This window comes from Actinophytocola sp. (assembly GCF_049647105.1).
Lineage (GTDB): Bacteria > Actinomycetota > Actinomycetes > Mycobacteriales > Pseudonocardiaceae > Actinophytocola.
Genome location: NZ_JBARWZ010000044.1, coordinates 1 through 115,343, shown reverse-complemented (window position 1 = coordinate 115,343; position 115,343 = coordinate 1). Strand labels below are relative to the sequence as shown.

The 115,343-nt window shown below is 69.6% G+C and carries 91 protein-coding genes (1 of these 91 running past the window's edge); 66 read left to right on the top strand and 25 right to left on the bottom strand.

The genetic code is table 11. The features are described from left to right. The 3 genes in view from WBA97_RS06580 to WBA97_RS06570 are tightly spaced (each overlapping or abutting the next) and all read right to left on the bottom strand, a layout consistent with a single transcriptional unit that may run on beyond the window. On the bottom strand, positions 1-129 hold the beginning of the coding sequence (locus WBA97_RS06580; RefSeq protein ID WP_424229798.1) for a CHAT domain-containing protein. 1,443 nt of this gene lie to the left of the window's left edge; the window shows 129 of its 1,572 coding nt (coding positions 1-129); it begins with the start codon at positions 127-129; its stop codon lies off the left edge, out of view. Further along, positions 129-1,208 (bottom strand): CHAT domain-containing protein, encoded by a 1,080-nt coding sequence (locus WBA97_RS06575; RefSeq protein WP_424229797.1) that lies wholly within the window; start codon positions 1,206-1,208, stop codon positions 129-131. The genes WBA97_RS06580 and WBA97_RS06575 overlap by 1 nt, the downstream gene beginning before the upstream one ends. Then, positions 1,201-2,319 carry a ComEC/Rec2 family competence protein gene (locus WBA97_RS06570; protein ID WP_424229796.1) on the bottom strand — a complete coding sequence of 373 codons (1,119 nt, stop codon included), beginning with the start codon at positions 2,317-2,319 and terminating at the stop codon, positions 1,201-1,203. The genes WBA97_RS06575 and WBA97_RS06570 overlap by 8 nt, the downstream gene beginning before the upstream one ends. Positions 2,320-2,487: 168 nt before the next feature. On the opposite strand from WBA97_RS06570, the gene WBA97_RS06565 reads away from it, so the two are divergent. Beyond that, a complete protein-coding gene (locus tag WBA97_RS06565) occupies positions 2,488-3,735 on the top strand; it encodes a patatin-like phospholipase family protein (RefSeq protein ID WP_424229795.1) in 1,248 nt (415 codons plus the stop codon). Positions 3,736-4,057: 322 nt separating this feature from the next. Then, the gene (locus tag WBA97_RS06560; RefSeq protein ID WP_424229794.1) at positions 4,058-5,260 is read left to right on the top strand and encodes an amidase family protein; all 1,203 of its coding nucleotides are present in this window, start codon (positions 4,058-4,060) and stop codon (positions 5,258-5,260) included. An 8-nt stretch (positions 5,261-5,268) separates the two neighbouring features. Here the strand turns inward: WBA97_RS06560 and WBA97_RS06555 are convergent, their stop codons facing one another. Further along, the gene (locus WBA97_RS06555; protein WP_424229793.1) at positions 5,269-6,474 is read right to left on the bottom strand and encodes a cation:proton antiporter; all 1,206 of its coding nucleotides are present in this window, start codon (positions 6,472-6,474) and stop codon (positions 5,269-5,271) included. Positions 6,475-6,769: 295 nt separating this feature from the next. Continuing rightward, a complete protein-coding gene (locus WBA97_RS06550; RefSeq protein WP_424229792.1) occupies positions 6,770-7,825 on the bottom strand; it encodes an AI-2E family transporter in 1,056 nt (351 codons plus the stop codon). Between the two features lie 286 nt (positions 7,826-8,111). Here WBA97_RS06550 and WBA97_RS06545 point away from each other — a divergent pair, with 286 nt between their 5' ends. The 7 genes from WBA97_RS06545 to WBA97_RS06515 all read left to right on the top strand — a co-directional run bounded on the left by WBA97_RS06545 (position 8,112) and on the right by WBA97_RS06515 (position 14,041). After that, positions 8,112-10,307, top strand: a complete 2,196-nt coding sequence (locus tag WBA97_RS06545) for a helix-turn-helix domain-containing protein (protein WP_424229791.1) — start codon at positions 8,112-8,114, stop codon at positions 10,305-10,307. An 81-nt stretch (positions 10,308-10,388) separates the two neighbouring features. Continuing rightward, positions 10,389-11,498: a WXG100 family type VII secretion target gene (locus WBA97_RS06540; RefSeq protein ID WP_424229790.1), complete on the top strand. Its 1,110-nt coding sequence runs from the start codon at positions 10,389-10,391 to the stop codon at positions 11,496-11,498. A 40-nt stretch (positions 11,499-11,538) separates the two neighbouring features. After that, positions 11,539-11,832, top strand: a complete 294-nt coding sequence (locus WBA97_RS06535; RefSeq protein WP_424229820.1) for a hypothetical protein — start codon at positions 11,539-11,541, stop codon at positions 11,830-11,832. After that, positions 11,829-12,581, top strand: a complete 753-nt coding sequence (locus WBA97_RS06530) for an ESX secretion-associated protein EspG (protein WP_424229789.1) — start codon at positions 11,829-11,831, stop codon at positions 12,579-12,581. The genes WBA97_RS06535 and WBA97_RS06530 overlap by 4 nt, the downstream gene beginning before the upstream one ends. Beyond that, on the top strand, positions 12,571-12,966 hold the full coding sequence (locus WBA97_RS06525; RefSeq protein WP_424229788.1) for a YbaB/EbfC family nucleoid-associated protein: 396 nt from the start codon (positions 12,571-12,573) through the stop codon (positions 12,964-12,966). The genes WBA97_RS06530 and WBA97_RS06525 overlap by 11 nt, the downstream gene beginning before the upstream one ends. Further along, on the top strand, positions 12,963-13,268 hold the full coding sequence (locus WBA97_RS06520; RefSeq protein WP_424229787.1) for a WXG100 family type VII secretion target: 306 nt from the start codon (positions 12,963-12,965) through the stop codon (positions 13,266-13,268). The genes WBA97_RS06525 and WBA97_RS06520 overlap by 4 nt, the downstream gene beginning before the upstream one ends. After that, positions 13,268-14,041 (top strand): WXG100 family type VII secretion target, encoded by a 774-nt coding sequence (locus WBA97_RS06515; protein WP_424229786.1) that lies wholly within the window; start codon positions 13,268-13,270, stop codon positions 14,039-14,041. The genes WBA97_RS06520 and WBA97_RS06515 overlap by 1 nt, the downstream gene beginning before the upstream one ends. Positions 14,042-14,074: 33 nt before the next feature. Here WBA97_RS06515 and WBA97_RS06510 read toward each other — a convergent pair whose 3' ends face one another. Beyond that, positions 14,075-14,902: a glycoside hydrolase family 16 protein gene (locus tag WBA97_RS06510; RefSeq protein WP_424229785.1), complete on the bottom strand. Its 828-nt coding sequence runs from the start codon at positions 14,900-14,902 to the stop codon at positions 14,075-14,077. Positions 14,903-15,129: 227 nt separating this feature from the next. Here WBA97_RS06510 and WBA97_RS06505 point away from each other — a divergent pair, with 227 nt between their 5' ends. After that, positions 15,130-15,993, top strand: coding sequence for an NAD(+)/NADH kinase (locus WBA97_RS06505; protein ID WP_424229784.1), 864 nt, complete (start codon positions 15,130-15,132; stop codon positions 15,991-15,993). 152 nt (positions 15,994-16,145) lie between these two features. Here WBA97_RS06505 and lanKC read toward each other — a convergent pair whose 3' ends face one another. Continuing rightward, on the bottom strand, positions 16,146-18,797 hold the full coding sequence (lanKC, locus tag WBA97_RS06500) for a class III lanthionine synthetase LanKC (protein WP_424229783.1): 2,652 nt from the start codon (positions 18,795-18,797) through the stop codon (positions 16,146-16,148). 285 nt (positions 18,798-19,082) lie between these two features. On the opposite strand from lanKC, the gene WBA97_RS06495 reads away from it, so the two are divergent. Further along, positions 19,083-20,315, top strand: a complete 1,233-nt coding sequence (locus WBA97_RS06495; RefSeq protein ID WP_424229782.1) for a GNAT family N-acetyltransferase — start codon at positions 19,083-19,085, stop codon at positions 20,313-20,315. Positions 20,316-20,330: 15 nt separating this feature from the next. Here the strand turns inward: WBA97_RS06495 and WBA97_RS06490 are convergent, their stop codons facing one another. Beyond that, positions 20,331-21,272: a YhjD/YihY/BrkB family envelope integrity protein gene (locus WBA97_RS06490; protein WP_424229781.1), complete on the bottom strand. Its 942-nt coding sequence runs from the start codon at positions 21,270-21,272 to the stop codon at positions 20,331-20,333. Between the two features lie 274 nt (positions 21,273-21,546). Here WBA97_RS06490 and WBA97_RS06485 point away from each other — a divergent pair, with 274 nt between their 5' ends. Further along, on the top strand, positions 21,547-23,151 hold the full coding sequence (locus WBA97_RS06485) for an MFS transporter (RefSeq protein WP_424229780.1): 1,605 nt from the start codon (positions 21,547-21,549) through the stop codon (positions 23,149-23,151). 13 nt (positions 23,152-23,164) lie between these two features. Here the strand turns inward: WBA97_RS06485 and glgX are convergent, their stop codons facing one another. Next, entirely contained in the window at positions 23,165-25,270 is a 2,106-nt protein-coding gene (gene glgX / locus WBA97_RS06480) for a glycogen debranching protein GlgX (protein WP_424229779.1), read from the bottom strand. After that, positions 25,267-27,894 (bottom strand): MGH1-like glycoside hydrolase domain-containing protein, encoded by a 2,628-nt coding sequence (locus WBA97_RS06475; RefSeq protein ID WP_424229778.1) that lies wholly within the window; start codon positions 27,892-27,894, stop codon positions 25,267-25,269. Before WBA97_RS06475 ends, glgX begins: the two co-directional genes overlap by 4 nt. A 235-nt stretch (positions 27,895-28,129) precedes the next feature. On the opposite strand from WBA97_RS06475, the gene WBA97_RS06470 reads away from it, so the two are divergent. The 4 genes from WBA97_RS06470 to WBA97_RS06455 are packed head-to-tail and all read left to right on the top strand — an operon-like array spanning position 28,130 to position 30,008. After that, the gene (locus tag WBA97_RS06470; protein ID WP_424229777.1) at positions 28,130-28,366 is read left to right on the top strand and encodes a hypothetical protein; all 237 of its coding nucleotides are present in this window, start codon (positions 28,130-28,132) and stop codon (positions 28,364-28,366) included. Beyond that, a complete protein-coding gene (locus WBA97_RS06465) occupies positions 28,363-28,881 on the top strand; it encodes a DUF6879 family protein (protein WP_424229819.1) in 519 nt (172 codons plus the stop codon). The genes WBA97_RS06470 and WBA97_RS06465 overlap by 4 nt, the downstream gene beginning before the upstream one ends. Next, a complete protein-coding gene (locus WBA97_RS06460; protein WP_424229776.1) occupies positions 28,829-29,743 on the top strand; it encodes a helix-turn-helix domain-containing protein in 915 nt (304 codons plus the stop codon). The genes WBA97_RS06465 and WBA97_RS06460 overlap by 53 nt, the downstream gene beginning before the upstream one ends. A 7-nt stretch (positions 29,744-29,750) precedes the next feature. Next, positions 29,751-30,008: a hypothetical protein gene (locus WBA97_RS06455; protein ID WP_424229775.1), complete on the top strand. Its 258-nt coding sequence runs from the start codon at positions 29,751-29,753 to the stop codon at positions 30,006-30,008. Between the two features lie 57 nt (positions 30,009-30,065). On the opposite strand, the gene WBA97_RS06450 is transcribed toward WBA97_RS06455, so the two are convergent. The 4 genes from WBA97_RS06450 to WBA97_RS06435 are packed head-to-tail and all read right to left on the bottom strand — an operon-like array spanning position 30,066 to position 35,288. Next, a complete protein-coding gene (locus WBA97_RS06450; RefSeq protein WP_424229774.1) occupies positions 30,066-31,187 on the bottom strand; it encodes an NlpC/P60 family protein in 1,122 nt (373 codons plus the stop codon). Continuing rightward, positions 31,184-31,666 (bottom strand): poly-gamma-glutamate biosynthesis protein PgsC/CapC, encoded by a 483-nt coding sequence (locus WBA97_RS06445; protein ID WP_424229773.1) that lies wholly within the window; start codon positions 31,664-31,666, stop codon positions 31,184-31,186. The genes WBA97_RS06450 and WBA97_RS06445 overlap by 4 nt, the downstream gene beginning before the upstream one ends. Then, positions 31,663-33,006 carry a poly-gamma-glutamate synthase PgsB gene (gene pgsB / locus WBA97_RS06440; protein ID WP_424229772.1) on the bottom strand — a complete coding sequence of 448 codons (1,344 nt, stop codon included), beginning with the start codon at positions 33,004-33,006 and terminating at the stop codon, positions 31,663-31,665. The genes WBA97_RS06445 and pgsB overlap by 4 nt, the downstream gene beginning before the upstream one ends. Then, positions 33,006-35,288, bottom strand: a complete 2,283-nt coding sequence (locus WBA97_RS06435) for a hypothetical protein (RefSeq protein WP_424229771.1) — start codon at positions 35,286-35,288, stop codon at positions 33,006-33,008. The genes pgsB and WBA97_RS06435 overlap by 1 nt, the downstream gene beginning before the upstream one ends. Before the next feature lie 95 nt (positions 35,289-35,383). Between WBA97_RS06435 and WBA97_RS06430 the strand changes: the two genes are divergently transcribed. Further along, positions 35,384-36,310, top strand: coding sequence for a hypothetical protein (locus tag WBA97_RS06430; RefSeq protein ID WP_424229770.1), 927 nt, complete (start codon positions 35,384-35,386; stop codon positions 36,308-36,310). Positions 36,311-36,324: 14 nt separating this feature from the next. On the opposite strand, the gene WBA97_RS06425 is transcribed toward WBA97_RS06430, so the two are convergent. Next, on the bottom strand, positions 36,325-37,941 hold the full coding sequence (locus WBA97_RS06425) for a serine/threonine-protein kinase (RefSeq protein ID WP_424229769.1): 1,617 nt from the start codon (positions 37,939-37,941) through the stop codon (positions 36,325-36,327). Between the two features lie 214 nt (positions 37,942-38,155). Further along, positions 38,156-38,824 (bottom strand): DNA alkylation repair protein, encoded by a 669-nt coding sequence (locus WBA97_RS06420; RefSeq protein WP_424229818.1) that lies wholly within the window; start codon positions 38,822-38,824, stop codon positions 38,156-38,158. A gap of 122 nt (positions 38,825-38,946) precedes the next feature. On the opposite strand from WBA97_RS06420, the gene WBA97_RS06415 reads away from it, so the two are divergent. Next, on the top strand, positions 38,947-39,312 hold the full coding sequence (locus WBA97_RS06415) for an HPF/RaiA family ribosome-associated protein (RefSeq protein WP_424229768.1): 366 nt from the start codon (positions 38,947-38,949) through the stop codon (positions 39,310-39,312). 138 nt (positions 39,313-39,450) lie between these two features. Here WBA97_RS06415 and WBA97_RS06410 read toward each other — a convergent pair whose 3' ends face one another. Then, entirely contained in the window at positions 39,451-40,725 is a 1,275-nt protein-coding gene (locus WBA97_RS06410; protein WP_424229767.1) for a hypothetical protein, read from the bottom strand. 772 nt (positions 40,726-41,497) lie between these two features. Next, positions 41,498-42,109, bottom strand: coding sequence for a TetR/AcrR family transcriptional regulator (locus WBA97_RS06405; RefSeq protein WP_424229766.1), 612 nt, complete (start codon positions 42,107-42,109; stop codon positions 41,498-41,500). A 96-nt stretch (positions 42,110-42,205) separates the two neighbouring features. Between WBA97_RS06405 and WBA97_RS06400 the strand changes: the two genes are divergently transcribed. The 5 genes from WBA97_RS06400 (at position 42,206) to WBA97_RS06380 (ending at position 49,460) form a co-directional block, all read left to right on the top strand. After that, positions 42,206-43,552, top strand: coding sequence for a cytochrome P450 (locus tag WBA97_RS06400; protein WP_424229765.1), 1,347 nt, complete (start codon positions 42,206-42,208; stop codon positions 43,550-43,552). A gap of 9 nt (positions 43,553-43,561) precedes the next feature. Further along, complete coding sequence (locus WBA97_RS06395; protein ID WP_424229764.1) at positions 43,562-44,752, top strand: acyl-CoA dehydrogenase family protein; 1,191 nt, start codon at positions 43,562-43,564, stop codon at positions 44,750-44,752. Next, entirely contained in the window at positions 44,749-45,720 is a 972-nt protein-coding gene (locus WBA97_RS06390) for an acyl-CoA dehydrogenase family protein (RefSeq protein WP_424229763.1), read from the top strand. Before WBA97_RS06395 ends, WBA97_RS06390 begins: the two co-directional genes overlap by 4 nt. After that, positions 45,717-47,204 (top strand): class I adenylate-forming enzyme family protein, encoded by a 1,488-nt coding sequence (locus WBA97_RS06385; RefSeq protein ID WP_424229762.1) that lies wholly within the window; start codon positions 45,717-45,719, stop codon positions 47,202-47,204. The genes WBA97_RS06390 and WBA97_RS06385 overlap by 4 nt, the downstream gene beginning before the upstream one ends. 96 nt (positions 47,205-47,300) lie before the next feature. After that, positions 47,301-49,460, top strand: a complete 2,160-nt coding sequence (locus WBA97_RS06380) for a transglycosylase domain-containing protein (protein ID WP_424229761.1) — start codon at positions 47,301-47,303, stop codon at positions 49,458-49,460. A gap of 178 nt (positions 49,461-49,638) precedes the next feature. Here the strand turns inward: WBA97_RS06380 and WBA97_RS06375 are convergent, their stop codons facing one another. Continuing rightward, the gene (locus tag WBA97_RS06375) at positions 49,639-50,565 is read right to left on the bottom strand and encodes a hypothetical protein (protein ID WP_424229760.1); all 927 of its coding nucleotides are present in this window, start codon (positions 50,563-50,565) and stop codon (positions 49,639-49,641) included. Between the two features lie 361 nt (positions 50,566-50,926). Between WBA97_RS06375 and WBA97_RS06370 the strand changes: the two genes are divergently transcribed. The 21 genes from WBA97_RS06370 to WBA97_RS06270 all read left to right on the top strand — a co-directional run bounded on the left by WBA97_RS06370 (position 50,927) and on the right by WBA97_RS06270 (position 85,307). Beyond that, positions 50,927-53,746: a PQQ-dependent sugar dehydrogenase gene (locus tag WBA97_RS06370; RefSeq protein WP_424229759.1), complete on the top strand. Its 2,820-nt coding sequence runs from the start codon at positions 50,927-50,929 to the stop codon at positions 53,744-53,746. Between the two features lie 11 nt (positions 53,747-53,757). Next, entirely contained in the window at positions 53,758-55,458 is a 1,701-nt protein-coding gene (locus WBA97_RS06365; RefSeq protein WP_424229758.1) for a ThuA domain-containing protein, read from the top strand. A 105-nt stretch (positions 55,459-55,563) separates the two neighbouring features. Further along, on the top strand, positions 55,564-56,346 hold the full coding sequence (locus WBA97_RS06360; RefSeq protein ID WP_424229757.1) for a hypothetical protein: 783 nt from the start codon (positions 55,564-55,566) through the stop codon (positions 56,344-56,346). Positions 56,347-57,159: 813 nt separating this feature from the next. Continuing rightward, complete coding sequence (locus WBA97_RS06355; RefSeq protein ID WP_424229756.1) at positions 57,160-57,900, top strand: hypothetical protein; 741 nt, start codon at positions 57,160-57,162, stop codon at positions 57,898-57,900. Between the two features lie 549 nt (positions 57,901-58,449). Then, entirely contained in the window at positions 58,450-59,190 is a 741-nt protein-coding gene (locus WBA97_RS06350; RefSeq protein WP_424229755.1) for a thioesterase II family protein, read from the top strand. Beyond that, the gene (locus WBA97_RS06345) at positions 59,187-62,372 is read left to right on the top strand and encodes a non-ribosomal peptide synthetase (protein WP_424229754.1); all 3,186 of its coding nucleotides are present in this window, start codon (positions 59,187-59,189) and stop codon (positions 62,370-62,372) included. The genes WBA97_RS06350 and WBA97_RS06345 overlap by 4 nt, the downstream gene beginning before the upstream one ends. A 13-nt stretch (positions 62,373-62,385) precedes the next feature. Beyond that, positions 62,386-65,664 carry a non-ribosomal peptide synthetase gene (locus WBA97_RS06340; protein WP_424229753.1) on the top strand — a complete coding sequence of 1,093 codons (3,279 nt, stop codon included), beginning with the start codon at positions 62,386-62,388 and terminating at the stop codon, positions 65,662-65,664. Continuing rightward, positions 65,661-68,720: a type I polyketide synthase gene (locus WBA97_RS06335; RefSeq protein WP_424229752.1), complete on the top strand. Its 3,060-nt coding sequence runs from the start codon at positions 65,661-65,663 to the stop codon at positions 68,718-68,720. The genes WBA97_RS06340 and WBA97_RS06335 overlap by 4 nt, the downstream gene beginning before the upstream one ends. Beyond that, positions 68,717-74,686 (top strand): condensation domain-containing protein, encoded by a 5,970-nt coding sequence (locus WBA97_RS06330; RefSeq protein ID WP_424229751.1) that lies wholly within the window; start codon positions 68,717-68,719, stop codon positions 74,684-74,686. The genes WBA97_RS06335 and WBA97_RS06330 overlap by 4 nt, the downstream gene beginning before the upstream one ends. A gap of 7 nt (positions 74,687-74,693) precedes the next feature. Next, on the top strand, positions 74,694-76,043 hold the full coding sequence (locus WBA97_RS06325; protein ID WP_424229750.1) for an MFS transporter: 1,350 nt from the start codon (positions 74,694-74,696) through the stop codon (positions 76,041-76,043). A gap of 22 nt (positions 76,044-76,065) precedes the next feature. After that, positions 76,066-76,260, top strand: coding sequence for an MbtH family protein (locus WBA97_RS06320; protein WP_424229749.1), 195 nt, complete (start codon positions 76,066-76,068; stop codon positions 76,258-76,260). After that, positions 76,257-76,499: an acyl carrier protein gene (locus WBA97_RS06315; protein WP_424229748.1), complete on the top strand. Its 243-nt coding sequence runs from the start codon at positions 76,257-76,259 to the stop codon at positions 76,497-76,499. Before WBA97_RS06320 ends, WBA97_RS06315 begins: the two co-directional genes overlap by 4 nt. Beyond that, the gene (locus tag WBA97_RS06310; protein WP_424229747.1) at positions 76,500-77,891 is read left to right on the top strand and encodes a hypothetical protein; all 1,392 of its coding nucleotides are present in this window, start codon (positions 76,500-76,502) and stop codon (positions 77,889-77,891) included. Further along, positions 77,888-78,904, top strand: coding sequence for a 3-oxoacyl-ACP synthase III family protein (locus WBA97_RS06305; protein ID WP_424229746.1), 1,017 nt, complete (start codon positions 77,888-77,890; stop codon positions 78,902-78,904). The genes WBA97_RS06310 and WBA97_RS06305 overlap by 4 nt, the downstream gene beginning before the upstream one ends. A gap of 16 nt (positions 78,905-78,920) precedes the next feature. Next, positions 78,921-80,792, top strand: coding sequence for an HAD-IIIC family phosphatase (locus WBA97_RS06300; protein WP_424229745.1), 1,872 nt, complete (start codon positions 78,921-78,923; stop codon positions 80,790-80,792). Further along, positions 80,785-81,030, top strand: a complete 246-nt coding sequence (locus tag WBA97_RS06295) for an acyl carrier protein (RefSeq protein ID WP_424229744.1) — start codon at positions 80,785-80,787, stop codon at positions 81,028-81,030. Before WBA97_RS06300 ends, WBA97_RS06295 begins: the two co-directional genes overlap by 8 nt. Then, entirely contained in the window at positions 81,027-81,953 is a 927-nt protein-coding gene (locus WBA97_RS06290) for a thiamine pyrophosphate-dependent dehydrogenase E1 component subunit alpha (RefSeq protein ID WP_424229743.1), read from the top strand. The genes WBA97_RS06295 and WBA97_RS06290 overlap by 4 nt, the downstream gene beginning before the upstream one ends. Continuing rightward, positions 81,950-82,975, top strand: a complete 1,026-nt coding sequence (locus WBA97_RS06285) for an alpha-ketoacid dehydrogenase subunit beta (protein ID WP_424229742.1) — start codon at positions 81,950-81,952, stop codon at positions 82,973-82,975. Before WBA97_RS06290 ends, WBA97_RS06285 begins: the two co-directional genes overlap by 4 nt. Beyond that, complete coding sequence (locus tag WBA97_RS06280; protein ID WP_424229741.1) at positions 82,968-84,086, top strand: 2-oxo acid dehydrogenase subunit E2; 1,119 nt, start codon at positions 82,968-82,970, stop codon at positions 84,084-84,086. The genes WBA97_RS06285 and WBA97_RS06280 overlap by 8 nt, the downstream gene beginning before the upstream one ends. A gap of 104 nt (positions 84,087-84,190) precedes the next feature. Then, on the top strand, positions 84,191-84,868 hold the full coding sequence (locus WBA97_RS06275; protein ID WP_424229740.1) for a DUF2306 domain-containing protein: 678 nt from the start codon (positions 84,191-84,193) through the stop codon (positions 84,866-84,868). 151 nt (positions 84,869-85,019) lie between these two features. Beyond that, on the top strand, positions 85,020-85,307 hold the full coding sequence (locus WBA97_RS06270) for a hypothetical protein (RefSeq protein WP_424229739.1): 288 nt from the start codon (positions 85,020-85,022) through the stop codon (positions 85,305-85,307). Positions 85,308-85,376: 69 nt separating this feature from the next. Here WBA97_RS06270 and WBA97_RS06265 read toward each other — a convergent pair whose 3' ends face one another. Continuing rightward, entirely contained in the window at positions 85,377-85,700 is a 324-nt protein-coding gene (locus tag WBA97_RS06265) for a hypothetical protein (RefSeq protein ID WP_424229738.1), read from the bottom strand. Positions 85,701-85,829: 129 nt separating this feature from the next. Next, positions 85,830-86,483, bottom strand: a complete 654-nt coding sequence (locus WBA97_RS06260; protein ID WP_424229737.1) for a trypsin-like serine peptidase — start codon at positions 86,481-86,483, stop codon at positions 85,830-85,832. 425 nt (positions 86,484-86,908) lie between these two features. On the opposite strand from WBA97_RS06260, the gene WBA97_RS06255 reads away from it, so the two are divergent. From WBA97_RS06255 to WBA97_RS06225, 7 genes are all read left to right on the top strand, one after another. Continuing rightward, positions 86,909-88,135 carry a cytochrome P450 gene (locus tag WBA97_RS06255; RefSeq protein WP_424229736.1) on the top strand — a complete coding sequence of 409 codons (1,227 nt, stop codon included), beginning with the start codon at positions 86,909-86,911 and terminating at the stop codon, positions 88,133-88,135. Positions 88,136-88,376: 241 nt separating this feature from the next. After that, on the top strand, positions 88,377-90,041 hold the full coding sequence (locus tag WBA97_RS06250; RefSeq protein ID WP_424229735.1) for an AMP-binding protein: 1,665 nt from the start codon (positions 88,377-88,379) through the stop codon (positions 90,039-90,041). Between the two features lie 658 nt (positions 90,042-90,699). Then, a complete protein-coding gene (locus WBA97_RS06245) occupies positions 90,700-90,858 on the top strand; it encodes a hypothetical protein (RefSeq protein ID WP_424229734.1) in 159 nt (52 codons plus the stop codon). A 77-nt stretch (positions 90,859-90,935) separates the two neighbouring features. Continuing rightward, on the top strand, positions 90,936-93,314 hold the full coding sequence (locus tag WBA97_RS06240; RefSeq protein WP_424229733.1) for a S8 family serine peptidase: 2,379 nt from the start codon (positions 90,936-90,938) through the stop codon (positions 93,312-93,314). Between the two features lie 15 nt (positions 93,315-93,329). Continuing rightward, positions 93,330-93,542, top strand: a complete 213-nt coding sequence (locus WBA97_RS06235; protein ID WP_424229732.1) for a hypothetical protein — start codon at positions 93,330-93,332, stop codon at positions 93,540-93,542. 53 nt (positions 93,543-93,595) lie between these two features. Next, positions 93,596-95,302, top strand: a complete 1,707-nt coding sequence (locus WBA97_RS06230) for a S8 family serine peptidase (protein WP_424229731.1) — start codon at positions 93,596-93,598, stop codon at positions 95,300-95,302. A gap of 20 nt (positions 95,303-95,322) precedes the next feature. Then, a complete protein-coding gene (locus WBA97_RS06225; protein ID WP_424229730.1) occupies positions 95,323-96,150 on the top strand; it encodes an SAM-dependent methyltransferase in 828 nt (275 codons plus the stop codon). Positions 96,151-96,225: 75 nt separating this feature from the next. On the opposite strand, the gene WBA97_RS06220 is transcribed toward WBA97_RS06225, so the two are convergent. Both WBA97_RS06220 and WBA97_RS06215 read right to left on the bottom strand, forming a co-directional pair. Beyond that, positions 96,226-97,362 carry an SGNH/GDSL hydrolase family protein gene (locus tag WBA97_RS06220; RefSeq protein ID WP_424229729.1) on the bottom strand — a complete coding sequence of 379 codons (1,137 nt, stop codon included), beginning with the start codon at positions 97,360-97,362 and terminating at the stop codon, positions 96,226-96,228. Between the two features lie 103 nt (positions 97,363-97,465). Beyond that, positions 97,466-98,344: a LysR family transcriptional regulator gene (locus WBA97_RS06215; RefSeq protein WP_424229728.1), complete on the bottom strand. Its 879-nt coding sequence runs from the start codon at positions 98,342-98,344 to the stop codon at positions 97,466-97,468. A gap of 103 nt (positions 98,345-98,447) precedes the next feature. Here WBA97_RS06215 and WBA97_RS06210 point away from each other — a divergent pair, with 103 nt between their 5' ends. Together WBA97_RS06210 and WBA97_RS06205 are read left to right on the top strand one after the other, a co-directional pair. Next, positions 98,448-99,068 carry a dihydrofolate reductase family protein gene (locus tag WBA97_RS06210; protein ID WP_424229727.1) on the top strand — a complete coding sequence of 207 codons (621 nt, stop codon included), beginning with the start codon at positions 98,448-98,450 and terminating at the stop codon, positions 99,066-99,068. A 24-nt stretch (positions 99,069-99,092) separates the two neighbouring features. Next, entirely contained in the window at positions 99,093-99,680 is a 588-nt protein-coding gene (locus WBA97_RS06205; RefSeq protein ID WP_424229726.1) for a hypothetical protein, read from the top strand. Between the two features lie 36 nt (positions 99,681-99,716). Here the strand turns inward: WBA97_RS06205 and WBA97_RS06200 are convergent, their stop codons facing one another. Next, on the bottom strand, positions 99,717-101,825 hold the full coding sequence (locus WBA97_RS06200; RefSeq protein WP_424229725.1) for a choice-of-anchor P family protein: 2,109 nt from the start codon (positions 101,823-101,825) through the stop codon (positions 99,717-99,719). 403 nt (positions 101,826-102,228) lie between these two features. Here WBA97_RS06200 and WBA97_RS06195 point away from each other — a divergent pair, with 403 nt between their 5' ends. The 3 genes from WBA97_RS06195 (at position 102,229) to WBA97_RS06185 (ending at position 105,969) form a co-directional block, all read left to right on the top strand. After that, entirely contained in the window at positions 102,229-103,902 is a 1,674-nt protein-coding gene (locus WBA97_RS06195; RefSeq protein ID WP_424229724.1) for a GMC family oxidoreductase, read from the top strand. 16 nt (positions 103,903-103,918) lie between these two features. Then, positions 103,919-105,493, top strand: coding sequence for a succinic semialdehyde dehydrogenase (locus tag WBA97_RS06190; protein WP_424229723.1), 1,575 nt, complete (start codon positions 103,919-103,921; stop codon positions 105,491-105,493). An 83-nt stretch (positions 105,494-105,576) separates the two neighbouring features. Further along, entirely contained in the window at positions 105,577-105,969 is a 393-nt protein-coding gene (locus WBA97_RS06185) for a hypothetical protein (RefSeq protein ID WP_424229722.1), read from the top strand. Positions 105,970-105,974: 5 nt separating this feature from the next. On the opposite strand, the gene WBA97_RS06180 is transcribed toward WBA97_RS06185, so the two are convergent. After that, positions 105,975-106,112: a hypothetical protein gene (locus tag WBA97_RS06180; RefSeq protein ID WP_424229721.1), complete on the bottom strand. Its 138-nt coding sequence runs from the start codon at positions 106,110-106,112 to the stop codon at positions 105,975-105,977. A 211-nt stretch (positions 106,113-106,323) separates the two neighbouring features. On the opposite strand from WBA97_RS06180, the gene WBA97_RS06175 reads away from it, so the two are divergent. The 10 genes from WBA97_RS06175 to WBA97_RS06130 are packed head-to-tail and all read left to right on the top strand — an operon-like array spanning position 106,324 to position 115,153. Further along, entirely contained in the window at positions 106,324-107,181 is an 858-nt protein-coding gene (locus WBA97_RS06175) for a hypothetical protein (protein ID WP_424229720.1), read from the top strand. A 2-nt stretch (positions 107,182-107,183) separates the two neighbouring features. Beyond that, a complete protein-coding gene (locus WBA97_RS06170) occupies positions 107,184-108,626 on the top strand; it encodes an AMP-binding protein (protein ID WP_424229719.1) in 1,443 nt (480 codons plus the stop codon). Positions 108,627-108,632: 6 nt separating this feature from the next. Next, complete coding sequence (locus WBA97_RS06165) at positions 108,633-108,878, top strand: acyl carrier protein (RefSeq protein ID WP_424229718.1); 246 nt, start codon at positions 108,633-108,635, stop codon at positions 108,876-108,878. Positions 108,879-108,915: 37 nt separating this feature from the next. Beyond that, positions 108,916-109,290, top strand: coding sequence for an ectoine synthase (locus WBA97_RS06160; RefSeq protein WP_424229717.1), 375 nt, complete (start codon positions 108,916-108,918; stop codon positions 109,288-109,290). Positions 109,291-109,321: 31 nt separating this feature from the next. Beyond that, complete coding sequence (locus tag WBA97_RS06155; protein ID WP_424229716.1) at positions 109,322-110,470, top strand: acyl-CoA dehydrogenase family protein; 1,149 nt, start codon at positions 109,322-109,324, stop codon at positions 110,468-110,470. A 17-nt stretch (positions 110,471-110,487) separates the two neighbouring features. Next, positions 110,488-111,192, top strand: coding sequence for a transglutaminase-like domain-containing protein (locus WBA97_RS06150; protein ID WP_424229715.1), 705 nt, complete (start codon positions 110,488-110,490; stop codon positions 111,190-111,192). Next, positions 111,189-112,559, top strand: coding sequence for a TrpB-like pyridoxal phosphate-dependent enzyme (locus WBA97_RS06145; protein ID WP_424229714.1), 1,371 nt, complete (start codon positions 111,189-111,191; stop codon positions 112,557-112,559). Before WBA97_RS06150 ends, WBA97_RS06145 begins: the two co-directional genes overlap by 4 nt. Beyond that, positions 112,556-113,503, top strand: coding sequence for a DMT family transporter (locus WBA97_RS06140; RefSeq protein ID WP_424229713.1), 948 nt, complete (start codon positions 112,556-112,558; stop codon positions 113,501-113,503). Before WBA97_RS06145 ends, WBA97_RS06140 begins: the two co-directional genes overlap by 4 nt. Beyond that, positions 113,496-114,326 (top strand): maleate cis-trans isomerase family protein, encoded by an 831-nt coding sequence (locus tag WBA97_RS06135; protein WP_424229712.1) that lies wholly within the window; start codon positions 113,496-113,498, stop codon positions 114,324-114,326. Before WBA97_RS06140 ends, WBA97_RS06135 begins: the two co-directional genes overlap by 8 nt. Next, positions 114,323-115,153: an NAD(P)H-binding protein gene (locus tag WBA97_RS06130; protein ID WP_424229711.1), complete on the top strand. Its 831-nt coding sequence runs from the start codon at positions 114,323-114,325 to the stop codon at positions 115,151-115,153. The genes WBA97_RS06135 and WBA97_RS06130 overlap by 4 nt, the downstream gene beginning before the upstream one ends. Positions 115,154-115,343 lie beyond the last annotated feature (190 nt).

Below are 115,343 nucleotides of genomic sequence, written 5' to 3'. Positions count from 1 at the left end.
CGTCTCCAGGTGCGGCTTCCTCCTGATCTCCCCCGTGCCGCCCGGCTCCGCGCGCTGGTGTCCAGGGGTGAAGATCCTGCCCTCGATCCGGTCACCGCTGACGATGACGTGAAACTCGCGGCCCGACATCACGCGTCGTCCGTTCTCGAACGCAACAACGCTGTCTTGCTCTGCAGGTACACAACCGGGACACCCAGCAAGCGCGGGTCGGTACCACTGATCTGGAAGCGCGCCTCCTGGGCGGCGGTGTCGATGTCGTCGCCTGCCGCGAGCGCCTCGTAGAGGCCCGAGCTGAACGCGGTCGCCGCCGAGTTCCTCACCGGGTACTGCATCGCGATGACGGCCTGCACCCCATGCCGGATGAGCTGTGGCGCTACTCCAGCGAAGCTGGCCTCGTAGTCGGCCTTCCCCGCGTCACAGGAATGGAGGACCACCGCCCTCGGGATCTTGTCTCCCCGGCTGACGATGCCCGCGATCCGCCGATCGTCCACCCAGTCCGCCCCGCCGTCCGGGTCCACGAGCGCCAGCGCCGCCGCGCCTCGGGTTTCGTCGAACTCTCCGTGGCCCATGAAGTGAACGAGGTCGGGCGCGCCCGACCGGATGGCGTTGGCAAGATCCCGTTCCGTCGGGTTGTGCAGGGGTTTCAGTGTGGTGAAGCCCAGGGTCGCCGAGGTCGCGTCGATCGTGTCGAGCACCGTCTCGTACTCGACCGGTCCGATGCGTGGATCCTCCGGTTGGCTGACCACCACCAGCACGGTGAGCGTGTCCTGTGCGGAGAACTGCCCGCGCCTGCCGGCCTGCGGAATGTACCGGGACAGCACGAGGTTGCGCTCGGTGGCGAGGAACGCGCCGCGCCGGGTGTCCGTGTCGGGTCGATAGAGGAACTCCCAGGGAATGGCGGCGAGCCGTGAGTCGTCGGGGAAGCTCAGCTCCAGGCGGACCCGTGTCGCGTCGTCGATGATCGTCTGTAGCCATGCCCAGTTCTCCTCGCCGAAGAGACACCGGTGCAGGAGCGAGCCGAACACGCGGATCTCGACCTCCTGCCAGACTCGGTCGCGAAGCGTCAGCCAACGTTCGAACAGCCTGATGAGGTCCTTGTCCAGTCCCTTGTAACCGATCCGCCAGCTCGTGGACCGCTGGTCGTCGAGGCGCTGGGCCAGCACCTGACCGTCTTGGCTGACCGTGACCGCCACCCGCACGTCAGCCATGACGCACCGTCCACGCCAGCCGCACGGAGCCATCGTCGTTGCCATCGGGATAGCGCACTCGATACCTGAAGTCGTCGATCAGGCGGTCGTCCTGCCACTGCAGTGTCCGGGGATTGGCGTAGTTGAACACGAGCTCGGCGCCGAGCGGCGCGTGCTTGATGACGCTGGCGACCGCGGTGTCGTCGGGGTGCCGGAAGTAGCTGCCATTGCTGGAGAACAGGTAGTGCTCGGCCGGTACCAGCCGGATGATCTCCCTGGAGATGTTGTTCGCGCTGCCGTGGTGGGCCAGCTTGAACGCCGTCAGAGGAAGGATCCCGGTTCCGCGCTCGTCGAGCAGGCGGTTGAGACCGGGTAGCAACACCTTCGGCGTCGAGTCCCCGGCCAGCAGCACTCGCCGGTCGCCGCACTCCGCGAGCAGGACGATACTGCTCGCGTTGGCGACCTTCCTGTCCTCACCGGAACGCTGCCGTGCCAGGGCGTCGACGTTCGGAGCAGGCGGGCGGCCGAGGTAGCCGTCCTCCGGCAGCAGCTTCGAGCGGGTGTGGAGGGTCGCCAGCGCGGCCTCCTCGTCTCCGAAGTCGAGCCCGGCCTCCCGGCACGCCCGTTGCCAATGGTCGCGAAGGGAACGGAGTGTCGCGTGGTCCGGGGCCACCACGGTCAGCTCCAGGCGGCAGCACATGGGGACCCTCGGCAGCACCCCGTCAGCCGGCGCGGCCGCGGCGTGACCGCCGAACGCCCTGTTCCACCGCAGGCCGCGCGCGGCGACGATCGCGCCGAGGATCTCACCGTGCACCGGCGCCAGCTCGTCCTGGGAGAGCTGCGGGGCGCCGTTGAACCAGACCTCGCCGATGACCAGTCCAAGCTCCCTGTCGTTGACGGCCAGGATGGTGCCCTCCACGTGATCGGCGTCCACGTGGGTGAGCACCAGCAGGTCCAGCGCGTGCACGCCGATGGCCCGCAGCCGGGCGGCGATGTCGTCATAGGCGGTCGCGGGTCCGGCGTCGACCAGGATCCGGTGCGTGTGTTCGCCGCGTCCCCAGGTCAGCAGGACGCAGTCGCCGTGTCGCGCGGGCAGCAGCTCGACCGCGAGCGAGCCGATGTCATCCGTCATCGTGACCATCCCGTCGGACCCGGCGAATACCTATGGAAGTAATTCGCGGCCGACCGCATTGCCTGTTACACAAACGCCGTAAACCGCGATACCAGGTTCACGGAACGCGCGCCCGGGGGGACACGTGTCGGTGCCGTTCGGCTTCGATCTCGGAGGTGAGGTGATTTCATGTCCACGCCGGCGAGTTCACCGGACGGGCGCAACGGCTGGGCCGCCGATTCACCCGCCATCGGGGCGGGACTTCAACCAAGGCCGTGCGGTGATCAGCTCCGTCCCGCGAAGCCGGCGACGGAAGGCAAGTCGTGCGCGGTGACCGTGTCCGGCGGTGGGTTCCGGGCAACCCTCGCCGGGCTGGGTGCGTTGCGGCTCCTCGCCGATATTCGCATGCTGAGCCGGCTGCGTTATCTGTCGTCGGTATCCGGCGGATCAATCACCAACGCCGCGACCGCGCTGGCCTGGCCCGCGCTGCGTCGTCGCGAATTCACCTCGGCCGCCTACGACGAGTTGGTCGTCGACCCCGTTGTTCACCGAATCTCCCGGCGCTCACTCAAAGTGGCGCTGATCCTCGGGATATGGCGGACGGCCGGGCCTGCCACCCGCACCGACCTGCTCGCCCGGCATTTCGACAAGTGGTTCTTCGATGGCGCGGTACTGGAAAACCTCGACCCCGAGGTTCGTTGGATCATCAGTGCCGCCAACCTGGTCACCGGTGCGCGGTTTTCCTTTGAACGGGACGTGGTCGGTGACTACACGACGGGATTGACGCCGACCGCCGGTACCGGTCTGCGGCTGAGTCTGGCCGTCGCCGCTTCCTCGGCGGTACCTGGGGCGTTCGCCCCAGTGGTACTGGATGGGCTTCGGTTGCCGTGTGCGACCGAGGCGCCGGTGCTGCTCGACGGCGGCATCTACGACAACACGGGCTTGGAGGCACTCAGCGGCGACAGGTACCGGCAGACGTTCCTGGTGACGATGAACGCCGGGGGACTGCTCCGCCCAGGTCCGTACGGGCGGATCCCGCTGGTCCGGGAGCTGGTCAGGGCCAACGCGTTGCTGTACCGGCAAAGCACGACGCTGCGGACCCGGCACATGGTGTCGCAGTTCGAGCGCGGGCGCGCCGTGCCGCCCAGCGACCCGGTTCCGCCGGACGGCCGTCGCGGCGTGCTCGTCGGGCTGGCGACCGATGTCCCTCGCGCCGGGACCGGCATGCTCGCGGTGTGGCGGGCCGCGCATCCGGAGCACAGAACCTTTGACGGAGTGGACCTTTCGCTCGTGCCGACCGCGTTCGACAAGATGGACCCGGCCCTGTGCCGCGCCCTGATCTACCGGGGCTGGTGGCTGGTCGGCGCCGCGCTTGCCTTGTACCACCCCGAATATCTCCCCGATCCGGCGACCGTCACGGCACCGCCCCTCGGTTAGACCGCGTCACACCAGCGTGATCAGCGGCACCACGAACCGGGAACAACGTCGGTGGATTCAGCGCGACCGATCCGAAAGCGCCATTCCGGGCATCACGGCATAGGTATCTTCAATCTCCTATATGGATGTCCGATTTTATGCCGAAATATCGTCGGTTCGGCCCGGCTCTCACCGCGGCTTCCAAACGCACGGAAGGAAGGGGTCAGCCGCCGGTGTGCGGTTGACTGTGGGAGACGTGGGCGGCGACGATGCCGCACATCGCTGTGGAGAACGGTATTCGCGGCCGGAGCTGTTCCAGCTGACGACGACTGAGAGGGTGCCCGTGTCCGATCGGATCGAGGAGGCGTTGCGGCGGGCGGGGGAGTCGGCCGCGTTCATCACGGTGACGGCCGAGCGGGCGCGTCGCGAGGCGGGGCCGGGTCCGCTGGTGGCGTGGAAGGACCTGTTCGACGTCGCGGGCACGCGCAGCACCAACGGTTCGGCGACTCGCCGGACCGCGCCGGTGGCGGTGGTGGACGCACCGGTCGTGCGGAAGGTGGCGGCCGCAGGCGCGGTGTGCGTCGGCAAGACGAACCAGAGTGAGTTCGCGTTCTCGGGGCTGGGGCTGAACCCGCACTTCGGCAACCCGGTCAACCCGCTGGCACCCGATCGGGTGCCGGGCGGCTCGTCGTCGGGCTCGGCCGTCGCGGTGGCGGACGGGATCGTGGACCTGGCCATCGGCACGGACACGTCCGGCTCGGTGCGGGTACCGGCGGCGTTCTGCGGGTTGGTGGGGTACAAGGCGAGCATCGACCGCTACGACCGCACCGGCATGCTGCCGCTGGCACCGAGCCTGGACACCATGGGCGTGTTCACCCGTGACGTCGCGGACGCGGTGCGGGCGGACGCGTGGCTGCGTGGCGTGCCTGCCGCCCGGCCGCCGGTGGTCCGGTTCCGTTGTGTCGTCCCGGCGGGCGAGCTGGTCGACGACTGCGACCCGTCGGTCGCTCGCGCCTTCCGCGCCACACTGTCCACACTGGAGGAGTCCGGAGTGGACATCGAGCACCGCCCACTGCCGTCCCTCGTTGAGGCGCAGGACCTGCTCGACCGCCACGGCACGCCGGCCGTCGCCGAGGCGTACCGGCGGTACGGCCACTTCCTGACCGACCCGGGTGACGTGGACCCGTTGGTACTGCGGCGCTTGACCCGCTTCGACCCGGCCGGTGAACCGGCGGTGCGTGCCGCGCTGGCCGGGTTGCGGGCCAGGCTGACCGAGGAGCTGGCGGGCGCGGTCCTGCTGTGCCCGACGGTCCGCGACCCGGCGCCGAGGGTGGCCCCGCTGCTGGCGGACCTGGACGTGATGGAGTCGGCGAATCGCAGAGCGCTGCGTACGACGATGCTGCTGAGCTGTTTCGGACTCCCCGGCGTCGCGCTGCCGCACGGCACGCTGCCGGATGGCCTGCGCGGCAGCGTGCTCCTGTCCACCCCGGCCGGCGACGACGACCGCCTGCTGGCGGTGGCCACCGCGATCTGGCCGCTCGGCTGACCCGTCTGTCATGGTTCGGTCGGTGGTTGTGTGGGGGTGCTCGCGGTTGTGCCGTAGCGGGTGGCGAGCGGGGCGGCGGTGAGCCCGTGGGCGACCACGCTCAGCAGGACCGTCAGGGTGATGACCGCGATGGCTTCGTCCGCGTCCGGGCCGAGCTCTTCGAGGGCGAGCAGGGCGAAAACCAGCGAGGCAAGGCCGCGCGGGCCGAACCAGCCCACGAACAGGACGGTCGCGCGGCTCATCCCGGATCCCCAGGTGGCCAGCGCGACCGGAACCATGCGGACGACGGTGAGGCTGGCAACCGCGTAGAGCGCGGTGGGCAGGTCGAGCCGGTCGAGCATGATGGGGACGGCGAGTGCGCCGAACGCGAGCCACACCAACAGCGAGATCAGGCCACCGGCCTGTTCGAGGAAGGTCAGCTCGGCGGGAACGCGCGGGCCAGCGGTGGCGCCAAGGGCCATGCCGCCGCAGAACGCGGCGACGAACCCGTTGCCGCCCAACACGATCGCGAGAAAATAGGCGGCGAGGGCGAGTGCGAGGACGGCGATCCCGATGAACTCCTCTGCCATCCAGCCGTGGCCGCGGGCAAGCCGGAGCAGCCTGCCGCCCGCGAGGCCCACGGCCGCACCGGCGAGCAGGCCGATCGCGAGGTCGGCCAGTGCTTCCCCCACACCAGGGCCATGGTCCTCGGCGGATGCGGCACCCGCGATGGCGAGCAGGACGACGGGCGTTGCGATCCCGTCGTTGAGTCCACTCTCCACGGTGATCAGGCGGCGGATCCGGCCAGGCACGGTGGGGTTGGTCACCACGGGGATGCCGAGGGACGCGTCCGTCGGCGCCAGCGCCGCGGCGACGAGCAGCGCGAGCCAGGCACCGAGCGCAGGCAGCAGCCAGATGGCCAAGCCCCAGCCGGCCAGGATCGTCAGCGGCAGACCGATGGCAAGCAGCCGCAGATACCGGCCGAGGTCGTGACGCAGGTCCTGTACCGGCACCCGGGCGGCGTCGGAGAACAGGATCCACACCAGGGCGAGCTCGACCAGCGGTTTGAAGGTCGCCGGGGCGGTGGGCGCGTCGATGAGGCCGGTCGTGGCGAGTAGCACGCCGACCACCACGAACACGATCGGCGCCGTGAGGTCGGCGCGGGTCAGGCGCTTGGACACCGTGCCCCACAGGAAGATCGCCGTCACGACGATCAGGCTCGCCGTCACTTCCATGCGCGGGAGTGACGAGCCGTCGTCGCCGCGGCCATCACGAAATCCGACAAGAGTCCCCTCCGGGGTGCGTCACGTACCGTCGTCGACGGACCAATCCGCCGTGACCGCCTCAGTGTGGTGACTCGCCGTCGCATGTCATCACCTGACGAGGGTGACCCCGCCACCCTTGGCCGGAGGACGCGGATCGGCGCTCCGCTTCACCCGTCGCGGATGAGGGCATGCCGACGGCTTGCGGGTCGACTGGCGTCACCAAGGGCAAGTCAGCACTGAACTGGAGTGGCACCGCAGGTGCTCATCAGCTGAGGCGGCCACTGTCGGCACGGTCACCATCCGCGCGTGCCTGGCGGATCTGACGTGCGAGGTCCGAGGTGATGGCCGCGACCGGCGGTGCGATCATCATGCCGATCGCACCGCCCAGGACGCCACCGGCCAGTGTGACCAGCAGGATCACCAGCGGGTGCAGCCGAAGCACCGCACCGAAGGTCAACGGCCGCGCGAGATTCTCCAGTACCGAGTTGGCGAGGATGACCACGCCCACCATGGCCAGCGCCGTCCCGGTCCCGCCTGAGCCCAGCGCCAGCAACACCGCGAACGCGCCGGAGAGAAACGCTCCGACATAGGGGATGTAGGCGGCGACGAAGCACAGCACGCCGATCCCCACGGCGAACGGCACCCCCAGCACCAGTGCGCCGAGGGAGATCACGACCGCGTTCATCAGCGCGATCCACGTGAGGCCGACGAAGTAGCGTCGCGTGGTGTTCGCCGCTCGCTCGGTGGCCTCCTTCCCGAACCCGGGTGGCCCCGGTATCCAACCCACGATGCGGGCGTGGATGCGTGGAGCGTCGGCGAGCACGAGCAGCAGGACGTACACCGCCACCAGCACGCCGACGAGAGCGGTCGCGACCCCGGCGACCCCGGCGGTGATCTGGGAGAGCACGCCCACCGCCAGCGTCGGCCCCAGCCGGCTGGTCGCCGCGTCGGCGTTGTCGACAAGCTCGGTACCCGACGGGATGCCACTGAGGAGATCTCTCGCCCGATCGACCGCGTCGGTGGCCACCTGAACGATCTTGTCCCACTGGTCGACGACGCCGATGACGAACACCACGATGACGAACGCCAGCACCGCCAGGACCAACAGGGACACCACCACGGCGCCGAGCACTCGCGGTACGCCCCGACGAGCCAGCCAGCCGACCAACGGCTCGGCGATCGTCGCGGCACCGGCCATCACGACCACCGGAAGCAACAGCGGGCGCGTGACCATCAACACGAACACGACGAGCGCGGCGGCCACGATCACTCCGGTGAGCAGCCAGCCCGTCGTGCCTGCCCGGCGCAGCCATCCGGGCACGTCGGCCCTGCGTGGCGTAACAGGCGCTGGACCCACCTGGGACATCACGGCGGCCTTTCGTTGTCGTCTGGTTCCGTGAGCAGACCAGGACACCGGCGCGAGCGCATCACCTGCCTGGAGTGAGCGCACTCAACCGGCAGGCGGCGGTCGATGCCTGCCGCGAGCTTGGTGCGTGCGGAAATGGCCGCACGCGATGCGCCGGACGACGTGTCCTCGGTGGCCCGGCTGGTGGCCTGCTGACCAGTTCCGTTCATGGTCGCTGCCCGCGTTGGATAGGGTGCGAAGTGTGACAAGCCAGTTCAGCGCGGTGCTTCGGCAGTTGCGGCGGCAGAAGGCGTTGACGCAGGAAGTTCTGGCGGAACGCACTGGCTTGTCGGTACGGACCATTCGCAGGCTGGAAAACGGTGAGAGCGCCAACCCACAGCTGGAGACGGTGCGGTTGCTCGCCGACGCGCTGGGCCTCGATCCCGACGAGCGGGCCCAGCTGCTGGCCGCCGCCGGGGGCAGGCAACCGCCGGAGGCACCCGGCGCCGCGGAAGGCCGGCCGGAGTCGGCGTTCGAACGCAGGCTGGCGGAGGCCGCCGACGACCTCGCGCACGCGGTCGGTGCACGCCTGGACCGGGAGGAGGAGCTGCGGCGGATCCAGGACCCGTTCCCGCTGCCGGTCCGCTGGGCCCCGGCACCCGACGACGTGACCGACCACTGGGAGAACATCCGCCGGGTCTCGCCAGGCAAGTCCGCCGCACCGCTGGACCTGGCAGGCCGCCTGCCCGAGATCGCCGAGGTCCACCGGCGGATCCCGTCCGGACGGCTGGTGGTGCTCGGCCGCGCGGGATCGGGCAAGTCGGTGCTGGCCGCGCGGTTCGTCCTCGACGTGCTGCGGACCCGCGACCGGGACGGCGCCGTGCCGGTCGTGCTCGGCATCGGGTCCTGGAACCCGACCACCACCGAGTTCCGGCACTGGGTCGCCGGTCAGCTGGTGCGTGATCATCCCGGGCTGGCGGCCACCGGCCACGACGACGTGAGCCTGGCGACCGCGCTGGTCGAGGCCGGTCGCATCCTGCCGGTGCTGGACGGGTTCGACGAGCTCGCGACGGGGCTGCACCGGGCCGCGCTGGACGCCCTCAACGCCACGACCCTGCCGCTGCTGCTGACCAGCCGTCCCGGCGAGTACGCCTCCGTGGCACGCGCGGGCCCCCTGACCGCCGCCGCGGCGGTCAGGCTGACCGACCTCACCGTGACCGACCTGGTCGACTACCTTCCCAGGACCACGCGAAAGAACGGCGGCGCGACCGCCTGGGATCCGGTCCTCGACGAGCTGCGCGACCATCCGGGGCGGCCGGCCAGCGTCAACCTCCGCGCGGTCCTGACCACCCCGCTGATGGTGGGGCTCGGGCGCGCCATCTACAGCGACCCGTCCGGTCGCGACCCGGCTGAGCTGCTGGACACCACCCGGTTCGGCAGCCAGTACGAGCTCGAGGACCACCTGCTTGGCAGCTTCATCCCCACGGTCTACGGGGAGCGGCACCCGCGCTGGGACTACGAGCGGGTCCTGGGCTGGCTCGGGTACCTCGCTCAGCACATGGACCGGCTCGACACCCAGGACCTCGCATGGTGGCAGCTGGGTGGTGCGATGCGCCGCCGCTCACGCATGGTGGTCGTCGGGTTGGTGTCCGGACTGGCGATCGGGCTGTTCAGCGGGCTGGCGACCTGGCTGGTGACCGTGCTGATCGGCGTGGGTGGTCTGGTCGCGCTCGTCGGCGGGGTGGGGAACTGGGTCGCGTTCGGCTTGGCGCTCGGGCTCGCGCACGGTGCCGGGCTCACGCTTGGCTGCGGCGCGTTCGAGCCGTCGCGGGTCCGGCTGCGACCCCGTGGCGGGGTGCGGCGGCAGATGCGGGCGAAGTTCGGTCCCCGGCTCATGGTCGGGATGGTCGGCGGGGCAGGCCTCGGGCTGGTGCTGGGGCTCGCGAGTTTGGCCGGGCTCGACCCCATGGGTCTCTCGGGCCTCGGGTTCCTCGGCGGTTTCGCGGCCGGCGTCGGTCTTGGCGCGCTGGCCGGCTTCGGGTGGGGGCTGATGTCCGGGTTCGAGGTCCCGGTGGACATCCGGTCCGCCGCGGGGCCGGTCGACCTGCTCCGCACCAACCGCCTGACCGTCGCGGTGGAGTTCGTCGGCTGGGGCTTCGTGCTCGCCGTCGCCCACCTGCTGGTGATCGTGTTCACGGGCGGGCACGTGGCGCCGGCCATTCTCCTTCTCAACCTCGTGCTCGGCCCCGTGATCGGGCTCGTGCTGGGGACCAGCCTGACCGCGTGGGGGCAGTGGCTGGTGTTCGCGCGGGTCTGGCTGCCGCTGACCGGACGGCTGCCGTGGTCCGTGGCGGCCTTCCTCGACGACGCGTGCCGGCGCGGCGTGCTGCGCCAGGCGGGCGCGGTCTACCAGTTCCGCCACGCCCGTCTCCAGACGCATCTGGCCAACCATGACTGACCTGCGGCTTCTGGCACCGGACATAGATGTCCGGTGCCAAGTCCTTGGCTGGTGTGCGCAGGTCACACCATTATCTGAGAGGTGGACGTGGTAGATACTGTCGACGACCTGGTGGGCGGCCTGGTGGGCGCGGTCACCTCGATACTGAGTCCGGACGGCCCGCTCGGCTCGCTGGCCTCGACCCTGACCGACGCGCTGGACAGCGTGTGGGCGGAGTTCTTCGGTTCGCCGACCCCACCGGGCGGCACGAACTGGAATGCCTACAGCCATGAACAGCTGCACGGGATGCTGTGGCAGGACGCCGACGTCGGGGACGTCGGCGCGGTCGCCGACGAGTGGGGCAGGCACAGCACCGAGCTGACCGGTTACGCGGACGCGCTGCGCCGCGAGGCGGACGCGCTGCGCACGAACTGGGCGGGGCGGGCGGCCGAGCTGGCCGCCGACCGGCTCGGCGAGCTGTCCGACAAGATCTGGAACGTCGGCGCCAGGGCGAGCACCGTCCAGAAGGCGACCGGTGACGCGGGCGACGCGCTGGCCACCGCGCGGAACACCATGCCACCGCCGCCCCCGGACCCGATGACGCTGGCGACGAGCTCGGTCGGCGCGGGCCCGCTGCCGCCGCTCAACGCGGTGATCATCGGCGCGGCACGGATCTTCACCGCCGACGCCGTGTCGGGCGTGGCCAAGGCCGAGGCCGTGCGCGTGATGCAGACCTACGAGGCAAGCCTGCAGAACAGCAGCCACCAGGTCGTCCCGGCGCGGCCCGACGCGACCACGCCGAGGACCTACTCCGTGGACGGGCGGGACGGCACGACCACCCCGGCCGGGGTCACCGGCGGCGGGTTGTCATCGGGCCGGGGCGCGGGCGGCGGATCCGGCGGGGTGCCATGGTCCCGGCTGGTCGGTGGATCCCAGCCAGGGCCCGGCGGGATGGTCGGTGCCGGTCCGTCGCCGGTGGGGAGTGTGCTGGCCGCGGAGCGTGCCGCACTGGCCGATCTGGCCGCCAAGCGCGCGATGGGTGGGGGCGGCTTCGTGTCGCCCATGGGCGCGCGGCCCCCGGAGGAGGACCGCGACAGGAGCCACGAGAACCGCTTGCCCAACGTGGACAACGGGCTCTTCGCGCTGGATCAGCGAGCCAGTGCCCCCGTCATCGGGGGCGTGACAGAGAGGGAGGCCGACCTTGAGTTCTAACAAGCCATCCCAGCCCGGCTTCGAGGTCCTCTCCGACGAGCTGACCGGACAGGTCAGGGCGTTGACCGACATCGGCGACCATACGAGTGGCCTGGTGTCCTCTGCGGGGCGGCTGGCCGAGCGTCAGCCGTTGCTGGGTACCGCCCCGCCCGCGATGCACCTCGCGATGCGGTTGCGGGAGGCGGCCGGCCCGGCCGGGCTCACCGGTGAGGTCAGCGCGGCCGACGGTGAGCTGAACAGCTACCACCAGGCGCTGCGTGCCACCGTGCACCGGTACCAGGACGGCGACAGCGAGATCGCCTGGAAGTTCACCGACCAGGATACGGTGGGATGACTGCCGCACCCACCCTGGCGGCCCGTACCATACGCGACGGTGTCCACTTCGGACTCGTGGAGCTGGACCTGCTCGCAACGCACGCCGGTTCGCGGTTCCCCTTTCCGTTGCGGGTGCCGGAGTTCGGCCGGATCGCGGGGGAGCGGGAGGTGCTGCTGGCCGCGGCGGGGGTGACCCTGCGGGCCCGTGGGCTGGCAGGCGAACGCGGTCCGCTCGGTGTCGCGGCCGAGGTGGTCACGGCCTTGCGGGAGTACCGGGGCACGGTCGATCTCGTGCTCACCGGCCCGACCGCGGCGGTCGGCGTCGTGGCCATGGTCTACCGGTCCTGGACGCTGATCTGCCACCAGCAGCTCACCGGCGACGCGGCGACGAACGGGGTGCGGATCCGGCGGATCGCGCAGAACTCGCTCGCCGACGAACTGATCAGTCTGGTGCCCCCGGTCACCCCGGCCGTGATCATGCCGATCACGGTCCCGCCGGACAGCCGCGATCCCGGTCTGCTCGCCGAGCTCGAGGTGGTGCTCCCGGAGCTGACCGGCGCGGGACAGTGCGGGGCGACCTGCCGCGACGACGGTGAGATCACCAGGCCAGGACCAGGACTGTCCTGGTTGGATGGTCCGCGCGGGCGGGTGCGGGTGCACCGCGCGGCGGACGGGTGGACCAGCGTCAACACCTTGAAGCAGCACGACATGAGCCGAGCGCTCAAACACATGGCGTTGACCGCGAGGAGGGAACAAGATGGATCCTGAGCAGTGGCTCGCTCAGTACGACAAGCGCATCACCGAGGCGGCGACGCGGGCCGAGCAGGCGGGGGAGCGCCTGCGGCAGGTCGGCGCGACGGCGACCTCGCGCCGAGGCGAGGTCGAGGTGAGGGTCAGTGGCAGCGGCACGCTCGAGGACCTCACCCTCACCCCCGCGGCCCGCGCGCTCGAAGCCGATGAGCTGGCGCGGCTCATCCTCGACACCACGCACAAGGCGCGGCGCGCGGTCAGCGCCCAGATCGTCGGCATCTCGACCAAGTACTTCGGCGAGGGCCCGGCGCTGGACGTGATCAAGAAGCACCTGCCTGCCGGGGTGCCGACGAAGGACCGTGACGAGGACGACTTCTTCGAGAACCCGGAGATCACTCAATGACTCCTGGCTTCGACGTCGATCCCGGTCAGCTCCACGGTCACGCAGGCAGCGTCGGCGACGTCGCCGACCAGCTCTCCGCCATCGGCGGGCGACTGCCGAGCGGCCTCGCCGACCTCGCACTCGGCGTGTTCGCCCAGTTCCTCGCAACGGGCCTGCAGGGCGCGATGACGCAGGTCGCGAACTCGGTCACGGACGCGTCCTCCTCGGTGGCCGAGCTGAGCACCGGCATCTCCCGCACGGCGACCGGCTACCAGGACACCGACGACACCAACGCCACCACCCTGAACCGGGAGTACCCCTGATGGCGGACACGGCGCAGATGGTCGCCGACCTGAAGGCGACCGACGATGCCGTGCGTGCCAAGGGATGGGTGGCGCCGGGCCTCGGCGTGCCGGGTGCTCCGCTGGGTCTGCTGGGATCCTCGTTCAACCCGCTGAGCGGGCTTGCCGCGGCGGGTCTGTCGTGGTTCACGCCGCTCGTGTCGTTCCTCGGTGAACCGCTCACCCAGCTGCAGGGCGGCAACGGCGCCTCCGTCGAGTCGGGCTCACAGGACTTCGGCTCCGCCGGGCAGGACATCGGGGGCATTGCCGACGAGTACCGGGCCTCGACCAAGGCGCAGACCTCCGGCTGGTCCGGTGCGGCCGCCTCGGAGTACCGGGAGTCCGCCGCGCAGCACGCGGAGGGTGTCGCGGGTCTCGGCGAGGCGAGCAACACGACCGCCAATGCGATCATCGGTGCTGGTCAGGTTGTGGCGCAGGCGATCGCGGAGGTCACCCAGCTGATCGCGGAGGCGGTCGCGCAGATCGTGCCGATCATGACCCAGGCCGTCGCGCGGGCCGGGGAGACTTTTGGCCAGAGCGTCGTGGAGGCGATCCCGCCGTGTGTGGGGATCGCGGTGGAGTACGCGCTGAGGATCGCGGCGAAGCTGGCGGCGCTGCTGGCCAGTGGCGACAACCTGATGAAGCTGGTGCAGGGTGGGATGGCTGTCGTGGAGCTGATCCAGACGGCGCTGACGAGCATCAGCCAGCAGAGCCTCGGCACCGGTGGCGAGCCCAGCGTCGCCGCCGGTCAGTAGACAAGGCGGCGGCGCGGGCCCGTCAGTGCTCCCTCAGTGCTCCGGTGTGTCCGTCACCCGGACGTAGTCGACGACCAGCGTGTTGGGGAACGGGGTGCTGCCGTCCGGGTCGCCCGGCCAGTAGCCGCCGACCGCGAGGTTCAGGATCAGGAAGAAGGGCTTGTCGAACACCCACTGGTTGCCGTTCAGGTCGGCGGGTGTGCGGGTCTGGTAGACGTTGCCGTCGACCGACCACACGATCTTGTTCGGGGACCAGTCGACCGCGAACGTGTGGAAGTCGTCGGCGAACGCGCCGCCGATGGAGTAGCCGGCGCCGATCCCGCCCGCACCGCTGTAGCCCGGCCCGTGGATGGTGCCGTGCACCTGTGACGGCTCGAAGCCGACGTTCTCCATGACGTCGATCTCGCCGCTCTGCGGCCAGCCGACGTTGCCGATGTCGTCGCCCAGCATCCAGAAGGCGGGCCACATGCCCTGTCCGCGCGACATCTTGATGCGGGCCTCGTAGTGGCCGTAGGTCTGGGTGAACCGGCCGGAGGTGTTCAGTCGGGCTGAGGTGTACTCGCACGTGCCGTACCAGCACTGGTAGTTCGCGGGGTTCTCGCGGCGGGCCGTGATGACGAGGTTGCCCTGGCCGTCGAGCGCCGCGTTGCTGGTGGAGGTCGTGTAGTACTGCCGCTCGTGGTTGTTGACGTTGTCGCCGGTCTCCGTGAGCCACTTCGAGCCGTCCACCGGCGCACCGCCCGGCCCGTCGAAGTTGTCCTCGAAGGTCACGGCGGCGACGTGGGGACCGTCCTGTTCGGCGGCCTGCGCCGGACCGACCACGAGCGTCGTCAGTGCTGTCGCCGACACGGCGCCGAGCACCGTGACGAGCCTGAACCGTTGAGAGAACCTGGATTTGCGCGTTGACATCATCGTCACCCCGACTGTGATCTTTTGTTGTCGCGTACAACAAAAATGCCACGCGCCGGATGGCCGCCACACCCGACGAAAGTAGGGTCCCGGAACCGGTTACGGGACCCTGCTCCGCCTCGCAGGGGCCGGACGACGGGGGGAGACTCGACGCATGACGACCTCCTGGGAACGGTGAGATGCACTCGGCCGGGCTGGTGTTGCACCCGAGGCGGGACTCCTCGGCAGCGGTCGAGGCCGTGCTGGGATGGGCGGCGAACCGGGGAATCGAGATCTTCGGGATCGCGGAGGAGGTCGTGCGGCTCGACTGCGCGGCGGTGGCGGTGAGCGCGGACGAGCTGGCCGGCCGGTCGGATCTGCTGGTCAGCCTCGGCGGCGACGGGACGATGCTGCGCACGATGCGGCTGGCCGACCGGCAGCGGGCCCCGGTGCTCGGGGTGAACCTCGGCAAGCTCGGCTTCCTGGCCGAGGTGGACGTGCCCGACCTGCCCGCCGCGTTGTCGGCCATCGACGACCACCAGTACACCGTCGAGCCGCGGCTGGCCGTCGACGCGCGGCTCGGCGACCGGACCGTCACCGCGTTCAACGACGTCGCCGTGGTGCGGGTGCCCGGCAACGGCAACGCGGTCGTCGCGGTGGGGGTGGCCGGGCAGCGGTTCGTCAGCTACGCGGCCGACGCCGTCATCGTCGCCACCCCAACCGGGTCGACCGCCTACAGCTTCTCGGCTGGCGGCCCGATCACGAGCCCCGCCGTGGAGGCGCTGCTGGTCACCCCGGCCGCGCCGCACTCCGCCTACAGCAGGGGCATGGTGCTGTCGGTCCACGACACGGTGACCCTGGACCTGCTGCCGACCAGCGGCAGGCTGGCCGTCGAGGTCGACGGCGAGGTCGCTGGCTACGTGCGGCCGGGTGACCGCATCGAGCTGCGTGCCCGCCCGAGCGCCGCGCGCGTCGTCCGCCTCGGCATGACGACCTTCTACCAGCGTGCCCGCCGCAAACTCGGCCTGACCGACTCCCCGGAGATCCCGGTGCCACCCGTCTGACCCGGCGGATGCGCTGCGCCTGTGCGGTCTCGCGTGCCGGGTGCGGGACCGCACCCGGCACGCTATGACGCCGGTGGCGTCACAGACAGATGCTGCCCTTGCTGCTCATGGTGAGCACGTTGCAGGCCAGCAGATCGTCCTCCTGAGCCACTTCAGCCTGCAAGAGCAGGACTTCCTCCATGCTGATCACTCCTTTCCGGTGTCGGTGCATCGGTGTCCCTCGACGTGGAGACGGTGTCGAGGGGGTCCGGCAGGGCGTCGGCCAGGTGCCGCAGGGAGAGCAGGACGCCCGCCGCGCCCGACCAGAGGTCGGCGGACAGTCGTTGTCCCGGCTCGCCAAGCCAGCCCACCCCGTTCAGGTGCGGCACCGCGTACCGGAACAGGCCCCGTGCGCTCGTCAGCGCGGCGTCGACGAGGTCGGGCCTGCCGTGCCGCTTACCGACGTCGGCCAGTGTCATGACGAGACCGGCCAGTCCCGGGAACAGACCGGGGAACACGGTGAAGCGGGCAGTGCACGCACGCAGGCAACGCGCCAGCGCCTCGGCAGCGGTGAGGTCGTCGTCGACGGGCACGCCGAACTCCGCGTCCGGCCGGTGCGCGAGAAAGCGGGAAAGTACCGCGGCGTATCCCGCGCTGCCCGCGAACAGGTACGGGTAGACACGACGATCGGCGCGTGCGATGCGGAAGCCAAGGCCGTCGCCCGGCAGGGGCACGGCGTAGGCGAGTTCCTCGCCCAGCAGCCGCATACCGCGGGCGAACGGCCGGTCGTCTCCGGTGGCGCGGTGCAGGCGGTACAGCGCGAGCGCAACGCCGGTCCGCCCGCCGACAAGTCCGGAGCGGTTGGTCGTGCTCAGCCGGGAGGTGAGCTCCTCCTCGCCGTCCGGCACGTTCTCGAGCAACCCCGCCGCCAGGTCCAGCCAGCGCTGCTCGCCGGTGTGCCGGTGATGGGCCAGCAGGCCGAGCGCGGTTCCTGCCGCGCCGCCGCCGAGCGTGGCCGCGGTGTCGTTGAGCGGATGTGCGGCGGCCGCGGTGAGCAGGGTCTCCGCCGCGTCGGCCTCGCCGAGTTCCGCCAGCACCCCCGCGATGCCAGCACTGCCGTGGAGCAGGCCGGGCGCACTGGTCCCGGCGGCCGCCAGCGCCTCGTCGCGCAGCCTGCGAACCACGGCAGGATCGCAGGCGCGGCCCGCGCGGTGCAGCGCGTACAGCACGCCCGCGGTGCCGGCGGCCAGCGCCAGGGTGTCGGTCTGGTACCCGAGCGGGATCGTCGGGTAGACCCGTGCCGGGTGGTCCGGTTGTGCCATCGACTCGATGGCGTCGGCGGTCCGCTCCGCCAGATCGCGCAGTGCCGCGACCGGGTCCGCCCGCACGGCGGACGGGGTGGGCAGGCTGGTGTCCTCGGTGCGTTCGTGGCAGCGGGTGGCCCATCGCCACAACCTCGGCTCCACGGGCGCCAGCTCGGACAGGTCCGCGTGCAGGTGGTCGAGCACGGCCGGATGCAGTTCGGCCGCTTCGTGTGCCGGGAACACGAGCAGCTGTGCCAGTGCGGCCAGCCCGTACCGGTCGAGGTCCCTCGGATCGCGCTTCACCACGGCCCTCGGGTCCGGATGCAGGTAGCCGGGCGTGCCCATGAACCGCCGCACATCGTCGACGGGTTGCACCGCCTCGAAGTCGACCAGCCGGACGCGGTCGTCGTCGTCGACGAGGACGTTGGTGGGGCTGAGGTCGATGAACACGAGACCGAGGTCGTGCAGCGTGCGCAGCTGGGCGTCGAGCTGGTCGAGGAGCGAGAGGCAGCGGCTGTGGTAGCCGGCGAACGCAGCCACGTCCGTGTGGTCGAGCACCGCGGGGTTGTTCGTCACCATCCACCGGTACAGCGACACCCCCGGCACGAACTCGGAGACGAGATAACTGTGTTCCCAGTGATGAAAGAGCTCCACCGGCCGGGGGCACAGGCCGGGTGCGCGGGTGTGGAGCTCCCGCAGTACCAGGTACTCCGCGGCCAGCCGGGTCTTCGCGTCGGCGCCGTCGGCGGTGTACCCGTTGTGCGCCCTGGCTTCCTTGACGAACACGACGGTGTCCTCCGCCGTGCGAAACCGGTAGGCGCCACCGGCGTTGCTGTGCCGCAGCACCGTGTCGAACGCGTAGCCGTTCAGCTTCACCGATCCGGCGGCCGCCGGGGGTGTGGCCTCGCGGAACGGATCCGACATGCCGGGTGGCAGGCGAAACACGGGCCCGCGTTCGTCGTCGACTACCCGGCCGTCCTGACCGGTCATGGTCGGCACGTGGTTGCCGTCCGCGTCCACCCTCGTGCGCCCGCGAAACGCGCCATATCGGTAGGAGACACACGTGCTCTCGCCGAAACGCCGGTCGGTGAGCACGTAGGGTCCGCCGATTCCGGCAAGGTCCGTCGAAAGGCGCCGCAACAGCGCCAGCGCGCCCTGTTCGGTGGGTGGGTACAGGGTGCAGAACTTGCCGCTCTGCGGCCTGGCCGCGTGTTTGTCGTGCGCGATCAGAAAGGTGCGCTCGCCCGCGAGGTGCTTGAACGGCACCCCCAGTTCCGCGCACACCAGCGACACGATCGCGAGCACGGACCGTGCGTTGGGCAGGGAGCTGGACACGTGCACCTTCCAGCCCTGGTCCGGGAGGACGAGCCCAGGCGGTCCCCAATGGGTCCACGCACCATCGTCGAGCCGTACCCACCCGCCGGGCAGCGGCACGGCGTGAAACCGCGCACCGGGATCGGTGGAGTCCCACGGTTCGTAATAGTCCGAGTCGGCGACCAGGAACGACATGTCCACAGCCATCCGCCACTCCTTTGTGGGCGATGAGGAACGCGGCGCGCGAGACGAACAAACGTTCTCAAATGATCTCAATGAGCGTCAAGTGTTGGTTTTCCACAGGAAGGTGGGAATGTATTGAATGATCGAAGATACTGGTAGGAATGGCCCAACGCCGTTCCGGCGTACGTCGAGTCCTCGGCGAGCGAACACCACCGCCGTGCTCGACTACCTGGCCACCGTTGGCGCGGGCGGCTGACGAGGGTTGAAATTGGGTCGCGCGATCGGCGGCACTCCGCGTATCAAGGCGAAATGGTCGAAACGCCCCACGGGGATGAGCCGCTCACGATCCGCACGCTGACCGACGCGGATCTGCCCGCGTTCAGTGAGGTGCTCGCGAGTGCCTTTCTGATCGATCCCAGCGAGGAGTTCCTCGTCGAGGAACGCACCGTGTTCGAGCCGTCGCGCAGCCACGCGGTGTTCGACGGCGGGACCATGATCGGCACCGGGCAGCTCCTGAGCCGCCGCGTCGTCCTGCCCGGTGGCGGCCCGGCGCCTGCCGGGGCGGTGACGTCGATCGGGGTCGCGCCGGGACAGCGCAGGAGGGGTGTGCTGAGCCTGATCATGCGTGCCCAGCTGGAACTCCTGCACGAGGCGGGAGAGTCGCTGGCGATCCTGTGGGCGTCCGAGGGCGGGATCTACGGGCGGTTCGGGTACGGGCTCGGCACGCAGGTCACCCGGGTGGCCCTGCCGCGCGGCGCCCGGTTCCGCCGCGACGTTGCGGTCGATCCTGCGCCGGTTCGTGAACTGCCGCGCGAGCGGGCGCTGCCGCTCATCCGCGACCTCTATGACCAGGTGTGGCACACCCGCGCGGGTCACCTCGACCGCACCGGCGCCGCCTGGGAGTACCACCTGTTCGACGGGCAGGAGCGGCGCCACGGTCAGACCGGGTACCGGTTCGCGGTCCACCCGCAGGCGTACGCCGTGTACCGCGCGAAGCCGGACTGGCAGGAGCGCGGCCCGCGCTCGACGGTGAACGTGCACACGCTGGCGGCCACGACACCGGCGGCGTACGCGGCGATCCTGCGGTACCTGCTGGACATCGACCTCGTCGGCGAGGTGGTGTTGCGGCTGGGCGCCGACGAGCCGCTGGTGCACATGCTCGCCGACCCGCGCGCGGCCGTGCGCACGACGGTCGACGGGCTCTGGGTGCGCCTGGTCGAGGTGGACCGGGCGCTGATGGCCAGACGGTTCCTGGTCCCACTCGACCTGGTGCTGGAGGTGGGCGACGAACTGTGCCCGTGGAACGCAGGCCGGTGGCGGCTGGCGGCCGGGCCGGACGGGCGGGCCGAGGTCACCCGCACCGACGCTCCCGCCGACCTGGCGCTGGACGTGTCCACACTGGGCGCGGCGTTCCTCGGCGGGACCCGGCTGAGCACGCTGGCAGGCGCGGGCCGGGTTCGCGAATGCCGCCCAGGAGCGCTGGCCAGGGCGTCGCTGGCCTTCCTGCACGACGAGGAGCCGTCCTGCCTCGAGTTGTTCTGAGGAGACTGGGCAGTGTCAGGGGTCGGCATCGGGTTCCGGTGCGTCGACGGTGCGTGGTGCCACGTGGTCGGGCAGGTCGGAGGGCGGCGTCGCGGCCCCGCCGCGGATGAGCCGGCCAAGGCGCGCTTCGTCCTGGGCGAGCACCAGACCCACGATGGCCGCGCCGAGGTAGCAGAACGAAAGGATGTACAGCCAGCCGATGTAGGTGAACGCCAGCCCGATCGTGCCGTACCGGTCGGCGCTCACCTGGAGGGCGTGCGGCAGGTACAGGGAGCCTGCCGGGCGGACGATGAGCATCGCGGCCCCGAAGACGACGGCGCCGGGCAGCAACAGGCGGGCTGGCACCCGGCGGGCCAGCAGGATCCAGGGCAGCGCGATGGCCAGCGCGCTGTCCGCGACCAGCGTCAGTGCCGGCGTGGCGAGGTGTGGCAGCGGCGCCCTGCCGCCCACCCAGATCAGCACGCGAACGACGACGACGTACAGGGTCAGCAGGATCACCGCGATCAGCAACCGCCAGGCGCCCCGCAGGCTGCGCCGAGGGGTCGGTAGCGCCCAGAGCGTCCCGTACGTGCGGATCATCGCACGGGCCAGGCTCGTCGACGAGACCAGCACGATCATGGCACCGAGCACCCCGAACGAGCTGAAGCCGGCACCACTGGCCAGCGCCTCGTCCATGACGCGCCGGGTCCTTTCCGGCAGGTCGACCGCGTCGGCCACCCGGTCGCCGTGCTCTCGCCCGAGAAACACGGCCGCCATGATGAGCAGCGGGAAGATCGAGGTGAACAGCTGGGCCGCGAGGGTCATCGAGCGGTCGAACAGTTCCATGCGGACGAACGTGGCCCCGGTGCGCAACAGGATCCGGCCGGGCCAGTGCGACATGATCCACTGGACGGCGGGCAGCAGCCGGCGTGGGACCCGGTCGAGTGTCTTCGACCAGCGGGGCTGCTCGGCGCTCACGGGTGGTTCGCCTCCTTGCTGAGCACCACTCTCGAGGTGTCTGCCGGTCGCGGCGACTCGATCATGGCTCCACCGGCCTGCGCACCGAATTCCGGTTCGGGTCGGAGCAGGCCGATGGAACAGGCACCGTACGCGGTCGCGGGTCCGCGCCTGTCACCCTCGCCGGGTGATGGCGGGCCCGATTGCCTGGTGACAGAGTGCGGGGGCGTCGCAGACGAGCATCGCGCGGGTGAGATCCCGAGGCACATCAGAACGGTCGAGAAGGTGCGACTCCATGACCAGCGAACCGAGCGCCAGCGGAGCCAAACCGGTATCGGGCCGTTCACAGCGGCTGCTCGCGCTTCTGCTGTCCATGGCGATGTTCGTTCTCGTCGTCGACACCTCCCTGATGAACGTCTCGATATCGGCGGTGGTCGAGGATCTTGGTACGACCGTCAGCGGCGTCCAGTCGGCTATCGCGCTCGAGGCGCTGGTATCCGCCGCGTTCATCCTCATCGGTGGCAAGATCGGCGATCTCATCGGCCGCAAGCGGGCCTATGTACTGGGCCTGATCGGGTACGCCATCGGCGCCACCGCGATGACATTCGCCCAAAGTCTGCTCGCGGTGGTCATCTTCTGGGCGGTGCTGGGTGGCATCGGCGCTTCGCTCCTGCTGCCTGCCATGCAGTCCCTCATCCACGGCAACTTCGAGGGAGCGGCGCAGAAGAAGGTCTATGCCCTGGTGGGAGCCGCGGCGGCGATCGCGGCAGCGGTCGGGCCGTTGCTCGGCGGCTTTATCACCACCTTCCTTTCGTGGCGCATAGGGTTCACTCTCGAGGTCGTCATCATCGCGGTCGTGTTGTCCGGCATCCGGCTCGTCCGCGACGTGCCCTACACCGGAGCACGGGGTATCGACTTCGCCGGTGCGATCCTGTCGATCCTTGGCATGGGCGGAATCGTGCTGGGCATCCTGGTGTGGCAGGAAGGCGGCGAGTCCGTCGCCGCGGTCCTGGCGACCGGTGTGATCGCGTTGGCCGCGCTGGTCTACTGGCTCGTCCGGCGCAAGCGCCGGGAAAAGCCGACATTGCTGGACCCGGATCTGTTCAGGTCCAAGATGTTCAGGTCGGGGATCTCCCAGCAGATGCTCCAGCAGATCGCACTGGGCGGCACGATGATCGCGCTGCCCATCTACCTGCAGATGGTGCTCGAGTACAACGCGCTGCAGGCGGGTCTCTCCCTCGCCCCGCTCTCGCTCAGCATGTTCGGCACGGCGTTGCTCGCGGGGAAGGTCGCGGCGAACAGACGGCCGAGCGGCCTGATCCGTCTGGGCTTCGCCCTGCTCACCCTCGGACTGGTCCTGCTGGTCCCGATCGTGCCACGGGCCGAGTTCGGCTGGGCACTCCTGATCCCGCTGCTGATCGCGGGCACGGGGCTGGGATTGCTGGTGTCCCAGCTCAACAACTACACGCTCTCCCCGATCACGGAGGAGCGGGTCAGTGAGGCCGCCAGCGTCAACTCGGCAGCGGGGTCGTTCGGACTGTCGTTCGGGTTGGCGTTCGCCGGCGCCATCCTGCTGGCAACGCTCTCCTGGAGCTTCACCGGTTTGGCAGGGGAGAGCCCGGTGCTGTCGTCGGCCGAACAGCAGCGCGTGTCGCGGGTGCTGGAGGAGGACGCGGAAGTGATGAGCAATACGCGTCTCGACGAGTTGCTCGCGGACCAGCCTCAGAACATCCGCGACGAGATCGTCCGCATCAACACGGAAGCACGGCCGGTCGCGCTGCAGGTGGCACTTCTCGTGCCGATCCTCGCCGGTCTCATCGGGTTGTTCAACTCGTTCCGCATGATGCGCCTACCGGATCCCGCCCCGTCCAAGCCCGGCGGAGAGACCGTCCTCGGTTGACCCGTGTCGGTGCTCAGCTCGGATTCCCTCCTTGCAGGACGATGATCGACCTGGGGTGGACGGTGATGTGGTCGCCGGGGGACAGCGGTGCGGCCAGGGAGAAGCCGGTCGGTTCGTAGGTGTCGATCGTGGGGGTCCAGGCCTGGTCCGGCCGGGTCTCGGGGACGGCGAAGTCCAGCGGTTCCCACCAGGCGTTGACGAGGATGAGGAAGTCGTCGTCGGTGAGCAGCGTGCCGTCGTCGGCGAGGTCGGGGTCGTCGGCGCCGTCCACGTACAGCGCCACGCTGCGGGTGGCAGGGTCGTTCCAGTCCGCGTCGGTCATCCGCGCACCGCCCGGGGTGAACCACCGCAGCTCCTCGGCCGCCACGCCGGTGAGGAAGCGGCGGCGCCGGAACACCGGGTGCGCCCCGCGCAGCGCGATGAGTGTCCTGGTGAACTCGGTGAGCTGCTTGTCGGTGGCCGACCAGTCATACCAGCTGAGCGGGTTGTCCTGGCAGTAGGCGTTGTTGTTGCCCCGCTGCGTTCGGCCGAGCTCGTCGCCGCCGAGGAGCATCGGCACGCCGAACGACAGGAACAGCGTGGTGAGCATGGCGCGGCGCTGCCTGGCACGCAGGTCGAGGATGTCGGGATCGGTGGTTGGGCCCTCCGCTCCGCAGTTCCACGACCGGTTGTCGTCGTTCCCGTCGCGGTTGTCCTCGCCGTTGGCGTCGTTGTGCTTGCCGTTGTAGGAGACCAGATCGGCCATCGTGAACCCGTCGTGCACGGTGATCAGGTTGATCGATGCGGTCGGCCTGCGGCCGTCCGCACCGTACAGATCGGACGAGCCGCAGAAGCGACGGGCGAAGTCGTCGATCAGGCCGTCATGGCTGCGCCAGAAGTCACGCATCACGTCGCGGTAGCTGCCGTTCCACTCGCTCCACAGCGCTGGGAACTGACCGAGGTCGTAGCCGCCGGGACCGATGTCCCACGGCTCGGCGATCAGCTTGGCCCTCGACACGACCGGGTCCTGCGCCACGAGGTCGAAGAACGCCGCCATCCGGTCGAAGGCACCGTCCTCGCGGGCCAGGGTGGGCGCCAGGTCGAAGCGGAACCCGTCCACGCGCATCTCGGTCAGCCAGTAGCGCAGTGAGTCCATGATCAGCTGCAGGCTGAACGGGTTGTCGGCGTTGAGCGAGTTGCCGACGCCGGTGGTGTCCACGTAGTACCGGGGGTCGTCGGGACGCAGCCGGTAGTAGGCCGGGTTGTGCAGCCCTCGGTGACTCAGCGTCGGGCCGAGGTGGTTGCCCTCGGCGGTGTGGTTGAACACCACGTCGAGGATGACCTCGAGGCCGGCGCGGTGCAGCGTGTCGACCATCGCCTGGAACTCGGCGACCTGCCCACCGCGCCGCCCGGCCTGGACCTCGGCGGAGTAGCCCGCGTGCGGTGCGAAGAACCCGATCGTGTTGTAGCCCCAGTAGTTGGACAACCCCCTGTCGATGAGGAAACCCTCGGACACGTTGTGGTGCACCGGAAGCAACTCCACCGAGGTCACCCCGAGATCGACGAGGTGTGCGACCGCGGCCTCGTGGGCGAGCCCGGCGTAGGTGCCGCGAAGCTCGTCGGGCACCGAGGGGTGGGCCGCGGTGAAGCCCTTGACGTGGACCTCGTAGATGACCGTGTCAGCGGTGGCGATGTGCGGCCGGGGACTGTCGCGCCAGTCGAACGACGTGTCCATCACCAGGCCGAGGGGCACGTGCCCGGCCGAGTCCAGCGTGCTCGCGGTCTCCTGGTTGCCGACGGCGTACCCGAGCACCTCCGGCCCGAACCGGACCAGGCCGTCGATGGCCTTGGCGTAGGGGTCGAGCAGCAGTTTCGCCGGGTTGCACCGCACGCCCCGGTTCGGGTCGTACGGACCGGTGGTGCGGTAGCCGTAGGTCTGCCCGTGCCTGACACCGGGCAGGAACCCGTGCCAGATCTCGCCGTCGCGTTCCGGCAGCACGACGTGCGTCTCCGTGCCGTCGGCGTCGACCAGGCACACCGCCACCCCGTCGGCGGCGGATGCGACGGCGAAATTGGTGCCGCCGGGTTCCGGGGTGGCGCCCAGCGGGAACGGCGTGCCGGGTAGTGCCCGCGCCGTCATCGCGGCTCCTCCAACCCGAACACGATCTCGGCGATGGACGGCACCATGCCGTGCCTGCGGCGGATCACGTCCGCGACGATCCCGGACCAGCCGGTCTGGTGTGTGGCGCCGAGACCAGCGCCGTTGTCGCCGTGGAAGTACTCGTGGAACATCAGGTTGTCCTTCCATTCCGGGTCGTGCTGCATCCGTTCGACCCCGCCGAAGCACGGCCGCCGCCCGTCCGCGTCGACGGTGAAGATCGACACCAGCCGCTCCCACAGGTCGGCGGCCACGTCGTGGAGGGTCGACTGCCTGCCGGAACCGGTCGGGTACTCGATGGTCAGATCGGCGCCGAAGAAGCGGTGGTAGCGCTCGAGGGCGTTGGTCGCGAGGTAGTTCAGCGGGAACCACACCGGTCCGCGCCAGTTGGAGTTGCCGCCGAACATCGCCGTGTTCGACTCGGCGGGCTGGTAGTCGACGGTGGACTTCACCCCGTCGATGTCGAGCGTGTACGGGTGCTCGCGATGGAACACCGACAGGGAGCGCAAACCGTGCGGCGACAGGAACTCCCCGGGGTCGAAGAGCCGGTGGAACAGGCGTGTGACCCGGTCGACGCCGACCGCGCCGAGCAGCAGCCGCCGGTTCCCTGGCCTACCGCGCAGGAACCCGGCCTCGGTGAGCTTCTCCGGATCGCGCATGCCGTGCCGCTCGAGGAAAGTGGCGAACTGCTTGCCTGCCGCGACGGCCGGATCCATGGTCTGCTCGTCGACGAACGCGACCGCCAGCATCGGGAGGATGCTGACCATGGAGTGCACCTTCACCGGCACGGCCTCGCCGTCGGGCTTGATGAGCCGGTCGTAGAACAGGCCGTCGACGTCGTCCCACAGCCCCTGCCGCTCGAGCGCGGCGCGGATCGCGGCGAAGTGCTCGAGGAACTTGTGCACCAGGTCCCGCGTTGGGCGGTGGCCAGAACGGTTCAGGATCGCCGCGATCGTGGTCATCGCCAGCGAGTACATCGCCATCCAGCCGGTGGCGTCGGACTGCTCAAGGACACAGCCGGGCGGCAGGTGCGAGCGGTCGATCGGGCCGATGTTGTCCAGCCCGAGGAAGCCGCCCTCGAACAGGTTGGACCCGTCGGCGTCCTGCCGGTTCACCCACCAGGTGAAGTTGACCAGCAACTTGTCGAACACCCGGCTGAGGAAGTCCAGGTCATGACCGCCGTCGATGGCGAACACCTCGAGCGCCGCCCACGCCTGCACCGGCGGGTTGACGTCGCCGAAGTCCCACTCGTAGGCGGGCAACGCGCCGTTGGGGTGCTGGAACCACTCCCGGCAGACCAGCAGCAACTGGTCCTTGGCGAACTCCGGGTCGACGTGGGCCAGCGCCACGCAGTGGAACGCGAGGTCCCACGACGCGAACCACGGGTACTCCCACTTGTCCGGCATGGACAAGACGTCGTAGGCGTCGAACTCGCGCCAGCGGGCATTGCGGCCGGTGAGCCGTTCGGCCGGGGGCACCGGCTGACCGAGGTCCCCGTCGAGCCACCGGGCCACGTTGTAGCCGTAGAACTGCTTGCTCCACAACATCCCGGCAAAGGCCTGGCGCATCACCATCGCTTCGTCGGCCGATGCGGCAGGCGGGGTCAGCGCGGAGTAGAACTCGTCGGCCTCGGCGCGGCGGGTCGCGACGACCCGGTCGAAGTCCTCGCCCAGCGCGGCCTCCGGTGTCGGGCCCGACCCCGATGGCCGCAACCGCAGCCGCAGCTCCACAGTGGACTTTGCTTCGACGTCGACGCGGTACCAGGCAGCGCACTTCGTGCCCCGCCGATCGGGGTTGACGCTCGCGGCCCCCGACACGACGTGGTCGTTGATGCCGTCCTTCGGATAGGGCGTCGCGTTGGGGACGTCGTAGAGATACTGGGTGTTGGTTTCGTTGTCGCAGAACAACAATGCCGGGCCGGGGGAGACGAGGAGCTCCAGTTCGCCGAGGAACGGGTGGTCGATGCGGACGGCGGCGTCACCCGCCGCGGCGAGCCACGGCCTCGGCGACTCCGGATCCCAGGTCCAGGTGTTGCGGAACCACGCGGTCGGCAGGACGTGCAGCGTCTCCCGCTCCGGACCGGCGTTGGTGATCCGCACGGACATCAGCAGGTCCGTCGGGTTCGCCTTCGCATGGCACACCTCGACGATCCAGTACCGGTCCTCGTCGAACACGCCGGTGTCGAGCAACTCGTACTCGGGGTCGTCCCTGCCGCGCCTGCCGTTCTCGGCGCGCAGGTCGTCGTAGGGGAACGCGGCCTGCGGGTAGTGGTAGCGCCAGCGGTTCCATGCATGGGTGGGCAACGCGTCGAGGTACCACCAGTAGTCCTTGACGTCCTCGCCGTGGTTGCCCTGCGGGCCGGTCAGCCCGAACGGCCGCTCCTTGAGCGCTCCGTCGCGCCCGTTCCACAGCGCGAGGGCCAGGCACAGCCGCTGCTCGTTGTCGCTGAACCCGGCCAGCCCGTCCTCACCCCACCGATACGCCCTGGACCGCGCGTCGTCGTGGGACAGGTAGCTCCAGGCATCGCCGCTCGCGCTGTAGTCCTCCCGAACCGTGCCCCACTGCCGCTCGCTCAGATACGGCCCCCACGTACGCCAGTCAATCACTGCTCGCTCCGGCGACGGCATCGGCATGATCGGCTCCCTCGGTGCGACACGGCAAGCCCGTCGACGCTAGGGCCGCCGGGACGGCTCGTCCTCACGTTTGACAGGTGAGATGGCGGGACAACGGCGTTTGTCGAAAGTGGCACATGATCATCACCTCGCACGGCATCCACGTTGACGAACGCGCGCACCTCCGCCACGATGGATGTGGATTTCCCCAGATTGCTCCCTAGGAGGCATGATGCGCGCCAGATTCCTCGGTAAAGACCCCGAGTCGCACGTAGAGCACTCGCCCACGCTGTTCGCCACGGACCGAACCGACCGCGTCACCTACATCGCTCAAGGGTGGAAGGTCACCGACCCACAGGTGCTGGCGGACGTAGGCCCCGTGCCGGACCACGAGACCCTGATCGAGATCCCAGAAGAGGTCTTGGAGTTCTACGCACGTCGCTATCTGGAGGAGGGAGAAAACTGAGCCAGCTCATCAAGCCTGGCCCCGACTTCAGGAAGCTGTTCCGGGAGTTCAAGTACACGGCGTTCCGCCTTGAAGTTCGAGATCGGTACGACGACCCGCACGAGAACGAGTCGGTTCGGAAGTTCCTCGCAGGAGAGCCCGATGACCTGGAGTGGTCGGACACTTGGCTGCAAATCGTGCGGGAAGGCCGGGCGCAGGGGCGGACGTTCTCCCGTGTCAGAGTCGTCAGCGTGCCATTGACCGACAATAGCCGGTTCGGCCTCTGGGCTTCTCAGTTTACGGTCGAGGCTGGCGAGGATATCCGCTATGTGGCTCGGCGCGATGCGATCGATCTGCCAAACCACGACTATTGGATGTTTGATTCTTGCCAGGTGGTGCGGCTGAACTTCGATGACAACTCCGTCTTCCTTGGAGCCGAATTTGTCGAGAGCCCGGTCGAGGTAGTGCAGCACAACCACTGGCGTGACGCCGCTTGGCATCAGGCAGTACGACGGGAAGATTTTGTCGCGGAATAAGGAAACCGGTGTCTCGAATGTTGATGAGGCACGCATGGCATTGGGTGGTCGACTCCGCGAGCTGCGAGTTGCTGCTGAGGTATCCGGCAAACAGCTCGCGGAGTCACTGTCGTGGCAGCCGTCGAAGGTCTCGAAGATCGAAAACGGCAAGCAGACACCGAGCAGCGACGACATCAGGGAATGGGCACGGGCCACCAATTCCGAGGACGAGACCGCCGGCCTGCTTGCGTCTCTCCACACGTTGGAGGTTCAGCGTGCCGAATGGCAGCGAGTGCTCCGCGGCGGCATCCGTCCTCGTCAGAACGCGCTCGCCGAGCTGGACCAGAAGACCCGACTGTTTCGCGTCTTCGAAGCAGGCGTGATTCCCGGCTTGCTTCAGACATCCGAATACGCTCGCGCCCGCTTCGCTGAAGCTATCCGTATCTACAAGTTGAAGAACGACATCAATGAAGCCGTAGCAGGCCGCATGAAGCGGCAGGACATATTTTACCGACCCGACAAACAATTCCACTTCGTCCTCACTGAGGCGGCGCTTCGCTTCCGAATGTGTTCGTTGCCTGTCATGCTCGGTCAGCTCGACCGGCTCGTGTCACTATCGGCGTTGCCGAACGTCAAGCTCGGCATCATTGGATTCGAGACCCAGTACACGGCCTCGCCGTGGCACGGCTTTTGGATTTTTGACGATGAGAAGGTGTTGGTTGAAACCTTTTCGGCCGGGCTGAACCTTCCGCAGCCGGAAGAAATCGAGCTGTACAGCACGATCTTCAACGAATTGGCCTCAGTTGCCAGCTACGGCCGAGCGGCCCGCGCCGTCATCACCCGTGTCATAGACGACCTCTCCAAGCAGTCTCCCGCCCAGTAGCGCCCTATTGCGCCGTTTCCGCAACATTTTTCCCGTTGCGAGCAATTCCGAGCAACAGTACACCGACGCCATCTTCATCTTCGACCGCAGCAACACCACGGCCGCCCGCGTGCTGGCCGAGGAGTACGGCGGCGGCTGTGTCTGGTCGAAGGAAGGTGTAGATCTCCAGGAAGTCGTCTACGACATCCTCGGCCTGCCCGAACCAGGAACGCCCGGAGCGCCGAACCTCGTCAAACGCTCCAGCCTGCTGTGGACACCAACGTGAGCGCCCTGCGGCACGGGGGTCCGGACCAGGCCGCGAGACCCGGTCGGCGAGTCAGTGTCAGATGCGTCGGGCGGCGCGCCAGCCGCGTGAGTACATGCCGCCGTCGTCGAGTAGTGAGGTGCCGCCGAGGTCGCCGAAGGTCGGGCCGTTCGCTCGTTCCCGGCTCGACATGAACCGGTAGTGCCCCGCCGAGTCGATGCCGACGAAGATGCCGACATGGTCGAGTTCGTCCTCGCCGCCCTCGACCTCGAAGAACACCAGGTCGCCCGGCTGCAGCGCGTCGTAGTCGGTGACCCTGGCGCGGGTGTTGGGGATCAGTGCGACCCCCGGGCCGCGCTCGGCGATGGCCCACGCACGCCGAGGCAGGCCGGGGCCCGGATCGTTGGTGCCGAGCAACGGGTAGCCGAGCCGGTAGCCGTAGACCATCCGTGCGAAGCCGGAACAGTCGAGGGCGCCCGTGTGTGCCGGTTTGGGCGCCTTCCTTCCCGTGTCCGGGAACGAATAGGTGACGCCGAGGTAGTCGAGGAAGTCGGACTGCTCCAGCCGCGCGTAGCCCGACGGTGCGACCGGGCCGAAGATCGCGTCGCCGCGGAACCGCAGGCCCTCGGCGTCTGCCTCCTCCTTGGCGCCGTCGGCGTACTGCATCGCGACGGCGAACACGTCGGGACCGGTGTCCTTCCTCGCCTGCTCGAACCACGGGCCGAACCACGCGGCCTTCTCCGCGCCGGGTGCCCATGCCTGTGGCGCGAGCCGGACCCAGGTCGTCGTGGTGATCGTCGCCTCGGTGAACCTCGGCTCGGTGAACGTCCTCGCCGGGCCGGTCAGCGCGACGGTCCTGGCGCCGTCGGTGAACGTGGCGACCACCGCTCCCGACGGGTCCCGCACCACGGTCCGTCCCGGGTTCTCCAGCCGGTCGAAGCGCGGGCCATCGGCCACCGGTGCCACCGGTGCCGCGGTGCCACCGTCCTTGATCGCCACCGCGGTCGCCGACGGTGCGGCCTCGGCCTCGCCGGTCGTCTGCTGACGGGCGAACTGCACGACTCCGAACCCGCTCAGCCCGATCACCGCGAGCACAACACAGGTCCGCAGGGCCCTGCGGGAGCCCTGCCTGCTGGGTTCGGTCCGTAGCTCAGCGCGTGCCATGCCCTCACGCACGTCCGCGCCGCGGGGTTGGTTCAAATCGCGGGCACCAGCCCGATGAGCACCCCGCTGGCCAGCACGCCGTAGCTGGCGAAGCTGACCGTGCCGGTGGCGAGCAACGTCGACACCGGTGGCTGCCGCACGAGCTGGTAGGCGATCAGCCCCGGCACGACGAAGCCGAGTGTCTGGTGGGCGAACAGCAGCGGATAGTCCCGCTGGATCAACAGGAACAGCGTGCTCTGGAACAGCACGCCGGTGAGGACGACCGCGGCGAACAGGCGCTTGCCGTAGAGGATCACCGCCCGCTGCAGCAGTTTGCTCGCACCGAAGGTGAGCGCGGTCATCAACACCACGATGGCCGCCCGCCGGTAGTCCTCGACGAGGGTCAGCGCCACCCAGCCCGGGGTGATCATCCCGCCGGGGGACAGGTTGGTGGTCAGGTAGCACACCAGCGAGAACAGCAACCCGATGGCCAGACCGAGGGTCGCTACCTCGGCCGGCAGGCCGTAGTCGATCACGACTCGTGCCCGGGCTGGATGCGGGGCAGCGGCTGCGTCACGTGCGTACCCGCCTTCGGTAGCCGCCCCCCGGTTGGCACATCCCCGCCGGGGACGTGCTCCGATCGCGGGTGCGGGGTCGGCCGGGCCTCTTCCCGGTCGCGTGGCGCGGGCACGTCCGACGCGGCGGCCACCGGCAGCGTGTCGAGCTGTTCTAGCAACAGCTCGCCCTGGCCGTGGATGTTGCCGATGGCGACGAGGGAGGCATGTTCGTCGATCCCGTCCACGATCTCGTCGACGAGCTCGGTCGCGTCGCGGGTGCCGCCGAGGTCGACGATCGTGTCGTGCCACTTCTGAGGGATGGCCACCTTCGCACTGCGCGTCGGGGCGCCGATCAGCACGACCCGCTCCGGCTCGATGTCGGCGACGAGCGCGCCCATCTGGCCGTTGCGCTCCACCCGGTCCGGCCGGCAGTTGATGACCAGGTGCAACGGCCGCTCGATGCCGCCGGATGCGAGGAGGCGCCGCACGTTCATCAGCGTCGACTGGGGATCGTTGGCCGCGAACACGTTGGCGACGCGGAGCAGCTTGCCGTCCGCCAGGTACCGCTTGACCTCGAGCACGCCGGGATCGGGCGGCGCGGCCCACATGCCCGCGAGCGCCGATGCGCGGTTGACCCCGAGCAGCTCGGCGACCGTGAGCGCGATCGCGACGTTCTCCTTGAACGTGATCCAGGTGAACCCGGCCATGTCCTCGTCGGTGACCGCGTCGGGGCGCACGAGGTACAGCGCGCAGTCGCGGCGCGCGGCCTCGCGTTTGAGCAGCGGCAACCGCTCCTGCTCCGCGGTCACGCACACCCCGCCGACCGGCATCGTCCTGGAGAGCGATCTCGCGACGTCGTCGAGGGTCGGGCCCATCTCGGCGAGGTGGTCCTCGCGGACGTTGCACAGCACACCGATGTTCGAGTGGATCAGCTTGTCCTGGCTGATCTCCTGCAGGTCCGGCATGACCGCCATGCACTCGATGACCAGCGCGTCCGGCCGGTATGCCGATGCCCGCCGGACGATGCCGATCTGCTCGATCACGTTCGCGATCCCGAACTTGCGGTAGACCGGTTCCTCGCTGGCATCCGGGTGGATGAACCGGGCCGCGGTGCCGGTCGTCTTCGCGACGGTGACGAGACCGCCGCCGCGCAGCGCACCCGCGCACAGCCGGGTGATCGAGCTCTTGCCGCGAATTCCGTTGATCATGATTCGGTGTGGGATCCGGTTCAGGTTGGCGTAGTGGCGGCGTTGTTCGATGAGGCCGCCGAGCAGCAGCAGCACGCAGCTGCCGAGCAGCACGCAGTACAGGAAGACCATCAGCCGCCTCGCCGGACACGGGACGGGCGCGGGCTCGGCCGTGCCGGTCCGGGTGTCGCCTGGCGGGCGGGTTGCTCACTGCCACGGCGTGGCGCGGAGGGCACCGCGGCGATCAGCTGGGTGGCGTCGGTCGCAGCGCCGCTCGGCCTGCGAACGCCACCGAGCCTGCGCACCCCCTCGGTCATGGCCTGCCTGCAGATCTCCAGGCAGGAGGCGATCGTGCCGATCTGGTCCTGGTGCTGCGGGTAGATGACCGATCGGTGCCGGCCAGCGACGATCTCGTCGGCCGCCGCGGCCACGCGGCGCAGCGGCCGGATCAGCAACAGGTACTGCCAGCCGAACAGCAGCAGCGCGAGGAGCGCGGCGACCAGCGCGGCGACCATGGCGTTGCGCCGCAGCTCGTTGCCGGGCAACGCGAGATCGGTGACCGGCTGCTCGGCGACGACGGTCCACCCCAGCTTGCCGCTCGCCCCGCCGCGCAGGGCGGCCGACACGAGGACGGCCCGGCCGTCCGTGCCCTCCTGTGTTCTGGCGACCGGATCGCCCTTCCCGGCCTCGATGGCGCTGTCCCGCAGCTCGGCGCCGAGATCGGCGAAGGCGACGAAGCCGTCCGTGGCCGCGATCGTGCGCAGATCCTTGTCGACCAGCTGGACCGAGCCCGGCGCGCGACCGAGCAGCCTGCCGATGTGGTCCAGGTCGAACTCACCGACGAGCGCCTGGCCGTTCGCCATCGGCGCGGAGGCGAACAGCACGGGCACCGGAGCGGTTCCTTCCCGCAGGCGAAGGCCGGGCTCGGCAGGCAGCGGCTCTGCCGTGCGCAACGGTGGGCGCCCGACCACGGAGGAGGTGGCGCCGGACTGGTCGACCAGGTACACGCTGCGGTACCGGGACTGCCCGGCGACCAGCTCGTCGAGGCTCGACCGAACGTCGGCCGGGCCTCGGCCGCCGGTGAGCGAGGCGAACGAGGTCAGGTCGGCGAGCCCGTCGTTGAGGCTGCGCCGCAGGGCCTCCGTCGCCGCCGCCGTCTGGTTGCGGGCGCTGGTCACCACCGCGCCTGGCACGTCGACGTCCCCGCTGCCGACGGTCAACAGCACGCCTGCCGACCAGCCGAGCACGGCAGCGGCGGTGAGCCCGGTCGCGACCCAGGTGGCCATCCCCGTGCGCCGCTGTTCGCGGGGACGTGCCGGTGTGCCGCCCAGCTCCGCGCGGCACTGTTCGAACGCGGCGGCGATCCGGTCGACTTCGCGGGTCCTCGATCGCCGGACGCGCGTCGTCATCAGCCTGCCCTCCGCGATGAAGAGCGCGTCGGTCCGCAATCGCCGGATCGGGTTGACCAGCACTCGCCGGAGGACGAGGAAACCGAACACGGCCACGCAGCCGAGCGCGACCGAGGGCACGATGCCGTCGCCACCCGGTCCCGCTTCGGTGACCGGGGCACGCACCACCGACACCACGGCGAGGCCGAGCGTCCCGTCCACCTGGGAGGACGACACGGGGGAGTACACGACCGTCGGCTGCTCCGTGCCGCCCTTCGGGCCGGTGACCGACTTGCCGGTCAGGTTGCCGTACTCGCCGACCGCCGCGGCGGCACTGGCCAGCTCGATCAACCGGCTGACATCCGCGTCGGCCGGCGTCGGCGGGGCGCCGCGCGAGTCGATCACCTGACCGGTGCTCGTGGTGAGCAGCAGCGTCTCACGGAGGTCGCCGCCGATCGTGGTGTTCGGGAGCCGGCTGCCACGCGCGGCGACGAGCAGCTTGGCGTCGGGCAGCGCCTCGGCCACGACCACCCGCAGCGTGCCGTCGGCGCCGACGACCGGGGTGACGATCGTGCTGGTCACGGTCTTGGGGAGCGACTGCACCGGGACGGGTTCACCCCCGGACGCGACCAGCGCGCGGGTGTCAGCGTCGAGCACGGCCGCCCCGCGCCAGTTCCCGTTCCGCAACAGCCTCGCCAGCACCTCGTCCGGCGTGGCCGCGGGCACGGCCGTCACCGCGTGGAGGTCCGCGATGCCCTGGCTGGCCGAGGCGCCGATGGCCGAACCGGCGCCTCTGACGAGCTGCGCCTGGGACTCGGCGATGGCCGAGGGCACCGTGCCGGACTCGCGGCCGTCGAGCAGCACCGCGCACAGCCCGGCGTGCAGCAGCAACAGGATGAGCACGGTGACCGACGGGGTGGTGACCCCCGACGGAAAGCCGCTCTCCGGCAGCTGGTCGGTCAGTGCGCGCCCCGGTTTGGGGCGCCGCGGTCGTCGGGCTCGGCCTGCCATAGTTGCGCGTTTCATCCTGATCCGTGCTCGGGGGCGTCGTGATCTATACGTACGGCGACCCCGAAGCGGTTCGGTCCAGTATTCGGCGCCGCCCCCTACACTCCGCGTCGATGAGAGGACTCCTTCGACAGCCTGTCCTGTGGGTCACCCTCGGCGCCGTGCTCGTCGCGGGCACGTTCCTCGTCGTCGCCGCGAACGAGGACGAGCCCCGCCCGGCCCAGGGGAGCGAGGCCACCCCGGCCGCCGACCTCGGCACGGAGGTCCGCCGGTTCGCCGCCGGTCTCGACGACGACGCGCCCTACCGGCCACCCGGGTCCGCGGAACGGCGGCGGCTGCTGTCGGCGCTGCGGGCTCTCGAGGCGGGGGAGCCGGCGCACGCGGCGGACGAGGCACGCGAGCTGGGGTACACGGTGCGGACCGGGGTCGACGAGAAGACCGGCAGGCCGTTCGGGCTCGCGGTCAACCCGGCGGACGAGCGCGGTTGGGGCTGGTACCTGGTCGACCTGTCCGCGCCGGTCCGGCTGGCGATCGAGGTGCCCCATCCCGGCTCCGACCTGCACACGGAGGAGATCGGGTTGGCGCTGTACCAGGCGGTGCCGGGCTCGGTCCTGGCGGTCGCGGGCACCCACCGGCGAGTCGGCGACGACGCGGGCGACGTCGCGCACCGCACCGACTCGATGTTCCATGCCGTGGCGGGCGAGTTCGCCGAGCGTGGCCTGCCCCAGGTCCAGTTGCACGGCTTTCACGACGACAACCTGCCGGACGCGGACGTGGTGGTCTCACCGGGCGCCGGCGACGCGGGCGACACCGTCCGCCGGGTCGCGGAGGGGATCGACGACGAGGACTTCCAGGTGTGCCGCTCCTGGCGGCGGGACTGTGGCCGGCTGGAGGGCACCACCAACGAGCAGGGCCGCGACGCGGACCGGCAGGACACGCCGTTCGTGCACGTGGAGATCAGCCGCAGCGTGCGTGACGACCACGACGCCTGGTCGTCACTGGTGCGCGCGATGGCCGAGTCCGGCCTGGGCAAGGACTGACCCGGGCCAGGGACTCATTCGCGGGGGTAGAGATCGAGCACGCCGCCGTCGAGGTTCGTGAGGAGGTAGGCGACGCCGTAGTCGTCGCTGAGATACAGCTTCATCGACGGGGTGCCGTCGATGATGTCGGTGTCCACGACCACGTAGCGCAGGGTGGGCTTGTCGATGCCCAGGTCCTTCTCCGCCTGCTCCCACAAGCCGGGCAGCGCGTCCCAGTTGACCACGTTGAGGTCGAGCACGGCACGGTCGGCGTCCACCGTGTCCGGCCCCACCTTGGTGGCGGTGCCGTCGCTGTACTCGAAGTCGTCGAAGCCGTTCTTCACCGCAGGGGAAGGCGCGGTCGCTATCGCGCGGTCCGGATAGAGGGTCAGCTCGGAGACCAGGCCGGTGCCCATCACCTCGCTCAGCGCGTTCACCGCTTTACGCGCGCCTGCCGGGGTGAGCAGGTCCTCCTGCTGTGCTGCGGTCGTCTCCGTGGTCGTCTCCGTCGGCGGCGGGCCGGCGGACCCGTTGATGTTCGGCAGGGTGGCGACCTGCGTGCCCTGCGAGCCTGTGCCGGTGTCCGACGGGTCGTCCTTCGAGCCAAGGTTGGGGATGACCACCAGCGCGGCCACGACGACCAGCGCCACCGCGGTCAGCGAGAACACCACGGGACCGACGTGCTTGCGTGCGGGCGCTGGGATCGGATGGGGGTGCTGGTAGGCGGGGTACTGCTGCTGGTGCCACGGCCCGCTGGACGGTGCGGGGAACGCGGGCCCGGCCGGGGTTGGCGGCCCGAGCGGCCCGACCGGCCCTTGCTCGGCAGCCGCGAGCATCCGGTCGAGCTGCTCGCCGGTGGGCCGGGCGGCGGGCTCGGGAACGAGGACCGCGCTGAGGGCGTGGCCGAGCGCGCCCGCGCGCCGTGGCGGCGGGACCGGCTCGGTCATCACCGCGGCGAGGGTGGCCATCGTGGTCGCGCGGCGCATCGGGTTGTAGCCCTCGACGGCCACGTACAGCAGCATCGCGAGTGACCAGAAGTCCGACGCGGTCTTGGTCTCGTCGCCGAGCAGCCGCTCCGGCGCGATGTACTCCGGGGAGCCGATCAACTCGCCGGTCGCGGTGAGCTGGGCGGAGTCGTGCAGAGCGGCGATACCGAAGTCCGTGAGCACGGCGCTGCCGTCCGGTCGCAGCAGGACGTTGCCCGGCTTGACGTCGCGGTGCAGGATGCCTGCCGCGTGCGCCGCGCGCAGCGCCCCGAGCACGTCCCGCCCGATGCGGGCGGCCTCCGCCGGCGCGAGCGCGCCGTCGTGGAGCCGGGCGTCCAGCGGCATGCCGCGGACCAGCTCCATGACGATCCACGGGTACGGCGAGTCGTCCGAGTCGATGATCTGGTAGATCGACACGACGTTCGGGTGCTGCAGCCGGGCGAGCGCACGGGACTCGCGCAGCACGCGCTCCCGCTGCTGGGCGGCCAGCGCGGGGTTGTTCTCGAACAGCGCGGCGTCGGCCGGGCGCACCTCTTTGATGGCGACCTCGCGGTGCAGGCCCACGTCACGGGCGCGCCACACCGTTCCCATCCCACCGCTGCCCAGCCGCTCAAGCAGCTCGAACCGGCCGTCCACGACGAGCCCGGTCCGTCCTCGCTCTGACACCGCGCACACGCTAGCAACCAGGTCGGCGGCCGGCGGCCCGGGAGTACTACTTGTGCCCCGTCAAGGCGAAGAGGGCACGTTTCTCCACGGCCCAGGCGGCCGCTGACGGCGTTGCGGGAAAGCCCAAGTACAACCCGGTACGAGCGGCTTCCCCGCGCCTTGCCGGCGACCACCTGGATCCACGGATAACGACCCACTTCACCTTGACGGGGCACTAGTCAGATTGCCGACGCACCATCTCGCTGATCCAGATGGGCGCGTACGGAGACGTGCAGTTCGGGGGAGTCGGGTAGTCCCTGAGTACCTGCAGGCGTTCACCGATGTCGATGGCACGGGCGCGGTACCCGGTGTGCTCGATCCCGATCTGGGCCAGGCAGTGGTTCATCGCCCACTGCAGGCGATCCGGCGCGTCACGCAGCTCCGCCTCGATGACGTCGAGCAGTCCGGCGAGGTCGAGGCCATCGGGCTTCTTGGCCACGCGGTCGGTGGTCAGCGCCCAGCCCGCGCTCGCGACCACCGGATCCGGATCGGCGGACCAGGCCATGCGCAGCTGTTCGGCGTGCGGGTTCTTCTTCACCACGTAGTTCACGAGCCAGTCGTGCACCTTGGGGGTGCGCGCCTCGCGCAACATGGCGTCCAGCTCGGCGCGCTCGAACGCCTTCGGGCGGCAGATCAGGAGTGCCAGCAGCCTCGCCGCGGTGTCACCCGTCTCCCAGAGCAGGCACGCGAGCTCCTGCTGGGTCTTCAGCCGCTTCGCGACCGCGCGCAGCCTGCCGAGGTTCACACCGTGGTCGTCACCGTGTTTCTCGTTCACCGCGCGGACCTTCCGGTCCTCGAGCGTGGCCAGTTCGGCCAGCACCTCGGCCACGGTCGTCGCTTCCACTGTCGTCTCGGCCACCTCGGCCTCCTCTCCATCACGCGTGCGGTTCGGCCCATTCTTCCGTCCAGCCGGGTCGCCGGTCGCGGAGTACCGTTGCTGACCAACATGTCGCAGACCGTTGGAGGGTGTTCGTGCAGATCCAGGTCAACACCGACCACAACATCCATGGTGGCGAAGGACTGGCCACCTACGTGACGACCGAGCTGGCGTCGAGCCTGTCCCGGTTCGACCGGTGGTTGACCCGCGTGGAGGTCCATTTCAGTGAGGACGCGGCCGGCCGGTCCGAGGACAAACGTTGCGTGATCGAGGCCCGTCCCGCCGGCGCGCAGCCGGTCGCGGTGACCCATCACGCGGGTTCGGTGGACGACGCGTACAGCGGTGCCGCACTGAAGTTGGAGAAGGTGCTGGACACCAAGTACTCGCGCGCACACGACCACAAGGGCGGCGAGTCCATCCGCCACATGCCCGCCGATGAGGACGAGCTGAACTGACGGCCCGTGCCGGCGCGGAGCCCCGGCTCCGCGCCGGCACATTGTTCTCGACCGTTGGCGGAGAACTAGGGCATGGCATTCGTCGATGGCGTGACCCGTGCCCCGCGGTGGCGGGCCGCGGGGCACGGGTCGAGGTGGTCAGCAGCCGAGGGCTTCGAAGCCGGACTTGGTGGTGTAGGTGCCGGTGGGTAGGTAGTTGCCCATGGCGGTGGTGCCGCCCGCGGGGATCTGGACGAAGGGTAGGCCGAGGTCGCTGATGTCCTGGGTGAAGCTCGGGTCGGGGTAGAGGTTGCGCAGCACGAGCGTGCCGTCATTGGCGTCGGCGTACAGCCCGCTCATGCCGTTGCCGTTGTTGGACCATTGCAGCCAGTTCTTGCCGCACGCGGCGGTGGCGTTGCTCGGCTTGTCGGCGGTGCGGCTGACCGCGATGGTGTAGTTGCCGCTGCTGTCGGTGGTGATGATTTGGTCGTGTACGCACGGGGTGACAGCTCCGGAGCCGAGTTCGTACATGCACAGTGACCAGTAGCGCACCTGTCCGGTGCCCATGGTCGTGTCGCCGCCCAGCGTGGGTGGTGTGGTGGGGACCTTGCCGGTGAGCTTGACGACGGTGCCGAGGCTGCGGTGCAGCCGCGCGGTGAGGTAGGTGTTACCGATGGTGCCGTACAGCTGGATGGTGGCGCCCATCGCGACCACGAGGGTGTTCTGCCAGGTGGTCGGACTCGTCAGCGGGGAGGCGAGCGCGTACACGGGGTAGGTGATGAGGTTGGGCAGCGTGATGCTCAGCGCACTGGTCGATGCCTGCACGGCGGTGCAGGCCGCGCTACCCGTGGTGGTGCTGTTGTCGGCGTTCTGGACGATGATGTCGGGCAGGGCGACGCCGCCGGTGACGCCGCCCGCGGCGTCGGGCACGGTGATACGCATCAGCATCGTGACGGTGCGGTTGCTGGTACCGGAGTAGATCGTGTTGGTCGCGGGTCCGCCCCCTGGCACGTTGCCGGGCACCACTTCCAGCGTGTAGTTGCGCAGGCTGGCGTTGCGGGCGTTGCCGGCGACGAATGGGTTGACCGAGCTGTCGGCGTCGGGGTGGATGTCGACGTCGTTGATCGACGACGCGATCGTCGAGGAAGCGGTCGTGGCATACACGTTGTAGGACAAGGCGCGGCTGTGCGGGTACTGCCCGTCGAGGAACACCCTGGCGCCGGTCGGGATGGTGAACTTCGCCGACCAGTAGCCGATGCCGGAGTCGAAGTACATGTCGTTGTCGGGTCCGTCGGGGGCGTAGCTGCCGTGCCACAGGCACGTGTTCGTGTCGAACGCGTTCGCCGGCGCGGCCCCGGCGGCCGTCAACATCCCGGCGAACAATGCCAGCACACCGGCTCTGGCGAGCAGACGTCTAACTGTGCCAACGTTCATGGGCACTCCTCGAATCATGACCTGTCGGCCCCCGAGAGCCCCAGCTTCAGGTTGGACCGCCGGAACCTGCGGATACAGGCGCGAACGACTGTAGGCACACAGCGCGCCTGCCGGATACCACGCGTGCCGCCGACCGGCACACCAACCATGCACCTACCGATCACGTCGAACGTCGACAGAGCTGTGTTCCGATTAGCGGAACGCTTGGTGGACGCTCTCCCGGCAGTGGACATCCAAGTCGCATCCGAGTGCGTCGTCCACGCCATTCGCTACATTTACCGGCTGCCCTGTTCTCATGTCGGGCAATTGACGTCAATGTCCACGAAAAGTACCGACAAGCTCGTACTCCCGCAGTACGGCGAACCAACGGTGAGTATGCCATTGATAACATTCAAAAAAAGTATTCGAGCAAGGGGATTGGGGGCGAGCAGGTCCGATACCGTGTCGAGCAGTTCCACCAGGGCTGCCGCCGAGATGGTGCAGGCCGATCCGTTGTAGTTGACCGTTCCTGGCGCGCTCGCGGTTCCATAGGGGGTCGTGACATGACTGGAAATCCTTCGGCTTGGGTCGCCACCGAGCAATCGCATCAGTGGCCGCTCTCACCGCCTCAGTGCGATGTGCCGGTGTCGAGTCGCTGTTCCGCCGGACGGAACAGCGGATTGTCCGTACTGGCTGCACACGACATGTGGCCTGATTTCAGAGGACATCGCTGCCGGGCATGGGGTGCGGTTCCGGAAGGCGTCGGCGGACCGGGTTGTCCCAAGGACCAAGCTCAGCGGTAGAGGCCAAGCAGGGCACGCGACGCCGCGTCCACGACCTCGTCGGCGGAGGCATTGAGGGTGCCGTCCAGCCATGCGGTGACGAGTTCGGCCATGCCGCCGATGAAGAGCAGGCCCGCGGTCTCGTCCTCGACGACGCTCCGGGCGCGTGGGGCGAGCCACTCGCGTGCCTCGATCGCCGACTGGTGGGCGAGGTGGCGCAGGAGTTCCGTGCGGCGCTGTCGCAGTTTCGGGACGGCGACCGACTCCACGATGGCGACCCGGCCCTTCCTGGGGTCGTCGACCAGCAACCGCACGAACGCCTGGATCGACGCACGCACCCGTGCCTCCGGCTCCGTGCCCGCCTTGTCCGCGGCGCGTCTACTGGTCTCCTCGATCTCCACGGCGATGTCGTTCATCAGCGCCTCGAGCAGCGCGTCCAACCCGGCGAAGCTCTCGTAGAAGTAGCGCTCGGACAGGCCGGCCTCCGCGCAGACCGCGGTCATCGTGGTTCGCGTGTCCTGGTCCGCCCACACCGCGAGCGCGGCATCGAGCAGCCGGGTCCGGCGCGCGGCGGCGCGTTCCTCGGCGCTGATGCCCCGGTAGACACCCGACTGCCCAGCCATGGCGCCCACCATGCCACAACGGACCAAGGTTGACAGGACGTCCTTCCTGAATCAGGCTGGACGTGACCGCCGCCACATCCAGCGCGAGGTGAGCCAATGACGGCCGAAACCCTCGAACCGCGCCCGCTCCCCACACTGCACCGCGAGGACCGCGGCCTGCCGTTCATCGGTCAGATCCTCGAGTACGCCAAGGATCCGGTCGGCCTCTACCGGCATCACTGGGAGCGCTACGGTCCGGTCGCCCCCTTCCGCACGGTCGGCAAGACCGCCGCGGCGATGCTGCTCGGACCGGACGCCTGCGGCGAGGCACTGCAGAACAAGGACAAGGCCTTCGCCAACGGGCCCGCCTGGTCCCAGCTCGTCGGCCCCTTCTTCAACCGTGGCCTCATGCTCCTCGACTTCGACGAGCACAGGGGACACCGGCGGATCATGCAGGAGGCCTTCGTCCGGCCGAGGCTCGAGGCCTACACACGCAGGCTGCACCCGGCCATCGAACGCGGCACGAGCACCTGGCAGGCGGACACGGAGTTCCCGGCGCACTGGCGGCTCAAGCAGTTGACGCTGGACATCGCGGCCGACCTGTTCATGGGCGGTGCGCGCGACACCAGCCCGGCGCAGATGGACCGGGTCAACAAGGCCTTCATCGCCTGCGTCCAGGCCGCGGCGGGCATCATCCGCGCGAACGTGCCCCTCACCCGGTGGGGGCGGGCCTACCGAGGTCGCAAGGTGCTCGATGGCTTCCTCCGCCACTACCTGCCCGCCAAGCGCGCGAACCAGACCGACGACATCTTCTCGGTGCTCTGCCACATCGAGACCGACGACGGCGACCGCTTCACCGACGACGACGTCATCAACCACATGGTCTTCCTGATGATGGCGGCGCACGACACCTCGACCATCACCACCTCCGCGATGCTGCAGTACCTCGGTCAGCACCCGGACTGGCAGGACCGCTGCCGTGCCGAGGCGCTCGCCATCGGCCCGGCCCCCTCGGCGGCGGAGCTGGAAGGGCTGGTCGCCATCGACCTGGTGATGCGTGAGGCACTCCGGCTGCGTGCGCCCGTCCCGGTGCTGGTCCGCCACACCGTCAAGGACACCGTCGTCCAGGGCGTCCGCATCCCGGCGGACACCGGCGTCGCGCTGGGCATCCAGTTCACCCACCTGATGGCCGACTACTGGACCGACCCCGAGACGTTCGACCCGGACCGGTTCTCATCCGAGCGCCGCGAGGACAAGTCGCACCGGTTCGCGTGGATGCCGTTCGGCGGCGGCGTGCACAAGTGCATCGGGATGAACTTCGGGGGCCTTGAGGTCAAGGCGATCCTGCACCGGCTGTTGCGGGAGTACCACTGGCACGTCGAGCCCGGCTACGTGCCGCCGATGGACAACCACTCCCTGCCCTTCCCCAAGGACGGTCTGCCGATCACCATGACCAGGAACTGAGGAACGCCGATGGACTTCGACGACACCCAGGAAGAAGCCGCATGGCGTGCGGAGGTACGTGAGTTCCTCGAGCGGCACCGCGAGGAGCTCGGCTCCCGGAACGACGACGTGGCCAGGGCACGGCAGGCCACCTTGTACGACGCCGGGTTCGTCGGCGTCACCTGGCCTGTCGAGGCGGGCGGCCGCGGTGGCACGCCGATGCAGCAGGCGATCATCGATCAGGAGATGGCCCGGCTCGGCCTCCCAGGGCTGATCAACCTCATCGGCATCGGCATGTGCGGCCCGACCGTGATCATGCACGGCAGCGACGACCAGAAGCAGCGCTACCTCAAGCGGTTGCTCCGGGCGGACGACCTCTGGTGTCAGCTGTTCAGTGAACCCGCCGCGGGCAGTGACCTGGCCGGGCTGCGGACCAGGGCCGTCCTCGGCGAGGACGGCAACTGGCGGGTCGACGGGCAGAAGGTCTGGACGACTCTCGCCCACCTGTCCGACTACGGCATCCTGCTCACCCGCACCGACCCCGACGTGCCCAAGCACCGAGGGCTGACCATGTTCGTCGTCGACATGAGGGCCCCGGGCGTCACGGTGCGGCCGCTGCGGCAGATGAGCGGTGGCGCGGACTTCAACGAGGTCTTCTTCGACGACGTGGTGATCCCCGACGCCGAGCGGCTCGGTGACGTCGGCGACGGCTGGCGGGTGGCGCTGACGACCCTGATGAGCGAGCGCCTCTCGCTCGGTGGCGGCGGCACCGGGATCGGCGCGCGGGCGGAAACCGTCGCCCGGCACGTCGCGGAGCACCTGGACGGGTTGTCGCCCGACCGGCAGGTGCTGGCCAGGCAGGAGCTAGGCCGCGCGTACGTCGCCGTGCTCGGCGCCAGGTACACCGGCTACCGCCAGCTCTCGAAGCTCAGCCGGGGTGAGCTTCCCGGCCCGGAGGCGTCGGCCGGGAAGCTCTCCGGCACCCGGTCGGCACGCGATCTGGCGGACCTCGCGGTGCGCGTGCTCGGCGACGACGCGCGCGTCGCGACGTCCCGCGACGGCAGCGACACCTGGCAGACCCTGCAGGCCGGGCTCCCCGGCATGGCCATCGCGGGCGGCACCGACCAGGTCCTGCGCAACATCATCGGCGAGCGCGTCCTCGGGCTGCCCGCCGAGCCCCGTGCCGACAAGGGCGTCACCTTCAGGGAGAGCCTCGGATGAACTTCGACCTGGATCAGGAACACCTGGACCTGGCCGACGCCGCGCGGGACTTCCTGTCGGCGTCCGCCTCCCCGGCCGCGGCCAGGGCCATGCTGGACGACGGCGCAGGCGTGCGGCCGGGCCGCGCGGAGCTGGTCAAGAGCGGCTTCGCGACCATCACCATCCCGGACCGCGCGGGCGGCGGCGGTGGCGGGCTGCTCGACCTCGCCGTGGTGGCCGAGCAGGCCGGGCGCCTGCTCGCCGGCCGGTCGCTGGTGACCTTCGCGCGGGCGGCGGTGCTGCTGGGCGGCGACGACACCCGGCTGGCCGCCATCGCGGGGGGAGAGCTGGCCGTCGCGGTCGTCGACGACGACGGCCCCGTCCTGGACGCGGTCGGCGCCGACACCTTCCTGGCGTTGCGGGACGGCGCGCTGGTCTGCGGGCCGGGCGTCGTCACGGCCCGCGACCCGATCGACCCGACCCGCGGCCTCGGCGACGTCACCCTCGGCGCGACCACGGAGCTGGTGCCGGACGCGACCGACCGGTGGCGGCGGGGGGAGCGGGTCGGCAGGACGATCCTCGCCGCCGAGGGTCTCGGCGCCGCGTCCCGCGTCCTGGAGATCGGCGTGGAGTACGCGATCGAGCGGCGCGCCTTCGGCCGTGCGATCGGCTCCTACCAGGCGGTCAAGCACCTGCTCGTCGACACCTACGTCGAGGTGGAGCAGCTCCGCTCGCTGGTCTGGTGGGCGGCGTGGGCCGCCGACAACGCACCGGACGAGCTGCCCATTGCCTCGGCCGCCGCCAAGGCCGCCGCGGCCACCACCCTCGAACACGCGGCGGAGACGGTGATCCAGGTGCACGGCGGCATCGGGTTCACCTGGGAGCACGACGCGCACCTGTACTGGCGCAGGGCCAAGGTCGACCGGTTCGTCCTCGGTGACGACGTGTCCGCCTACGACGAGGTGGCGCGGCTGGCGGTGGCCAGATGAGCACCCCGGGAGAGCACAACCTCGCCGTCCTGGCCGAGGAGGCCTTCGAACGCCTCGGCGACTACGAGTCCCTGTTCTTCGAGGGCAGGTGGCTGACCTCGGGGGAGCTCCACGAGCGTTCGGCCCGGGTCGCCGGTGGCCTGCGTGCACACGGCGTCGCGCCGGGGGACCGGGTCGTCGTGATGATGATGAACACCCCGGAGGTCTTCATCTCCTACCGCGCGATCTGGCGGGCAGGCGCCGTCGTGACGCCGGTGATCTTCCTGCAGACCGCGCCGGAGCTCCGGCACATCCTGACCGACTCGGGGGCCACGGCCGCGATCATCAGCGCGGAGCTGGTGGACCTGTTCCTCGGCGCGGCGGACGGGCTCGACATCACCACGTTCGTAGTCGGCGGATCGTTCGCCGACCTGGAGAGCGGCGAACCGGCTGGGATCGAGCCCCGCGCCGACGACGACCTCGCGGCACTGCTCTACACGGGTGGCACGACCGGCCGGGCGAAGGGCGTCATGCTCAGCCATCGCGGGCTGTGGGAGTCCGGCCACGGCCTCAGCGAGGTCGCCAGTGCCACGAACACGACCCGGTCGCTGCTGCCGCTGCCGCTCTCGCACGCCTACGGCCTGATCGTCACCATCGGCGCCCTGCACTCCGACCGCAGGCTGGTCTCGGTCCTGCAGCGCTGGTTCGACCCGGCCGCCTGGTTGCGGCTCGTGGCGGAGCACAAGGTGGAGACGAGCCCGGTCGTCCCCGCCATGCTCCAGCTGCTGCTCACCCAGCCACTCGCCGACCACGACCTGTCGTCGCTGCGGACGTTCGGCTCCGGGGGCGCCACGCTGCCACCCGCGGTGCGGGAGGAGGTGGAGAAGGTCTTCGGGGTGACCCTCCTCGAGGGCTACGGCCTCACGGAGGCCAGCGCGGCGGTGGCGGCGGAGTCGGTCGCCGACCACCGTGCGGGCAGCGTCGGCAAGCCGCTACCGCACGCCGAGGTGGCCATCCTCGACCCCGACGGGAACGCCGCGCCGGTGGGCGAGATCTGTGTTCGCGGTCAAGGAGTCATGCTCGGCTACTGGAACGAACCGGAGCTGACAGCGCGGACCATCAGGGACGGCTGGCTGCACACCGGCGATATCGGCCGCCTCGACGATGACGGGTTCCTCTACGTCGTCGACCGGATGAAGGACCTGATCATCCGCGGCGGGTTCAACGTCTTCCCGCGTGACGTCGAGGACGTTCTGCTCGAGCACCCGGCGGTGCGGCTGGCCGCCTGCGTGGGCAGGCCCGACCAGGAGAGCGGCGAGGAGGTCGTCGCGGCCGTCCAGCTGGCGCCGGGTCACGAGGTGACCGGCGCCGAACTCGTCTCCTTCGCCAAGGAGCGGATGGCGAAGTACAAGTACCCGCGTGAGGTGGCCGTGCTGGACGCCGTGCCACTGACCAGTGTCGGCAAGATCAACCGGAAGGCTGTGCGCGACCTGTTCGCCAACTGAGACGGCAGGTTGCCTCGCGGGCGCCAGATGTGCGCAACCTCTCCCCCGGGGGAGAGGATTACCTTGTGCACACAGGGATGTGCGTACCCTGGCGGCGTGCGTACCAGGGGGAATCTGTTCAGGATATTGGGTCTCTGCCTGCTCGCCGGGGCACTCGTCGCGGGCACGTTGCTCCCGGTCGCCGCGGTCGCGGGGATGGTCACCAACGAGGCCAGCGAGACGGTGGAGTCGCTGTCGGCCGAGCTTGCCGACGATCCGCCGCCGTTGGTGACGACCATCACCGACCGGGAGGACAACCCGATCGCGACGCTGTACGACCAGTACCGCATCCCGACCGCGTCGGACGAGATCTCCGACGCGATGAAGTGGGCGTTGATCTCGGTCGAGGACCGCCGTTTCTACGAGCACCACGGTGTCGACTGGAAGGGCACGGTGCGTGCGGCGCTCAACAACTCGTCCGGGGGTGACACCCAGGGCGCCTCGACGCTGACCCAGCAGTACGTCAAGAACTACCTGATCAACGTCACCTACCGGAACGACAAGGCCGGGCAGGAACGCGCGCAGGAGACGAGCATCACCCGCAAGCTCACGGAGGCGCGGATCGCGATCCAGCTCGAGACGACGATGAGCAAGGACGAGATCCTCGCGGGCTACCTCAACGTCGTCGAGTTCTCGCGCCAGGTCTACGGCGTCGGCGCGGCCGCTCGTTCCTACTTCGGCACCACGCCGGACAAACTCACGGTCGCGCAGGGCGCGCTGCTGGCGGGCATGGCCAACAACCCGTCCATCTACGACCCGTGGAGCCACCCGGAGCGAGCCCTCGACCGGCGCAACTTCGCGGTCGACAAGATGGTGGCGAACCGCAAACTGTCCACAGAGGACGCGAAGGAAGTCAAGGCCGAACCGCTCGGCGTGCTGCCCGACGGCCCTGCCAAGCCTGCGGCGAACTGCGTCGGTGCAGGCCCGGAGCACGGCTTCTTCTGCCAGTACGTCCAGGACTACCTTCTCGAACACGGGATGTCCGAGGACGACCTGTACACCGGCGGCTACACGATCCACACCACGTTGGACCCCGCGGCCAACCACGCCGCGAAGGAGTCCGCCGAGCAGCAGGTGGACAAGACCGAGGAGAACGTCGCCAACACGCTCTCCCTGGTGAAACCCGGCAAGGACCGCCACGAGGTGGTGGCGCTGGCCGCCAACCGTGACTACGGGCCGGACGCCGCGGCCGGCCAGACCGAGTTCGCGCTGCCGTCGGCCATCTCCAACGTCACGGGCACCGGGTCGAGCTACAAGGTGTTCACCGCCGCGGCGGCGATGGAACGCGGCGTCGCCGGAATCCACGACACCGTGCAGTCGCCGAGCTCGCACACCTCGGACGTGTTCGTCGGCGGCGGCTCGCAGTGCCCGTCCGTCGCCAGGGGCACCTGGGCCTACTGCGTCACGAACGCCAGCGAGGGCGGGAGCGGTGCGATGTCGCTGCAGACCGCGCTGCAGACCTCGCCGAACACGGCGTTCGTCATCCTCGAGGAGAAGGCGGGCATGGCCGCCGTCCTCGCCATGGCCAACCGGCTGGGGATGCGCAAGACCATGGCCGCCAACGCCGCGACCGGCGCCGCACCCGATCCCGGTGCCGACTCCGCCGAGGGCAGGCAGAGCCAGACCGAGTTCTTCGGGCCGAGTGAGAACTCGGCGGGCAAGGGCTCGTTCACCCTGGGGGTGAGCCCGACCAGCGGGCTGGAGCTGGCCAACGTGGCCGCCACGATCCTCAGCGGCGGCGTCTGGTGCCCACCGACCCCGCTCAATGGCGTCACCGACCGCCACGGCAAGCCGTACCCCGTCAAGGAAGAGCCGTGTGAGCAGGCCGTGCCGGAGGGTCTCGCCAACACCCTCGCGGTAGGCATGAGCAAGGACGACCTGGCCGGCGGCACCGCCCACGCCGCCGCACAGGGCGTGGGCTGGACCCGGCCGATGATCGGCAAGACCGGCACCACCCAGCACAACGGCTCCGCCGCCTTCATCGGCGGGACACCCCAGCTCGCGGGCGCGGCCATGGTCTTCCGGCCCGACCGCCCCTACGGCGGACTCATCGACGGCGGCCCTGGCGACGTCACCGCGACCGACAACGACTCCGGCAACATGTTCGGCGGCATGACCCCGGCCAGAACCTGGTTCGGCGCGATGAGCAAGATCCTGGACGGCCAGGAGGTCCTGCCGCTACCCACGCCGGACCCGAAGTTCGAACGCACGAACTGAGCCCATGCGGCCGGGCCTGGCGGATCATCGGGTCCCAACGAGGATTCAAGGACGGGCGCGGCGACGTGCCGGAGGATGGCGGGCACGTCACCGCCCCGAAGGTGGCTGTCGGAGGGGCAGGGGGTCACGGACGCCGGCCCTGGTGTCGTATCGACCGCCGACTGGCCACGAGGGCGGGTCATGCCTGTAGCTCGGCGAGGAGGGCGGGCACTGCGGCCTTTGCGGGTTCGAGCAGTGGTGTGACCATGCCGCGGTTTCGGGCAATTCGGATGACGTTGGCGCACTTCAACAGTTGGGACAGCTTGCCGGAGCGGGTTTCCAGATCGGCGGCGAACTCGTGTTGCACGCGCTCGGCCAGTGCCGCGTCGGGCAGCGACGCCTGCCACAGGGTGGCCGCGTCGTAACCTCGTGGGGCAGCTCCCCAGTCGCCCCAGTCGAGGAGATGCCCATCGGTGGTGACGTTGCTCCAGTGCAGGTCGGCGTGGGCGGTGGCCCACTCATCGACGGTGGTGTCCACGCCCTCGAAGACCTGGCCGATCCGCGTGGCCAGGTGTGCTTGGGGCATCCCGACCAGCTTGGTCTCATACTTGCCCAGCTCGGCCAGCGACGCCCGCATGTCATGCCACCAGGAATCCGGCAGTGCCGCAGCAGCCACGAGTCCGCCGCTGGCGTCGACAGAAGGCGAGGTGATCAGTTCCAGCTCGTCGGCTCGCCACACCTGGCCGCGTTCCTCATCGACCCACGTCGTGCTCTGGAACCACTCGGGCTTGAGCACTCCAGGAATCGCGGACGCGGCTTCCAACCCGATCCAGGATGCGCCGGGACCTCTCCATCGAGGGCGGCACTCGACTCGCACCCAGGTTCCCCGAGTCGACCGGAAGCCCTCGGTCACCCCGTAGATCCCGTACACGACGGACGAACGGTCGAGTTCCACACCCAGCCCACGTTCGACACGCTCGATCACGTCGTCGTGCGGTTGCTCGCGGACGTCGAACGTGACCGTCATGCCGCTGGCCGGTCGAACGGTGGACACTGCGGTAAGCCTTTCGATCATCGACAGGGCGCTCCGACCCCCCCGTCGCGGTTGTCGGTCGGTCGCCTTCACCAAGTCAGGTTGCAGGTGCGATGTGTGTCCTAAGCTACGGCGCGACCGAGTAGGCCACACCGACGACCAGCCCCTGATACCCGGCGGCTGATGAGGGTCTCGGCCAAGGTCGTAGCGTCAAGTCCGGTCAGCGTGGTGACCTGCTCGATGCTCTCCGGGCGACCGGAGAGCAACAGTCGCAGCGCGGGTTCGGCACGGGCCGCCAGCGTGAGCAGTGCTCCGCCAGCGCCGCCCAGGCTTTCGCTGATGATATGCAGTCTTTTGCTGAAAAGTTGCGCTCTTTCGCCGAAAGTAGACATATGATCCAGCTCACATCACGACCGCTCCCCCTGCGATCACGACCAACGGAACGGGACCCACCATGCGAAGAAGCCCGAGGTGGCGCGCCGCTGCCTGCGCCAGTCTGCTGGTAGTCACCAGCGCGATCACCGCCCTCGCCACGACCCCCGCCCAGGCCCACCCGGTGACCGCCGCCGACTACCAACAGGTGGAGCTGGCCAGGGGAGTCGGCGAGATGGGTGAGCCGATGTCCCTTGCCGTGCTTCCGGACCGGTCGGTCCTGCACACCTCCCGCAACGGCACGCTGCGGCGCACCGACGCCGCGGGCACCACCTCGGTGATCGGCATGCTGGCCGTGTACTCCCACGACGAGGAAGGCCTGCAGGGCGTCGGCGTCGACCCCGGCTTCGCCACCAACCGCTTCATCTACCTCTACCACGCGCCGCCGTTGTCGACCCCCGGCGGCGACGCACCGGCCTCCGGCACCGACTTCTCCGCCTGGAACGGCGTGAACCGGTTGTCCCGCTTCACCCTCAACGCCGACTACACGCTCAACACGGGCAGCCAGGTCACCGTCCTGGACGTGCCCGCGAGCCGTGGCATCTGCTGCCACGTCGGCGGGGACATCGACTTCGACGCCGCGGGCAACCTCTACCTGTCGACCGGTGACGACTCCAACCCGTTCGACTCCGGCGGCTTCTCGCCGCTCGACGAGCGCAGCGGCCGCAACCCGGCCTACGACGCCCAGCGCAGCTCGGGCAACACGAACGACCTGCGCGGCAAGGTGTTGCGCATCAAGGTGAACGCGAACGGCTCGTACTCGATCCCCTCTGGCAACCTGTTCGCGCCCGGCACCGCGAAGACCCGTCCGGAGATCTACGCGATGGGCTTCCGCAACCCGTTCCGGATGAGCGTGGACAAGCCGACCGGCGTGGTCTACCTCGGCGACTACGGCCCGGACTCTGGCGCGGCGAGCGCGACGAGGGGGCCTGGCGGGCAGGTCGAGTTCAACCGCATCACGTCCGCGGGCAACTACGGCTGGCCCTACTGCACCGGCTCGAACACGACGAACGAGACCTACGTCGAGTTCACCTTCCCGTCCGGCCCCTCCGGCGCGCGCTACAACTGCGCGGCGCCGGTCAACAACTCCCCGAACAACACCGGGCTGACGAACCTCCCGGCCGCGCGGGCGGCGTGGATCACATACGACGGGTGCTCGGTCGCCGCGTTCGGCTGCGGGTCGGAGTCGCCGATGGGCGGCCCGGTCTACCACTACGACGCGAACCTGAACTCGTCGGTCAAGTTCCCCGCCGTCATGGACGGACACGTCTTCCTCGGCGAGTACGGCCGCCGGTGGCTGCGCACCGCGCACGTCAACGGCGACGGCACCGCGGGTCAGATCGACACGTTCCCGTGGACCGGCACCCAGGTCATGGACATGGCGTTCGGCCCGGACGGCGCGCTCTACGTGCTGGACTACGGGACGGGGAACTTCGGCGGCGACGCCAACTCGGCCCTGTACCGCGTCGAGTACAACCCGGTCGGCAACCAGGCGCCCACCGCGAAGGTCGCCGCGAACCGGACGTCGGGCCTCGCGCCGCTGACGGTGAACTTCAGCTCGGCGGGCTCGTCCGACCCGGAGGGCGGCGCGCTCTCCTACCTGTGGAACTTCGGCGACGGCACCACGTCGACGTCGGCCAACCCGGCCAAGACCTACTCCACCAACGGCCAGCGCACGGTGACGCTCACGGTCACCGACCCCGGCGGCCGGACCGGCAACGCCTCCGTCGTGGTGACCGTCGGCAACACCGCGCCGACCGTCACCCTGAGCACGCCGGTCAACGGGACCACGTTCAACTTCGGTGACACCGTGCCGTACACGATCACGGTGTCCGACCCGGAGGACGGCACGATCGACTGCACGAAGGTCAAGCTGACCTACGTGCTCGGCCACGACAGCCACGGCCACCCGATCACGTCGAAGAACGGTTGCTCCGGCACGATCGCCATCCCGGTCGACGGCGAACACGACACCGCGGCGAACCTGTACGCGGTGTTCGACGCCGAGTACACCGACAAGGGCGCGAACGGCCAGCCCGCGCTGACCACCCACGCGCAGAACAGGTTGCAGCCCGCGCACCGGCAGGCGGAGCACTACAGCAGCCAGTCGGGCACCAGCCAGATCACCAAGACCGGCGCGGAGGGCGGCAAGACCGTCGGTGAGATCAACAACGGCGACTGGATCGCGTTCCAGCCCTACGCGCTCGGCGGGGTCACGCGGGTCTCCGCGCGGGTGTCCTCCGGCGGGGTTGGCGGGACGCTCACCGTGCGGGCGGGTTCGGCGACCGGCACCGTGCTCGGCGCGATGACGGTGCCGAACACCGGTGGCTGGGAGACGTTCGTCGATGTGGCGACGAACCTCGCAGGCGTTCCCGCGGGCACCACGACGCTCTACCTGACCTTCTCCGGCGGCGCGGGCGCGTTGTTCGACCTGGACGCCTTCACCTTCTCGAAGACGGCGGCAGGCGGGCAGGGGCCGATCCGGGGCAGCGGCAAGTGCGTCGACGTCTCCGGCGCGGGCACCGCGGACGGCACGAAGATCCAGCTCTACACCTGCAACGGCACCTCGGCGCAGTCGTGGGCGGTTACCGGCGCCACCCTGCGCGTGCTCGGCAAGTGCATGGACGTCGCGAGCGGTGCCACCGCCGACGGGACGCTCGTGCAGCTGTGGACCTGCAACGGATCCGGTGCGCAGAACTGGGCCGCGAACGCCGACGGCACGCTGCGCAACCCGCAGTCGGCCAAGTGCCTCACGCCGTCCGGCAACGGCACGGCCGACGGCACCCAGCTGGTGATCTCCACGTGCACCACCGCCACCACCCAGCGCTTCACCCTCCCATGAGAGGAAACGACGTGAGACACACCGTTCGATCGGTCCTCGCGGTGGCGGCCGCCACCGCGACGATCATGGCCTGTACCAGCGGCCCGGCCGCCAATGCCGCGGACGCCCCGTACGACGTCCTGGTGTTCTCCAAGACCGCGGGCTTCCGCCACGACGCGATCCCGATCGGGATCCAGACCATCCGGGAACTGGGCGCCGCCAACAACTTCACGGTGACCGCCACCGAGGACGCAGGCGCGTTCACCACCGGCAACCTCGCCCAGTACGAGACGGTCGTGTTCCTCAACACCACGGGCGACGTGCTGAACGCCACCCAGCAGACCGCGTTCGAGTCCTACATCCGCACCGGGCGCGGGTACGTCGGCGTGCACGCCGCTGCGGACACCGAGTACGACTGGCCCTTCTACGGTGAGCTGGTCGGCGCGTACTTCTCGTCGCACCCCGCGATCCAGCAGGTGACCGAACGGGTGGAGAACCGCGCGCACGCGGCGACCGCGCACCTCGGCCAGACCTGGGTCCGCACCGACGAGCTGTACAACTACCGCACCAACCCGCGCGGCAGCGCGCGGGTGCTGGCCACGTTGGACGAGTCGACCTACTCCGGCGGCACCATGGGCGCCGACCACCCGCACACGTGGTGCAAGGCGTACCAGGGCGGGCGGTCGTTCTACACCGGCAACGGCCACACCCAGTCGAGCTACGGCGAACCGGGGTTCCGGTCGATGCTGCTCGGCGGACTCCGGTACACCGCCGGCCGGACGAAGGCCGACTGCCGTCCGGAGACCGGCTACACCAACCTGTACAACGGAGCCACATCCGGCTGGTCGCAGGCGGGTCCTGGCAACTTCACCAACTCCGACGCCACCCTCACCTCCGTCGGTGGCATGGGGCTGTTCTGGTACAGCACCAAGGAGTTCCGGTCGTACTCGCTCAAGCTGGACTGGCGCATGGCGGGCGACGACAACTCGGGCGTGTTCATCGGGTTCCCGCCGAGCGGCGACCCGAACTCGGCGGTGAACAACGGCTACGAGATCCAGATCGACGCGACCGACTCGGCCGATCGCACGACCGGTTCGGTGTACGGCTTCAAGTCAGCCGACATCGCGGCCCGCGACGCCGCGCTGAACCCGCCGGGGGAGTGGAACACCTACGAGCTGCTCGTCGAGGGCGAACGCCTGCAGGTGTTCCTGAACGGGGTGAAGATCAACGACTTCACCAACACCGTGCCCGCCCGCTCCCTCACCTCCGGCCACATCGGCATCCAGAACCACGGCACCGGTGACGACGTGTCGTTCCGGCACGTGCGGATCAAGGAACTCGGCTCCATCCCGAACCCGGGTGTCGGCCCGATCCGGGGCAGCGGCAAGTGCGTCGACATCTCGGCGTCCGGCACCGCGGACGGCACCAAGATCCAGCTGTACACGTGCAACGGCACCGGAGCACAGACGTGGACGGTGTCCGGCTCGACGCTGCGTGCGCTTGGCAAGTGCATGGACGTCGCGGGCGGCGCCACCGCCGACAACACCCGCGTACAGCTGTGGACCTGCAACGGAAGCGGCGCACAGAACTGGGCGGCGCAGGCCGACGGCACGCTGCGCAACCCGCAGTCGGCCAAGTGCCTGACCCCGATCGGCGGCGGCACCGCCGACGGCACACAACTGGTCATCGCACCATGCACCGGTGCGGCGAACCAGAAGTGGACGATGCCATGACGTGAGGCGGGGCGCCGCGGGGTCCCGACCCCGCGGCGCCTACCGGGAACGTCACCCGACTTCCGTCGGTGGTGGCGCACCATGCGCCGGTCCCACACTCGGGGCATGGTGCGGAACCTCCGAGCGGCGGGTGTCGTCCTCGCCGCCCTGCTGCTGACCGGGCTGTTCACGACTCCCGCGATGGCCGACGACGGCGACGGCGACGGGCTCGACGACGCCATCGAGGACGCCGTCGCCGCGTACTTCTTCCCCTACGTGTGGTTCGACAGCGGCGAGGACTGCACGGACCCGGCGACGGGCTCGAACGCGGGCACGGCGGTCGCGCGGGTGCGCCCCCACCCGGCGGACGCCAGCCGGATCGCGGTCTCGTACGCGATCCTCTACCGCCGCGACTGCGGCGACTGGTGGGGCGGCGGCCACAACGGCGACGTGGAGCCGTTCACGCTGACGCTCGCGCCGAACCCGGCGTGCCAGCACGGTTTCGGCGCGTACGCGCTGCGGACCGTCGCGCACGAGGGCACCGCGTTCGAGCACGTCGACCAGAGCATGCTCGGCAACGCGTGCGACTGGGGCAAGCTCGCGGGGGGCTCGCCGCAGGTGGCACGGATCTACTCGGCCGAGAACAAGCACGGCAACTACGCCTCGCTCGGCACCTGCGAGGACGGCGCACTGGGCAACGACCACTGCTCGGAGTCCTTCACCGCCGACTTCACCGTCGTCAACGCCGGAGAAGACAACGCGCGGCGCGTGGACGAGCTGTCGGCATACCAGTTCCCCGGCGAGTTCGCGTGGACCGCGCAGCCGTTCTCCGGCAGCCTCGGCGCCTCCGGCGGCAACGCGGGCCTGGTCCGCGACAAACTCCTGAATGACGGGCTGTTGCCCGACTAGCGTTGAGTGAAGGCCCCGCACCCGCAGGGTGCGATCCCAGTGCCCCGAAAGACGCTTTCAGGGCGTTGAACGTCCCAGAATCGGCTTTCGTGGCACCAACTATGCCCCGAAGGGCGCCCGAGGGCGCAAGCCCGCCACCAAGGGGCTCCCTGCCATCCCGTCGACCTGGCAACGCCCGATCACACCGTGTCAAGGGGGCACCAACAACACAAACCGGCGCCAAACGCTGGAACCGCCCCCTTGACGCGGTGTGATAGCCCGTAGGGAGGTCGATGGGATGGCAGGCAGACCCGAACCCAACGCAAGAAACCCTCGAAACCCCAGGCCATCCTGGAGACCTGCCCCTCCGGCGAGGAGCCGCCGGAGGCAAACCCGGCGAGGAGCCGCCGGAGGCAAACCCGGCGAGGAGCCGCCGGAGGCAAGCTCGGCGAGGAGCCGCCGGAGGCAAGCTCGGCGAGGAGCCGCCGGAGGCAAGCTCGGCGAGGAGCCGCCGGAGGCAAACCCGGCGAGGAGCCGCCGGAGGCAAACCCGGCGAGGAGCCGCCGGAGGCAAACCCAGCGAGGAGCCGCCGGAGGCAAACCGGTGAGACAAAGATCCACTGGACGTGCCGCCCTAATGGGTGAATCCGTTGTCGGGACGTCGCGGTGGCGTTCTGGGCCGTCACGTCCTGGCGGAAGGACACGATATGCGTGCAGTCGGAGGGAATAAGCGACTGGAGCGTGACACGTGGACAGAGGTGCGCCGTCCGCTGAGTTAATGGAGACGGGGGAACCCGTCGTCTCACTTGTGCAACCCGATCTCCACGGACGGGCGGTGGCGGCGGTCAACGCGGCCAAGGCGCTCGAAACACAGCTCAGCCAGCTGGTCGATGCCGTGGGCCGGTCGATGACGAGCTGGGACTTCGACCAGTCGGTGATCCAGGTCAGCGCACCCGGCGAGATCGACCGGCAGGTCGCCGAGGCGGTGGCGCGCTGCCGGGTGGAACTGCTGACGGTGCAGCCCGGCGGGTCCCGCAGGCAGAACACGCTGCGTACCGCGCTGGCCAGGGACCGGTCCGCGCTGGAGAGGGGCGCCAGGATGCGTGCCCTGTACCAGCACACTGCCCGGCACGACGCGTCGACGGCCGAGTACGTCCATGCGATCAGCGACGCCGGTGGCGAGGTCAGAACGTTCGACGAGCTCTTCGGCCGGCTGATCATCGTGGACCGGTGTGTCGCCTTCCTGCCCGTGTCGGCGGACAACTCCGTGGCCGCCATGGTCGCGCACCCCGCTGTCGTCGACTTCCTCGTGAAGGTGTTCGACCACATCTGGCATCGCGCCGACCCGTTCCTGCCGCACACCGCGCAGAACATCACGACTCCCCTGCAGGACCTGATGATCCGCATGCTGGTCGAGGGCGTGACCGGGAACGTCATCGCCAAGCGGCTCGGCATCAGCGAACGCACCCTGGCCAAGCGGATCGCCCGCCTCAAGCAGGACTACGACGCGCTGACGCACTTCCAGCTCGGTTACCGGATCGCGCTCGCCGATGCCACGCCGACGCGTGAGGGGTAAGGACACAGCGCACAGGTGAAATGTCTTCACCTGGGTCATCGAGGTCCCGCAACAGGTATCCGCCGACTCGTTTACCTGAAATGTCCGGATTGCGCGGGCGTCATTCCGCTGGCTTTACTTGGCGCGCGTTCCTGATCGTTGCTGAAATGAGATATCGATTGCTCTTGTCTCCATTTTGCCGACGGTGTGGGATCGCGTCCCCCGTCGAACCAATGTGCAACCCAGGTAGCCAACGCGGTGGCGATCGTCCCGTCGCGACGGGTCAGAAAGATGCAGCTGCGGAAACATGACTGGGTTAGCGGGTCGATTTCCATCGCACTCGATGTCAGTATTCCGAAGGGTCGTCAGGGGGGGAGGGGTTCACTGTGTGGAAAAGGATCAAAACGCTCCGTGTGCAACGGTGTGTCAGTCGGGATGCGTTCGCTATTCCCGACTCTGGATGGGATTTCCGCGGCTAGCCAATTGATTGTCACCATTTGATATCGAGTTCACGTTCCGAAGTATCCGGGGAATTGCCGGTGTTTCGCACACGGAGCGGGAGGAGTGATTGTGGGAGCTACGAGCGGTGCCTGGTTGCACTGTCCCCGGCCCAGACCCGACGCACGGCTGCGCCTGGTGTGCCTGCCCTATGCGGGCGGCGACGTCACGGCGTACTGGCCGTGGCTCGACCTGCTGGGCGACGAGGTCGAGATGTGGTGCGCCCAGCTGCCCGGACGCGGCAGACGGTTCACCGAGCCGCCCGCGACCGAACCCGGCCTGCTCGTCGGCCCGCTCACCGAGGCCGTGCTGGAGCTGGTGCGACCGCCCTACGTGCTGTTCGGCCACAGCATGGGTGCTCTCCTTGGCTTCGAGCTGGCACGGAGGCTTGACGGCGTCGCCCGGCTGGTCGTGTCCGCGGCCCGCGCCCCGCACGTTCCCCTGCACGGCGACCCCCACCTGCTCGGTGACGCGGAGCTGATCGCCTGGCTGACCGAGCTTGGCGGGGTGCCCGCCGAGCTGCTGGCCAACACCGAGATGCTCGAGCTCCTGTTGCCCACGCTGCGTGCCGATCTCACCGTGTGCGCGGCCTTCCTGGACGAGGGCGCGCCCCTCGACGTGCCGATCACCGTCATCACCCCCGATGCCGACCCGCTCGTGCCGGTCGACCACGCCACGGAGTGGCGGCGGTACACCACCGCCGCCTGCGACCTGGTGGTCCGGCCCGGCGGTCATTTCTACCTGCTCGACGATCCGCTCCTCGTCCTCGACGAGGTCGCGCGGACCACCACTGCGAAGGAAGGTGCGCGGTGACCGAGAGCCCGGTGACCCCAGGACAGGAGCAGGTGTGGTTCTTCGACCAGGTGGTCGAGGACGGCACCTTCCACACGGTGCCGGTGTACGTGGACATCACAGGGCCACTTGACCGCGCCGCGCTGACCGAGGCACTCACGGCGCTCGTGCGCAGGCACGAGCCGCTGCGCACGAGCTATGCGGTGCGGGACAACGAGGTCGTCGCCATGATCTCGCCGGACGCCACGGTGCCCGTCGCATTCCACGACCTGTGTCCGCTGCCCGCGCCCGTGCGCGCCGCGCGTGCGGAAGCCGTGGTGGCGGGCGAACTCGCCCGGCGGATCGAACTGTCCGGCGGGCCGCTGCGACCCACGCTCCTGCGGCTCGACGATGACGTGCACCGGCTCGTGCTGATCGTGCACCACATCGCCATCGATGGTGCGTCGGTGGCCGTGCTGCAGCGCGAACTCCTTGCCTGCTACGACGCGGCGGTGGCCGGACGCGAACCCGAGCTGCCCGAGTTGCCCGCCTGCTTCCGCGACTTCGCTGCCCGCTCGCGCGAGGGTGACCACACCGAGGACGTCCAGCGCTGGCGGGAGGACCTGGCCGACCTGCCGGAGCCTGCGGAACTGCCCGGCGCCCGCACCCGCCCGGCGCCACCCGACTTCGCATCGGACTCGCTGCCACTGGTCGTGCCTGCCGACCTCGCCACGGCGGTGCGGAAACTGGCCAGGGACAACCACTCCTCGCCGTACATGGTGCTGCTGACCGCGTTCTCCGTGCTGCTCCACCGGCTCACCGGCGTGCGTGACCTGGTGATCGGCACGCCGTCGGCGGGGCGTGGCGACGACGACACCCAGGACCTCGTCGGCTACTTCGTCAACATGCTCCCGCTGCGGATACGGCTGGGCTGGGACGCCACCGCGCACGAGTCCATGGGGCAGGTGCGCGACGCGGTGCTGACCGCGCTGGACCGGCGCGACACCCCGTTCCACCACGTGGTGCGGGCGTTGCGCCCCAGCCGTGATCTTGACCGCCACCCGGTCTTCCAGCTCGTGTTCGCCTGCCCGCCGCCGCTGGCGGCACCGAGCGCGGCAGGCGGCGCCACCTTCGGCTTCACCCAGGGCACCAGCACGCAGAGCATGTACGACCTGGAGGTGCAGCTGCCCGACAGCGGTCACGGCGAACTGCGTGGCTGGGCGAAGTTCCGGACCTCGCTGTACCACCGCAGAGACATGGCGGACCTGCTGGCCCGGTTCGTCACGGTGTTGCGTCAGGTGACCGAGGCGCCGGATGTCCGGCTGTCCAACCAGTCGCTGCTCGAACCCGAGGAGTACCGCGCCATCACCCGTGACCGCAACGCCAACGCCACCGGCTACCCGGCGCTGGCCTCGCTGGTCGAGTTGTTCCACCAGGTCGTCGACCGATACCCCGACGACGTCGCGGTGGAGTTCGGCGACCACCGGCTCACCTACCGGGAGCTCGACCAGCGCGCCAACCGGTTCGCCAACGGCCTGCCCGCCGCCCCGGTCGGCGTGTTCCTCGAACGCGGCGTGGACTGGGTGGTCGCGGTGCTCGCGATCCTCAAGGCGGGCGGCGCGTACCTGCCGCTGGATCCGGACTACCCGGCCGACCGGCTCGCCATGCTGTGCGCCGACGCGGGGGTGCGCGTGGTCGTGTCCGACAGGCCGCTGCCTGAGCTGCCCTCCGTCACCGCCGTGACGGAGACCGGAGAAGGCGACCCGGAACGTCCCAACAGGACAGTCGCTCCGGATGACCTGGCCTATGTCATGTACACCTCCGGCTCCACGGGCAGGCCGAAGGGCGTGTGCGTGACCCACCGCAACGTCATCCGCCTGGTCCGCGACACCGACTACGTCGTGTTCGAGCACGGCGACCGGATCGCGCAGGCTTCCACCACGACGTTCGACGCGGCCACCTTCGAGGTCTGGGGCTCGCTGCTGTCCGGCGGCTGCCTTGTCGGCCTGGCCAAGGACGTCGCGCTGAACCCGCCCGAGCTCGGGCGGTGGTTGCGCACCAACGAGATCGACATGCTGTTGCTCACCACCTCGCTGGCCATGCACGTGGCACGGGAGGCCCCGTCGGCATTGTCGTCACTGCGTTACTTCGTCTTCGGCGGTGAACAACCCGACACCACCGCGGTCGCCATGCTCGCCGCGCACGACGGCGGCCCGGAGCACATCGTCAACGGCTACGGCCCCACCGAGACCACGACGTTCGCGGCCACCCATCGCTGCAACGACGTCCGTGCCGGCGACACCCGGATCCCGCTGGGCACGCCACTGAACAACAGCAGCCTCCACATCGTGGACAGCTACCTGGAGCCCGTGCCGCTCGGCGTGGTCGGCGAGCTGTGCATCGGGGGCGACGGCGTGGCGCGTGGCTATGTCGGTGCGCCCGAGCTGACCGCCGAGCGGTTCGTGCCCGACCATCTCGGTGGCAGACCCGGTGCTCGCATGTACCGGACCGGCGACCTGGCCCGCCTGCTGCAGGACGGCACCGTCGAGTTCCTCGGCCGCATCGACCGCCAGGTGAAGATTCGCGGGTTCCGCATCGAACCCGGCGAGGTCGAGGCGGCGCTGCGGGCGTCGGGCCTGGTGCGGGAAGCGGTGGTCGTGCCGCGCGACGACGGGGCCGGTGACGCCCGGCTGATCGGCTACGTGGTGCTGGCGCAGCCCGGCAGGCAGCAGCTCGACGTGCTCGGTGACTACCTTCGCGGCACGCTGCCCGACTACCTGGTGCCCTCCTCGCTCGTCGCGTTGGACGCCTTTCCCTTGACCCGAAACGGGAAGCTCGACCTGCGAGAGCTCCCGGAACCCGCCGCCGACGAGCCGTCGGGTCCACACGCGCGGCCACGCACGCCGACCGAGCGGCAGCTCACCGAGGCGTGGGAGGCCGTGCTCGGCACCGAGGGGATCGGCAGGGACACCAACTTCTTCGACCTGGGCGGGCATTCGCTCAAGGCGACCCGGCTGGTCGCTCGCATCGCGAACGACCTCGGCGTCGACGTGTCGCTGCGGCTGCTGTTCGACCACCCGACCATCGCGGGCCTGGCCGCCGAGGTGGAGCGGCTGCGTGCCGCCACGCCGGTCCCGGTCGGTGCGCCCGCGCTCAGGACCCCGGACCGGTCGCGGCTCAGCATCGTGGACCTGCTCGACGATCTCGACCACGCCGAGCGCTGACACTGGAGGAATTGTGCAGGATGTGTTGCGGCGCCTACGGGCGCTGGATCCCGACCACCGCGCGGCGGTACTCGCCCAACTCACGACGCGGGGCGAACAGTTCGGTGTGCACCCCGTGTCCTCCGGTCAGCGCAGGCTGTGGCTCCTGGACCAGGTGCACCCCGGCCACCCGGTCTACAGCGTTCCCTACGCCTTCCGGGTACGCGGTCACCTTGACGCCGAGGCACTCGGCGCGGCGTTGCGGATGCTCGGCGAACGCCACGAGGCGCTGCGCACGGTGTTTCTGGACATCGGCGGCGAACCGCGGCAGGTGGTCCTGCCCGATGTCTCGTTCGGACTCGTCGTCACCGAATGCCCGACGGCCGAGTCCCGGCGCGACGCTGTCGCGGCCGAGCAGGCCGACATCGAGGCACGGGCCCCGTTCGACCTCGGCGAGGGACCGCTGCTGCGCGCCAGGCTGGTGCGCTTCGCCGCCGACGACGCGTTGCTGTTGGTGACCCTGCACCACATCGTGTGCGACGGGTGGAGCACGAAGGTGCTCTTCGACGAGCTGCGCCGCGCCTACCCGGCTCTGCTGGACGGAGTGCGACCCGACCTTGGCGCCCCGCCACTTCAGTACGTGGACTACACCCGGTGGCAGGCCGAGTGGTCGGCGGGACAGGCCCGCGCCGGGCTGGTCGGCTACTGGACAGAGCGCCTCGCAGGCGTGCCGCCGGTGCTGGAGATGCCTGCCGATCGCCCGAGGCCCGCCGAGATGGCGATGCGTGGCACGGTGGCGGGCTTCGCATGGCCAGGTTCGCTTGACGAGTTCTGCCGCACCGAACGGGTCACGCCGTTCATGGTGCTGCTTGCCGTGTGGAACGTGCTGCTGTACCGCTACATCGGCCAGGACGACCTCGTCGTCGGCACCGCCGTCGCCAACCGCAACCGCGTCGAGCTGGAGAACGCGGTCGGCTTCTACGTCAACACCCTGGCCCTGCGCACGCGGGTCGACCCGCATGCGGGCTTCCGCGCACTGCTGCGGCAGGTCCACGACACGACGTTGGACGCACAGGCACACCAGGACCTGCCGTTCGACGCGGTCGTCGACGCACTGCGGCTGCCGCGCAGCACCGCGCACCACCCGCTTTTCCAGACTCTGGTCGTGATGCAGGACGGCGAGCGGGACATCATCACCCTGCCGGGGCTGGACCTCCAGCGGGTGCCCAGCCACATGCACACCGCCAAGTGGGACCTCCAGCTCGCCGTCGGCTCGACCGAGGGCGAGATCAGCGGTTGGCTCGAGTACGACACCGCGTTGTACGACGAGGACACCGTGCACCGGCTGCTCGGTCACCTGCGGGTGCTGCTCGACGGCGCGCTGGCCGACCCGGAGCGGCCCGTCGGCCTGCTGCCGATGCTCACCGCCGCTGAACGGACCCGGGTGTTGCGGGAGTGGAACCCGCCGACCGAGCCGCACCTGGGCGGACGGCTGGTACACGAGCTGGTCGAGGCCACCGCCGACCGCACCCCCGACGCGGTCGCCATGGTCCATCGCGACCAGCGGCTCACCTACGCCCAGCTCGATGAGCGCGCCAACCGGCTCGCCCACCACCTGCGGGCGCTGGGTGCCGAACGGGAGACCCTCGTCGGCATCTGCCTGCCGCGCGGCCTCGACCAGATGGTCGCGATGCAGGGTGTGCTCAAGTCCGGCGCCGCCTATGTGCCGCTGGATCCGGAGTACCCGGCGGACCGGCTGGCGTACATGCTGCACGACTCCGGAGTCCATCAGGTGATCACGGTGGCCGACCTCGCCGGGCGGCTGCCCCGGGACACCCCGGCGATCCTGGTCGACGCGGGTGCGGAGGAGATCGCCAGCCGGTCCGCCGACCGTCCACATCGGATCGGTGAGCCGGACGACCTCGCCTATGTCATCTACACCTCCGGGTCCACCGGACGCCCGAAGGGCGCGATGATCCCGCACCGCGGGGTGTGCAACCTCGCCGACGAGCAGGTGCGGATCGTCGGCACCACCCCGGGCGACCGGGTGCTCCAGTTCGCGTCGCTGAGCTTCGACGCGTCGGTGCTGGAGATCATGCTCGGCCTGCACTCCGGCGCCACCGTCGTACTCGCCGACCGGCACGACCTGCAGCCCGGCCCCGACCTCGCCCGCACCATCCGCGAGCAGGGCGTCACCACGACGTTCCTCCCGCCCACCGTGCTGCGGCTGATGGACCCGGCCGACGTGCCTGGCCTGACCACGCTGACCGTCGGCGGTGAGGCATGCCCCGACGAGTTCGCCGCCGCATGGGCGCCGGGCAGGCACTTCCGCAACATCTACGGCCCCACCGAGACCACGATCTGGGTGGCCTCCGCACGCGGCGACGGCACCGACAGCCCTCTGCCCATCGGCTTCCCCATCGACGGCCTCCGGTGCTATGTGCTCGACGGCAACCTCGAACCAGTGCCGCCCGGCGTGCCTGGGGAGCTGTGCATCGGTGGTGCCGGGGTGTGCCGGGGCTATCTCGGCAGGCCGGGGCTGACGGCGGAGCGTTTCGTGCCCGACCCGTTCAGCGGCCGTCGTGGCGCCCGGCTGTATCGCAGCGGCGATCTGGTGCGGTTCCGTTCCGACGGTGCGGTGGAGTTCCTGCGCCGCATCGACGACCAGGTCAAGGTGCGGGGGTACCGCATCGAGCTAGGCGAGGTCGAGGCCGTGCTCGGCAGGCACGAATCGGTGCGCGCCGCGGTCGTCACCACCCGCGAGGACGTGCCGGGTGACGTGCGGCTCGTGGCCTACGTGGTGGCCGGGCCGGGGCACACCGTGGACGCGACGGTCCTGCGGGCGAGCCTGCGGCGCAGCCTGCCGGAGCACATGGTGCCATCGGAGTTCGTTGCCGTGCCGACCATTCCGCGCACCCCCAACGGAAAGCTCGACTACCGGGCCCTGCCGGCACCCTCCTCCTCTGCCCCGCCCCGCACCGTCATCGCCGAGGGCACCGATTTGGAACGCACGATCGTCGGCGTCTGGCGGGAGGTGCTGCGGGTGGACCACATCGGCACGGACGACAACTTCTTCGACCTCGGTGGCAATTCCCTGCTGCTGTCCAAGGCCCGTAGCAGGCTGGCCGAGACGCTCGACCGCGAGGTCGCGGCGGTCACGCTGTTCACGTTCCCGACCGTGCGGGCGCTGGCAAGGCACTTCGAGGGCGACACGAACAGCGCCGCCGGTACCGGTACGGGACGCGACCTCGCAACGGGCAGGCGTGCGCTGCTCGCTCACTCGGCCCGGCGGAGCGGCGGTGACAGACGATGACGGAGCTGACCGGACTGGAGATCGCGGTCATCGGCATGGCGCTCAGGTGTCCCGGAGCGTCCACAGTGGACGAATTCTGGGACCTGGTGCTCGACGGGTCCTCGGTGCTGCGGCGGTTCACCGATGAGGAGCTGGACGACGCGGGCGTCGACCCGAGTCTGCGCGCCCAGCCCGGTTTCGTCCCCTCGGGCGGGGTGCTGGACGGCGTCGAGCACTTCGACGCCCGGTTCTTCGGCTACAGCCCACGTGACGCGACCCTGCTCGACCCACAGCAACGGCTGTTTCTCGAATGCTGCTGGCACGCCATGGAGCACGCCGGGCATCGCGGAGGGGACCGTGGCGAGGTCGTCGGCGTGTACGCCTCGACCACCATGAGCACCTACCTGTTGCGCCACCTGCTCGGCAACCCCGAGGTGCCCGGCGGCCTCAGCCCGCTGGAACTGGTGCTCGGCAACGACAAGGACACCCTCGCCACCAGGGTCGCCTACCACCTCGACCTCACCGGCCCGGCCATCAGCGCGCAGACCGCGTGCTCGTCGTCGCTGGTGGCGATTCACCTGGCCTGCCAGGCGTTGCTCAGCCGCGACTGCGACCTCGCGATCGCCGGTGGTGTTTCGGTCCGGCTGCCGCAGCACGAGGGCTACCGGCACCACGAGGGCAGCATCCTCGCCGCTGACGGGCGCTGCCTGCCCTTCGACGCGGACGCGGGCGGTGTCGTCGGCGGCAACGGTCTCGCGGCTGTGGTGCTCCGCCCCCTCGCGGACGCGTTGCGTGCCGGCGACACCATCCACGCGGTGGTCAGGGGCACGGCGGTCAACAACGACGGTGCGGACAAGGTGGGCTTCACCGCGCCGAGCGTCACCGGTCAGACGGCCGTGGTCAGGAGCGCGCACGAGGCGTCCGAAGTGGACTCCTCGACCCTGGGGTACGTCGAGGCGCACGGCACCGGCACCGCTCTCGGCGACCCGATCGAGATCGCCGCGCTCTCCCGTGGTTTCACCTCTGCCCCGGAAAGCTGCGGGCTCGGCTCGGTGAAGGCGCTGGTCGGGCACCTTGACGCGGCGGCGGGTGTCATCGGGTTCGTGAAGGCGGCGCTCGCCGTCAAGCACGGCGTGGTGCCACCCAGCCCGTACTTCCGCACTCCCAACCCGGAGCTGGGGCTGGAAGACGGGCCGTTCACCGTCAACCCGGAGCCGATGTGCTGGCCCGGCAGCGGCCCCCGCCGTGCCGCGGTAAGCGCGTTCGGCATGGGCGGCACCAACGCGCACGCCGTGCTGGAGCAGCCGCACGCCACCGAACCCCCGGGCCCCAGCCGGTCCCGGCAACTGCTCGTGCTCTCCGCCGCGACCGCCGACGCGCTGAACACCAGCCGCGCCCGGCTCCGCGACACGCTCGCCGCACCGGACGCGCCGGTGCTGGCCGACGTCGCCAACACCCTGCGCGTCGGTCGCCGCACGACACTGCCGCACCGGATGGCCATCGTGTGCTCGGACCACAACCAGGCCGCGGCGCTGCTGTCCGACGGGTCGGACGGTCCAGTGTGGACGGACGAGTGCCACGGCGGGCGCAGGCCGGTCGTGTTCCTGTTCCCCGGCCAGGGCTCGCAGTACGCGGGCATGGCGATGGGGCTCTACGCCGAGGAACCGGTGTTCGCGGCCGCGCTCGACGAGTGCGCGGAGCTGCTTGTCCCGCACGTCGGCACAGACCTGCGGCAGGTGATCCGGTCCGGTGAGGGGCTGGGGGACACCCAGTTCACCCAACCCGCGCTGTTCGCCGTCGAGTACGCGCTGGCCAATCTGTTGGCGCACTGGGGCGTGCGGCCCTCGGCCATGCTCGGCCACAGCGTCGGCGAGTACGTCGCCGCGTGCCTGGCGGGGGTGTTCGACCTCCCGGACGCGCTGGCGCTGGTCGCCGCCCGTGGCGAGCTGATGCGGCGTCAGCCCGGCGGCGCGATGCTCGCCGTGCCACTGCCCTCGGACGAGCTGACCCCGCTGCTCCACGGTGACGGTCTCGCGCTGGCGGCGAGCAACGCACCCGCCATGAGCACGGTCGCCGGACCGCACGACGCGGTGGACGCCTTCGCCAAGCGGCTGGCCGACCGCGGTGTCGTCGCCCGAGGGCTGCACACCTCGCACGCCTTCCACTCCGCGATGCTCGATCCGATGCTGCCGGAGTTCCGCGACCGCGTCGCCGCCGTCCGGTCGCACGCGCCGAGCACGCCGTTCGCGTCCAATGTGACCGGCGACTGGATCACCGCCGGGCAGGCGACCGATCCCGGCTACTGGGTGCGGCACGCCCGCAACACCGTCCGCTTCAGCGACGGGTTGCGCACGGTCCTCGCAGGCGGGCCGACCGTCCTCCTCGAGGTGGGACCCGGCAACACGCTGGCGACCTTCGCTCGCCGCCATGACCTGGCGGGCACCGGGCATGCCGTACTCGGCTCGCTGCCGCACCCTCGCGAGGACCGCGACGACCTCGGGACGGTCCTGTCCGCGCTGGGCCGGTTGTGGCTCGCGGGTGCCGACGTGGACCTGGCGAAGCCGACCGCCGACGAACGCCGGTACCGCGTCCCGTTGCCGCAGTACCCATTCGCGCGGACCCGGCATTGGGTGGACCTGCCGGGAACCACCGCCGTGCGCGAGGAACCCCCGGAACCCGAAGCGGTGCCGGGCGTGCCGCGTGAGCAGACCCCGCCGGGCGGTGACCTGGAGCGGGTCGTGCTGATCTGGCAGGAACTGCTCGGGATTCCCAGTGTGGAAGCGCATGACAACTTCTTCGAGCTGGGTGGGCATTCCCTGCTGGCCACCCGGATCCTGGCCCGCATCGCCGACACGCTCGGGGTCGTGCTGCCCTCGGGCGCGATCTTCGCGGCGCCAACGCCCGCTCGCCTGACCGAGGAACTCGCTCGGGCCCGCGCCGAGCAGGAAGACCAGGAAGTCCCTGAGGACCCCGACGACTTTGCCCGGCTGCTGGCCGAAGTCCGAGACATGTCCCCTGATGAGCTGCGCGCCGAGCTGGGCCGCGAATGGCACGCCGAGGAGATCTCCCGACCATGACAGAGCGTACCGACCTGGCCGACCTGACCGAGGAGCAGCGCCAACTGCTGCAACTGCGGTTGCGACGCGCCGCGCGTGTCGACGCGCCGCTGTCGTTCACCCAGGAGCAGTTGTGGTTCCTGGACCGCCTCGATCCCGGCAACCCCGCCTACGGCATTCCGTTCGGCCTGCGGCTCACCGGGCCGCTGGACCGCGCCGCGCTGGCACGGGCCCTGGCGGCGGTTGTCGACCGGCACCCCGCGCTGCGCACCACGTTCATCGAACGCGACGGCGAGCTGCGCCAACGAGTGCACGAGCGGATGGCCGTCCCGCTGGCGGTCACCGACCTGACCGGTGCGGCCGACGTGGCGGAAGCGGCGCGGAAGGTGGCCGCCGAGCACGCCGGGTACGGGTTCGACCTGACCACCGGCCCACTTCTGGCCCTACGGCTGGTCGTGCTGGCCGACCAGGAACATCTCCTCCTGGTCACCGCGCACCACATCGTGTTCGACGCGACCTCGGCGGTGGTCTTCAGCCGCGACCTGGTCGCGGGCTACGACGGGCGCGAGTCCGGCCCGGCCGGGTCGTTCGCCCGGCACGCCGCCACCGAACGCCGCAGGCTCGTCGGCCCCGTGCTGGACGAGCACCTCGACTACTGGCGCACCACGCTCGCGGACGGCCCCGTGACGTCCACCCTGCCGCCTGACCGGGCCCGCCCACCGGTGCAGACCCATCGCGGCGGCAGGCTGCCCTTTGTCGTGCCCGCCGAGCTGACCGCCGCACTGGTCGACCGCGCCCGTCGTGCCGGTGTGACGCTCAATGCCGTGGTGCTGGCCGGTTTCGCCGCAATGCTGCACCAGGTCACCGGCCAGAGCAGTGTGCTGCTCGGGATGCCCGTCGCCGGACGGCCCCGCACCGAGCAGGCCGCCATGATCGGCTCGTTCGCCAACATGCTCGTGCTGCGGATCGACCTGTCCGGCAACGACACCGCCAGTGAGCTGTTCAAGCGCACCCAGCACACCATCAGCGAGGCGTATACCCATCAGGACGCTCCTTACGCGCGGGTCGTCGAGGCCGCCGACCCGCCGCGCGACCCGAGCCACAACCCGCTCTTCCAGGTCATGCTCAGCCTCACCGACGCACCGATCGAGCGGAGCGTGGCGCGTGGCGTGGAGTTCACTCCGGTCGAGGTGGACAGCGGGCTGACCGACTTCGACCTGTTCGTCACGATGTCCACAGTAGACGGTGAGCTGCGTGGCGCGATCGGCTACAACGCGGACCTGTACCTGCGCGAGACGGTCGAGCGCGTCGCGGACGACTTCCGTGCGGTGCTCGGGATTCTCGCCGACCAGGAACTCACCGTGCCGGCCAGGGGGCGGGTCACGCTGGCGTCCTCGTTCACGGCGGACCCGTTGCGCGGGCCGCTCGCGGTGCTGACCGGCGTGCTGCGCCTGCCGGTCGATGTGGAACTGGCGCCCTACCACCAGATCGTGCAGCACCTCCTGCGTGGGTCTCACGACACGCTCGCCGACGTCGTGTTGCTCCGCTGGGAGGACTGGCTGCGGCACGGCGACACCACGTCCGACGCCACCTCCGACACCGTGCTTGACGAAGCCTGGCGTGACCTTGCGGCGGCGATCACCGCCAACCGGCACGCCTCGACCACGCCGCTGCTGCTGGTGGTGAGCCCGCCGTCGCCGGACATGGCGTACCGGGTGGCCCGCGTGGACGACCGGCTCGCTCTGCTGGCCGACGCGACCGAGGGTGTGCACGCGGTGTGGTTCACCGACTGGGCCGACCGCTACCCGGTCACCACCGTGTTCGACCCGCAGGCCGACCGGCTCGGCCACGTCCCATACACCTCGGAGCTGTTCGCCGCTCTCGCTCAGCTCATCACCCGTGAACTGCACCGGATCACCGGCCGCGACACCGCCGAAGTGGATGCCCGGCTGATCGCGACAGAGCTGGCCACCCCGGCGGCACTGGCCGAGCGGGCCACCCCGGCCCGCGTCGGTATCTCGCCGGGCACACCACCGGTCGCCCCGCGAACACCGACCGAGAAGCGCATGGCCGAGCTGTGGCAACAGGTGCTTGGGCTGGACGAGGTCGGCGTGACACACGACTTCTTCGCGCTGGGCGGCCACTCCCTGCTGGCCACCCACCTGCTGTCGCGGGTGTACGCCGACTTCGACGCCGACGTGTCGCTGCACACCCTGTTCACCCACCCCACCGTCGAAGCACTGGCCCGTGTGGTCGAGGAGTCGGGCGAGCGGCGCGGCCAGGCGATCCTGCCCGCGGTGCGCGAGGGTGACCTGTCGCTGTCGTCCACCCAGCGGCGGCTGTGGGCGATCGAGCAGCTCGGCGGCGACCCGACCCGGCACAACACCGCCTTTGTCGCGGTGTTGCACGGCGAGCTGGCGGTCGGCGCACTGCGCCGCGCGGTCGCGGACGTGGTGGCACGGCACGAGATTCTGCGCACCACGTTCGCAGAACGCGACGGCCGTCCGATCATGGTCGTGCACGAGTCGATGGACTGCTGGGTTGGCGAGATCGACCTCACCGACGAGTCGCCCCGCGACCGCACCGTCGCCGTCCGCCAGCACATCCGGGGGCACGCCAAGCACCGGTTCGACCTGGCGCACGGGCCGCTGTTGCGGGTCCTGCTGCTGCGCACCGGCGATGCCGAGCACCATCTGCTCCTCGGCATGCACCACATCGTCTGCGACAACACGTCCTGGGGAGTGCTGCTTGGCGAGCTGGCCGCCGGGTACGCCGGTGCCGGTGCGTCCGGTCTGCCCGCGTTGCCCGTGCAGTTCGCCGACTTCGCGGTCTGGCAGCACGACCTGCTGACCGACGATGGTCTTCGACCGCAGGTCGCGTACTGGCGGGAGCGGCTGCGTGGCGCGCCACCCATGACAGAGCTGGCCACCGACAAGCCCCGGCCGAGGACCAGGACCGACCGCGCGGGGCGCGGACGCGCGCGGATCGCGGACGGCAAAGCGGTCCGCGAGCTGGCCCGCAACGCCGGAATCACCCCGTTCACCGCGCTGCTGGCCGCCTACGCGGTACTGCTGCACGAGCGCGGAGCCCAGCAGGACGTGGTCCTCGGCGTGCCGCAGGCGGGCCGCAACCGTCCGGAGCTTGAGGCGTTGATCGGCTGCTTCACCGACCTGCTGCCGGTGCGCGTCGACCTCACCGGGCAGCCAACCTTCCGGCAGGTCGCCCAGCGCGTGCACCGCACGGTCATCGAGTCCTACCAGCACCAGGACGTGCCGTTCGCGACCATTGTCGACGCGGTGCGCCAGCCCCGTAACCCCGCCCATCACCCGGTTTTCCAGTGCGCGTTCAACCTCGCGGGCCTGCCGGACGACGCGCTGAGCTGGTCAGGCCTGCGACTGCGGGTGCTGGACGTGCCGGTGACCGGCATCGACTTCGACCTGTTCCTCAACCTGTCGTGGGACGGCGACGGCCTGGAGGCCGTGCTGGAGTACAGCACCGACCTGTTCGGCCAGGACGGCGCCGAGGAACTGCTGGAGGACTACGTCACGCGGCTCGGCGACCTGGTCGCGCGGCCGGACGAGCCCATCGCGACCAGGGAAACCGAACCCGTGCACCGGATCCCGGTGCGTGTCGCCTCGTCGTTCCCCGCCGATGACGCCCGTGCCGTGCTGGAGTGGTGGGCGGGCAGGCTCGGCATCGGGGTGGCGGCCGAGTTCGCCCCGCCCGGCCAGGTGTTGCGGTCGCTGCTGGACCAGAACGCCGGACTGGTCGCTGATGGCCTTGCCGCACTGGTGATCCGCTGGGACGACCTGCTGCCCGCCGAACCGACACCGGGTTCGGTGGCCGGGTTCGAGGCCCGGCTGGCGGAACTGTGCCAGGCGCTGGCAAGGGTGCCCGGAGAGCTGGCGGTACTGGTCGCGCCTTCCGGCCGGGTCACCACGGCGCCGTGGCCCGGCGTGTTCGGGCACGCCACCGACCGGCTAGGTGCCTTCCTCGCCCGGCATGACGGCCTGTCCCTGCATGAGACCGCCGACGTCGGCACCACGCTGGCGCGGCTGCTGCACCGGCACGTCGCGCGCCCGGTCGACACCGTCGTGCTGAACGCGGCCCGTTTCCCCGGCGACCTCGCCCGGTTCGCCCGCACGCAGACCCGGTTCGGGCGGCGCGTGCTGGTCACCGGCGAGGTGGCGCCGGAAGTGCTGGCCCTGTCCGGCGCCACAGCGTCCTCAGTGGACACCGGTGGCTTCGTGGTCGACACCGGCGACCCGGACGCCCTCGGCCACCTCTGGGCATTGGACGAGCCTGGCCCCGGCGGCGACTACGTGCTGCCCGCCGGGCTGGCGGCACAGATCGCCGGACCGCTGCGCACCCCGGAGGGGGTCAGGGCCGCGATGACCGGCGGCCCCGAGGGCGGTCGGAAGCAGACCCGCGTGCCGGTGCCCCCGCGTACCGAGCGGGAGCGCGCCCTGGCCGCCGTCTGGCAGGAGGTGCTCAAGGTCGCCGAGATCGGCGTGCACGACGACTTCTTCGAGCTGGGCGGGGACTCGATGACCGCGATCGAGGCGGTGGCGGCGGCCAACCGCGCAGGCTGGACGATCACCCCACGCCAGCTGGTGGCCACACCGACCATCGCCGAGCTGAGCGTTGCCGAGCCCGAGATCGTGTCGGCCAAGCAGGGACTCGTCACCGGCGAGTTCCCGCCCACCGGTGCGCAGCAGTGGTTCTTCCAGACCCTGGCGACCACGATGTCCGCGCCGTCGCACTTCAACCACCCGTACTACCTGAGCCTGCGCCGGGAGGTCCCGGCCGAGCACGTGGCACGCGCGGTCGCCGCACTTGCCGCGCACCACGACGTGCTGCGGCTGCGGTTCCGGCACACCGGCACCGGCTGGGTGGCCACGCACGCGCCGGTCGACGGCGCGGTGCCGTTCGAGTCGCACCGGTTGTCCGACGCGAACCAGGCCGACGCGATCGTTGACCGCCTGCAGGCGAGCCTGGACCTGGCGCACGGCCCGCTCGCCAGGGTCGTCCATTTCGGACTCGACGGGGAACCGGACCGGTTGCTGGTGATCTGCCATCACCTTGTCACCGACGGCGTGTCGCGCAACCTGCTGCTCGAGGACCTCCAGACCGCGCTGCGACTCGTCGCATCCGGCGAGGAACCGCGGTTCCCGGCCAAGACGACCGCCTATCGCGACTGGGCGCACAAACTGGAGGAGTACCGGCACGGCGAGGCGCTTGCCGCCGAGCTGCCCTTCTGGCTGGCGCAGGCCCCCGGCACCGAACAGCTTCCGGTGGACCTGCCCGGCCCCAGCACCTTCGGCACGCTGGACAGCGTCGGCACCGCGCTCGACGCCGAGATCACCGGCGGGCTGCGTGAGTTCGCGCGGGAACACCAGGTCGGCATGGGCGACCTGCTCGCGTGGGCCGCCGTGCGGCTCGCCGCTGACTGGACCGGTTGCCGGGAGTGGACGATCGCCACGACCGGTCACGGCCGCGAGGCACTGTTCGACGACGTGGACCTCTCCCGCACGCTCGGCTGGTTCCAGGTCCTGTACCCGGTACGGCTGCGCCTGCCGGAGCGGACCGACGACGCCGCGGCGGTCGCCGGCATCGCGGGCCAGCTGCGGGAGGTGCCCAGCGGCGGCATCGGCCACGGGCTGACGCGGTTCGACCACCCCGACCCCGAGGTGCGGCGACGACTCTCCATGACACCGCAGCTCACGGTCAACTACATGGGTGCGTTCGGCTTCGAGGACGTCTCCTCGGCCGACGAGCTGTTCGACCTGTGCCGCGGCCCGCTCGGCCGCGTACAGGACCCCGGCGGCGTGTGGCCGTCGGTGCTCGACGTCGTCGGCACCCTCGTCGGCGACCGTCTGCGGGTCGACCTCAACTTCGGCACGCGGGTCCACCAACAGGCCACGGCCGAGCGGTTGCTCGGCCGGCTCGATGGGCTGCTCGTTGCCCTGGCAACCAGGAAGGGATGAGGTAATCGTGGTGCAACGCCCCTCGGGATTCGGCGCGTTCACGGTCATCTGGAGCGGACAGCTGCTGTCCGCGCTCGGTACCCGGATGACGAACTTCGCACTGAGCATCTGGGTCTGGCAGCAGACCGGCTCGGCCACCGACCTTGCGATGATGATGTTCTTCGCCTTCGGCGCGACGGTGCTGTTCAGTCCGCTCGCTGGCATCCTCATCGACCGGCTGAGCCGCAGGCTCACCATCGTGCTGAGCGACCTCGGGTCCGCCGTGGCCACGTTCGCCCTGTTGGCGATGTTCCTGACCGGGTCGGTGGAGCTGTGGCAGCTCTACATCGTCAACTTCCTCACCGGCGCGTTCCTCGCGTTCCAGCTTCCCGCCTTCTCAGCGGCGATCACGGTGATGATGGAGAAGGGCCGCTATCCCAGGGCCAACGCGATGATGTGGGCGGTGCGCACCCTGCCGGTGATCTTCGCCCCGGCGTTCGCGGCGACCCTGCTCGGACTCACCGGCGTCAACCTCATCCTGCTGCTGGACGCACTGACCTACGTGGTCGCCATCGCGGCGGTGTTCCTGGTGAACCTGCCGCCGACGTCGCCATCGGTGGGTGACCGGAACAGCATCTGGCGGGACAGCCTGTTCGGGTTCCGGTACATCCTCGCGCGGCCCGCGCTCGTCGGGCTGGAATCCATGCTCGTCGTGATCAGCCTGTTCGCCGCGATCGGCTACGCGATGCTCGTCCCGATCGTCCTCGCCCGCTCCGGCGACAGCGAGGCACAGGTCGGGGTCGTGCTGACCATCGGTGCGTTCGGCGGTGTCCTTGGCGGTGTGCTGCTCGGCGTGATCAAGTTCCCCGGCCGCAAGATGCCGTGGGTGCTCGGCGCGATCCTCGGGTTCAGCATCGTCGGCAGGCTGGTCTACGGCGTCGGGGACAGCGTGGTGGCATGGTCGGCCGGCCTGTTCTTCATCCACCTGTTCATCCCGTTCATCGACGGCCTCAGCCAGACCATCTGGCAGGAGAAGGTCGATCCCGCGGTCCAGGGCCGGGTGTTCGCCGCACGGCAGTTCGTGGAGAGCATCCCCGTTCCGCTCGGCCTGGTCATCGCGGGCCCGGTCGCCGACCAGATCTTCGAGCCCGCCATGGACCCCGGCGGGGCGCTGGCAGGCACGTTCGGCTGGCTGGTCGGCACCGGCCCCGGCGCGGGCATGGGGCTGCTGACCGTGCTCGTCGGCGTGCTGGGCATCGGCGTGGCCGCGATCGGTTTCGCCAGCCGCAACGTCCGGGAGGTCGAAACCATCATTCCGGACCATGTTCCCGCCCCGCCCGCCCCGTCCGGCGTCCCGGCGATGACCGCCGCCGACTGATCATCCACAAAGGAGCGTTGTGATGGACACCCTCGAACAGCCGCGCTACCGCGTCGTCGTCAACGACGAGGAGCAGTACGCACTGTGGCCCGCACACAAGAACGACGCGCCGGGCTGGCACGACACCGGTGTGGCCGGGAGCAAGGAAGAGTGCCTTGCCCACGTCGGCCGGGTCTGGACGGACCTGCGTCCCCGCAGCCTGCGGGAGCCGTCATGAGCACCAGCGTCGTGAACTTCGCGGCCCTGGTGGCCGAGGTGCTGGACGTCGACCCGGCGGAGATCACCGAGAACGCGGACCAGGACGCATTGCCGGGCTGGACGAGCATGCGTCACATCCAGCTCGTGGTGACCCTGGAGGAGGCGTACCGGGTGTACTTCGACTACGCGGAGATCCGGGACGCGCGGACCATCGCCGGTCTCCGGAAGGTGTTGCGCACCAAGGGAATCGAGGTGTAAATGGGTACCGCAGCCGAGCAGGGACTGTCCGCCGTGCGCAGCCGGTGGCAGGAGATCCTGCGCGAACCACGGTCCGGGCTGCTGCGCGTCGCCCTGCTGGCCAGCTACACGATCGACCCGGTGCTGCCCTACCTCGGGGTGGCGCTGGAGAAGGCTGGACTGCCGATCGTCCCGCACGTCGGTCCGTTCAACCAGATCGTCCAGCAGTGTCTCGACGACGACTCGCCGACCGCGCGGCACCGGCCGGACGTCCTCGTCGTGGCCCCCCGGTTCGAGGAACTGGGGGCCGACGGTGCCGGGCACCCGGCCGAGCTGCGGCGTGTGGTCGACGCGGCGAGCGCCGCTGCGGCCAGGTGGCACGCGCTGCTCGTCGTCGTGCTGCCCGCCGTCCCGGCACACGACGACGGTGTGTTCGCGGAAGCCGCCACCGGCGGCGCGCCCTCGGCGGCGGCCGAGGCCAGGGAGACCGTGCGGGCACTGCTGGCCGGCAGGCCCGAGGTGCTCGTGGTCGACGCCGAGCAGGCCGTGCGGGCGGTGGGCAGCCGCAACGCCCACCACGACGCGCTGTGGCGCTTCGCCCGCATTCCCTACACCGAGGCCGTGTTCGCCGAGCTTGGCGGCCGGCTCGCCGCCGTGTTGCGCGCGGTGTTCGGCGCCACACCACGCGCGGTGCTGCTCGACGCCGATGCGCTGCGGGTCACGGACCTGGCGGGCGAACTGCGGTCGCTGCGTCGCGGCGGGGTCCACATCGGACTGCGTGCGACCGGGTACGCCGAGTGGACCGAGGTGGCCGACCTGCTCGACACGTGGACCGTCGGCGAGGCGCCGGTGCGTGGCGTGCCGGAGCGGTCCACGGTGCTGATCCGTGGCGCCGACGACCTGCGGCGCTGCGGTGTCTTCGACCGGATACCGGCGCCGGTCCATGACCAGGGGATCCGGACGCGGCCCGCGGAGTCCACGAAGTCTCCGAAATCCTTGTCCCTGGACGACTTCGTGGCAAGTCTCGACGTCGAGGTCGACTGCGGGCCCGCCGGGCCGGATCTCGCGAAGGCCATCGAGGTCGTCAGCCGGGCCAAGGACTTCACGCTCGGCGGCGATCCTGACCTCACCGACCCCGGGCGTGAGGTGATCGCGGTGCGGGTCCGCGACCGGTTCGGCGACTACGGCATCAGCGGTGCGGTCGGCCTGCGCCGCGCGGGGGAGGACTGGGTGGTCGACGTGTTCTCGCTGTCCTGTCCGGTACTCGGCAAGGGTGTTCAGGACCGCGTGCTCGCCGACATCCGTGGCCGCACCGGGGGTCGCGTGACGTTCCGGCACTGCCGCACCCCACACAACGAGGTGGCCACGCGGTTTCTGGCGGAGTCGGGGTCGAAGGTCGAGGAGATGGTGTGAACACCCAGTTCGGCATCGTGTCGCTCGGACACGCACTCGGTGAGCCGGTCGACGTCGCGGCGGCGGCCGCGGACTACACCTCCGACGTCGATCGGGTTCGCCGTTGGGGCTACCAGGGTTTCCACCGGGCACCCGACGGCGTTGGCCTCACCGAGCTGGCCGCACGCGCGGGCACCGTCGCGCTGGCGCGGGCCGGGTGCGCACCGTCCGAAGTGGACCTGGTGGTGCTCGCGATGTCGGACATCGCGGAATACCTGTACTGGGACGCGGCGGGCGCCACCCAGGCCCGGCTCGGCACGCACGCCGCCGAGGCCGTGCTGCTGACCCAGGCCTGCGGTGGGGGAGTGGCCGCCTTCGACATCGTCGCGGGCAAGTTCGCCACCCACCCCGGCTACCACACCGCGTTGATCATCGGCGCGAACCGGGTGTGCGAGCCGTACTGGAACCGGATGGAGATCAACACCAGCGTCTACTCCGACGGTGCGGCGGCCGCCGTGTTGCGGCGTGACCACCCGGCCCGCCGCTGGCTCACCACCGAGATCATCAGTGACGGCCGCTACGCCGACTTCATGCGGATGGACGTCGGTGCCGCCGCCCGGCCCTTCAACGGCCAGGCCGACATCGCGGTCAAGAGCCCGAACCTGCGCCTCGAGGAGTTCTTCGCGGGCGACGTCCGCCAGATGTTCGAGTTCGTCTCCACCATCAACACCCACAACCACGAGGTCGTGCGCCGCGCCTGTGCCCGCGTCGACCTCACCCCGGACAACCTGCGCAGGGTCATCCACTTCAACGACAACGTGGCGGCGCTGACCAACCTGGCCAAGGACCTCGGCATCCCGTTGGACCGCACCAACGTCGACCTCGCCGTCGAGCACGGCCACGTCGGGTGCGCCGACCAGCTCCTCTCACTGGAGCACCACCTCGACTCGGGAGAGCTCGACGACGGCGACGTGGTCGCCCTGACCAGCACCGCAAGCGGGATGCACTGGTTGTGCACCCTGCTGGCGATCTGACGACCTGGAGAACGGAATGGAAGTGCAGGACTTGTTGACCCGCATCCGTGCGGCGGCGGCACCGGCCGCGAAGGCGGACCCGGCGCTGCTCGCGGACCTCGCGCGGGTGCGGGACCTCCCCGTGCTGATCGAGGCTGGCAGGCTGCTGGCCGCCGTCCCCGCCGACCGGCTCGGTGCCCTGCGCCCGCTGCGCGTGGCGATCACCGGGACGTTCACCGCGTCCGGGGTCGCACCGCTGCTGCGCGTCGCCCTGCTGCGGAGGGGGATCGCGCCACAGCTCCACGTCTCCGGCTTCGACCAGCTCCTGACCGACCTGACCGACCAGGAGTCGCCGGTCGCGCGGTTCGCCCCCCAGGTGACGCTGTGCCTGATGCACGACTCGTGGCTGTTGCCGACGGGGTGGGACCCCACCGACCTCGACGGGCTTGCCAACGCCCTGCACGGCCGGCGGGAGATGGTGGAGGGCGCGGTCACGTCGTTCGTCAACCGCGGCGGCGGCACCGTCCTGGTGCACACCGTCCCGTTGTCGCCCGCCGAGTACCGCGGCGTGGTGGCGTTCGACGGGCGGGCCGCGCTCGGCCGGATCTGGCGTGACCTCAACAGTGACCTGCTCGGCATGACGCAGCGCAACGCCGCGGTGCACACGCTGGACCTCGAAGCGCTGCTCGTGCACACGTCCGGGGCGGTGCGCGACGAACGGCTGTACCGGTTCGCCGGTGCCGCGTGGTCATCGGTCGTGGAGCACGAGTATGCCGACCAGGCGGCGAACTTCTGCCGAGCGGTGCTCGGCATGGCCAAGAAGACCCTCGTGCTCGACCTGGACAACACGTTGTGGGGCGGCGTGGTCGGTGACGACGGCCCGGCGGGCATCCAGGTCGGCGAACTCTATCCCGGCAACTGTTACACCGAACTGCAACGGCGCGCGGTGGCGCTGCGCAAGCAGGGCGTCCTGCTCGCGTTGTGCAGCAAGAACGAGGCCGAGCTGGTGGACAGGGTGCTCACCGAGCATCCCGGCCTGGCGATCCGGCCTGCCGACATCGCCGCGCAGGCGGTCAACTGGCAACCAAAGGACCACAACCTGCGACAGCTGGCGCGGCAGCTCAACCTCGGGCTGGACAGCTTCGTGTTCGCCGACGACAGCGAGTTCGAGTGCGAGCTGGTCCGCGAGTCCGTGCCCGAGGTGACGGTGGTGCACCTGGACGGCGACCCGGCCGACCACGTCGGCGCCATCCTCGGCGGCGGTCACTTCGACGTGCTCACCACGACGGCCACCGACCGGGAGCGCACCGCCCTGTACCAGGCGCGGGCCGAGCGCGTGCGGTCCGCGCAGGAGTTCAGCTCCGTCCGCGACTACCTGGCCAGTCTGGACGTCCGGGTCACCGTGCGCGCCGTCGACGAGTTCACCCTGCCACGACTGGTGCAGCTCGGCGGGCGCACCAACCAGTTCAACATGATCGGCACTGCCCACCCCGAGGCACGCACGAGGGAGATGACCGCGTCACCGGACCACCTGGTCCTGGTGTTCGAGGTGGCCGACCGGTTCGGCCGTGAGGGCATCGTGGGCGGGGTCTGGGTGACCAGGTACGAGGAGAGCTGGCTGATCGAGAACCTCGTGATGAGCTGCCGGGTGTTCTCCCGAGGCGTGGAGCACACCGTCGTCGCGCACCTCGCGGACCTCGCCGCGCGGGACGGTGCGCTCCTGCTGGAAGCCGACTTCCGTGCCACCGAACGGAACAAGCCCGCCGCCGCGTTCTACCCGGAGGTCGGGTTCCAGGCGCACCGGACTGGCGAGAAGGAGATCCGGTACGTGCTACCGCTCGTGCCGCGACCGCGGATCCGTCCCGAGTGGACGGAGCTTGACGTTGAGGAGGTGCCGGTCAATGCCTGAGATCTTCGCCGGGGTGGCGGGTCTGGTCGGGCAGGTCACCGACGTGCCCGCCGACCAGATCACCGAGGACGCGCAGTTCGACCTGCTGGCCAACTGGAGCAGTTTCGCCGCGCTCCGGCTGCTCGCAGGCATCGAGGAGCAGTTCGGCATCCGGCTGGACCTCCAGCGCTACTTCGCGATCAGGGACGTCGGCGGTCTGGTGGCCGCGGTGTCGGCCAAGATGGTGAGGCACGGGTGACGGTCACGACCGAGGCGCCACAGGCGGGGGAGCTGTCGCTGTCCAACCCGGACCTGGCGCGGCTGCTGATGATCCGCCACTTCGAGCGGACCCTGCTGGAGCTGTTCGACCGGGGCGAGCTCAACGGCACCACGCACACGTGCCTCGGGCAGGAGAACATCCCGGTCGCGCTGCGTACGGTACTGACCGATCGCGACCACGTGTTCAGCAACCACCGTGGCCACGGGCACTACCTCGCCCGCTTCGACGACCCGGAGGGACTGCTCGCCGAGATCATGGGCAGGCAGGGCGCGGTGTGCTCCGGGGTGGGCGGCAGCCAGCACATCCTGCGCGACCGTTACCTGTCCACCGGCGTGCAGGGGCAGAGCATGCCGGTCGCCGTCGGTGTCGCGCTGCACCTGCGGCGCACCGAGCCCGGCGCGCTCGCCGCGGTGCACATCGGGGACGGCACGTGGGGCGAGGGCGCGGTGTACGAGGCGCTGAACATGGCCCGGCTGTGGCGGGTGCCGCTGCTGGTCCTCGTCGAACACAACGGCATCGCACAGTCCACGCCGACCTCGACGCAGATGGCGGGCACGATCGCCGACCGTGCGCTGGCCTTCGACGTCGCGCACCACCGGACCGCCACACAGGACGTCGAAGCGCTGCGGGCCGAGTTGGCGCCGTTGGTGCGCGGGGTGCGTGACCACGGCTGGCCGCTGGTGGTGGAGTTCGAGACCTACCGGCTGGGCCCGCACAGCAAGGGCGACGACACCCGGTCGGCCGAGGACATCGCACTGGCCCGGCGCAACGACTGGTACCCCCGCTATGCCGAGGCACTCGGTGAGCGGTTCCACGCGATGGACGCACTGCAGCGCGCCCGTATCGCGACGATCACCGAGGACGTGCTCGCGCGTCCGCTGTCCACCTGGGAGGCCGAGTGACCGCCGTCCTGTCCCGTACCGAGCGGGTGGCCGAGAACCTGAACACGGCCCTGCACGAGTTGTTCGCCCGCGACGCGACCGCGTACCTGCTCGGTGAGGACGTCGACGATCCCTACGGCGGCGCGTTCAAGGTGACCAGGGGTCTGTCGACCCGCTACCCGGACCGCGTGCTGAGCACACCGCTGAGCGAGGGCGGCATCGTCGGCGTGGCAGGCGGTCTCGCGCTCGCGGGCGACACCGCGATCGTCGAGATCATGTTCAGCGACTTCGTCGCGCTGGCGTTCGACCAGATCCTCAACTTCGCCACCAAGTCGGTGTCCATGTACGGCACCACCGTGCCGATGCGGCTGCTGGTGCGGTGCCCAACCGGCGGCGGCCGCAGCTACGGGCCGACACACAGCCAGAGCCTGCAGAAGCACTTCGTCGGTATCCCGCACCTGTCGCTGTTCGAGGTCTCTCCGTTCCGGGACAACGGCGCCGTGCTCGGCCAGGCGCTGGCCACCGGCGAGCCCTCGGTGCTGTTCGAGGACAAGATCCTTTACACGCAACGGATGTACCGCGATGGCGTGGTCGATGACCTGTTCCGCTACGACCTGACCGACGACGGCACGGCCAGGGTGTACGTCGATGACCAGGACGAGTTCGACTGCGTGCTCATCGCGCCGGGCGGACTGACGCAGCGCGTGGTGGCCGCCGCCCGCTCGCTGCTGCTCGAGGACGAGATCACCTGCCTCGTGCTCGTGCCGTCCAGGCTGTACCCGTTCGACCTCGGTCCACTGTTGCCCGTGCTGGCGCGTACACGCCTGGTCTGTGTCGCCGAGGAGAGCACCGAGGGCGGCACCTGGGGTGCCCAGGTCGCACACCAGGTGCACGCCGAACTGTGGGACAGCCTGGCGAAACCGGTACGGCTCATACATTCCGCCGACCGCGTCGTGCCCACTGCCGCGCACCTGGAACGTCACGTTCTCGTCCAGGCCGACGACATCCACCGGGCCGTGAGGAAGGTGGTTACCGGTGACTGAACTGGTCGTTCCCAAGCTGAACAACAACGACGACTCCTACACCCTCGTCGAGTGGCTCGCCGAGGACGGCGCGGAGGTCCGCGCAGGCGACGCGGTGGCGGTCATCGAGACGTCGAAGGCCGCCACCGACCTGGAGGTGGAGCGCGACGGCGTGCTGCACCGTGCCGTCCCGGCGCTGGCCGAGTGCACCTACGGGGACGTCATCGCGCGGGTGTTCGCCTCCGACCAGCAGCGGCAGGACTTCCTTGCCACACAGCGGACCGAGGTGGTGGACCAGCAGCGGGAACAGGTGGTGGTCACCAACTCGGCGCGGGAGGCGGCGCAGCGGCTCGGCGTGCCGCTGGAGCGCCTGCGGGAACTGGGAAAGAAGGTTGTCAAGCAGGCCGACGTCGAAGGGCTGGTGACTCCTGAGGACGCCGTCACGCTGACGAGGGCCCAGCGGGCGGTGGCCGCCGTGGTCACCGAGTCACACCGCGACGTGCCTGCCGCGCTTGCCGTGATGAAGGTGCACGTCGACTCGGCCCTGCGGCGGGCACGGCAATTCGGCAGGCAGACCGGCAGCCTGATCGGCCTTCCCGAGTTGCTGGTGGCCGCGGTCGCCGGGCTGCGTGCGCGGTTCCCGTCGTTCTTCGCGGCCAGAGTGGACGACCGCTCGATCCGGCTCGCCGACGCCGCGCATGTCGGCGTCACCGTGGATGTCGGCACGGGGCTGTTCGTGCCGGTCATCCGGTCCGCCGACGACCTTGCCACGGACCGGGTCGCGAACACCCTCATGGAGTTCCGGGAACGCGCGCTGGCCGGCGGGTTCGAGTCGAAGGACCTCGCGGGCGCGAACATCATGGTGTCCCTGCACACCGACCAGGACGTGGTGCTGGCCGCGCCGATCGTCTACCCAGGACAGACCTGTGTGGTGTGCCTGGCCGGTGTGACCCATGAGCTGGCGCTCGACGAGACAGGCGAGGTCACCAGCCATCGTGTCGTCAACATCTCGATCGTCTACGACCACCGCGTGGTCAACGGGCGCGAAGCCGTCGCGTTCCTCCAAGCCATCAAGGAGGAGTTGGAGAACGGGCCTGCCATCCCTACGGAACAGAGAGCGCAACCATCATGACACAGCACGTCGACAAGCTGGACTCGCCAGTTCCCGACTCCGGCCGCCCGGCCGGGGACAGGCCAACGCGAGGTGTGACGAAAAGACGGTGGCACCGCGAGGCCATGATCATCTTCGCGGTGGCCGCGATTGGCTACGTCGTCTACAAACTCCCGCCTTACCTCACCCTTGATCCGGCCAACTCGCGGATCCCGCCGGAACACGCACTGCACTTCGCGTTCCTCTCGGGTCACGTGATCAGCGGCTCGGTCGCGCTGCTGACCGCCGTCCTGCAGTTCCTGCCCTGGCTGCGCCGGAAGTATCCGGCTGTGCACCGGATCAGCGGAAGACTCTACATCTTCGTCGGCGCGCTGCCGGCTGCCGTACTGGCGCTTGCCATGTATCCGGTGACGCCGGGCCCCGGCCGTGTCGCCGTCCTCTTCGCCGCCTCCCTGTGGTCGATCGCGGCCATCTTCGGCTGGATGGCGGCGCGGCAGCGACGCTACGCCGCGCATCGCCGCTGGATGGTCTACAGCTTCGCGATCATGTGGGGCTATGGTGTGTGGGTCTTCGTCATCGCCAACCTGCTCGTCGAGATCGGTGTGGACATCCCCACGGCCGTGGAGTCGGCCCGCTGGGGTGGCTGGACCGGTAATCTCCTGATCGCGCACTGGTGGCTGGAGAGAACCGCGGGCCGGACGATCGTCGGTGTCGCGAGACGGTCGCCCAAGGCCAAGGTGGCCCCGGGAGCAGAGTCGCCCGCCCTCGCGGTGGGGTCCGCTCCGGCGAACACCGGGGGGTGACCGCTCCGGTCTCGGGCAGGGACCGTGGCGCCTCTGGACACCCGTCAATTGCTACCCTACAGTTCCCGCTGATTGTTAGAGTTCAACATTGGGAGACTGTGTGCGTTTACGACTCGTGACGTCGGCCCTCGTCGCCATTCCGCTTCTCGCTGTGACTCTCACCCAACCGGTGGTGGGCGCGGCCGAGACTGCCCCTGCCGCTGCCCCGCACGCCAGCGTGGTCGCCCCGGCGGCTGGGCTGAAGGCGCACGTGAACACCGATGTCGCCAGAACCTATCTCTACCGGTACTACTACGGCGAGGAGACGGTCAACGACAGGTTCTACGGGCCCTGCAAGGACTTCTACTACGACCAGATCGTCAACGGCCGCTACCACGCCTACGAGCTGGGTGGCTGGATCTCCACCGACAAGGCCGGTTCCGGCTGGTGCAGCGACTGATTCCCTGAAGACACATGACAGCCCGGCCGAAGTGGCCGGGCTGTCATGCTGTCGGTCAAAGCCTGGTAACTAGTCGCACCAGCCCGAACCGGCCCTGTCCATCGAGATGAAGCCGTTCAGGGCATAGGCGTGGTAGCGGCCGTTGGACGTGTAGTCGTACAGGAAGTTGAAGCATCGGAACAGCTTCGTCTCCCCGTGCGCGTCACCGTAGGCGCTGTCGTAGAGCCACGTGTACTCCACGTCGGAATTGACGTGTGCCATCATGCCCGCGACCATCACGGGCTTGCTCGATGGGGCGGGCTGTGGTTCAGCAGAGCTCACCGTCGGCGAGAAGACGGTGGCGGTGAAAACCGAAGCCGCGGCGACAGCCAACGCGACACGTCGCGAGTTCACAGGCACTCCCATGTTAGAAGCTAACGATTCGGGCGGATGTTACGACAGAGTTTGCCGAGTGTCCAGCGCGAGTCGTGGTAGCCGTGACGAGCGTGCCGGTAGGTCAACTCAACCGTCTACTGTGGACTCTCAGAGTCCGACGAGGGTGAAGCCGCCGCCCGGGTTGGGCTGGGCGCAGGCGTTCATGATCCAGTTCAGCACCGGCTGGGTGATGAGCACCGCCCTGCGCAGTTCCTGCGGCTGGCGGGACACGTGGATGCCGTGTTGCACGACCGTGTCCATCACGGAGTCGTACGTCCACACCGGGGATCCACTGTTCCCGCTCCACGTGTCATGGGTGTAGATGAGCGTGTTGGTGGCGATGTGGACACCGGCGACCTCGTCGTCGGCGTCCTCGTACATCTCGCCTTCGCCGGGGCCGGGATAGCCGGTGAGCGTCGCGTCCTCACCGACGATCTCCTCGCCGGTCACGGTGGGCTGGAAGTACGCGAACGGAGGGTCGACGTGCACCGCTTCGGCCAGTCGGCACACCCCGACGTCCCAGGCGGCCTGCCCCTGGCGGAAGTTCACGTTGTAGTAGCCGACCGACACCTGCGCGCCGCCGGGTGGCGGGTCGGCAGGACGTTGCTGGTTGTACGCACGGTAGAAGCGAACCTCCGTCGCCTCCCCGCGCGGGGGTGGAGCGGTGACGGCGTCGATGAGGTTGTGGGAGCACGTGAGGATGTGGTGGTCGTCGATCAGCGCGCCGGAGCCGTAGGCCCATCCGCCGGTGCTCCAGCGCATGGCGAGATAGCCGACGGCGCTACGTGGCGGAATATTCGAGTTTGAAACACGCGTCGCGGTCATTTGCTCATATCTTTCGTCAGAATGATGGCATGATCGTCCGGAGTCGGCCAACACGGGTTGCCTATTCTTCCGGAACTCACAATAGGATCTTTGCGTGAAGCTACCGATAATCTGAATGAGCGGGCAAGGTAAGTTGACCGGCACGACCCGAACGAGCTACGGCGACCGTCACCTGATGGTCTTTCGGCTACCGCGCGTCAGAAATACGGCGATCCTGTTGTGCTGTACCGAGGTGGAGCCGTGTGCCACGCCGCGGCGAAGCAAGATCGTCGAATTTCGGGCAGAAACAGCCCGTTACCGTCTTCCGGTGCGCGGCGGCGTGCGGCATGGTGGGGTGGGGGCGCTCCGAGCGGAGGCTGCAAATGTCAACTGCGGTGGACGGCACGTCGATCTCACGTGATATTCCGTTCCTCGACATCGTCGATCAAGAATTCCGCTTCGACTCGCCGGAGGTGGTCGAGGCGCAGGAGCGCAGCTGGTACGCGGACAGCCCGCTCGGCATACTCGTGTTGCGGTACGCCGAGTCGCGCGATCTGTTGCGGGACCCGCGCCTCGACCACAACGGCAAGCGGTACCTGGAGATGGGTGGCGTCGTCTCGGGCCCCATCTACGACTGGTTCGTGCCGATGATCGTCAACCACGACGGGGAGGAGCACCGGCGGCTGCGTGGTCTGGTCAACAAGGCGTTCACGCCGCGCATGATCAACGGGTTGCGCCCGTTCATCAGGGCCAGGGCGGAGGAGCTGACCGATCGCCTCGCGCTGCTCGACGTCTGTGACTTCGGCGAGGACTTCGGGAACCCGTTGCCGCTCGCGATCATGTGCGAGCTGCTCGGCGTGCCTGCGAAGGACTACGACACGTTCCGGGTGTGGACCGCCGATGTCGGGCTCGTGTTCAGTCTCGCGCACGGCGGCGACATCCCCCGGCGGGTCGAGAACGCGCTGGTCGGGCTCAACGGGTACGTCGACGCCCTCATCGCGGACAAGTCGGCATCTCCCACCGACGACCTCATCTCCGCGTTGATCGCCGCGCAGCGCGAGGACAACGGTCGGGTCAGCGGGGAAGAGCTGCGCAACCTCATCGTCACGCTGGTGTTCGCCGCGCACGACACGACCCGCCACCAGCTGAACAACGCGATGGTCGCGTTCGCCGCGCACCCTGGCCAGTGGCGGTTGCTGGCCGACCGGCCAGAGCTGGCCGACCAGGCCACCGACGAGGTGATGCGCTGGATCCCGTCGACGGGCACGGTGTACCGGTTCGCCGCGGCGGACTTCGAGTACCGGGGCGTGCACTTCGCCAAGGAGACGTTCTTCATGGTGTGCACCGACATCGCGCAGCGCGACCCGCGTGTCTTCCGCGACGGCGCGACGTTCGACATCAGCGTCGCGAGGGAGGCACCCGCCCTCCAGTTCGGCGGCGGTCCGCACCACTGCCTCGGGGCCGCACTGGCCAAGGCGGAGATCGCCGAGGTCCTTCCCGTGCTGACCAGCAGGCTGGCGCCGCCGGTCGTCGCCGGTCCCTTGAACTGGCGCCCGCCCGTCGGGATCCACGGCCCGGAATCGCTTCCCCTGCGCTTCGGGGTGAGCTGAGGTGGCGGACTCCGTGGGCGGTTCAGGCACGGCGGCCATCCGGTGGAGGTACTCACCTGCCGACGTACCAAGTCATGGCCGCAGATGGCGCAGCAAGATCGGCGATGACGGTTGGGGTGGCCGGAAACAATTGACTGGCGGAGTCGGTCGGGTACGCTCCGTCCTCGTTAAGGCGGGTGCCGGCGCCGATGTCTGTGCTGGTTCGGCTCGTTGACCTCGGAATTCGGCGGAGGCTGCAGGAGTGACGTCCCTGGTTCAGCTGTCGGTTGACCCCGATCTGGCGCACCACTATCGAAGCTACGGTTGGTGGCGGGACACGACCTTCCTCGATGACCTGGCCGAGTCGGTGCGAACGCGTCCCGATGCGCCGGTGATGATCAACGGGCGAACCGTCGACGACGCGGTGCGGGTGGTGACCTACCGCGAGTTCGACCAGCTGGTCCGGCGCATCGCGGGCGGCCTCGACGACTTCGGCGTGCGCACCGGTGACGTGGTCGCCTTCCAGCTTCCCGACTGGTGGGAAACGGCGGCGTTGTTGTTGGCGTGCCTGCGAGTCGGCGCGGTCGCACAGCCGATCGTGCCGCAGTTGCGTGCGCGGGAGATCGAGCGGGCACTGGGCAGGACGGGTGCGCGAGTCTGCGTCACGGTGGACAACTGGGGCGGTTTCGGTCACGCGCGGGCACTCGCCGAGATGGCGACGCGGCTGCCGAGGTTGCGGCATCGGGTCGTGTACGGCGACGCCGGGGACACCGGAGCGGTGGACTTCCACGAGCACTTCGTCAACCGGCCGGACCCCGACCTCTCCTCGTTGTCGCCGGTTGGCCCCGACCAGCCGTCGATGGTGTTGTTCACCTCGGGTAGCACCGGCGAGCCCAAGGGCGTGCTGCACACCTGCAACACGATCTACGCCGGCTCCAGCGGGTTGCTGGCGGAGGCGGTCAGGGCCGCGGACGTGGACCGGGCGGCGACCACGATGCGGGTGACCCACATCGCGTGTCCGCTGTGGTCGGTGTTCGGGATCCTGCTGTCCGGCGGCGCAGGCGTGTTCCAGGATGTCGCCGATCCCGACCGGTTGCTCGATCTGATGGTCCAGGCGGAAGCGACCCGGCTGATGACCTCCGCGCCCAGCCTCACCGCGCTCGTCGCCGCGCAGCGCGAACGTCCCCGTGACCTGCCGTCCCTGCACACCATCATGGCCGGCGGCACCACGGTGCCGCCCGACCTGGTGCCGATGGTGCGCGAAACTTTCGGCGTGCCGCTGCGCGCGGTGTGGGGAATGACCGAGAACGTCGTTGGCACGGCGGTGCGCACCGACGACCCACAGGACTGGTCGGCACACAGCGACGGCAGGCCGCTGCCCGCTCTCGAGGTGCGGGTGGCCACCTCGGAGGGCGACGGCGCAACCGGGGCGCTCCAGGTGCGTGGCGCGTCGATGTGCGTCGGCACCATCGCAGGCAGCATCGAGCGGATCTCGACCACCGGCACGGGCCACGGCGACTGGTTCGACACCGGCGACATCGCCCGCACGGACGGCCGGGGCGGCATCCGCATCGAAGGTCGCGTCGCCGACCGCGTCTACGACGTGACCTGCGAGGTGATGATCCCGGTACGGGACGTCGAAGAGGAACTGCTGCAACATCCCGACGTCAAGGACGTGGCGATCATCGCCTGCAGCGACGGTACGCGCGACCAGGTCTGTGCCGTCGTGGTGCCCGGTGGCGAGTCCCCGACGCTCGAGGATCTGAACGATCTTCTGCGCAAGCGCGGGATGACCGAGCTGTACTACCCCACCCGGCTGGAATTCGTCGACGAGTTGCCCCGCGACCCGGCGGGCAAGCTGCGCAAGTACCTGCTCCGCGAGTCGTTCGACGTCGGGTCGGCGCCAAGTGCCGTCGGAATGAGATGACCTCGTACCACGCTCGCCGCTGACCCGGGCTTCCCGAGATTACTTGCTGGATACTTGGCCGTCGCCGACGTGGGCTGGCGACGGAAATAAAGACCGTCGCCCTGGGTGTCTTCCTGCCCGGTCACACAGAATCCTGACACAAATACTGCTACGCGTCCGCCGTCGACGCGTGGAACGAATTTTCCCGGCACGGAGCGCCCCCTGCGTCACGCGGTTCAAACCGCCGCCGCCCCAGCGTGGGCAGAGACCGCGGGCACCCGACTTGTCTTACGTCGCCAGGTAGCTGGGCGCGCGGCCCGGCGTCCGCCGTGCGTTGTCCACAATGCATGCACGTCCCGCTGTAAAGAGCAAAGTTCCCGCGCGGTCCGAGGTGGACTTTCCCTATTTCGGATCACCGTCACCGTCCCGCAAAGAATCCCTGGCGCCGCGCCGGTCACAGCACCCACAGCGTCGCAGCAAATTGAGTTGTCCACTTTCACACGGTTGGGTGCGACCGCGGCCTACCAACAGGGGCAACCAACCGGGTTCGGCTACGGCCCGTCGCGAGGGGCCGACCGGTTCGTGTAATTGCTGGCGGTGGCGCCGAGTCCTTACTGTCAGAACGTCAGCGAAATGCGCCCATCAATTCGATGGTGGGCCATGACGAAGGGAGAAGTAAATGACTGAGAACCTCATGGAGTCGGTCGCCCCGCGGCTCGCCCCGCCGGTGACCCGTCAGCCCGTAACCCTCCAGAGCACGACCGAGAACGACGTCGACCAGTCGATCATCACGGTGGGACCGGTCACCATCTCGTTCGCATCCGACGACGACGACTGATCGACGAAGTCGGTGCCGGCCGGCCATTCCGGCCGGCACCTCGTCGCCAGAACCCATAGCAGCAAGGAGCTTCCCCGATGTGTGATGTGTCCGCGATTCCCGGACTCGCCGAGCTGCGGGCGCAGACCGACGGGGACAGCGACATCTGCATCGCCGTACTGGACAGCCCGGTCGATCACGACCACCCCGCGTTCGACGGTGCGAACTTCAGCCGTCTTGCCGGGCCGTGGCCGCCTGCCGACTTCGACGGCCCGACCGCGGCCCACGGCACCATCGTGTCGAGCGTCATCTTCGGACAGTCCGCCGGGCCGGTGTTCGGCGTCGCCCCTGGCTGCCGGGGAATGAGTGTGCCGGTGTTCTCCGGGCGGCATCCCCGGACGTCCCAACTGGATCTGGCACGGGGAATCGAGCGTGCCGTGGCGGCGGGCGCGCACGTGATCAACGTGAGCTGTGGCCAGCTGAGCCCGTCGGGTGAGGCCGAGGACATCCTGGCCAGGGCGATCGAGTACTGCCGGGACAACAACGTTCTCGTGGTGGCCGCCGCGGGCAACGAGGGTTGCTTCTGCACCCACGTGCCCGCGGCCCTGCCCTCGGTGCTCGCCGTCGGCGCCCTCGACGACGATGGCCAGCCGATGGAGTCGAGCAACTGGGGCGCGGCGTACCGACGGCAGGGCATTCTCGCGCCGGGGTCGAACATCCTCGGCGCGGTGCCGGGCGGTGCGACCGACACCCGATCCGGCACCAGCCTGGCCGCGCCGATCGTGGCCGGGGTGGCCGGCCTGCTGCTCAGCCTCGAACTGCGGCGCGGTCGCGAACCCGACCCGCTCGCGATCGGCGCCGCGTTGCTGCGCAGCGCCGACCCTTGCGAGTACGACGACGCTTCCGTGTGCGCCCGTTATCTGACCGGGAAACTCAACATAGAAAGAGCGGTGCAAGCTGTGTCCACTGAAATCTCAGGGGCGACCGGGATCGCCGAGCAGCCCTGTGCTTGTGGCGGTACAGAAGCCGATGCGCAGGGCTGCGGGTGCGTGTCGGCATCGGAGATCGCCGCCGAACCACCGCCAGCGCGCATGCCGGAGCCCGTGCCCGCCGTGCCCGCGCCGCAACTCGTCGCGGCGTCGTCGATGCCCGCGCAGGCGCCCGCCGCGCCCGCGCCCGCGGTGACCATGTCCGACAACGCGTCCGACGCGGCCAAGCAGTTGGTCTACGCGATCGGCTCGATCGGCTACGACTTCGGCAGCGAGGCCCGCCGGGACGCGTTCAAACAGCAGATGCCGCAGGTGCACGTGGCTGGGGCACCGGTGGAGAACTCTGGCGACGTGAAGCTGATCAGTGCCCACCTCAGAAACGTGACGGTGGTCAACCGGCACAACAAGCGGCACATCACCGCAGGCGAGATCGAGACCGCCGTCTACGAATACGTGGTGCAGGGCGAGCCCCCGGTCACGGTCACGGTGCCCATCATGGACGGCACCATCAGTGCGGGCATCCTTGAGAGCGGCGACCTGGATGGCAGCACTCTGTACAACGGCGTGATCACCGAGGCGGCCATCCTTGGCGCCAAGCAGATGATCACGGTGGCCGCCAACCCCTACGACCCGGTCCAGATGTTGGACCATCTGGTGCACCGCCCGTCCGAGGCACGGGCGCTGATCTGGACGATGAACCTCGAACTCACCCCGATCTACGCGCTCACCCCGTTCGGCCCCTACGGCGCGGACGTGTACGAGCAGTTCGTCTGGATCTTCGCTGGGCAGATGGTCGCCCAGGGCTTCGAGAAGCAGGTCGTGCGGATCCTGAACGAGAGCCCGGTGTACCGGGACAAACTGGAAAGGTCCATCCGGTCCGGGGACGGAGTGCCGAACTACGAACGGTTTGCTCTGCCCGGCCAGCAGGACGACCAGACCACCAAACTGTTCTCCGGTCAGGTCGTCCCCGGCGTGATCGTCACCGAGACGCGTGGCGTGGTCGGCTGGAACATCAACCAACTGATCGACCAGGCGTGCCAGGTGGTGCTCGACGAGGAGAACAGCCGCCGCCTGCGTGAGAACACGAGTCTCGACAAGGCCCATCAGCTGCCACAGCTGAGCGAACTGCCTGCCGCGCAACTGGACAAGCTGAAGCAGCAGATCCGCGACTTCCTGAACAAGCTCTACTTCGAACTGCGCAACCTGGGCCAGATGTCGCAGGACCGGGCCATGAACTTCGGCGCCACCAACGCTTTCCAGGCTGTCCGCATCCTGGTCAACGCGCAGGTGAAGGAGCTCGCGCTGGACACGGTCGGCGCACAGAAGAGCCCGTACATGCGGGTGGACTCGGACAGCTGGGACATCCTGCTCCGGTTCTTCGATCCGAGCAACCTCAACGTGGCCAGGACGGTCTACCGGTTCAGCGTCGACGTCAGTGACGTCATGCCGGTGCTCGTCGGCGAGGTCCGGCAGTGGACCGAGACGTGATGTGAGAGGAGACCGATGATGTACCAGCCGATTCAGGCGCCGCCGGTGCACAGGCCGGACCTGGTGGACGCGCTCAAGTTCTATCTGCCCAACATCGACTGCATGACCTCACGTCAGCTCGACGACATGAAGAACAACCTGTCGTCCGACACGAACTACAACGACCCGCAGGGGTTCAACTCTCCGTCCGCGGCACGGATCAGGTTGTCCTGTTGGCCGGGATGGTAGTCGGGTCGGACACCACGGCATCGCCTCGGGCGTGTCCCGCCGAAACCGAACCGGTGTCGGCGCTCACGGTCGAGGCGATCCCGGGGGTTCGTGAACTGTGGCGGCACACGCTCGGTGACCCCGACGTCACCATCGGCATGGTGGAGAGCGTGCCCGATCTGGACCACCCCTGCTTCGACGGGGCCAGACTCACCCTGATCGAGCCGCGTTGGCTCCCGAGGATCGATCCGATCAAGCCCTACCGGGAGCATGCGACCTTCGTGGCCAGCCAGCTGTTCGGGCAGCCGAACAGCCCAGCGCCTGGGCTGGCGCCCCGCTGTCGCGGTGTGATCGTTCCCATCCTCCGCGACGAGGCGACGACCCTGGATCCGCTCAACGCGGCCAGGGCGGTGGAAACACTGGTGGAGGCCGGCGCCGACATCATCCACTTCGCCGGCGCCAGCCCTACCCTCTCCGGAGACACCGAGGACCTGCTCAAGCGCGCCATCCGCCGCGCGGCGCAGAACGGCGTGCTGATCGTGGCGCCGGCAGGCAACGAGTACGGCGAACGCCGGTCGATCCCGGCCGTCCTGCCGGAGGTGCTCGCGGTCGGCGCGCATGACGCGGACGGCGCGATGATGCGGTTCAGCAACTGGGGTCCTGCCTACGCCGGGCACGGCATCGTGGCGCCCGGCGACAACCTCCGCGCGGCGTTGGTCGGCGGGGGAACTGTGGTGCACAAGGGAACAAGCGTTGCCGCGCCGATCGTCAGCGGGGTGGCGGCGTTGCTGGAGAGCCTGCGCCGCCGGCATGGGCTGCCGCCGGATCCGCGCCTGGTGGGCCGGGAACTGCTGGCCAGTGCGCGACCGTGTGAGCCGGACCAGGTGCACGGCGAGCCGGACCGGTGTCTGAGCGGCCGGCTGAATGTGCCAGCGGCGACCCGGCGAGTGCTGGCCGACCTGCCGGGCGTCGGCGCCTCCGCGCTGCCCGCGGTGATGTCGCGGGCGTTCGCACTCGGCACGCTCGACTACGACTTCGGCACGGAGGAGCGGCTGGAACAGTTCACCAAGGCGATGGCCAGGTTCGACCCGCCACTCAATCCGCACAAAGCGCCCGACATGATCACCTATCTGGGCCGGGCGCCGGACGCGAGCCAGGACCTGATCTGGACGCTGAACCAGGACCAGGGCCCGATCTACGCGCTGGAACCACATGGATCCTACGGCGACAAGCTGTACGAGTTGCTCCGCGCGCTGCTGGCCGCGCAGGTGGCCCGGCGCATCGAGCGGATCAGCGTGCCCGGCAGGCTCGAGGGAGGAATGAGCCGACTGCAGACCGGGCAGAACCTGCCCGTGCTCGGCATCGAAGTGTTGCGTGGCATCTACGGCTGGTCGACCGAGTCCCTCGTGGACGACGCACTCGGACCCGACCACGATCCCGAGGTCCACACGGCGCTGCGGCAGTTCCTCGACACCGTGTACTACGAACTGGCCAACCGGGGCACGGCGTCCCGCAACCGGGCACTGAACTTCGCCGCCACCAACCCGCTGCAGGCCGCGCAGGCGATCACCGCCGCGACCGCGGCAGGCATGAAACTGGCCGACATCACCGTCGCCAAGAGCCCGTACTGCCGGATGGGCAGCGACTGCCAGGAGGTCAAGCTGAGATTCCACGACCCGGCCGACGGCTCACGGGCGTCGTGGATCTGGCGCTTCACGATCGACGTCGGCGACCTGCTCCCAGTGACCGTGGGCGAGCCACGGGCATGGCCGGAGATCTGAGAAAGAGAGAAGGGAACGACATGACCGACGACCTGGTGGTGCCGTGGGAACTGCACGTACCGGACGCCGACGTGCATCTCGTGGGGTACGGAATGCGGCTGCCCAACGATTTCACCCTGGAAACCCTGGCCGTGCTGAAGCGGTGCACGCGGGTGTTCGGGATTCCGCCGATCCACGCGCCGGAGTTCGGGCTCCCCGAGATGGAAGACCTGTGCCAGCACTACGCGCCGGACAAGAACCGCCTGGAGACCTACCAGGAATGGCTGGACATCGTGCTCGAAGCGGCGGACGCCGAGCCACCGGTCGCCCTGGCCACGTACGGCAGCGCGATGGTCGGCGCACTGGTGACGCACCGGATCCTGGAGGAGGCGCCGCGGCGCGGCCTGACCGTGCACGTCAGCAACGCGGTGTCGTCGATCGACGGCATCTGGGCCGACTTCAACATCGAACCGTTCTACGGCTTCGAGATCTGGGAGGCCACCGCGTTCGTGAAGCTGGGGATCGAGCCCGACACCCGGACGAACCTGATGCTGCCGCAGGCACCGCTCTACGGCGTACGCGGCGGCCCCGACCTGGCGAACTCGAAGATGGAGACCAGTTCGACCGTCACCCGGCTACGGGACCACCTCCTGCGGTTCTACCCGCCCGGCCACGAGGTGCACTTCGCCATGACCGGCTCCGGTGTCGGCCCGCGCGCGGCGGACCCGGTCATCGAAACCCTTACGCTCGAACAGCTGGACCATCCCGGCAGGCAGACCCTGAGCACGCTGCTGGTGCCCCGGCTGGATCCGGCGAACAGCCACCGGCTGGACTTCCAGCGCTCCGGCCGAAACTCGGCGATGGTGTGACGTAACAAAACGACGGTGCTCGCTCGCGACTTCGCGAGCGAGCACCGTCATTATGGGACGATCACCCTGAGTCGATCACACGGAGCCGATCCTGCAGTCGAAGGTGTTCTTCGAGCGGCTCGCCATGTGGCCGAGGCAGGCGCCGAGCTGTTCCTGACCGTAGGCGTTGGGGTGCAAGGACTCCTGCACGTAGCCCTGCGCCAGTCCGCCTATCCAGCGGATCCACTCGCTGTTGCGCTTGGCATGGGGGTGGCCCAGTGTGTCTCCGCTGTTCGACTGGGAGACGCCCTTGGCGCATACCTCGTGTCCCTCGAGCGCGTTCCGGAGTTCGAGATATTCCGCCGCTGTCGCGCCCGCCGCCCTCCTGATCGTGGAGGCGAGGTCGGGCAGGACGTCGTTCCTCGCCCAGTCGGCGTCCACGTTGTAGATCGGACACCCACCCTCCTCGAATCGCTGCTTGTACGTTTCCGGGTACCTGTTGTCCTTACCGGCAGGCATCGGTACCGGGTAGGACTGGACGACCATCCGGTAGCTTCCGTTGCGGTAGCCGGCGTTACGCATCACGTCCTGAACCGCTCGCACGGTGTCCCGGACCTTCGGATACAACGCGGTGATCCGCTGCTTCACCGGACCGGCCAGGGAGGTATTGCAGTAGTAGTACAAGGTGAAAGCCGTGACACACGACTTGATGATGTCGCCGAACCCGATGTCGTTGCCGCCGATCGACAGCACGACGAGTTTGATGTCGCGGCTCGACGCATAATTCCTGAGCTGCTGGACCTGCGGGGCTTCACCCTTGAACGAGTTTTTGGTGACGTCGGTCGTCGTGGCTCCGGAGCAGGCTATGTTGAGGCGGTTTACCGGGGTGATCCTGAACACTTCACGATTGACCCTGACCTTTTCCACGTGAGTTATCTCGGCGCCGATCGACCGGTCGCACTCCGCTGCCGAGGTTCCGTAGATCAGCTTGGGGTCGTACGAGCACGACGTCTCGGCGCGGTTGCAGTTGTACGCCGCGAGGTCGGTGCCGTACCGGCTGCCGTAGGGATAGTTGCCGTTTCCTCGCCAGCGGCCCGCCTCCCCTGAGATGTAGCTGTCACCCAGCGAGATGATCGCCGGAGCCTTGACGGCGGTGGCCGGTGGAACGTTGACGATTGTCGCCGCGACGAGTAGCGCGGTGGCAAGCGTGCCGGAAATGAAGCGCGCGCGCATGACATATCCAATCTGTGTGAATAATTGGCCGGTGCGAAGCTAAACATGGACGCGCGCGCGTCCCGAATAAATTCACCCTATTTTGGTGTGAACCGTGCGTCGATTACGTGCTGGTCGTCGGCGTCGCCGCTTCGCTGAGCGCGGCCATGACCGCGGCGACGGCAGGCGGGTCGGGTGGGTCGCCGTAGGTGGCGGCGTAGATCCGGCGGTGGAAGTCGGTGAGTTCGGTGGCGTGGATGTCGGGTCGGCGGTGGGCTTGGAGCGCGAGGCCCGGCACGGTGGTGACGCCTATGCCCGCGGCGACGAGGGCTTGCACGACGACCATGTCGTCGCTGTGTGAGGCGATGCGCGGGGTGAAACCCTCGTGCCGGCACATGGCGGTCAGCTCGGCCTGACACCGGTCGCAACCGCCGATCCAGGCGGAGTGGCGGTGGTTCGCGAGGCTGTCGCCGGGTCGCAGGCTGATGAGGAAGATCGAGTCGTCACCGATGTGTGCGAGGCGGAATCCCTCCTCCTCGACCGGGGCGTCGGCGTAGCGGAAGACGAGGGCGACGTCGATCTCGCCGTGTCGCAGCATCCGCAACGCTTCGACCGGGTGCCGCTCGTACAGGTTCAGGTCGAGTCCCGGGTGCGCCCGCCTCAGTGCGGCGGCCGCCCTCGGCACGATCGTGCTCAGCGTGGATGCGTTGGCGGCCAGCCGGACCTGCCCCGCCTGCAGGCCGACCTGTGCGGCCAGTTCGGTGGTCGCCGCGTCGACCCGTCCCACGATCTCGGCGGCCCGGTTGGCCAGAAGCTGCCCTTCCGGCGTCAGCCGGATCCCGCGACCGATCCGCTGCACGAGCTTGACGCCGGTGGCGGCTTCCAGGCGGGCCAGGTGGTGGCTCACCGAGGGCTGTGAGTAGTGCAGCTGCTTTGCCGCTTCGGTCACCGAGCCGTGCCGGGCCACCGCCGCCAGGACCTTGAGGTGGATCAGGTTGAGCATCAATCAAGGATATCAATGTGTTCACGATGAATTTGGCATTAGACGTCATGTCGGGTCTCGTCCATGCTGACCTCATCGCGAAGGCACGAGGAGGAACAGCACAATGACCACACGCACGGGCGAGGTGACCTGCGACCTCACGATCTCGATCGACGGGTACGCGGCCGGGCTCAACCAGACCGAGCAGCGCCCGTTCGGCGACGACGGTGGCGACGGCTGGGGCGACAAGCTGCACGCCTGGTACTCCGAAGGTTCCGATGAGCACCCGGCCGAGTTCGCCAGGATGATGACGGCGAAGGCATTCATCATGGGGCGCAACATGTTCGGCCCGGTGCGTGGCGAATGGGATCGGCAGTGGAAAGGCTGGTGGGGCGACAATCCGCCCTACCACGGCCCGGTCTTCGTGCTCACCCATCACCCGCGCGACCCGCAGCCGATGGACGGCGGCACCACGTTCCACTTCGTCACCGACGGAATCGAAGCCGCGTTCGCACGTGCACGCGAGGCCGCGGGAGACGGCGGCATCTCCATCCATGGCGGCGCGACCACCGTCAACCAGTACCTCGCCGCCGGCTTGATCGACGAGATCCGGCTGCACGTCGTCCCGCTCATGCTCGGCGCGGGCACGCGTTTGTTCGACGGTGTCCCGCCGCGCAAGCTCGAGCAGGTGGAGTCGCGAGCGGCGGCCTCGGTCACCCACCTGATCTATCGCGTGCTGTCCTGACACCGAGCTCCCAGGGAGATCACCATGAGACCGGACGCCGTTCTGCGGTCCTTCATCGACGACGTGGAGTTCGTGGTCGGCACCACCGACGACGAGCAGGAGATCACCAAGCGGGTCGCGGAGCGGTTGTCCGCTCTGCTGGCCGGCGGCTACCGGCTCCCACCCGAGGTCACCCGGCCGTCGACCGAGCACCATGTCAACTACCCGCTCCACATCGCCCCCGACAACAGCTGGTCGTTGGCCGCCGTCGTCTGGAACGTAGGCCAGCGAACACCCGTGCACGGACACGAGACGTGGGGCGTCGTCGGCATCTACTCGGGAGCCGAACGCGAGTTCCGTTACGCCAAACCCACGGACGCCGAGCCGGGCAGGCCCCTCACGCCGGTCGGCGAGCACGTGTGGCAGCGCGGAGAGGTCACCGTGTGTTGTACGACCGACGACGACGTCCACAGCGTCGCGGCCGTCGGCGACGTTCCCACCGTCGGGATCCACCTGTACGGAGCCGATATCGGCACCATCGAACGGCGGCGGTACGACCCGGCGACCGGCGAGGTCCAGTGGTTCGCCTCCGGCTGGGACGCCCCGGCGGTCGACGACGGTGATCCTCTGTAGGAGCGCACGCCCCCGCAGAGGATCACCATCAGCCGATCAGATGCCCAGCCGGCACCCGGACAGGACGATCTCCTGGCCCAGCAGCGTCACCACTCTCACCGAGTACTGCGCCAGCTGCCCGTTCGGACCGTTCACCGTCTGGTTGAGGTACACGGTCGCGACGAGGGGGATCGAGATCGTCGTCGGCCCGGTGCCGATCGGCCTGCCATTGAGCGTGCCAACCCTCGACGACCCGCTCAGACCGCTTTCCGTTGCCACACAACTGGTCTCGATGTCGGTCAGGCTGATCGCGCCGCCCAGCAACGACGCACCGCTGATGTCGGCGGACGCGTCGGTGTGGCCGTTCGACGGGTCGAGCGTGCACTCCGCGTGCAGCGCCTGCACCGTCGCCAGCGCGGGCACCGTCACGGTCGCCGTCGTCAGGTTGCTGTTCGGCGGGCACGTCGCGTGCGGGGTCTTCGCCACGGTGATCACGCCGCTCGCGCTGAGGGCCCATGCCTCGGCTCGCACGTACGACACCAGCTTGACCACCGCGGTCGCCGAACCACCGTCGTCGTCGGTGACGGTCACGACCACCAGGTGCGCGCCGACCCCGGTGTAGGTGTGGGTTGCCGCGCAACTGCCAGAGCCCGCACCCTGGGTGACCGTGCCGACCTTCTGGGCCGAACCGTCGTCGAAGTTCACCGTGCACGTGTGCGTGTCGTTGGTCGCGATGTCGGTGAACGGCGCGGTGACGGTCACCGGCGCGCCGCGCAGCACGAGGGTGCCGTCGGCCGGGCTCGCGATGGTCACCCCGGGTGCGACGTTGGTCAGCGTCAGCTGGGTCGTGGCCGACACCGGCGGGTTCAGCCCGTCGTTGGCGGTGAGGCGCAGGGTCCACACCCCGTCGTCGGTGCATTTCACGGTGGTGCTGACGGCCGAGGCGTTGGCGAAGGCGCAGGTCGCGCCCGCGTCGACACCGGAGGCCGGCGTGGCGGTCCACTGCGTGGTCAGGTTCGGCCCGTCAGGATCGGTCACCAGGCCGGCGATCGCCACCGGGTTGCCTTCCTGGCCCGCGTACGGTCCGCTCGGGTCGACCGTCGGCGGGTCGTTGATGATGACGGTGACGCAGTCGGTCACCGAGCCGGTGCCGCCGTTGTCCTCGCCGTGGGCGGTCACGCAGATCTCGTGCGTGCCGGAGGTGAGCGGGCCGGTGGTGTACGAGTAGTCCACTGTGGCCGGACCGTTCTGCGGCAGTCCCGGGCTGGTCGCGGTCACCGGCGCCGCCGGGCCGCCGTCCACCGAGGCGGTGAGGGAGCTCAGTTCCGAGGCCAGCAGGTCCGGCAGCACGTCCGGCAGGTTCGCCGGGTCGGGGACCTGCACACAGTCGCCGCCGGTGCGGTCCGCGATCAGCTGCAGGCTGTCGCTGTACGCGCCGGTCTGGCAGGCGGAGCCCGCGCCGACGGCGAACGTGTGGATGTCGACGTTCGCCGGGACGGCGTCCAGCGCCGGGTTCACGTTGCCCGCCGACGCGCCGTCGGACAGGAAGGCCACGATCTTGCGCGGCTCGTTCTGGGCGTTGGTCACCGTGGTCGCCTTGGTCACCGCGTCCGGGAAGAAGGTTCCCGTGGAGACGTCGCGCACCGAGAACTGGCCGACGTGACCCTGGCTCATCGAGCCGAGCACCTCCTCCACGTCCCTTGCGCCGTTGGCGTTCTGGTCGGTCGCGGGACCGGTCAGAACCTGGTCACCGCCCGAGGGCTGCACGTCCGTCACGGCTGCGGAAGAGCCGAAGATGACCGCGCCGACCGTGCCGACCGGGGAGTCTGGGTCGGCGGCGAGCGTGTTGAGGGCCTGCGACGCCTGTACCTCGCACTGCAGCACGGTGCGGGCGGTGCCGTCACAGCTCGCCGCCGTGCTCCCGGACACGTCGACCACGTAGGTGAGCGCGGTGTCCTTCACGACCGCGGCCTCACCGACCGACGCCGTGCCCTCGACGGTCACCGGTCCCTGCGGGAACACCGTGTTGTCGGCGGGGCTGTCGATCGTCACCGAGATCGCGGTGCCACCGGGCAGTTGACCATCGACGGCGACAGCCGTGCCGGTGAACAAGGTCATCGCCGCGAAGGCGGAGATTCCGGATAGGGCCAGGGTTCTTCGTGTCATCCCGTCACATCCTCATTGTCAGGTCCCCGCATCTGTGTATCGGCGTGCCGAACTTCCCGTTGCTCCAACGATTCGGTGAACGAGCACGACCTGACCGGCCCATTCATATGACGAACGTCATGACCCGCCGGGGTGAGGATCCGGCCGAATTCCCTGTACCCGCTGGACCGGTCGCGAAATTCGGGGCGCCACCCGGGTACGGAAAGTTGCGTTGGCGGAATTGTGCCTTCAGCCCGTGCCGAGGAGGACGGCCGCTCCGGCGGAGGGGAGCGGCCCCTGTCAGTGCCCTCGGCCATCGGCCGCCCCGCGATGGTTGCGAATCGGTGGCGACGACGTATGGTCGAGCAGAACTAGAACAGGTTACAGTTGTGACCCGGCGGGGGTGGTGGATCAAGGAGCGGGAATGGCCAAGAAGGTGCCACGTGGCAGCGAGGCCGACTACGTGGTGGTCGGGTCGGGCAGCTCGGGAGCCGCGATCGCGGGCAGGCTGGCCGAGTCGGGCGCGCGTGTGATCGTGCTCGAGGCCGGTAAGACGGACAAGAAGCTGCTGCTCACGAAGCCCGGGATGATCGGCCCGTTGCACTCGGTGCCCCAGCTGAAGAAGCTCGTCGACTGGGGCTACTACTCGGTGCCCCAGAAGCACCTACTCGGCCGTGAGATGCCGGTGCCGCGCGGCAAGGTGGTCGGCGGCTCCAGCTCCGTGAACGGCATGGTCTACGTCCGAGGCAACCGCGCCAACTTCGACTCCTGGGCCGCCGAGGGCAATGTCGGCTGGGACGCGGACAGCGTGAACGCCGTGTACAAGCGCATGGAGGACTTCGAGGACGGGGAGAACGCCTTCCGCGGCGCCGGCGGACCGATCCGGGTCACTCGCAACAGGATCCCGCAGGAAGGGTCGCTGCAGTTCCTCCAGGCCACCGCCGACACGATCGGCTGCGCGGTCCTCGACGACTACAACGCCGAGTCGCAGGAGGGCGTCAGCCGGATGCAGCAGAACGCCGCCGACGGCCTGCGCTACAGCGCCTCGCGCGCCTACATCCACGACCTCGCGCCCGCGACGCTGGAGCTGCAGTCCGAGGTGCTGGTGACCAGAGTGGTCATCGAGAACGGCCGCGCCGTCGGCGTCGAGGTCACCGACCAGGACGGCACCCGGCGGACCGTTCGCGCGGGCAGGGAGGTCATCCTCTCGGCCGGGTTCGTCGGATCGGCGCAGCTGCTCATGCTTTCCGGCGTCGGTCACGCCGCGCACCTGCGGGAACACGGCATCGACGTGCTCGCGGACCTGCCGGTCGGCGACAACCTGCACGACCACATGTTCCACGCGCTGACCTTCCAGGCGTCGTCGAGCAGGAACAAGGGCACGGCACCGTACTTCGCCAGGGGCCTGGCCAGGGAGCTGGTCAGGCCGGGCACCACCTTCATGGCCAACTCGGTCTTCGAGGTGCTCGCGTTCCTGCGGACCTCCCAGGCCAGGGAGGTGCCCGACCTCCAGCTGCACCTCCTTCCGTGGGCGTACGTGTCGCCCAACCAGGACGAACCGATCCGGCACAAGGTCGACAAGCGCCCCTCGCTCACCGTGCTGGCGACGCTGATCTACCCGAAGAGCCGCGGCACGCTCCGGCTCGCTTCTGTCGACCCCACCGCCGCGCCGCTCATCGACTTCCAGTACCTGGCCGACCCCGCCGATCTCGAGGTGCTCGGCGAGGGCTCGGAGATGGTGCGTGAGATCTTCGCGTCACCGGCGTTCAAGGGGTCGGTCAAGGCGGAGAGCCATCCCGGCGAGAGACTGCGCGGCCAGGAGCTGCGTGACGCGATCCTCAACCGGGCCACGTCGGTCTACCACGGCGTCGGCACCTGCCGGATGGGCGTCGACGAGCTCGCGGTCGTCGGCCCCGACCTCAAGGTTCGGGGCGTCGACGGGCTGCGGGTCTGCGACGCCTCGATCATGCCGTCGATCACCGGCGGCAACACGAACGCGCCCGCCATCATGATCGGTGAGATGGGTGCGCGACTCGTCCTCGCGGACACGGCGGACACGGCGGACACGGCGGACACGGCGGACAAGCCAGACAAGTAGCGGTAAGGAGAGGTCCATGACCGTCACCCCTCTCGAGCCGGCCCGTCCGGCCTCGGTGACCGACGCGTTCCTGCGGCAACTCGTCGCCAGGGTGCCGGGTTCGTCCGGTGCGACCTGGCCGCTCACCGAGGTGTACACCGGCGCGGTCCTCGTCGGGCTGCCGCAGTCGACGCCGATCGACATCGAGGACGCGTTCGCCACGGCACGCGCGGCGCAGCGGCAGTGGGCGGCCACCCCGGTCAAGGAGCGGCTGGCGGTGTTCAAGCGGGCGCACACGATCTTCGTCGACAACGCGCGCACCACCACCGATCTCATCCAGGCCGAGAGCGGCAAGAACCGGCGGATGGCCATCGAGGAGACCTGCGACCCGCCGATGGTGATGAGCCACTACCTCAAGCGGGCCGCCAAGCTGCTCGCGCCGGTCAGGCGTGGCGGGCCGGTGCCGCTGCTGTCCACGTCGACCGAGATCCGGCAGCCCAAGGGCGTCGTCGGCATCATCGCGCCGTGGAACTTCCCGTTCGCCACCGGCATCTCCGACGCCATCCCGGCGCTGATGGCAGGCAACGCCGTGGTGCTGAAGCCCGACAACAAGACGGCGCTCTCCCCGCTCTACGGCGTGCGGATGCTCGAGGAGGCCGGGCTGCCGGCGGGCCTGTTCCAGGTGGTGTGCGGCGAGGGTCCGGACGTCGGCCCCACGCTCATCGACAACGCCGACTACGTGATGTTCACCGGTTCCACTGCCACCGGCAGGGTGATCGGCGAACGGGCGGGGAGGAACCTCATCGGCTGCTGCCTCGAGCTCGGCGGCAAGAACCCGATGATCGTGCTCCCCGACGCCGACATGGCGGACGCCGTGCAGGGCGCGGTATTCGGCGTGTTCGGCAACACCGGGCAGATCTGCATGCACATCGAGCGGATCTACCTGCCGGTGTCCAGGTACGACGAGTTCAGAGCCGCGTTCGTGGCCAGGGCGAAGGCGCTCGACGTCCGCGCCTCCTACGACTTCGGCCCGGAGATGGGTTCGCTCGTCTCCGTCGACCACCTGCGCCGCGTCACCTCGCACGTCGAGGACGCCATCGCCAAGGGTGCCACCGTGCTCTGCGGCGGCAGGCCCCGCCCCGACCTCGGCCCGGCGTTCTTCGAGCCGACGATCCTCGAGGACGTCACGAAGGACATGCTCTGCGGCGTCACCGAGACCTTCGGCCCCGTCGTCGCGCTGCACTCCTACCGCACCGTCGACGAGGCCGTGGCACTCGCCAACGACACCGACTACGGCCTCAACGCCTCCGTCTGGGGCAAGGACATCGCCGCCGCGCGCGCCGTGGCCGCACGTATCGAGTCCGGCAACGTCAACATCAACGACATCCTCGCCACCGCGTACGCCGCCAAGGGCACACCGTCCGGTGGCGTGAAGAACTCGGGCGTTGGCACCCGCCACGGTGACCAGGGCCTGCTGAAGTACACCGACGTCCAGAACATGGCGGTGCTCAAGAAGCAGGTCATGGGCCCCCGGCCAGGCCAGGACTACGCGAAGCACGTCGAAGGCGTGCTCTCCGGCCTGAAGATGATGCGGAGGACGCGCATCCGGTAGGGAATAGCCGATCGATAGCGGATTCATGGCGTGCGGGTGTCCCCTGGTATCAGGCAGGTTCATCGGGGTGCTGGAGGCGAGCCATGACTGCCACCACGACGTGTCCGAAGTCCATTCAGTGCGGATGGAACGGGGCCGGGGAGCGCGTCACGCTACCGGCGCTCATCGCGGGCGAGGACGTCGACGCGATCAGCATGCCTGCCGCCTTCGGTGCGCTCGTGCTGGCCGAACTGGACATCATGATGCTGGCAGGCCCGGTCCTCGCCGACGACGGCGGTTCGTGGACGTTCCTGGTCCAGCGCGCGGGCACTCGGCGGCCGGCCGTGCCCACCGACCTTCTCCCGCTCGGTGTCCGGGTCGTCCCGGCAGGCACCCTGGTCACGCCGCTCGCGACCGAGGACCACTCACCGGCGATCTGGTGGACCGTCATCGGCGCCGCCCGCCGCGTCGCCCATCGACACAGTCGTGTCGCCTGACGCGTTCACCAGTGCGTGTCGTCCGCGACGACGGACACGTGGTCGGCCGGGGCGGGTGCCGCCGCCGCGGCCGCGCCGAGCGCACCGAGCATCGCGGCGACGGCGACCAGCAGGGACAGCGTGAACGTGCGGATGGTGCGCATGTCGGCTCCTCCAGTGCTTTCGGCGGTGTCTCCGCCAGTGCCACACCAGTGGACCTCAAGGTGCTTCTCACCGGCTTCCCGTCCGCTTCCCGCGCGCTTACCGGACGTGGGAACCCGTGAGAAGCCGGTGAGAAGGCAGTGAGAAGTCACGGAGAAGCCGGTCCCGGCACCGTTGGCGGCGTTGATGACAACGCCGATCGAGGGACCGCCGATGCGAACCGTGCTGCGACTGCGCACCCACGAGGTGCCGCCCGCGCTCACCGGGATCGACGCGCCGCGCACCGTGGTCGACGAGCTCGTGTGGCGGGAGGTCAGGAACAGCGGCGCCGGGGGTGGCGGCGCACGCCGCATCGGCCGCTGGCGCCTCGACCCGGGTTCTGACAACGGTTTCGCGCTGCTGTGGGGTACACACAGCGGCCACGGGATGCTGCTGCCCGCAGCGGGGCTGCGTGCCGTCCGCGCCGCCGCGCTGACCGTGACCGCCGCGCGGCTCTTCCTGTACTCCCGGGTCGCCACGGTGTCCGTGCTCGGCGGCGGGCTCGCCGCGCACGTCGTGCTCGCCGAACTGGCCGCGCACGTGCCGGGCATCAGCCACGTCGCGGTCTGCGCGCCGGACGGGTGCCCCTCGGTGCCCGCCGACCTCGCCGCCGACCTCGAACTGGCCGGCATCGGCCTGGCCGCCGCGGAGTCGGCGGCGGACGCGGGGTTCGGCGCGAACCTCGTCGTCCTCACCTGCCCGCCCGGGGAGCACGACGACTGGCAGCCTCCGCGTGGCGCGCTGATCGTCAACGCGTCCGGGCAGGCTCCGCCCGCGAGCGTGGTCGCGCAGGCGGACCAGGTGTTCGTCGACGACCGGGCGCACCCGTCCCGCGCAGGCCGGGTCACCGCGCGCCTCGGCCAGGTGCTCGCCGGCTCCCATCCCGGCAGGCGCGCACCCGACGACGTCGTGCTGGTCGACCTGCTCGGCCTGCACACCGGTGGGGTGTGGCTCGCCTACCGGCTGTATGAGGCGGCACGGAGCAAGGGCCTCGGCGTGCCGGTCCGTACCCCGGAATCAGGAGGGCTGTGACCATGACGGAGACCGCTGAGACCATCGCCGGTGCTGTCCAACGGCACGCGCACGAGCATCCGGACGACCCCGCGCTCGTGTGGCGCGACACCGTGGTGAGCTACCGTGACCTGGCTCGCGGCATGCGTGCCGCCTCGGCCGGGGTCGCCGGGCTCGCGCCCGGCCCGGTCGGGGTGCGCGCGGAGAAGTCGGCCGAGGCGGTCACCTTCGTGCTGGGGTGCCTCGCGGCAGGCCGGACCGCCGTGCTGCCCTCACCGTCGCTGCCCGAGGACACCCTCACCGCCCTGTTCGACAGTGCGGGCTGCGGCGCGGTCGTCACCGCCGCCGACCTCGCGGCGCTGACCGATGGCGACGCGGAACCGTTGGCACGCAACGACGTCGCGTTCACGCTCACCACCTCCGGCTCTACCGGCGTGCCGAAGCTGGTGCCGGTCAAGGCGGAGGCGGTCGAGCGGTTCACGCACTGGGTGCACGACCGGTTCGACGTCGGCCCAGGGCGCCGTGTCCTGAACTACGCCCCGCTGAACTTCGACCTGTGCCTGTTCGAGATCTGGGCGACCCTGCGGCACGGGGGCTGCGCGGTCCTGGTTGACGCGGCCGTCGCCGCGGACGGTGGCGCGCTCGTCGCCTTGGTCGCGGCCGCCGCGCCGCACGTTGTGCAGGCGGTGCCGTTGTTCTACCAGCTCGTCTTGGACGCGGCGGGGGAGCGGACGCTGCCGTCGGTGGCGCACGTGATCTTCACCGGCGACGCCATGAAACCGGGCAGACTGCCCGCGCTGCGTGCCGTGTTCGACAACGCCGCGTGTCACAACATCTACGGCTGCACGGAAACCAACGACAGCTTCCACCACGAGCTGCGCCCCGGTGACGACGACCGCGCCGCGCTGCCACTCGGCGTTCCCCTGCCCGGTGTGCATGCCGAACTGGTCGCCGACGGCGCGGTGCTCACCGGGCCCGGCACCGGCGAACTGGTGGTGCGCACCCCGTTCCAGTCACCCGGTTACCACGGCGCGGGGCAGCCGGGCGGGTTCGGCGAGCACCCCGTCCGGCGCGACGGCGAACGCTGGTTCCGCACCGGCGACCTCGTGCGCCGCGACGAGCACGGCGACCTGCTCCTGGAGGGCCGCGCCGACTTCCGCGTCAAGGTACGCGGCCAGCAGGTGTACCTGCAGCACGTCGAGACGGTGCTGCTCGCGAGCGAGGACGTGGTGGAGGCGGCCGCCGTCGCCGTGCCCGACGAGCACGCGGGCAAGCGGCTGCACGTCGTCGTCCGCCGCAGGGAGGGCAGCAGGCTCAACAGTCTGGTGCTGCGGAAGTACCTCGCCGAGCGGCTGCCGCCCGCCGCCATCCCGTCGACCGTCCACATCGGAGCGGAACCGCTGCCGAGAACCCCGACCGGAAAAGTGGACCGGCAGCACCTCGTGGCGCTGTCGGAGAAGAGGTGAACGGTAATGCAGAGCACGAACGTCATCACGTCCTGGATCGTCCGCGAGTTCCTGCCGGACGTCCACGAGTCCGAGCTGGAGTCCGACTACGACCTGCTCGCCAACGGGGTCATCGACAGCCTGGCGCTGCTGCGGGTCGTCGACTGGATCACCACCGAGTTCGACCTGTCGGTCGATGAGCTCGACCTCTCGCCGGACAACTTCCGCACCGTCGACAGCATCAGCGCGTTCGTCACCGCCGCCAAGTCCTGACATTCCTTACACACCACTGAAGAAGAGGAGCATCGCCATGATCGTCCGGAGCCTGTCCGAAGTGAAGCCCGTCGACTGGGGCAACGGCGTGTCCCGCCGGTTCCTGGTCGCGGCGGATGGCATGGGCTACACCCTCACCGACACCGTCGTGGCCGCGGGCACCAAGTCCCGGCTGGAGTACCGCAACCACCTGGAGGCCTGCTACTGCATCGAGGGGGAGGGCGAGGTCGTCGACATGGCGGGCAACTCGTACCCGATCACCCCCGGCACCATGTACGCGCTCGACCAGCACGACGCGCACTTCCTGATCGCGGCACCACACACCGACCTGCGGCTGGTCTGCATGTTCACCCCCGCCCTGCGCGGCGACGAGGTGCACTCGCTGGACGAGGCCCGCTCGTCGGCCTACTGACGCCGCACCGAAACCGAGACGAGGTGGGACCATGTTCACGCCGACCGAGGAGCAACAGGAGTTACGCGACGGGATCGGACCGTTCTGCGAGGCGATCAACGAAGGACACATCGAGCGCGACGGGAAGGCCGAGTTCGACCACGACGCGTGGAAGCTGCTGCGGAGCTCTGGCATTCTCGGCCTGCCGTTCGGACAGCGGTGGGGCGGGCTGGGGCAGGACCTGGTCACCACCATGTTCGTGCTGGAGGGGTTCGGGCACGGCTGCCGCGACGGCGGCCTGATCTTCTCCACGACCACCCACATGGTGAGTACCGGGGTGCCGCTGGCCCGCTTCGGATCGGCGGCACTGAAGGACCGCTATCTGCCCGCCGTCTGCGACGGTTCGCTGATCGGGGCCCACGCGATCAGCGAACCGGGCAGTGGCTCGGACGCGCTGGCCATGCGCACCACCGCACGCAGGACCGACGGTGGCTGGGTCCTGTCCGGCAGCAAGACGTTCATCAGCAACGCCCCCGTCGCCGACCTGATGGTCGTCTATGCCCGCAGTGACACCAACGCGGGCCCGCTCGGCATCACGGCCTTCCTAGTCGAGACGTCCTCACCGGGCTTCTCGGTCGGGCAGCCGATTCCCAAGATGGGCCTGAAGACCTCACCCATGGCCGAGGTCTTCCTTGACGACTGTTTCGTGCCGGACGCCAATGTCGTCGGCTCCCGCGGCATGGGCTTTCTCGTGCTCGACCACGTGATGAAGTGGGAGATCCTCTGCTCCTTCATCGTGAACGTCGGCGAGATGACCCACCGCGTCGAGCGGTGCGTCGACTACGCCAAGGAGCGGCACCAGTTCGGCAGGCCGATCGGCGCGAACCAGTCGGTGGCCAACCGGATCGTCGACATGCTGGTGGCGACCGAGACCGCGCGGAAGTGGCTCTACGACACCGCTGAGAAGCTCTCGCGCGGCGAGACCATCACCACCGACCTGGCGATCAGCAAGCTGGTCGCGAGCGAGGCCAACCTGTCCACCGCGCTCGCCGCGGTCAACGTGTTCGGCGGCAACGGGTACATGGCCGAGTTCGGGTTGGAGAAGGACGTGCGCAACGCGGTCGGCGGCACCATCTACTCGGGCACGTCCGACATCCAGCGCAGCCGCATCGCGGCGATGCTCACCCTGCCAACGAGCTGATTCGAGAGGACCCGAACGTGTCAGGAGAACTGCGACACCTGTGCGAGCCGACCGAGTTCATGGACCACGAGTCCCCGGTGGTCCGCGACTTCGTGGCGAAGACCCTGGACGGTACCGACCGCGACCCGGTCTCGGACGCGGTGCGGCTGTACTACGCCGTCCGCGACGGGCTGCGCTACGAGGTGTACGGCAACGACCTTTCCCACGCGGGCATGAAGGCCAGCGCGATCATCGAGCGCGGGTTCGGCTTCTGCATCCAGAAGTCGCTCACCTACGCGGCCTGCCTACGTGCGGTGGACATCCCGAGCCGCGTCGTGTACGGCGACGTGCGCAACCACCTCGCGTCGCCGAGGCTGCGCGAGCTGGTGGGCGGTGACCTGTTCCGCTTCCACAGCCTCACCCAGGTACACCTGAACGGGCAGTGGTTCAAGGCGACGCCGGTGTTCAACAAGCTGCTCTGCAAGCTGTACCGGATCACCCCGCTGGACTTCGACGGCACCGCCGATGCCGTGTACCACCCCTTCGACGAGCAGGGCCGCCAGCACATGGAGTTCCTGCGCTGGCACGGCGAGTTCGACGACTTCCCGTACGACCTCGTCATCGGCGCGTTCCAGACCTACCACCCGAAGCTGGTCGCCAGCAACATGTTCACCGCGAGCGGGTCCCTCGAGGACGAGTCCGCCGACCAGCGCGCCCTGCTCGCCACCGGAGGTGCCAAGTGACCGAACAGATCCGCTACCAGCTGCCGCAGGAGGAGATGCCGCGCACCTGGTACAACATCGCAGCCGACCTGCCGCCGATGGCGCCCGCGATCAACGCGAAGACGGGCAGGCCGATCACGCCAGAGGACATGATGCGCACCACCGCGCCCGGCCTCGTGGCGCAGGAGTTCAGCAGGGAACGGGAAATCGAGATTCCCGATGAGGTGCGCCAGTTCTACGCGCAGTGGCGGCCGACGCCGATGTTCCGCGCCCGCAGGCTCGAAAGGGAGCTGGGCACCCCGGCCAGGATCTACTACAAGTACGAGGGTGACGCCCCCACCGGCAGCTTCAAGCCGAACAGTGCCGTGCCGCAGGTGTACTACAACAAGCTGGCCGGCCGCAGCATGGTCGTCGCCGACACCGGCGCTGGGCAGTGGGGTGCGGCGATCGCGTTCGCCGCGTCGTTGTTCGGCTTGAAGGCCAAGGTGTTCCAGGTGCGGGTGTCCGCTGAGCAGAAGCCGCACCGCAAGACGATGATGGAGACCTTCGGCGCGGAGTGCATCCCCAGTCCCAGCAAGGAAACCGCGGCAGGCCGGGCCACGCTCGACGAGTTCCCCGACCACCCCGGCAGCCTCGCGGTCGCCAAGTCCGAGGCGCTGCAGGTGGTGTTCGACTCGACCGACGCGGGCTACACCCGCGGTAGTGCCGCCAACCACGTTTGCCTGCACCAGACGGTGATCGGGCAGGAGGCGAAGCGGCAGCTTGAGCTGCTCGACGACTACCCGGACGTCGTGATCGGCTGTGCTGGTGGTGGCAGCAACCTCGCCGGGCTCGCGTTCCCGTTCCTCGGCGAGAAGCTGGCAGGCGGCCGGGACGTGCGGCTGATCGCGGTCGAGCCGGCCGCGTGCCCGACGCTGACGCGTGGCCGGATCGCCTACGACCACTCCGACTCCGGCGGGATGACCCCGCTGCAGCGGATGCACACACTGGGCAACGGGTTCGTGCCGCCGCCCGTGCACGCTGGCGGGCTGCGGGCGCACAGCATCGCACCGCTGATCAGCTGGGTCACCGAGCTCGGCCACATGGAGGCCATCGCCGAGACGCAGAAGAGCGCTTTCGAGGCCGGTGTGTTCTTCCTGCGGACCGAGGGCGTGCTCGCCGCGCCGGAGGCCACGCACGCTATCCGCACCGCCATCGACGAGGCGGTCCGCTGCCGCGAGACCGGTGAGGAGAAGACCATCCTCTTCGGGCTCACCGGGCACGGCAACTTCGACCTGTCCGCCTACCAGCGTTTCGCCGCTGGCACACTGCCCGACGACTCTGTCAGCGAGGAAGCCCTCGCCGCCGGCCTTGCCAGCATCCCCACCGTTCCCGGAGAGCAGTCATGACATCCATGTCACGCACCAGTCTCGTGCAGTTCCTGTTGTTGGGCACCATCTGGGGCACCAGCTACACGTTCATCAAGGCCGCGCTCGATGGCCTGTCCCCCACACAGCTGGTGCTCGCCAGGCTCGGGCTCGGGCTGGTGTTCCTCATCGCCATCCTGCTGCTGTGGTCGATCGGCCTGCCGAAGATGGGCAAGGTGTGGGGCCACCTCGCGGTCGCTTCCGCGCTCGGCATGGTGATCCCGTTCCTGTTGCTGGGATACGGCGAGCAACGCACCAGTGCGGCGATGGCGGGCATGCTGATCGCGGTGCTGCCGTTGGCGACGCTCGCGGCGGTGACGATCTTCCTGCCGAGTGAGAAGGTCAGCAGGCGCAAGCTGTACGGGTTCCTGCTCGGGTTCGCCGGTGTGGCAATGATCGTCGCGCCGTGGCAGGGCGACCCCGGTGAGCTGACCGGTCAGCTGGCGGTGATCGCCGCCGCGTGCAGCTACGCCGTGCAGACCGTGTACATCCGCAAGTTCCTGGTGCCGCACGGGTTGTCGCCGGTCGCGCAGGCGGCCGGCCAGGTGATCATGGCACTGCTGCTGCAGATCGTGACGCTGCCCGCGTTCGGCTGGTCGACACCGGAGTTCTCGTGGCCCGTGGTCGTGAGCGTGCTGCTGCTCGGCGTGTTCGGCACCGGCGCCGCGTACGTGCTGTACTTCAAGCTGATCACCGACCTCGGCGCGGCGACCGCGTCGTCGGTGAACTACCTCGTGCCGGTGGTCGGCGCGGTGGCCAGCACGACCCTGCTCGGCGACAGCCTCACCTGGTACATGGTGACCGGTGTGCTCACGGTGATGGCCGGGCTCGCGATCGCGGAAGGCCGCCTGTCACGGAAGAAGACGACGCCGGCCCCGGCTCCCGCGCCCGCCACGGTCGAGAAGGCGGCGTCCAACGATGGCTGAGACCGGGTGGCGGCCCGCCGCGGGGTGGCGGGCCCGGCTGGGCATCCTCGTGATCGACAAGGACACCGTGCCCGAGGTGGAGTTCCAGGCGATGGCGCCTGCCGGGGTCACCGTGCACACGGCCCGGTTCGCGAGCCCGCGCCAGAGCGGCTCGGGCAGCTACGGCGACGACCCGGCGCGCACGGTGGTCGAGTCGCCGGACATCGCGACGGGGCTCGACTACCTCGGCCGGATCGGACTGGACGCCATCACGCTGTGCTTCGTGACCGGCAGCTTCTTCGGCGGCCTCGCGTTCGACGACGACTTCGCGGAGAAGGCGAGCGAGAAGGCCCACGGCTGCCGGGTCTCCACCGCGGCGGGAGCGATCCGGGCAGGGCTCACGGCGGCCGGGGTGCGGCGGCCGTTCCTGGTGGCGCCACCATGGTTCAACGACCTGATCGCCACCCACGCGCTGCGGTACTTCACCGACGCGGGCTTCGCGCCTGCGGGCCTGGTGCGCTACGACCTCGGCACGGCGTGGCAGGACAAGGAGCCGTGGCAGGTGTGGGACGCCAACGGCCAGCAACAGGTCCGTGCGGACGAGCTGTACCGGCAGGTGCGGGCGCTCGTGCCGGCCGACGCCGACGGGGTCGCCGTGCTGGGCAACGGGTTGCTGGCGGCCGACGCGGTGGCGCCGCTGGAGGCGGACCTCGGGATGCCGGTGGTGACGTCGAACCAGGCCGCGCTGTGGCACTGCCTGCGCGGCAGCGGGGTGTCGGCAGGCGCGGCCGGGTACGGCAGACTGTTCGATCTGCCCATGACCCCCGCGAAGGCATCCGTATGAGTGAGTACACGGTCACCGTGATCGGTGCGACCGGCAAGACCGGCAGGCACGTGACCCGCTACGCCGCCGAGCGCGGCTGGCGGGTGCGTGCGGCCGGCCGCCGCCCGGCCGCGCACGGCACGCTGGAACCGTTCGACTGGGACGACGAGGCGACCTGGACGTCGGCGTCGGCGGGCAGTGACGCCGCGTACGTGCTGATCCCGTTCAACCATCCCGGCGCGCCGGAACGCACCCCGGCACTGCTGTCGGCGATCTCGGTGGCCGGGGTGGGCCGGATCGTGCTGCTGTCCAGTCTGGACGTCACCGAGGCGGAACCGGACAGCCCGTTGCGACTGGCGGAGTCCAGGCTGGACAGCCTGCCGGGCGCGACGGCGGCGCTGCGCCCGACATGGTTCCTGGACAACTTCACCCACGGCTCGTTCGCGGGCATGGTCGAGGCGGGTGAGCTGCGCCTGCCCGCGGGGGAGGGCCGCATCCCGTTCGTCGACGCCCGTGACGTGGCCGCGGTCGGCGTGGCGGCCATGGCGGCGGACGGTCCCACCGGCCCGTTGCCGATCACCGGCCCGGCGGCGCTGACCCACCACGAGGTGGCGTCGGCGCTGCGTGCCGCGGGCCGCCCGGTGACCTACACCCCGGTGTCCGAGGACGAGTTCGTGCTCCTGATGACCGGCCACGGCTTCACCGCCGACTACGGCATCTTCCTGGCGGAGGCACTGACCCGAGTCGCAACGGGTGACCTGGTCATCCCGATCTCGAACACGGTCCCAAAAGTGACCGGCCGCCCAGCCCACAGCGCCACAGACTTCGCACAACACCACAAACCCTGACCCACCGAAGCCCCCGAGAGTCCACACCGAAGCCCCCGCGAGTCCACGGCTCGGGACCCGCGAGTCTGGGGTTCGGGACCGGCGAGTCCACGGTTGAGGACCCGCGAGTCTGGGGTTCGGGACCGGCGAGTCCACGGTTCGGGACCCGCGAGTCTGGGGTTCGGGACCGGCGAGTCCACGGTTCGGGACC

Coding starts and splice junctions, on each gene's coding strand:
- WBA97_RS06575 (WP_424229797.1), bottom strand. CDS start 1,208: ATGGCTGACGTGCGGGTGGCGGTCACGGTCAGCCAAGACGGTCAGGTG.
- WBA97_RS06570 (WP_424229796.1), bottom strand. CDS start 2,319: ATGACGGATGACATCGGCTCGCTCGCGGTCGAGCTGCTGCCCGCGCGA.
- WBA97_RS06565 (WP_424229795.1), top strand. CDS start 2,488: ATGTCCACGCCGGCGAGTTCACCGGACGGGCGCAACGGCTGGGCCGCC.
- WBA97_RS06555 (WP_424229793.1), bottom strand. CDS start 6,474: ATGGAAGTGACGGCGAGCCTGATCGTCGTGACGGCGATCTTCCTGTGG.
- WBA97_RS06530 (WP_424229789.1), top strand. CDS start 11,829: ATGACTGCCGCACCCACCCTGGCGGCCCGTACCATACGCGACGGTGTC.
- WBA97_RS06525 (WP_424229788.1), top strand. CDS start 12,571: ATGGATCCTGAGCAGTGGCTCGCTCAGTACGACAAGCGCATCACCGAG.
- WBA97_RS06520 (WP_424229787.1), top strand. CDS start 12,963: ATGACTCCTGGCTTCGACGTCGATCCCGGTCAGCTCCACGGTCACGCA.
- WBA97_RS06515 (WP_424229786.1), top strand. CDS start 13,268: ATGGCGGACACGGCGCAGATGGTCGCCGACCTGAAGGCGACCGACGAT.
- WBA97_RS06505 (WP_424229784.1), top strand. CDS start 15,130: ATGCACTCGGCCGGGCTGGTGTTGCACCCGAGGCGGGACTCCTCGGCA.
- lanKC (WP_424229783.1), bottom strand. CDS start 18,797: ATGGCTGTGGACATGTCGTTCCTGGTCGCCGACTCGGACTATTACGAA.
- WBA97_RS06495 (WP_424229782.1), top strand. CDS start 19,083: ATGGTCGAAACGCCCCACGGGGATGAGCCGCTCACGATCCGCACGCTG.
- WBA97_RS06485 (WP_424229780.1), top strand. CDS start 21,547: ATGACCAGCGAACCGAGCGCCAGCGGAGCCAAACCGGTATCGGGCCGT.
- glgX (WP_424229779.1), bottom strand. CDS start 25,270: ATGACGGCGCGGGCACTACCCGGCACGCCGTTCCCGCTGGGCGCCACC.
- WBA97_RS06470 (WP_424229777.1), top strand. CDS start 28,130: ATGATGCGCGCCAGATTCCTCGGTAAAGACCCCGAGTCGCACGTAGAG.
- pgsB (WP_424229772.1), bottom strand. CDS start 33,006: ATGGTCTTCCTGTACTGCGTGCTGCTCGGCAGCTGCGTGCTGCTGCTG.
- WBA97_RS06435 (WP_424229771.1), bottom strand. CDS start 35,288: ATGAAACGCGCAACTATGGCAGGCCGAGCCCGACGACCGCGGCGCCCC.
- WBA97_RS06430 (WP_424229770.1), top strand. CDS start 35,384: ATGAGAGGACTCCTTCGACAGCCTGTCCTGTGGGTCACCCTCGGCGCC.
- WBA97_RS06410 (WP_424229767.1), bottom strand. CDS start 40,725: ATGAACGTTGGCACAGTTAGACGTCTGCTCGCCAGAGCCGGTGTGCTG.
- WBA97_RS06405 (WP_424229766.1), bottom strand. CDS start 42,109: ATGGCTGGGCAGTCGGGTGTCTACCGGGGCATCAGCGCCGAGGAACGC.
- WBA97_RS06400 (WP_424229765.1), top strand. CDS start 42,206: ATGACGGCCGAAACCCTCGAACCGCGCCCGCTCCCCACACTGCACCGC.
- WBA97_RS06395 (WP_424229764.1), top strand. CDS start 43,562: ATGGACTTCGACGACACCCAGGAAGAAGCCGCATGGCGTGCGGAGGTA.
- WBA97_RS06390 (WP_424229763.1), top strand. CDS start 44,749: ATGAACTTCGACCTGGATCAGGAACACCTGGACCTGGCCGACGCCGCG.
- WBA97_RS06385 (WP_424229762.1), top strand. CDS start 45,717: ATGAGCACCCCGGGAGAGCACAACCTCGCCGTCCTGGCCGAGGAGGCC.
- WBA97_RS06370 (WP_424229759.1), top strand. CDS start 50,927: ATGCGAAGAAGCCCGAGGTGGCGCGCCGCTGCCTGCGCCAGTCTGCTG.
- WBA97_RS06360 (WP_424229757.1), top strand. CDS start 55,564: ATGGTGCGGAACCTCCGAGCGGCGGGTGTCGTCCTCGCCGCCCTGCTG.
- WBA97_RS06335 (WP_424229752.1), top strand. CDS start 65,661: ATGACGGAGCTGACCGGACTGGAGATCGCGGTCATCGGCATGGCGCTC.
- WBA97_RS06330 (WP_424229751.1), top strand. CDS start 68,717: ATGACAGAGCGTACCGACCTGGCCGACCTGACCGAGGAGCAGCGCCAA.
- WBA97_RS06320 (WP_424229749.1), top strand. CDS start 76,066: ATGGACACCCTCGAACAGCCGCGCTACCGCGTCGTCGTCAACGACGAG.
- WBA97_RS06315 (WP_424229748.1), top strand. CDS start 76,257: ATGAGCACCAGCGTCGTGAACTTCGCGGCCCTGGTGGCCGAGGTGCTG.
- WBA97_RS06310 (WP_424229747.1), top strand. CDS start 76,500: ATGGGTACCGCAGCCGAGCAGGGACTGTCCGCCGTGCGCAGCCGGTGG.
- WBA97_RS06300 (WP_424229745.1), top strand. CDS start 78,921: ATGGAAGTGCAGGACTTGTTGACCCGCATCCGTGCGGCGGCGGCACCG.
- WBA97_RS06295 (WP_424229744.1), top strand. CDS start 80,785: ATGCCTGAGATCTTCGCCGGGGTGGCGGGTCTGGTCGGGCAGGTCACC.
- WBA97_RS06275 (WP_424229740.1), top strand. CDS start 84,191: ATGATCATCTTCGCGGTGGCCGCGATTGGCTACGTCGTCTACAAACTC.
- WBA97_RS06260 (WP_424229737.1), bottom strand. CDS start 86,483: ATGCGCTGGAGCACCGGCGGATGGGCCTACGGCTCCGGCGCGCTGATC.
- WBA97_RS06255 (WP_424229736.1), top strand. CDS start 86,909: ATGTCAACTGCGGTGGACGGCACGTCGATCTCACGTGATATTCCGTTC.
- WBA97_RS06245 (WP_424229734.1), top strand. CDS start 90,700: ATGACTGAGAACCTCATGGAGTCGGTCGCCCCGCGGCTCGCCCCGCCG.
- WBA97_RS06240 (WP_424229733.1), top strand. CDS start 90,936: ATGTGTGATGTGTCCGCGATTCCCGGACTCGCCGAGCTGCGGGCGCAG.
- WBA97_RS06235 (WP_424229732.1), top strand. CDS start 93,330: ATGATGTACCAGCCGATTCAGGCGCCGCCGGTGCACAGGCCGGACCTG.
- WBA97_RS06225 (WP_424229730.1), top strand. CDS start 95,323: ATGACCGACGACCTGGTGGTGCCGTGGGAACTGCACGTACCGGACGCC.
- WBA97_RS06220 (WP_424229729.1), bottom strand. CDS start 97,362: ATGCGCGCGCGCTTCATTTCCGGCACGCTTGCCACCGCGCTACTCGTC.
- WBA97_RS06215 (WP_424229728.1), bottom strand. CDS start 98,344: ATGCTCAACCTGATCCACCTCAAGGTCCTGGCGGCGGTGGCCCGGCAC.
- WBA97_RS06210 (WP_424229727.1), top strand. CDS start 98,448: ATGACCACACGCACGGGCGAGGTGACCTGCGACCTCACGATCTCGATC.
- WBA97_RS06205 (WP_424229726.1), top strand. CDS start 99,093: ATGAGACCGGACGCCGTTCTGCGGTCCTTCATCGACGACGTGGAGTTC.
- WBA97_RS06200 (WP_424229725.1), bottom strand. CDS start 101,825: ATGACACGAAGAACCCTGGCCCTATCCGGAATCTCCGCCTTCGCGGCG.
- WBA97_RS06195 (WP_424229724.1), top strand. CDS start 102,229: ATGGCCAAGAAGGTGCCACGTGGCAGCGAGGCCGACTACGTGGTGGTC.
- WBA97_RS06190 (WP_424229723.1), top strand. CDS start 103,919: ATGACCGTCACCCCTCTCGAGCCGGCCCGTCCGGCCTCGGTGACCGAC.
- WBA97_RS06185 (WP_424229722.1), top strand. CDS start 105,577: ATGACTGCCACCACGACGTGTCCGAAGTCCATTCAGTGCGGATGGAAC.
- WBA97_RS06180 (WP_424229721.1), bottom strand. CDS start 106,112: ATGCGCACCATCCGCACGTTCACGCTGTCCCTGCTGGTCGCCGTCGCC.
- WBA97_RS06175 (WP_424229720.1), top strand. CDS start 106,324: ATGCGAACCGTGCTGCGACTGCGCACCCACGAGGTGCCGCCCGCGCTC.
- WBA97_RS06170 (WP_424229719.1), top strand. CDS start 107,184: ATGACGGAGACCGCTGAGACCATCGCCGGTGCTGTCCAACGGCACGCG.
- WBA97_RS06165 (WP_424229718.1), top strand. CDS start 108,633: ATGCAGAGCACGAACGTCATCACGTCCTGGATCGTCCGCGAGTTCCTG.
- WBA97_RS06160 (WP_424229717.1), top strand. CDS start 108,916: ATGATCGTCCGGAGCCTGTCCGAAGTGAAGCCCGTCGACTGGGGCAAC.
- WBA97_RS06155 (WP_424229716.1), top strand. CDS start 109,322: ATGTTCACGCCGACCGAGGAGCAACAGGAGTTACGCGACGGGATCGGA.
- WBA97_RS06140 (WP_424229713.1), top strand. CDS start 112,556: ATGACATCCATGTCACGCACCAGTCTCGTGCAGTTCCTGTTGTTGGGC.
- WBA97_RS06135 (WP_424229712.1), top strand. CDS start 113,496: ATGGCTGAGACCGGGTGGCGGCCCGCCGCGGGGTGGCGGGCCCGGCTG.
- WBA97_RS06130 (WP_424229711.1), top strand. CDS start 114,323: ATGAGTGAGTACACGGTCACCGTGATCGGTGCGACCGGCAAGACCGGC.